Source organism: Duganella hordei (genome assembly GCF_040369125.1).
Classification (GTDB): domain Bacteria; phylum Pseudomonadota; class Gammaproteobacteria; order Burkholderiales; family Burkholderiaceae_D; genus Rugamonas; species Rugamonas hordei.
In genome coordinates, this window is the sequence record NZ_BPWI01000001.1 from 173,014 (window position 1) to 287,418 (window position 114,405).

103 protein-coding genes (2 of these 103 cut by a window edge) are annotated in these 114,405 nt (G+C 65.0%); 57 read left to right on the top strand and 46 right to left on the bottom strand.

The genetic code is table 11. The features are described from left to right. The 6 genes in view from ABWW33_RS00690 to ABWW33_RS00715 are tightly spaced (at most 19 nt apart) and all read right to left on the bottom strand, a layout consistent with a single transcriptional unit that may run on beyond the window. Positions 1-521: the 5' portion of a VOC family protein gene (locus ABWW33_RS00690; RefSeq protein ID WP_353397753.1), read on the bottom strand. 442 nt of this gene lie to the left of the window's left edge; only the first 521 of its 963 coding nucleotides appear in the window; its start codon is at positions 519-521; the stop codon falls past the left edge of the window. A gap of 16 nt (positions 522-537) precedes the next feature. Further along, positions 538-1,698, bottom strand: coding sequence for an alpha/beta hydrolase family protein (locus ABWW33_RS00695; RefSeq protein ID WP_353397756.1), 1,161 nt, complete (start codon positions 1,696-1,698; stop codon positions 538-540). A gap of 15 nt (positions 1,699-1,713) precedes the next feature. Further along, positions 1,714-4,077 (bottom strand): efflux RND transporter permease subunit, encoded by a 2,364-nt coding sequence (locus tag ABWW33_RS00700; protein ID WP_353397758.1) that lies wholly within the window; start codon positions 4,075-4,077, stop codon positions 1,714-1,716. Beyond that, positions 4,074-5,168, bottom strand: coding sequence for a YCF48-related protein (locus ABWW33_RS00705; protein WP_353397761.1), 1,095 nt, complete (start codon positions 5,166-5,168; stop codon positions 4,074-4,076). The genes ABWW33_RS00700 and ABWW33_RS00705 overlap by 4 nt, the downstream gene beginning before the upstream one ends. Continuing rightward, complete coding sequence (locus ABWW33_RS00710) at positions 5,168-6,523, bottom strand: DUF1329 domain-containing protein (protein ID WP_176650280.1); 1,356 nt, start codon at positions 6,521-6,523, stop codon at positions 5,168-5,170. The genes ABWW33_RS00705 and ABWW33_RS00710 overlap by 1 nt, the downstream gene beginning before the upstream one ends. Before the next feature lie 19 nt (positions 6,524-6,542). Next, complete coding sequence (locus ABWW33_RS00715; protein WP_353397764.1) at positions 6,543-8,183, bottom strand: DUF1302 domain-containing protein; 1,641 nt, start codon at positions 8,181-8,183, stop codon at positions 6,543-6,545. A 124-nt stretch (positions 8,184-8,307) separates the two neighbouring features. Here ABWW33_RS00715 and ABWW33_RS00720 point away from each other — a divergent pair, with 124 nt between their 5' ends. Together ABWW33_RS00720 and ABWW33_RS00725 are read left to right on the top strand one after the other, a co-directional pair. Continuing rightward, entirely contained in the window at positions 8,308-9,240 is a 933-nt protein-coding gene (locus ABWW33_RS00720; protein WP_353397767.1) for a LysR family transcriptional regulator, read from the top strand. Positions 9,241-9,380: 140 nt separating this feature from the next. Further along, positions 9,381-10,169 (top strand): cyclase family protein, encoded by a 789-nt coding sequence (locus ABWW33_RS00725; protein WP_353397769.1) that lies wholly within the window; start codon positions 9,381-9,383, stop codon positions 10,167-10,169. Positions 10,170-10,187: 18 nt separating this feature from the next. Here the strand turns inward: ABWW33_RS00725 and ABWW33_RS00730 are convergent, their stop codons facing one another. Continuing rightward, complete coding sequence (locus ABWW33_RS00730; RefSeq protein ID WP_353397772.1) at positions 10,188-11,363, bottom strand: ABC transporter substrate-binding protein; 1,176 nt, start codon at positions 11,361-11,363, stop codon at positions 10,188-10,190. Between the two features lie 206 nt (positions 11,364-11,569). Here ABWW33_RS00730 and ABWW33_RS00735 point away from each other — a divergent pair, with 206 nt between their 5' ends. Further along, positions 11,570-12,661 (top strand): porin, encoded by a 1,092-nt coding sequence (locus ABWW33_RS00735; RefSeq protein WP_353397774.1) that lies wholly within the window; start codon positions 11,570-11,572, stop codon positions 12,659-12,661. Here the strand turns inward: ABWW33_RS00735 and ABWW33_RS00740 are convergent. Further along, positions 12,658-13,497: an IclR family transcriptional regulator domain-containing protein gene (locus tag ABWW33_RS00740; protein WP_116988973.1), complete on the bottom strand. Its 840-nt coding sequence runs from the start codon at positions 13,495-13,497 to the stop codon at positions 12,658-12,660. The genes ABWW33_RS00735 and ABWW33_RS00740 overlap by 4 nt on opposite strands. 135 nt (positions 13,498-13,632) lie before the next feature. On the opposite strand from ABWW33_RS00740, the gene ABWW33_RS00745 reads away from it, so the two are divergent. The 7 genes from ABWW33_RS00745 to ABWW33_RS00775 all read left to right on the top strand — a co-directional run bounded on the left by ABWW33_RS00745 (position 13,633) and on the right by ABWW33_RS00775 (position 19,568). Continuing rightward, on the top strand, positions 13,633-14,298 hold the full coding sequence (locus ABWW33_RS00745) for a 3-oxoacid CoA-transferase subunit A (protein ID WP_353397777.1): 666 nt from the start codon (positions 13,633-13,635) through the stop codon (positions 14,296-14,298). Beyond that, the gene (locus ABWW33_RS00750; protein ID WP_176650287.1) at positions 14,295-14,939 is read left to right on the top strand and encodes a CoA transferase subunit B; all 645 of its coding nucleotides are present in this window, start codon (positions 14,295-14,297) and stop codon (positions 14,937-14,939) included. Before ABWW33_RS00745 ends, ABWW33_RS00750 begins: the two co-directional genes overlap by 4 nt. An 11-nt stretch (positions 14,940-14,950) precedes the next feature. Then, entirely contained in the window at positions 14,951-16,153 is a 1,203-nt protein-coding gene (gene pcaF / locus ABWW33_RS00755) for a 3-oxoadipyl-CoA thiolase (protein ID WP_176650288.1), read from the top strand. A gap of 68 nt (positions 16,154-16,221) precedes the next feature. Further along, entirely contained in the window at positions 16,222-17,088 is an 867-nt protein-coding gene (locus tag ABWW33_RS00760) for a branched-chain amino acid ABC transporter permease (RefSeq protein WP_353397782.1), read from the top strand. 59 nt (positions 17,089-17,147) lie between these two features. Continuing rightward, positions 17,148-18,119: a branched-chain amino acid ABC transporter permease gene (locus ABWW33_RS00765; protein ID WP_353399189.1), complete on the top strand. Its 972-nt coding sequence runs from the start codon at positions 17,148-17,150 to the stop codon at positions 18,117-18,119. Next, the gene (locus tag ABWW33_RS00770; RefSeq protein ID WP_176650291.1) at positions 18,116-18,874 is read left to right on the top strand and encodes an ABC transporter ATP-binding protein; all 759 of its coding nucleotides are present in this window, start codon (positions 18,116-18,118) and stop codon (positions 18,872-18,874) included. The genes ABWW33_RS00765 and ABWW33_RS00770 overlap by 4 nt, the downstream gene beginning before the upstream one ends. Continuing rightward, entirely contained in the window at positions 18,867-19,568 is a 702-nt protein-coding gene (locus ABWW33_RS00775; RefSeq protein WP_176650292.1) for an ABC transporter ATP-binding protein, read from the top strand. The genes ABWW33_RS00770 and ABWW33_RS00775 overlap by 8 nt, the downstream gene beginning before the upstream one ends. A gap of 45 nt (positions 19,569-19,613) precedes the next feature. Here the strand turns inward: ABWW33_RS00775 and ABWW33_RS00780 are convergent, their stop codons facing one another. After that, the gene (locus ABWW33_RS00780) at positions 19,614-20,075 is read right to left on the bottom strand and encodes a cache domain-containing protein (RefSeq protein ID WP_353397786.1); all 462 of its coding nucleotides are present in this window, start codon (positions 20,073-20,075) and stop codon (positions 19,614-19,616) included. A 110-nt stretch (positions 20,076-20,185) separates the two neighbouring features. Beyond that, complete coding sequence (locus ABWW33_RS00785; protein ID WP_176650294.1) at positions 20,186-20,680, bottom strand: MarR family winged helix-turn-helix transcriptional regulator; 495 nt, start codon at positions 20,678-20,680, stop codon at positions 20,186-20,188. Positions 20,681-20,807: 127 nt separating this feature from the next. On the opposite strand from ABWW33_RS00785, the gene ABWW33_RS00790 reads away from it, so the two are divergent. From ABWW33_RS00790 to ABWW33_RS00800, 3 genes are read left to right on the top strand one after another with little or no spacing between them, the layout of a single operon-like run. After that, a complete protein-coding gene (locus ABWW33_RS00790; RefSeq protein WP_353397790.1) occupies positions 20,808-21,839 on the top strand; it encodes an aromatic ring-hydroxylating dioxygenase subunit alpha in 1,032 nt (343 codons plus the stop codon). Then, entirely contained in the window at positions 21,836-22,801 is a 966-nt protein-coding gene (locus tag ABWW33_RS00795) for a PDR/VanB family oxidoreductase (RefSeq protein ID WP_353397792.1), read from the top strand. The genes ABWW33_RS00790 and ABWW33_RS00795 overlap by 4 nt, the downstream gene beginning before the upstream one ends. A 23-nt stretch (positions 22,802-22,824) precedes the next feature. Then, entirely contained in the window at positions 22,825-24,009 is a 1,185-nt protein-coding gene (locus ABWW33_RS00800) for an ABC transporter substrate-binding protein (protein WP_353397795.1), read from the top strand. Between the two features lie 23 nt (positions 24,010-24,032). Here the strand turns inward: ABWW33_RS00800 and pcaCD are convergent, their stop codons facing one another. Genes pcaCD through pcaH form a run of 4 tightly spaced genes read right to left on the bottom strand, consistent with a single transcriptional unit; the run spans position 24,033 to position 27,941 of the window. After that, a complete protein-coding gene (pcaCD, locus tag ABWW33_RS00805; RefSeq protein ID WP_353397798.1) occupies positions 24,033-25,295 on the bottom strand; it encodes a bifunctional 4-carboxymuconolactone decarboxylase/3-oxoadipate enol-lactonase PcaCD in 1,263 nt (420 codons plus the stop codon). Continuing rightward, a complete protein-coding gene (gene pcaB, locus ABWW33_RS00810; protein WP_353397801.1) occupies positions 25,292-26,695 on the bottom strand; it encodes a 3-carboxy-cis,cis-muconate cycloisomerase in 1,404 nt (467 codons plus the stop codon). Before pcaB ends, pcaCD begins: the two co-directional genes overlap by 4 nt. An 18-nt stretch (positions 26,696-26,713) precedes the next feature. Continuing rightward, positions 26,714-27,235 carry a peptidase associated/transthyretin-like domain-containing protein gene (locus tag ABWW33_RS00815; protein ID WP_353397804.1) on the bottom strand — a complete coding sequence of 174 codons (522 nt, stop codon included), beginning with the start codon at positions 27,233-27,235 and terminating at the stop codon, positions 26,714-26,716. Between the two features lie 13 nt (positions 27,236-27,248). Beyond that, positions 27,249-27,941, bottom strand: a complete 693-nt coding sequence (pcaH, locus tag ABWW33_RS00820; protein ID WP_176650301.1) for a protocatechuate 3,4-dioxygenase subunit beta — start codon at positions 27,939-27,941, stop codon at positions 27,249-27,251. Between the two features lie 143 nt (positions 27,942-28,084). On the opposite strand from pcaH, the gene ABWW33_RS00825 reads away from it, so the two are divergent. After that, on the top strand, positions 28,085-28,858 hold the full coding sequence (locus ABWW33_RS00825; protein WP_353397808.1) for an IclR family transcriptional regulator domain-containing protein: 774 nt from the start codon (positions 28,085-28,087) through the stop codon (positions 28,856-28,858). An 8-nt stretch (positions 28,859-28,866) separates the two neighbouring features. On the opposite strand, the gene ABWW33_RS00830 is transcribed toward ABWW33_RS00825, so the two are convergent. Continuing rightward, complete coding sequence (locus ABWW33_RS00830) at positions 28,867-29,757, bottom strand: helix-turn-helix domain-containing protein (RefSeq protein WP_353397810.1); 891 nt, start codon at positions 29,755-29,757, stop codon at positions 28,867-28,869. 125 nt (positions 29,758-29,882) lie between these two features. Between ABWW33_RS00830 and ABWW33_RS00835 the strand changes: the two genes are divergently transcribed. Further along, positions 29,883-31,049 carry a 4-hydroxybenzoate 3-monooxygenase gene (locus ABWW33_RS00835; protein WP_353397813.1) on the top strand — a complete coding sequence of 389 codons (1,167 nt, stop codon included), beginning with the start codon at positions 29,883-29,885 and terminating at the stop codon, positions 31,047-31,049. 10 nt (positions 31,050-31,059) lie between these two features. Here the strand turns inward: ABWW33_RS00835 and ABWW33_RS00840 are convergent, their stop codons facing one another. The 7 genes from ABWW33_RS00840 to ABWW33_RS00870 form a co-directional block, all read right to left on the bottom strand. Further along, on the bottom strand, positions 31,060-31,785 hold the full coding sequence (locus ABWW33_RS00840) for an amino acid ABC transporter ATP-binding protein (RefSeq protein WP_176650305.1): 726 nt from the start codon (positions 31,783-31,785) through the stop codon (positions 31,060-31,062). 20 nt (positions 31,786-31,805) lie between these two features. After that, positions 31,806-32,495, bottom strand: coding sequence for an amino acid ABC transporter permease (locus tag ABWW33_RS00845; protein ID WP_353397816.1), 690 nt, complete (start codon positions 32,493-32,495; stop codon positions 31,806-31,808). Beyond that, positions 32,492-33,238 carry an amino acid ABC transporter permease gene (locus ABWW33_RS00850; protein WP_353397818.1) on the bottom strand — a complete coding sequence of 249 codons (747 nt, stop codon included), beginning with the start codon at positions 33,236-33,238 and terminating at the stop codon, positions 32,492-32,494. Before ABWW33_RS00850 ends, ABWW33_RS00845 begins: the two co-directional genes overlap by 4 nt. Before the next feature lie 23 nt (positions 33,239-33,261). Further along, entirely contained in the window at positions 33,262-34,161 is a 900-nt protein-coding gene (locus ABWW33_RS00855; RefSeq protein ID WP_353397821.1) for an amino acid ABC transporter substrate-binding protein, read from the bottom strand. A gap of 21 nt (positions 34,162-34,182) precedes the next feature. Further along, positions 34,183-35,175 carry a porin gene (locus ABWW33_RS00860; RefSeq protein ID WP_353397824.1) on the bottom strand — a complete coding sequence of 331 codons (993 nt, stop codon included), beginning with the start codon at positions 35,173-35,175 and terminating at the stop codon, positions 34,183-34,185. A gap of 151 nt (positions 35,176-35,326) precedes the next feature. Next, on the bottom strand, positions 35,327-36,748 hold the full coding sequence (locus ABWW33_RS00865; protein ID WP_353397827.1) for an aspartate ammonia-lyase: 1,422 nt from the start codon (positions 36,746-36,748) through the stop codon (positions 35,327-35,329). Between the two features lie 158 nt (positions 36,749-36,906). Next, positions 36,907-37,803: a LysR substrate-binding domain-containing protein gene (locus tag ABWW33_RS00870; protein WP_353397830.1), complete on the bottom strand. Its 897-nt coding sequence runs from the start codon at positions 37,801-37,803 to the stop codon at positions 36,907-36,909. A 147-nt stretch (positions 37,804-37,950) separates the two neighbouring features. On the opposite strand from ABWW33_RS00870, the gene cuyB reads away from it, so the two are divergent. Continuing rightward, entirely contained in the window at positions 37,951-39,417 is a 1,467-nt protein-coding gene (cuyB, locus tag ABWW33_RS00875) for a cysteate racemase (RefSeq protein ID WP_353397833.1), read from the top strand. A gap of 43 nt (positions 39,418-39,460) precedes the next feature. On the opposite strand, the gene ABWW33_RS00880 is transcribed toward cuyB, so the two are convergent. Further along, positions 39,461-41,704 (bottom strand): WD40/YVTN/BNR-like repeat-containing protein, encoded by a 2,244-nt coding sequence (locus ABWW33_RS00880; protein WP_353397835.1) that lies wholly within the window; start codon positions 41,702-41,704, stop codon positions 39,461-39,463. A gap of 505 nt (positions 41,705-42,209) precedes the next feature. Here ABWW33_RS00880 and ABWW33_RS00885 point away from each other — a divergent pair. Beyond that, the gene (locus tag ABWW33_RS00885; protein ID WP_218087694.1) at positions 42,210-42,665 is read left to right on the top strand and encodes a cache domain-containing protein; all 456 of its coding nucleotides are present in this window, start codon (positions 42,210-42,212) and stop codon (positions 42,663-42,665) included. A gap of 54 nt (positions 42,666-42,719) precedes the next feature. Here the strand turns inward: ABWW33_RS00885 and ABWW33_RS00890 are convergent, their stop codons facing one another. Next, complete coding sequence (locus ABWW33_RS00890; protein WP_353397839.1) at positions 42,720-43,007, bottom strand: hypothetical protein; 288 nt, start codon at positions 43,005-43,007, stop codon at positions 42,720-42,722. A 284-nt stretch (positions 43,008-43,291) separates the two neighbouring features. Here ABWW33_RS00890 and ABWW33_RS00895 point away from each other — a divergent pair, with 284 nt between their 5' ends. The 4 genes from ABWW33_RS00895 to ABWW33_RS00910 are packed head-to-tail and all read left to right on the top strand — an operon-like array spanning position 43,292 to position 47,140. Further along, a complete protein-coding gene (locus tag ABWW33_RS00895) occupies positions 43,292-44,128 on the top strand; it encodes a ParB N-terminal domain-containing protein (protein ID WP_176650315.1) in 837 nt (278 codons plus the stop codon). 21 nt (positions 44,129-44,149) lie between these two features. Further along, positions 44,150-46,366, top strand: coding sequence for an acylase (locus ABWW33_RS00900; protein WP_353397842.1), 2,217 nt, complete (start codon positions 44,150-44,152; stop codon positions 46,364-46,366). Beyond that, positions 46,363-46,668: a hypothetical protein gene (locus ABWW33_RS00905; protein WP_353397845.1), complete on the top strand. Its 306-nt coding sequence runs from the start codon at positions 46,363-46,365 to the stop codon at positions 46,666-46,668. Before ABWW33_RS00900 ends, ABWW33_RS00905 begins: the two co-directional genes overlap by 4 nt. Positions 46,669-46,678: 10 nt before the next feature. Continuing rightward, positions 46,679-47,140 (top strand): GNAT family N-acetyltransferase, encoded by a 462-nt coding sequence (locus tag ABWW33_RS00910; RefSeq protein WP_353397847.1) that lies wholly within the window; start codon positions 46,679-46,681, stop codon positions 47,138-47,140. 25 nt (positions 47,141-47,165) lie between these two features. Here the strand turns inward: ABWW33_RS00910 and ABWW33_RS00915 are convergent, their stop codons facing one another. The 4 genes from ABWW33_RS00915 to ABWW33_RS00930 form a co-directional block, all read right to left on the bottom strand. After that, positions 47,166-47,543, bottom strand: coding sequence for an HNH endonuclease (locus ABWW33_RS00915; protein WP_353397850.1), 378 nt, complete (start codon positions 47,541-47,543; stop codon positions 47,166-47,168). A gap of 40 nt (positions 47,544-47,583) precedes the next feature. Next, positions 47,584-48,777 (bottom strand): trans-sulfuration enzyme family protein, encoded by a 1,194-nt coding sequence (locus tag ABWW33_RS00920; protein WP_353399192.1) that lies wholly within the window; start codon positions 48,775-48,777, stop codon positions 47,584-47,586. Further along, positions 48,771-50,138 (bottom strand): pyridoxal-phosphate dependent enzyme, encoded by a 1,368-nt coding sequence (locus tag ABWW33_RS00925; protein WP_353397853.1) that lies wholly within the window; start codon positions 50,136-50,138, stop codon positions 48,771-48,773. Before ABWW33_RS00925 ends, ABWW33_RS00920 begins: the two co-directional genes overlap by 7 nt. 89 nt (positions 50,139-50,227) lie before the next feature. After that, complete coding sequence (locus ABWW33_RS00930; RefSeq protein WP_353397856.1) at positions 50,228-50,533, bottom strand: DUF4148 domain-containing protein; 306 nt, start codon at positions 50,531-50,533, stop codon at positions 50,228-50,230. Positions 50,534-50,756: 223 nt separating this feature from the next. Here ABWW33_RS00930 and ABWW33_RS00935 point away from each other — a divergent pair, with 223 nt between their 5' ends. The 3 genes from ABWW33_RS00935 (at position 50,757) to ABWW33_RS00945 (ending at position 54,480) form a co-directional block, all read left to right on the top strand. Continuing rightward, entirely contained in the window at positions 50,757-51,317 is a 561-nt protein-coding gene (locus tag ABWW33_RS00935; RefSeq protein ID WP_176650329.1) for a thymidine kinase, read from the top strand. A gap of 23 nt (positions 51,318-51,340) precedes the next feature. Beyond that, complete coding sequence (locus ABWW33_RS00940; protein WP_353397859.1) at positions 51,341-52,267, top strand: hypothetical protein; 927 nt, start codon at positions 51,341-51,343, stop codon at positions 52,265-52,267. A gap of 125 nt (positions 52,268-52,392) precedes the next feature. After that, positions 52,393-54,480: a carbohydrate-binding protein gene (locus ABWW33_RS00945; RefSeq protein ID WP_353397862.1), complete on the top strand. Its 2,088-nt coding sequence runs from the start codon at positions 52,393-52,395 to the stop codon at positions 54,478-54,480. On the opposite strand, the gene ABWW33_RS00950 is transcribed toward ABWW33_RS00945, so the two are convergent. Then, entirely contained in the window at positions 54,452-55,837 is a 1,386-nt protein-coding gene (locus ABWW33_RS00950) for an MFS transporter (protein ID WP_353397865.1), read from the bottom strand. The two genes, ABWW33_RS00945 and ABWW33_RS00950, sit on opposite strands and share 29 nt — an antisense overlap. Positions 55,838-55,962: 125 nt before the next feature. Between ABWW33_RS00950 and ABWW33_RS00955 the strand changes: the two genes are divergently transcribed. Continuing rightward, positions 55,963-56,505, top strand: coding sequence for a hypothetical protein (locus ABWW33_RS00955; protein ID WP_176650334.1), 543 nt, complete (start codon positions 55,963-55,965; stop codon positions 56,503-56,505). Here ABWW33_RS00955 and ABWW33_RS00960 read toward each other — a convergent pair. From ABWW33_RS00960 to ABWW33_RS00975, 4 genes are all read right to left on the bottom strand, one after another. Then, positions 56,502-56,939: a copper chaperone PCu(A)C gene (locus tag ABWW33_RS00960; RefSeq protein WP_176650335.1), complete on the bottom strand. Its 438-nt coding sequence runs from the start codon at positions 56,937-56,939 to the stop codon at positions 56,502-56,504. The genes ABWW33_RS00955 and ABWW33_RS00960 overlap by 4 nt on opposite strands. Next, positions 56,936-57,559: an SCO family protein gene (locus ABWW33_RS00965; protein WP_353397869.1), complete on the bottom strand. Its 624-nt coding sequence runs from the start codon at positions 57,557-57,559 to the stop codon at positions 56,936-56,938. Before ABWW33_RS00965 ends, ABWW33_RS00960 begins: the two co-directional genes overlap by 4 nt. An 83-nt stretch (positions 57,560-57,642) precedes the next feature. Continuing rightward, positions 57,643-58,005 carry a DUF2946 family protein gene (locus ABWW33_RS00970; RefSeq protein WP_353397872.1) on the bottom strand — a complete coding sequence of 121 codons (363 nt, stop codon included), beginning with the start codon at positions 58,003-58,005 and terminating at the stop codon, positions 57,643-57,645. A gap of 44 nt (positions 58,006-58,049) precedes the next feature. Then, a complete protein-coding gene (locus ABWW33_RS00975) occupies positions 58,050-60,020 on the bottom strand; it encodes a methyl-accepting chemotaxis protein (protein WP_353397875.1) in 1,971 nt (656 codons plus the stop codon). A 369-nt stretch (positions 60,021-60,389) separates the two neighbouring features. Between ABWW33_RS00975 and ABWW33_RS00980 the strand changes: the two genes are divergently transcribed. From ABWW33_RS00980 to ABWW33_RS00990, 3 genes are all read left to right on the top strand, one after another. Then, positions 60,390-62,648 carry a carboxy terminal-processing peptidase gene (locus ABWW33_RS00980; protein ID WP_353397878.1) on the top strand — a complete coding sequence of 753 codons (2,259 nt, stop codon included), beginning with the start codon at positions 60,390-60,392 and terminating at the stop codon, positions 62,646-62,648. A gap of 251 nt (positions 62,649-62,899) precedes the next feature. Further along, positions 62,900-66,145 carry a ligand-binding sensor domain-containing diguanylate cyclase gene (locus tag ABWW33_RS00985; protein ID WP_353397881.1) on the top strand — a complete coding sequence of 1,082 codons (3,246 nt, stop codon included), beginning with the start codon at positions 62,900-62,902 and terminating at the stop codon, positions 66,143-66,145. 84 nt (positions 66,146-66,229) lie between these two features. After that, positions 66,230-68,383, top strand: a complete 2,154-nt coding sequence (locus ABWW33_RS00990) for a gluconolaconase (protein ID WP_353397884.1) — start codon at positions 66,230-66,232, stop codon at positions 68,381-68,383. 36 nt (positions 68,384-68,419) lie between these two features. Here the strand turns inward: ABWW33_RS00990 and ABWW33_RS00995 are convergent, their stop codons facing one another. Further along, positions 68,420-69,085, bottom strand: coding sequence for a hypothetical protein (locus tag ABWW33_RS00995; RefSeq protein WP_353397886.1), 666 nt, complete (start codon positions 69,083-69,085; stop codon positions 68,420-68,422). A gap of 348 nt (positions 69,086-69,433) precedes the next feature. Here ABWW33_RS00995 and ABWW33_RS01000 point away from each other — a divergent pair, with 348 nt between their 5' ends. From ABWW33_RS01000 to ABWW33_RS01010, 3 genes are all read left to right on the top strand, one after another. Further along, positions 69,434-71,260, top strand: coding sequence for a glycoside hydrolase family 16 protein (locus ABWW33_RS01000; RefSeq protein ID WP_353397889.1), 1,827 nt, complete (start codon positions 69,434-69,436; stop codon positions 71,258-71,260). Between the two features lie 169 nt (positions 71,261-71,429). Continuing rightward, positions 71,430-72,620 carry an acyl-CoA dehydrogenase family protein gene (locus ABWW33_RS01005; protein ID WP_353397892.1) on the top strand — a complete coding sequence of 397 codons (1,191 nt, stop codon included), beginning with the start codon at positions 71,430-71,432 and terminating at the stop codon, positions 72,618-72,620. A 9-nt stretch (positions 72,621-72,629) separates the two neighbouring features. Beyond that, positions 72,630-73,769 (top strand): acyl-CoA dehydrogenase family protein, encoded by a 1,140-nt coding sequence (locus ABWW33_RS01010; RefSeq protein ID WP_353397895.1) that lies wholly within the window; start codon positions 72,630-72,632, stop codon positions 73,767-73,769. Between the two features lie 24 nt (positions 73,770-73,793). Here the strand turns inward: ABWW33_RS01010 and ABWW33_RS01015 are convergent, their stop codons facing one another. The 6 genes from ABWW33_RS01015 to ABWW33_RS01040 form a co-directional block, all read right to left on the bottom strand. Then, on the bottom strand, positions 73,794-74,744 hold the full coding sequence (locus tag ABWW33_RS01015; protein WP_353397898.1) for a diguanylate cyclase domain-containing protein: 951 nt from the start codon (positions 74,742-74,744) through the stop codon (positions 73,794-73,796). Beyond that, entirely contained in the window at positions 74,741-79,297 is a 4,557-nt protein-coding gene (locus ABWW33_RS01020) for a PAS domain-containing protein (protein ID WP_353397901.1), read from the bottom strand. The genes ABWW33_RS01015 and ABWW33_RS01020 overlap by 4 nt, the downstream gene beginning before the upstream one ends. Before the next feature lie 110 nt (positions 79,298-79,407). Beyond that, complete coding sequence (locus ABWW33_RS01025; protein WP_176650346.1) at positions 79,408-80,475, bottom strand: phosphotransferase; 1,068 nt, start codon at positions 80,473-80,475, stop codon at positions 79,408-79,410. Positions 80,476-80,534: 59 nt separating this feature from the next. Next, the gene (locus tag ABWW33_RS01030; protein ID WP_353397904.1) at positions 80,535-81,098 is read right to left on the bottom strand and encodes a GNAT family N-acetyltransferase; all 564 of its coding nucleotides are present in this window, start codon (positions 81,096-81,098) and stop codon (positions 80,535-80,537) included. A 60-nt stretch (positions 81,099-81,158) separates the two neighbouring features. After that, positions 81,159-81,353: a type II toxin-antitoxin system antitoxin gene (locus ABWW33_RS01035; RefSeq protein WP_176650347.1), complete on the bottom strand. Its 195-nt coding sequence runs from the start codon at positions 81,351-81,353 to the stop codon at positions 81,159-81,161. 12 nt (positions 81,354-81,365) lie between these two features. Beyond that, a complete protein-coding gene (locus ABWW33_RS01040; RefSeq protein ID WP_176650348.1) occupies positions 81,366-82,262 on the bottom strand; it encodes an SPFH domain-containing protein in 897 nt (298 codons plus the stop codon). A gap of 258 nt (positions 82,263-82,520) precedes the next feature. On the opposite strand from ABWW33_RS01040, the gene ABWW33_RS01045 reads away from it, so the two are divergent. The 15 genes from ABWW33_RS01045 to ABWW33_RS01115 all read left to right on the top strand — a co-directional run bounded on the left by ABWW33_RS01045 (position 82,521) and on the right by ABWW33_RS01115 (position 95,981). Further along, complete coding sequence (locus ABWW33_RS01045; protein ID WP_353397911.1) at positions 82,521-84,227, top strand: GspE/PulE family protein; 1,707 nt, start codon at positions 82,521-82,523, stop codon at positions 84,225-84,227. A 1-nt stretch (position 84,228) separates the two neighbouring features. Next, on the top strand, positions 84,229-85,458 hold the full coding sequence (locus ABWW33_RS01050) for a type II secretion system F family protein (RefSeq protein WP_176650360.1): 1,230 nt from the start codon (positions 84,229-84,231) through the stop codon (positions 85,456-85,458). Positions 85,459-85,479: 21 nt separating this feature from the next. After that, entirely contained in the window at positions 85,480-85,998 is a 519-nt protein-coding gene (locus ABWW33_RS01055) for a type II secretion system protein (RefSeq protein WP_353397914.1), read from the top strand. 44 nt (positions 85,999-86,042) lie between these two features. Then, positions 86,043-86,573: a prepilin-type N-terminal cleavage/methylation domain-containing protein gene (locus ABWW33_RS01060; protein WP_353397917.1), complete on the top strand. Its 531-nt coding sequence runs from the start codon at positions 86,043-86,045 to the stop codon at positions 86,571-86,573. A 26-nt stretch (positions 86,574-86,599) separates the two neighbouring features. Next, positions 86,600-87,187: a pilus assembly FimT family protein gene (locus tag ABWW33_RS01065; RefSeq protein ID WP_353397919.1), complete on the top strand. Its 588-nt coding sequence runs from the start codon at positions 86,600-86,602 to the stop codon at positions 87,185-87,187. A 22-nt stretch (positions 87,188-87,209) separates the two neighbouring features. Next, on the top strand, positions 87,210-87,818 hold the full coding sequence (locus tag ABWW33_RS01070; RefSeq protein WP_353397922.1) for a type IV pilus modification PilV family protein: 609 nt from the start codon (positions 87,210-87,212) through the stop codon (positions 87,816-87,818). Beyond that, positions 87,815-88,786, top strand: a complete 972-nt coding sequence (locus tag ABWW33_RS01075; RefSeq protein WP_353397925.1) for a type II secretion system protein — start codon at positions 87,815-87,817, stop codon at positions 88,784-88,786. The genes ABWW33_RS01070 and ABWW33_RS01075 overlap by 4 nt, the downstream gene beginning before the upstream one ends. Continuing rightward, positions 88,783-89,259, top strand: a complete 477-nt coding sequence (locus ABWW33_RS01080) for a pilus assembly PilX family protein (RefSeq protein WP_353397928.1) — start codon at positions 88,783-88,785, stop codon at positions 89,257-89,259. The genes ABWW33_RS01075 and ABWW33_RS01080 overlap by 4 nt, the downstream gene beginning before the upstream one ends. 136 nt (positions 89,260-89,395) lie before the next feature. After that, the gene (locus ABWW33_RS01085; RefSeq protein ID WP_353397931.1) at positions 89,396-90,340 is read left to right on the top strand and encodes an agglutinin biogenesis protein MshI; all 945 of its coding nucleotides are present in this window, start codon (positions 89,396-89,398) and stop codon (positions 90,338-90,340) included. Then, positions 90,337-91,005, top strand: coding sequence for a hypothetical protein (locus ABWW33_RS01090; protein ID WP_353397934.1), 669 nt, complete (start codon positions 90,337-90,339; stop codon positions 91,003-91,005). The genes ABWW33_RS01085 and ABWW33_RS01090 overlap by 4 nt, the downstream gene beginning before the upstream one ends. Further along, positions 91,002-91,793, top strand: a complete 792-nt coding sequence (locus ABWW33_RS01095; RefSeq protein ID WP_353397936.1) for a hypothetical protein — start codon at positions 91,002-91,004, stop codon at positions 91,791-91,793. Before ABWW33_RS01090 ends, ABWW33_RS01095 begins: the two co-directional genes overlap by 4 nt. Beyond that, positions 91,790-92,152 (top strand): hypothetical protein, encoded by a 363-nt coding sequence (locus ABWW33_RS01100; protein ID WP_353397939.1) that lies wholly within the window; start codon positions 91,790-91,792, stop codon positions 92,150-92,152. The genes ABWW33_RS01095 and ABWW33_RS01100 overlap by 4 nt, the downstream gene beginning before the upstream one ends. A 7-nt stretch (positions 92,153-92,159) precedes the next feature. Beyond that, complete coding sequence (gene mshL / locus ABWW33_RS01105) at positions 92,160-93,953, top strand: pilus (MSHA type) biogenesis protein MshL (protein WP_353397942.1); 1,794 nt, start codon at positions 92,160-92,162, stop codon at positions 93,951-93,953. 1 nt (position 93,954) lies between these two features. Then, positions 93,955-94,851 carry an ExeA family protein gene (locus tag ABWW33_RS01110; RefSeq protein ID WP_353397944.1) on the top strand — a complete coding sequence of 299 codons (897 nt, stop codon included), beginning with the start codon at positions 93,955-93,957 and terminating at the stop codon, positions 94,849-94,851. Beyond that, a complete protein-coding gene (locus ABWW33_RS01115; RefSeq protein WP_353397947.1) occupies positions 94,848-95,981 on the top strand; it encodes a tetratricopeptide repeat protein in 1,134 nt (377 codons plus the stop codon). Before ABWW33_RS01110 ends, ABWW33_RS01115 begins: the two co-directional genes overlap by 4 nt. Before the next feature lie 271 nt (positions 95,982-96,252). On the opposite strand, the gene ABWW33_RS01120 is transcribed toward ABWW33_RS01115, so the two are convergent. The 3 genes from ABWW33_RS01120 to ABWW33_RS01130 form a co-directional block, all read right to left on the bottom strand. Then, positions 96,253-97,203, bottom strand: a complete 951-nt coding sequence (locus tag ABWW33_RS01120) for an HD-GYP domain-containing protein (protein ID WP_353397950.1) — start codon at positions 97,201-97,203, stop codon at positions 96,253-96,255. 14 nt (positions 97,204-97,217) lie between these two features. Next, the gene (locus ABWW33_RS01125) at positions 97,218-98,396 is read right to left on the bottom strand and encodes a pyridoxal phosphate-dependent aminotransferase (protein ID WP_353397953.1); all 1,179 of its coding nucleotides are present in this window, start codon (positions 98,394-98,396) and stop codon (positions 97,218-97,220) included. A gap of 69 nt (positions 98,397-98,465) precedes the next feature. After that, a complete protein-coding gene (locus ABWW33_RS01130) occupies positions 98,466-98,903 on the bottom strand; it encodes a putative toxin-antitoxin system toxin component, PIN family (RefSeq protein ID WP_353397956.1) in 438 nt (145 codons plus the stop codon). Between the two features lie 36 nt (positions 98,904-98,939). On the opposite strand from ABWW33_RS01130, the gene yaaA reads away from it, so the two are divergent. Beyond that, positions 98,940-99,710 (top strand): peroxide stress protein YaaA, encoded by a 771-nt coding sequence (yaaA, locus tag ABWW33_RS01135; RefSeq protein ID WP_353397959.1) that lies wholly within the window; start codon positions 98,940-98,942, stop codon positions 99,708-99,710. Positions 99,711-99,769: 59 nt separating this feature from the next. Here yaaA and ABWW33_RS01140 read toward each other — a convergent pair whose 3' ends face one another. Beyond that, complete coding sequence (locus ABWW33_RS01140; RefSeq protein WP_176650375.1) at positions 99,770-100,570, bottom strand: outer membrane protein assembly factor BamD; 801 nt, start codon at positions 100,568-100,570, stop codon at positions 99,770-99,772. Between the two features lie 88 nt (positions 100,571-100,658). Between ABWW33_RS01140 and ABWW33_RS01145 the strand changes: the two genes are divergently transcribed. Then, entirely contained in the window at positions 100,659-101,684 is a 1,026-nt protein-coding gene (locus tag ABWW33_RS01145; RefSeq protein WP_218087696.1) for an RluA family pseudouridine synthase, read from the top strand. Next, positions 101,684-102,475, top strand: coding sequence for a peptidoglycan editing factor PgeF (pgeF, locus tag ABWW33_RS01150; RefSeq protein ID WP_353397962.1), 792 nt, complete (start codon positions 101,684-101,686; stop codon positions 102,473-102,475). The genes ABWW33_RS01145 and pgeF overlap by 1 nt, the downstream gene beginning before the upstream one ends. 17 nt (positions 102,476-102,492) lie before the next feature. On the opposite strand, the gene ABWW33_RS01155 is transcribed toward pgeF, so the two are convergent. Beyond that, positions 102,493-102,708 (bottom strand): hypothetical protein, encoded by a 216-nt coding sequence (locus ABWW33_RS01155; RefSeq protein ID WP_353397965.1) that lies wholly within the window; start codon positions 102,706-102,708, stop codon positions 102,493-102,495. A gap of 60 nt (positions 102,709-102,768) precedes the next feature. On the opposite strand from ABWW33_RS01155, the gene phaC reads away from it, so the two are divergent. From phaC to ABWW33_RS01195, 8 genes are all read left to right on the top strand, one after another. After that, positions 102,769-104,505, top strand: coding sequence for a class I poly(R)-hydroxyalkanoic acid synthase (phaC, locus tag ABWW33_RS01160; protein ID WP_176650379.1), 1,737 nt, complete (start codon positions 102,769-102,771; stop codon positions 104,503-104,505). 200 nt (positions 104,506-104,705) lie between these two features. Further along, entirely contained in the window at positions 104,706-105,275 is a 570-nt protein-coding gene (gene phaR, locus ABWW33_RS01165) for a polyhydroxyalkanoate synthesis repressor PhaR (protein WP_176650380.1), read from the top strand. A 295-nt stretch (positions 105,276-105,570) separates the two neighbouring features. Beyond that, a complete protein-coding gene (locus tag ABWW33_RS01170; RefSeq protein WP_444550978.1) occupies positions 105,571-106,893 on the top strand; it encodes a GH1 family beta-glucosidase in 1,323 nt (440 codons plus the stop codon). 74 nt (positions 106,894-106,967) lie between these two features. Further along, on the top strand, positions 106,968-108,191 hold the full coding sequence (locus tag ABWW33_RS01175; protein WP_353399195.1) for an ABC transporter substrate-binding protein: 1,224 nt from the start codon (positions 106,968-106,970) through the stop codon (positions 108,189-108,191). 3 nt (positions 108,192-108,194) lie between these two features. Beyond that, entirely contained in the window at positions 108,195-109,079 is an 885-nt protein-coding gene (locus ABWW33_RS01180) for a carbohydrate ABC transporter permease (RefSeq protein ID WP_353397974.1), read from the top strand. Next, positions 109,079-110,053, top strand: coding sequence for a carbohydrate ABC transporter permease (locus tag ABWW33_RS01185; protein ID WP_353397977.1), 975 nt, complete (start codon positions 109,079-109,081; stop codon positions 110,051-110,053). The genes ABWW33_RS01180 and ABWW33_RS01185 overlap by 1 nt, the downstream gene beginning before the upstream one ends. 3 nt (positions 110,054-110,056) lie before the next feature. After that, positions 110,057-111,142: an ABC transporter ATP-binding protein gene (locus ABWW33_RS01190; RefSeq protein ID WP_353397980.1), complete on the top strand. Its 1,086-nt coding sequence runs from the start codon at positions 110,057-110,059 to the stop codon at positions 111,140-111,142. A gap of 157 nt (positions 111,143-111,299) precedes the next feature. Then, positions 111,300-113,699, top strand: a complete 2,400-nt coding sequence (locus ABWW33_RS01195) for a TonB-dependent receptor (RefSeq protein ID WP_353397983.1) — start codon at positions 111,300-111,302, stop codon at positions 113,697-113,699. A 166-nt stretch (positions 113,700-113,865) separates the two neighbouring features. Here the strand turns inward: ABWW33_RS01195 and ABWW33_RS01200 are convergent, their stop codons facing one another. Continuing rightward, positions 113,866-114,405 carry the 3' portion of a LacI family DNA-binding transcriptional regulator gene (locus ABWW33_RS01200; RefSeq protein WP_176650385.1) on the bottom strand. It continues 465 nt past the right edge of the window, so only the last 540 of its 1,005 coding nucleotides appear in the window; the start codon falls outside the window, past its right edge; it ends in the stop codon at positions 113,866-113,868.

Sequence of the window (114,405 nt, forward strand, 5' to 3'; positions counted from 1 at the left end):
ATATAGAACGCTTCCGCCTTGTCCGTATCCGGCACGAAGTAGACCACGTGCGACAAGGTGCGCGGCTGGATCACGGCTTGTTCGCTCGCCGCCACCACGTTGGCACCGCGTTGCGCCGGAGCGCCCGGCGCGTTGATGGTTTCCGCCGCCAGCGAAATGGTCCGCCGCACGCTGACCTGGAAGCCCAGCACGAAGCCCGAATCGTCGGTGCTTTCGATCGAGCCGTCGGGCAGGCGGCGCACTTCGCGGTCCTTGCCCAGTTCTTCGGCGATGGCGCCCAGCGTGGCGCTGTCGGCCACGCCGTAGACGGTCTTGCGCAGCATGGTGCGGGTCGGCAGCGGCGGCGGCAGCGAGGCGTCGTCCTGGTGGGCGATGACGATGGCGGTGCCGTCCAGCGCTTCGAAGCGGCCGCCGGCGGCCGTGACGCCGACCGGCGTCAGGCCGTAGTCGGTCAGGTACTGGCTGCAGGCGGCGACGTCGTCGACGCCGAAAACGAGTGCATCTGGTCCGATGATATTCATGTGTGATTCCTTGTGGTTAGAGGGATACTCGCCCGCCGAGGGTCTCGGCGACCCAGTCGGCTATGTAGGCGCCGGCATTGGCGGAGTTGTCGAAGCTGGAGTGCTGCACGCCGCCTTCGCGTTCGGTGAAGATCTTCAGCTCGCGTTTCGGGCTGTTGACCAGCTGTTCGTAGGTGCGTTCGGCCCAGTGCAGCGGGATCTGCGAGTCTTTGCTGCCGTGGGTGACCAGGAACGGCACCTTGATGCGCTCGATCACGCCGTCCAGGTGCACGTTCTCGGCGATCTTCATGAAGTCGTCCATGTCCTTCGCGCCCCAGACCCACTGCACGTGTGCCCAGTAGTGCGGCACCGGGAAGCTGCCTTCCTTCTGCAGGCGCTTTTTCTGCACGTCGCGCCAGTCGTGGTTGGCGCCCCACACGACGCCGCAGGCGAAGCGCGGCTCGAAGGCCACCGCGCGCGGGCAGTAGTAGCCGCCCAGCGACACGCCTTCGCAGCCGATGCGCTTGGGATCGACGTCGTCGCGCGTCTCCAGCCAGTCGACCACCTTGCTGGCCCACACCTCGGTGTTGTAGACGGCCGTCATGCCGTGCAGGCGCAGGGCTTCGCCGGTGCCCGGCTGGTCGATGATCAGCGAGGACACGCCGCGCTGTGCCAGCCAGCGCGGCAGGCCGACGCGGTATTTCATCTCCTTGGTCGAATCGAGGCCGTTCAGCTGCACCAGCAGCGGCGCGCGGCCGCTGACGCCATCGGCCCGCACGTACAGGCCGGAGATGTGCGCGTCGCCGTAGGGGATCTCGACCCGCTCGCAGTTTTCGCCGGCCAGCGCGATGCCCTTGGCGAACACGTCGAGGAAGCGCCGGTACAGCGCGACGCGGCCCTCCGCGCCGTGGGCCTGCAGGCGCTCGGCGGTCAGGTAGTAGGTGGCGGCGCGGCCGTACTTGTCGCCGGCCGAGATCAGGCGGCCGCGCGCCTCGTCTTCTTCGGCCAGTTCGCACAGCTTGTCGGCCATGCGTACCCAGGTGGCGCGGAACGCTTGCGAGCCGGCGGCGTCGGGCTGTTTTGCGGCCTCCTGCAGCGGCGCGCACATCTCCTGGATCTCGCCCATTTTGGCGCCCATCTCGATGGCGAGATTGACCGAGAGATCCCAGACGTAGTTGGTGGGGAAGTAGCGAAACATTGATGCTCCTTTTGGTTAAAGCGGTTTGGCTGCTGGCTTGAGCAGGAAGTGGGACAGGGCCGGCACCAGGATCAGCGCGCCGAGCATATTCCACAGGAACATGAAGCCCAGCAGCAGGCCCATGTCGGCCTGGAACTTGATCGGGCTGAAGACCCAGGTGATGACGCCGATGGCCAGCGTCACGCCGGTCAGCATCACCACCTTGCCGGTGAAAAGCAGCGCGCGGTAGTAGGCGTCCGACAGGCTGGCGCCCTGGCGCAACTGGCCCAGCGTGATGCTGAGGATGTACAGCGCGTAGTCGACGCCGATGCCCACGCCGAGCGCGATCACCGGCAGCGTGGCGACCTTGACGCCCATGCCGAACACCACCATCAGCGCCTCGGCCAGCACGGAGGTCAGCATCAGCGGAAGCACCGCCACCAGCACCGCGCGCCAGGAGCGGAAGGTGATGAAGCACAGCAGCACCACCGCCGCATACACCAGCAGCAGCATGCGGCGCCACGCCTCGTGCACCACGATGTTGGTGGCGGCCTCGATGCCTGCCGATCCCGCCGCCAGCTGGAACTGCACGTCCTTGCTGTTGTTGGCGGCGGCGAAGGCTTCGACGTGGGCCACCACGCGCGCCAGCGTGTCGGCCTTGTGGTCGCGCAGGTAGGCGTAGACCGTCAGCAGGTTGCAGCTGTCGTTGTACAGGCCGCGCGGGGCGCCGGCGGTGACGGTGTTGAGCATGTCCTGGTTGGGCAGGAATTCATACCACTTCGGGTTGCCCTCGTTGAGGCCCACCAGCACGCGGCGGTTCAGCAGCGCCAGGCTGTTGCTGCTCTCGACGCCGTCGATCTGGCGCAGCTGCCATTCCAGCGCGTCGATTTTGTTGAGCGTGTCGTATTGCGAGCACTGGCCGTCCGGCGTCTTGACCATCACCGCCAGCACGTCGCTTGAAGCCCCGTAGGACGCGCTGAGCGCGGCGACGTCGCGGTTGTAGCGGCTGTCGGCGCGCAGCTCCGGCGCGCCCGGATCGAGGTCGCCGATCTTCAGCCGGGTGCTGAGCGCGTAGCCGCCCGCGGCCAGCAGCAGCGCCGCCACGATGGCGCCGGTGGCCCAGCGGCGGCCGGTGAATCGGTCCAGCAGCGCCCACAGCGGATGGCGCGCCTGGCCGGAGGCCTCGGCCGCCTCGGCGCGCAGGCTGCGCGCGGCGGCGTCGGCGCTGACGCCCGTGTAGCTGAGCAGGATGGGCAGCAGGATCAGGTTGGTGAAGATCAGCATGCCCACGCCCAGCGAGGCGGCGACCGCCAACTCGCGGATCACGGCGATGTCGATCGTCGACAGCACGGCGAAGCCGACCGCGTCGGCCAGCAGCGCGGTCAGCCCGGCCAGGAACAGGCGGCGGAAGGTGTAGCGCGCCGCCACCAGCTTGTGCATGCCGCGTCCCACGTCCTGCATGATGCCGTTCATCTTCTGGGCACCGTGGCTCATGCCGATGGCGAACACCAGGAAGGGCACCAGGATGGAGTAGGGGTCGAGCGCGTAACCAAGCATCGGCAGCATGCCGAGCTGCCACACCACCGCCACCAGCGACGCCAACACCACCAGCGCGGTCGAGCGCGAGCAGCGGGTGTACCAGTAGACCATGGCGGTGGCGATGGCGACCGCGATGGCGAAGAACACCAGCACCGCGCGCACGCCGTCGATCAGATCGCCCACCAGCTTGGCGAAGCCGGTGATGTGGATGCGCACGCCCTGTTGCTCGTACTTGGCGCGCAGCGCTTCCAGCCGCTGGGCGAACTGGCCGTAGTCGAGCGCCTTGCCGTCGCCGTCGCGCACCAGCAGCGGCACGTAGATCACGCTGGAGCGGGCGTCGAAGGCCACCAGCTGGCCGATCTCGCCGGAACGGGCGATGTTGGCCTGCAGCTGCGCCAGGCTGGCGGCGCCGCCATCGTCATAGCCGTCCGGGATCACCGGGCCGCCTTCCAGCCCGTCCTCGGTCACGCCGACCCAGCGCGTGCCGGGCGTCCACAGGGACTTCATCTGGTTGCGCGCCACGCCGGGCAGCAGGAACACTTCCTCGCTCAGTTTGCGCAGGGTGTCGAGGTAGGCGCGGTCGTAGATGCTGCCGCGCGGATTGTCGACCGCGATGCGCACCGCGTTGCCCAGCCCCGTCAACTCGGCCTGGTTGGCCAGGTAGTTGCGGATGTAGGGATGGTTGGCCGGGATGGTTTTCTCGAAGCTGGCGTTGATGCTCAATTTGGTGGCCTGCCAGCCCAGCAGGGCCGTGACCAGCGCGCAGGCGAACATCACCAGCAGGCGGTTGTTGAACAGCAGCCGTTCGACCAGCGAACCGGAGGCACGGTCGAATTGCGTCAATTGTTCGGACATGTTCATGGTTTCGCTCCCGGGAACGGCGCGGCCACCGGCATGATGCCCTGCATGGTCAACGCCAGCAGCTGGCCGTTGCGCAGATCGAGTACGCCGTTCAGCGGCGGCAGCGGCGCGGCCGGGGAGGGCGCCAGCGCCTGTCCCTGCACGGTCAGCAGCAGGCCGGCCTGGTTGGCGAACAGCAGCGAACCGTCGGCGCGGATGGCCGACGCGGTGATCGATACCGGCATCGGGCTGGCCAGCTGTTGCCAGCTGCGGCCGCCGTCGGTGGAGCGCCAGGCGTTGCCGCGCAATCCGGCCAGTACCAGCTCATGGTCGTTGGCCGCCGGCAGTTCGGCGGTGAAGAAACTGCCCCGGTAGGGCAGCTCCAGGCGCCGGAAAGTCCGGCCGCCGTCAGTGGACAGCAGCGCCAGTCCGCGCTCGCCGCCGATCAGGATGGCGTCGCCGCCCCGGCGCACCGTGTTCAGGTGCAGGCCCTTTGGATTGTCGATGCGGTCCATCCACGAGGTCCAGGTGCGGCCGCCGTCGTCGCTCCCGAAGGCCAGGCCGTAGGCGCCCACCGCCAGCATGCGGCCGCCGCCCAGCAGGCAGACGTCCAGCAGCGGCTTGTCGGCGCCGTCGGCCGCCAGCCGCTCGGCCTCGCGGATGGCGGCGTCGTTGTCGCGGGCCTTGGCCGCCGCCAGCGCCAGCGCGGCGATGCGCTGCCCATCCAGCGTCGCCTCCCAATGGGCGCCGCCGTCTGCGCTGGTCAGGGCCACGCCCGCGTGGCCGACCGCGACGCCGTGCTGCGCGTCGGCGAAGCGCACCGCCGTCAGCGTCACGCTGATCGGAGCGGCGGCCTGGCGCCAGTTTTTACCCTGGTCGTCGCTGAGCAGGATGATGCCGCGCTCGCCGACGGCGATGATGCGCGTCCCCGCCGTGGCGGCGCCCAGCATCACGGCCTGCGCCGCATGCTGCGCCGTCACGGCCGGCCGCAGCCGGGCCGCCGCGACGGCGCCGGGCGGAGCGTCCGGCGCGCCGGCGGCACATGCCGGCGCGGCACCCAGCGCCAGTGCGCAGTACCATGCGCACTCCAGCAGATACGTTTTCATCGACATCAGCGCGCACCTTCGCCGGCCATGGCGTCAGGGGTGAAGACGCTGTCCTGGTAGCGCGGCTTGAGCGGATACTGCGCCGGCTTCGCGGTGTACAGGTCGCCCACGAAAGCGGTGCCGGAGACCAGGTCGGTGAAGCCGAAGGCGCCGATCACGGTGCCCGGCAGGTCCGGCGCGACAAAGGTTTGCGACCACAGCGTCTTCCACAGCTGGCCGTTGGCATCCCAGCGGTCGCCCAGCACGCAGTTCCACGTGTCCTCGTCGCAGTAGTAGCGGCTCTTCGGCGCCTGATGGCGCTGGCCGGCGCGCAGCGCGGCCTCGACCACCCACACGCGGTGCCGTTCCCAGCGCACGTGGTCGGGATTGAGGTAGGCCTTGCCGATTACCTCGGCGTCGGTCTTGGGCTGCAGCAGCTTGTTGCCGTTGTAGGGGATCAGCATCTCCTGCTTGCCCACCAGCTTCCAGTCGAAACGGTCGGTGCGGCCGGTCCAGGTTGCGATCTCGTCAAAGCTCATCACGCCGGCGGTGGATGGCGTGGGCGTGTCGCAGCACGGATTCGGCAGCTTGCGCACGCGGCGCTGGCCGGTCAGGTAGACCCAGGCCTGGTCCTTGCTCGGATCGATGCTGTCGCGGCCGACGATGGCTTCGCCGGCGCGGATCGGGGGACCGGAATTGATCAGGCGGATCAGCCAGAACTCGTTGGCCTTGGTGAACTGCTCCAGTGAGCCTTCCTGGAAGTAGTACGGCATCTGCAGATCGGCGGTGCCGCTGGTGGTCAGCACGGCCTTGCCGTCGGCGGTCAGCTGGTACTGATTGAGCGGGGCCTGCCAAGAGGTGCCGCGCCAGCGCAGCAGGTGGTTCCACATCACTTCCGCGCCGGTCTTCGGAATGGGGAAGGGGACGCCGCCGTAGGCGCCGCTGACCACGTCGCTGGCCAGCTTGGCGCGGGTGGCGTTCTTGAAGGTGTTGTCATACACCCACTGCGGCGCGGCGGCGGTGCGGTGGGTCTGGTAGACGTCGAGCCGGTAGTCCGGATATTTTTTCAGCATGGCCTTGGTGCCGTCGGTCAGCACGCCGGCATATTGGTCGGCGTTTTTGCCGGTGACGACAAACAAGGGTTTCTCGTCCTTGAACGGATCGCCGCGGCGGCCCCCCGGCTTGTCGCCGGCGATCGCCGTGGTGTAGCCGCCGGTCCAGGCGGGGATGCTGCCGTCCTTGTTGCCGGCCTTTTCGGCGCCCAGCGGCGTCAGTTCGGTTTTCAGCTTGGCCGCTTCCTCGGGCGTGACGGCGGCGGCGGGCAGCGAGGCGGCCAGCGCGGCCAGCGCCGCCAGGGCGGATATCAGGCGTGGGTGTTTCATATGGTCTCCTGTGTGGTTATTAGAAGGTGCGGCGCAGCGACAGCGCGAGGTAATCGCGGTCGGCCAGCGCGTTGCCGCTGCTGTAGACCGGGGCGCCATTGGTCAGCAGCGGGCGGTAGTTGACGAAGGGTTCGGCCTTGCCCAGGTATTTGTTGTAGCTGATGGAGAACTGCCACACGCCCTGGTAGGTGCCGTCCAATCCCAGCGTGGCGGTGCCGCTATGCTTGGCGCCCCAACCCAGGCCGGTGACCGAGGAATTGCCGTCGACGACGTAGCGCAGGCCGAGCGGCACGTTCAGGTCCAGGCCGGGCAGCGCCTGGCGGTAGCTCGGCGTGTAGATCACTTGCAGCGCCGTGGCGTCGCGCGTGCGCAGACCGTCCATGGTGTGGAACGGATCGTCCTGCGACAGCGCGCGGTTCCAGGCCAGCTCGCCGATCAGCGACGATTCGCGCGCCAGCCAGTTCGGGCTCAGGGTGCTGAGCCAGGACAGGTTGAGGTGCGCGGTATGGCCGGTGGCGTAGGCCGGCGCGGGCTGCACGTTCGGATAGACCACGTTCTGGTTCGTCAGCGGCATGTTGTTGCGTACCGATGCCTCCAGCGCCAGGCTGCTGTTGCCGATCGCGTGGGTGGCGCTGACGCCCCAGGTGGTGATCGCCTCCGGGAAGATGTAGTACCAGCTGCCTGGGGCGGCGCTGGTGACATTCAGCTGCGAGTAGAACTGGCCGGCCTTGTCGTGGTAGCGCGCGGCGTAGAATCCGAGGTCGGTCTCGTCGAGACGCCATTTGAGTTGGGCGCCGAACTGGCCGCTGTTGGACGGGCGCTGCGCGGCGCCGGGCAGCAGCACGCTGCCGTTGATGAACTCCGGCAGCGTCGAGCCGCCCCAGATATTGTTGGCGGTGTTGAAGTAGCTGCCGGCCGGCGCCATGCGGTCGGCCTCCCAGCGGAACTGGTAGTAGGCGCCCAGGCTCAGGTCCGGGCTCAGTTGCAGCTGGCTGGAGACCTGCGGCACCGGCCGGATGATTTCCTTGAACTGGGCGTTGGGCGAGGACTGCAGCTTCATCACGTCGATCGGCCCTTGCGCGCGGGCGATGCCGTTATCGCCGAAGAACAGCGTCTCGCCGTACACCAGCGCGTGCTGGCCCAGGCGCACGCTCAGCTTGTGGCCCGGGCTCAGTTCCCAGCCGCCGAAGATGAAGGCGTCCAGCACCTCGGCCTTGCGGCCGGCCAGCTTGCGGGTGGCGTCGGGCATGGCGTTGTACGGCGTCTGGCCGTTCAGGGTGTCGCTGGCGTCGGTGCTGCCGCCGTAGGCCTGGTCGTACCAGGCGGCGCCGCTCAGGCGCAGGCCGAAGTCCTTGCGGTAGACGGCGTCGAATTCGCTCAGCAGGTCGACCCGCTTGGAGACCCAGCCCTTGTTGCGGAAGTTGTCGTCGCCGGCGTTGAAGTTCAGCGCCTGCGGGAAGGCCGATGCCGGCACGCCCGGCACCAGTTGGCGGGTGCTGTCGACCAGCAGCGGATTGGCGTCGTGCTGGCGGTACAGCGCGCTGGCCTTGACTGTGTTGTCGAAGCGGATGCTCCAGTCGGGATTGGCCAATTCGATTTCGGCGGCGTGGCCGGCGCCGGCTGCCAGCGCGGCTGCCAGCACGGTCAGGGTTTTGTTCATCTGGGTCTCCATCGTTGTTTTTTGTTTGGAGTGCCCAGTTTGCCGATGCCGGCTATATGTGTAAAATTGATTGTATGCATTCGAAGTATCGATACCATGGATACATTAAAAACAGGGAGACCGCATGCGCTTCAACAAGCTGGATTTGAATCTGCTGGTGGCGCTGGACGCCATGTTCACGCTGCGCAGCGTCAGCCGCGCGGCCGAGCAGCTGCACATGAGCCAGTCGGCGCTCAGCAGTTCGCTGGCGCGCCTGCGCGACTATTTCGACGACGAGCTGCTGGTGCAGGTCGGGCGCCACATGGAGTTGACGCCGCGCGCCGAGGTGCTGCAGGAAGCGGTGCGCGATGTGCTGGTGCGGGTCAATACGACGATCACGGCCACGCCGCACTTTGATCCGACGCAGTCGGACCGCGAGTTCCGCATCTTCGTGTCGGACTTTTCGATGGCGGTGCTGGTGCCGCACTTGCTGGCGCTGGCGCAGGAGCAATCGAGCACGGTGCGCTTCCACCTGCTGCCGCAGACGCGCCAGCCGCAGCGCACACTGGAGCAGGGCGACGCCGACCTGCTGGTGATCCCGCAGGATTACTGTTCGCGCGATCATCCGACCGAGCCGCTGTTCGAGGAGCAGTTCTGCTGCGTGGTGTGGAACGGCAGCCGCTACGCGGCGGCCGGCGAGATGACGCTGGACGCCTACAAGGCGGCCGGCCATGTGGTGATGCAGCCGCCCGGCATGGACCGCACCTTCGAGTACCTGTTCATGGAGGGAACCGGCATCACGCGTCGGGTCGAGGTGACGTCGTTCAGCTTTCTGGGGGCGCCCTACCTGGTGGTGGGCACCGAGCGCGTGGCCACCGTGCACCGCCGGCTGGCGGGCGTGGTGAGCCGCGGCCTGCCGCTGGCGCTGCTGCCGATGCCGATGCCGATGAAGCGCATGGAACAGGTCATGCAGTGGCACAAATACCGCAGCCAGGACCCGGGCCTGGTGTGGCTGCGCGAACTGCTGCACCAGGCGGTGCTGCGCATGGATGCCGCCGCCCTGGGCGGAAATACCTAGCGCCGATCGGCGGCGGGGGCCGCCTCTAGCGCGGGGCGGCGATCGTATCGAAGCGGTGGATGGATGGGATCGACACAAGTGATTGTACAAAGGCGGCTCGCGGCGCTTAGCATAGGCATCCAATCACTGAAAGGAACTCCATGCCGCGCCGTTTCGTCGACCTGTCGATCTATCTTGAAAATGACGTGCTGTCCGATCCGCCCATGCTGGCGCCCAAGATCGAGTACCAGAGCCACAAGGAGACGCTGGGCGAATTCATGCATCTGCTGCCCGGCACCAAGCCGGGCGATTTCCCGGACGGCGAAGCCGCCGCCGCCGAGTGGGTGCGCCTGACCACGCACAGCGGCACCCATCTGGACGCGCCCTACCATTTTCACTCGACCATGAACCGCAAGCTGGGCGAGGCGGAGCGCTCGATCACGATCGACGAGGTGCCGCTGGAATGGTGCTTCCAGCCGGGCGTGAAGCTCGACTTCCGCCATCTGCCGGACGGCCACGTGGTCAGCGCGGCGGAAGTGGAGGCGGAACTGGCGCGCATCGGCCACACCCTGCAGCCACTGGAAATCGTCGTGGTCAACACCCGCGCCGGCAGCCGCTACGGCCATCCCGACTACGTCAACGCCGGCTGCGGCATGGGCTACGAGGCCACCATGTACCTGCTGGAACGGGGCGTGCGCCTGACCGGCACCGATGCCTGGAGCTGGGACGCGCCGTTCAGCTTCACCGCGCAGAAGATCCAGGAAACCGGCAACGTGGGCCTGATCTGGGAAGGCCACAAGGCCGGCCGCGACATCGGCTACTGCCACCTGGAGAAGATGCACAACCTGGAGTCGCTGCCGCCGACCGGCTTCACCATCAGCTGCTTCCCGCACAAGATCCGCGCCGCCTCCGCCGGCTGGACGCGGGCGGTGGCGATCTTCGAGGAGTAGGGCGCGGACCCCGGCTTCTTATTTGCCGGGGTCTTTCTGGTTGGCGAACTGGTCGAATTCGACGTTGTAGAGTTCATTGCCGATCTTTTCAACCTTGCGCACGTAGACCGTCTGCACGATGTCGCGGGTTTGCGGATCGATGGCGATCGGTCCGCGCGGGCTGTTCAGCTTGAGGTTCTTCAGGATGGCCATGGCCTGGTCGCCGTCGATCTTGCCGTTCAATTTGCGCGTCACTTCATAGATCGCCGCCATGCCGTCATACGCCGCCACCGCCATGAAATTGGGACGGCCGGCGCCGGGATTGGCGCTCGCAAAACTCTTCAGGAAGGCCGCGTTCTCCGGCGACTTGTGCGCCGCCGAATAGTGGAAGGTGGTGATCACGCCCAGCGTGGCGTCGCCCATGGCCGGCAGCACGTGGTCGTCGGTCAGGTCGCCGGTGGCGATGACCTTGATGCCGGCTTCGGCCAGCCCGCGCTCGCGGTAGCCTTTCATGAAGGCGATGCCTTGCTCGCCCGCCGGCACGAAGATGAACACCGCGTCCGGCTTGGCGTCCTTGATGCGCTGGATGTAGGGCGCGAATTCCGGATTGCGCAGCGGGACGCGGATCGCCTCCGTCACCGCGCCGCCGCCCTTGACCAGCTCATTCTTGAAGGCCGCTTCGGCGTCGATGCCGGGGCCGTAGTCCGCCACCAGTGTCACCACTTTCTTGATGCCGTTCTTTGCCGCCCACGTCGCCATCGGCGCGGAGATCTGCGGCAGCGTCATCGAAAAACGCGCGATGTAGCTGGACTTGGTGGTGATGATCGACGTCGCCGCGTTCATGACGATCATCGGCTTCTTCGCCTGCTCGGCGATGGGCGCGACGGCCAGCGCCTCCGGCGTCAGGCCGAAGCCGGCCAGGAAGTCGACCTTGTCGCGCACCACCAGTTCCTGCGCCAGCCGCTTGGCGATTTCGGGCGAGGGGCCGGTGGTGTCCTTGTAGATGATCTCGATCTTCTTGCCTGCGACGGTGGCGCCGTTCTGCGCCATCCACGCCTTGATGCCGCCCTCCATCTGCTTGCCGTAATCGGCGAAGGGACCGGAGAAGGCGGCGATCACGCCGACCTTGATGGTGTCCTCGGCTTGCGCAAGCGGCATCGTCGACCACGCGGCGGTGGCGAGTGTCGCAATTGCTACAAATTTTTTCATCGTCATGCTGGTCTCCTGTGTGCTTCTGTTTTCTCTATGAAGAATGGCCCGGCGCGGCGTGTGTCGGCGACGACGGGCTTCAATTCTGCCACGCGGCGTTTGTTGACAGCGCAACGCTTCATGCATAGTATCCAATCTATGTGCGATTAACAACCTATTGTTCGATAATCGCACATCTTAAAATAACGACTGTCACATAACAGGAGACTGGAATGAAGAACGCAATCCGATGCGCCGCGGCGCTGTTGGCCGGGGTCAGCGCGTCCGCCGCCATGGCGCAAAGCAGTGTCACGGTGTACGGCCTGGTGGATACTGGCCTGGTCCGCACGACCAACGCCAACGCCGCCGGCGCCAGCATCACCAAAATGCCGTCGCTGACGGGATCTTTCCCTTCGCGGCTGGGCTTCCGCGGCAACGAGGACCTGGGAGACGGCTTGCAGGCGGTGTTCACGCTGGAGATGGGGCTGTCGATGGACACCGGCAACATGGGCCAGGGCAACCGCCTGTTCGGCCGCCAGGCCTCGGTGGGATTGAAGGGCGCTTTCGGCACGGTGACGCTGGGCCGCCAGATCAATATGACCTATCTCGCCGGGATCAAGGCGGACGTGCTGGGGCCCAACCTGTTCGCGATCGGCAGCATCGATCCCTATCTGCCGAACGCGCGCAGCGACAACGCCATCGGCTACCTGGGCAACTTCAACAACTTCGTGGTCGGCGCCACCTACAGCACCGGGCGCGATTCGTCGGCCGCCGGCGGTCCCGCCGCCACCGGCTGCCCTGGCGAAGTGGCCGGCAATGCCAAGGCCTGCCGCCAGGTCACCGGCATGGTGGGCTACGAGACCAAGGAATTCGGCCTGAATACTTCCTACGACATCATGTACGGCAACGTCGGCGCGGCCGGCGGCCTGACCAGCAGCGACAACAGCGACAAGCGCATCACCGTCAACGCCTATGCGATGGTGGGGGCGGCCAAGATCGGCGGCGGCGTGGTCGATCGCACCACGCGCGCGGTCACCGGTCTGACCGAATCGGATCTGTATTTCCTGGGTGTGAGCTATCCGGTGACGCCGTTGTCCACGCTGGACGTGCAGGTGGCGCGCCGCGACACCAAGAACAGCAGCTCGGACGTGGACATGGTGGTCGCGCGCCTGACCTACTACCTGTCGAAGCGCACCGCCGTGTATGGCGCATTGGGCCGCATGAAGAACTCCGGCACGTCGGCGGTGGCGCTGGACGCCGGCGGTACCGTGGGTGTGGGCATGACGCAGAACGGTGTCATGGCCGGCCTGCGCCACAGCTTCTAAGGCAGCAGTATCGAGAGTTCCTGGGCGCCGCGCAGCAGCACGGGCAGGAACTCTTTTTCCAGTTGCTTGACGCTGACGCGCGACGCCTGCGCACCCACGTTGAGCGCCGCCAGCACCGTGCCGGACGCGCCGCGCACCGGCACGGCGATGGAACGCAATCCCAACTCCAGTTCCTCGTCGTTGATGGCGTAGCCGGCCTGGCGCACGCCGGCCAGGATCTCGCGCAGCCGCTTCTGGTTGACCACCGTGTTTTCCGTCATCGGCCGCAGCGCGGTGCGGGCCAGGTACTGGTCCAGCTCCGCCGGGGGCAGGTGCGCCAGCATCACGCGGCCCAGCGAGGTACAGTAGGCGGGCAGGCGGCTGCCGGTGTTCAACGCCACCGACATCACGCGCGAGGTGGCGGCGCGTGCCACGTAGAGCACCTCGTCGTCATCCAGCACCGCCAGCGAACTCGATTCGTTCAACGCGCGGCTGATGTTGTTCAGATAGGGTTGGGCCGACACCGTCAGCGGCGTCGACGACAGGTAGGAATAGCCCAGCGTCAGCACCTTGGGGCGCAGCGAGAAATTGTTCAACTCCGCATCCACGTAGCCCAGTTCGCGCAGCGTGTGCAGGCAGCGCCGTACGGCGGCGCGCGGAATGCCGGTTTTCTGGCTGATGTTGGCGATGGTCTGCGGCTTGCGCGAATCGCTGAAGGCGCGCACCACGGCCAGGCCGCGCGCCAGCGAGGTCATGAAACTGGGATCGGTCAGCGCGTCGATCTGCTCGGAGATGCTCGGTTCGTGCTCCGGCTCGGCCTCGGCGACGCTGGTTTTGGGTTTGGTGGTCTTGGACATGGCGTGATTTTAATGCAGCCGGCGGGTTCGATAGGTGTTTTTTTGTTGACCGCGGCGAGCTTACGTTGCTACACTGAGTGTGCGGTAATCAATCATTAGTTCGATTATCGCACAATGAACAGAAAAGGCAGGCATATGATCGACAAAACATTTGCATCACTGGAGCACGCCGTGGCTGACATCCACGACGGCGCGACGGTCATGATCGGCGGCTTCGGCAACGCCGGCATGCCGTCCGCGCTGATCGACGCGCTGATCGCGCAGGGCGCGCGCGGGCTGACCATCGTCAACAACAACGCCGGCAACGGTGAAACGGGGCTGGCAGCCCTGATCAAGGCCAGGCGGGTGCGCAAGATCATCTGCTCCTTCCCGCGCCAGGCCGACTCCCATCATTTCGACGCGCTGTACCGCGCCGGCGAGATCGAACTGGAGCTCACTCCGCAGGGCAACCTGGCCGAGCGCATCCGCGCCGCCGGTGCCGGCATCGGCGGTTTCTTTTCGCCGACCGGCTACGGCACGCTGCTGGCGGAGGGCAAGGAGACGCGCCTGATCGACGGCCGCCACTATGTGCTGGAATCGCCCATCCACGCCGACTTCGCGCTGATCAAGGCGCTGCAAGGCGACCGTTGGGGCAACCTGGTGTACCGCAAGACCGCGCGCAACTTCGGCCCCATCATGGCGATGGCGGCCAAGACCACCATCGCCCAGGTGCGGCAGGTGGTGGCGCTGGGCGAACTCGATCCCGAAACGATCATCACCCCCGGCATCTTTGTCCAGCGCGTAGTGAAGGAGGCGGCATGACCAACAAATATACCCGCGACCAGATGGCCGCCCGCGTGGCGCAGGACATACCCGAAGGCGCCTACGTCAACCTGGGCATAGGCTTGCCGACCAAGGTGGCCGATCATCTGCCGGCCGAGCGCGAAGTGTTCCTGCACAGCGAGAACGGCCTGCTGGGCATGGGCCCCGCGCCGGCGCCCGGCGAGGAAGACGAAGACCTGATCAACGCCGGCAAGCAGCCGGTCACGCTGCTGACGGGCGGCGCCTACTTCCACCACGGCGACTCCTTCGCCATGATGCGCGGCGGCCACCTGGACGTGTGCGTGCTGGGCGCCTTCCAGGTGGCGGAAAACGGCGACCTGGCCAACTGGCACACCGGCGCGCCGGATGCGATACCGGCGGTCGGCGGCGCCATGGACCTGGCGATCGGCGCCAAGCAGGTGTTCGTCATGATGGAACATCAGACCAAGGGCGGCGAGAGCAAGATCGTCAGCCGTTGCAGCTATCCGCTGACGGGCGTGGCCTGCGTCAACCGCATCTATACCGACTTGGCCGTGCTGGACGTGACGCCGGCCGGCCTGGCGGTGCGCGAGATGGCGCCGGGATTGACTTTTGAAGAGCTGCAGGCCGCCACCGGCGCGCCCTTGCTGCCGCTGAAATAGGAGAGGACGACATGAACGAAGCATATATCTGCGATGCTGTGCGCACCCCGATCGGCCGTTACGGCGGCGCGCTGAAGGACGTGCGCGCCGACGACCTGGGCGCCGTGCCGCTGCGCGAACTGATGCGCCGTAATCCCGGCGTTCAATGGGACCAGGTGGACGACGTGATCTACGGCTGCGCCAACCAGGCCGGCGAAGACAACCGCAACGTGGCGCGCATGTCGGCGCTGCTGGCCGGGCTGCCGCAGGAGGTGCCGGGTTCCACCGTCAACCGCTTGTGCGGTTCGGGCATGGACGCCATCGGCACGGCGGCCCGCGCGATCCAGGCCGGCGACGCCTGTCTGATGATCGCCGGCGGCGTGGAGTCGATGACGCGCGCGCCTTTCGTCATGGGCAAGGCCGATGCGGCGTTCACGCGCAGCGCGTCCTTGCAGGACACCACGATGGGCTGGCGCTTCATCAACAAGGCGCTGAAGGAAGCCTACGGCGTCGAGACCATGCCGGAGACGGCGGAAAACGTCGCCCAGGACTATGGCGTCAGCCGCGCCGACCAGGATGCGTTCGCGCTGGCCAGCCAGAACAAGACCGCCGTCGCCATCGCCGAGGGCATTTTCCAGCGCGAGATCGTGCCGGTGCCGCTGCCCCAGAAAAAAGGCGATCCGCTGCTGTTCACGCAGGACGAGCATCCGCGCGCCACCACCATCGAGGCGCTGGCCAAGCTGAAAGGCGTGGTGCGGCCCGACGGCAGCGTCACCGCCGGCAACGCCTCCGGCATCAACGACGGCGCCTGCGCGCTGCTGATCGCCAGCGGCGAGGCGGCAGGACGGCACGGGCTGAAGCCGCTGGCGCGCATCGTCGGCATGGCGACGGCAGGCGTGGCGCCGCGCGTGATGGGCATAGGCCCGGTGCCGGCGGTGCAAAAGCTGTTGCGCCAGACCGGCCTGACGCTGGAGCAGATGGACGTGATCGAACTGAACGAAGCCTTTGCCGCGCAGGGCCTGGCCGTGCTGCGCCAGCTCGGCCTGCGGGACGACGATGCGCGCGTCAATCCCAATGGCGGCGCCATCGCGCTGGGCCATCCGCTGGGCATGAGCGGCGCGCGCCTGGTGAGCACGGCGACCTACCAGTTGCATCGCACTGGCGGCCGTTATGCGCTATGCACCATGTGCATAGGCGTGGGGCAGGGCATTGCGATGATCATCGAAAGAGTGTGATTCAATGTAGTGTGTAGAGAAGTGGTGGAGACAAAAATGAAAAAACAAAATCAAGACTGGAGGCCGACATGCTAGCCAATTTCGCCGGCGTGCTGTTTGACGGCATTGCCTACGGCAGCCTGCTGTTCCTCATCAGCGTCGGCCTGTCGGTCACGATGGGCATGATGAACTTCATCAACCTGGCCCACGGCGCCTTTGCCATGCTGGGCGGCTATGTCAGCGTGACCGTGCTGGCGCGGCTGGGCGTGCCGTTCCTGGCCTCGCTGCCGCTGGCCTTCCTGGCCTCGGCCGCGGCCGGGCTGGTGCTGGAGCGGCTGCTGTACCGCCGCCTGTACCGGGCCAGCCACCTGGACCAGGTGCTGTTCTCGATCGGCCTGACCTTCATGTCGGTGGCCGGCGCGACCTGGCTGTTTGGGCCGTCGCAGCAGCCGGTGACGCTGCCGGACTGGCTGCGCGGCCAGGTGCCGCTGTTCGGGCTAGAAGTGGGCGCCTATCGATTGTTCCTGATCGGCGTGGTGGTGCTGGTCACGCTGGCGCTGGGACTGCTGATCGAACGAACGCGCTTCGGCGCGCAGATCCGCGCGTCGGTGGACAACCAGACCGCGTCCGCCGGCCTGGGCATCAATGTCGGCCTGGTGTTCAGCCTGACCTTCGCGCTGGGCTCCGGCCTGGCGGGCCTGGGCGGCGGTCTTGGCATCGACGTGCTGGGCCTTGATCCCACCTTCCCGGTCAAATACATGGTTTACTTCCTGCTGGTGGTCGCCGTGGGTGGCGCCGGCACCATCAAGGGGCCGCTGCTGGCGGCGCTGATACTGGGCGTATTCGACGTGGCCGGCAAATACTACGTGCCGCAGGTGGGCGCCTTCGTCATCTACGGCTTGATGGTGGTGCTGCTGATCCTGTTCCCGGCCGGCCTGATAAGGAGAAAAGCATGAACGCCTTCGCCGAAGCCGCCGTCAAACCGGCGCACGCCGCCACCAACCAGGCACCTGGCATGAACCCACTCCGTTTGCCCAACGACCGCTGGTCGCCGCTGGAAATCGCCTTCTGGCTGCTGCCGGTGGCTGCGTACTTCGCCTTCCCCGGCTATCTGGTGCTGATCAGCCAGATCATGATCGTCGGCCTGTTCGCCTTGTCGCTGGACCTGATGCTGGGCTACGCCGGCATCGTCTCGCTGGGCCACGCCGCTTTCTTCGGCCTCGGCGCCTACACCGCCGGGCTGCTGTCGGTGCACGGCTGGAGCGAGCCGCTCAGCGGCCTGCTGGCCGGCGCCGTGGTGGCTGGCCTGTTCGGTTTCGTCGTGTCCTTCCTGGTGGTGCGCGGACAGGACCTGACGCGGCTGATGGTCACGCTGGGCATAGGCCTGATGCTGTTCGAGGCGGCCAACAAGGCTTCCTTCCTCACCGGCGGCGTGGATGGCTTGTCCGGCATGATGGTCGGTAAATTGTTCGGCGCCTTCGAGTTCGATTTGAACGGCAATGTCGCCTACTGCTACAGCTTCGCCGTGCTGTTCATCGTGTTCGTCGTGTTGCGCCGGGTGGTGAAGTCGCCGTTCGGCTTGAGCCTGATCGGCATCCGCGAGGGCGCGCGCCGCATGCCGGCGCTGGGCGTCAACGTCAACCGCCGGCTGGTGGCCGTGTTCACGCTTGCCGCCACGGTGGCCGGCCTGGCCGGCGCGCTGCTGGCGCAGACCACGCAGTTCGTGGGACTGGACTCGCTGGGCTTCCCGCGTTCGGCCGAACTGCTGATCATGCTGGTGCTGGGCGGGACCGGCCGCCTGTACGGCGCGCTGGTCGGCGCCGCCGTGTTCATGCTGGCGCAGGACTATATCGCCGGACTCAATCCGGCCTACTGGCAGTTTTATATCGGCCTGCTGCTGATGGTGATCGTGCTGTTCGCGCGCGGCGGCATCCTGGGCGGGCTGGAAAAAATGGCATCGCGTTTCAAACGGAAGGAGCAGGCATGAGCCAGGACATTACACTGCGCACGGAAGGCCTGACCAAGCGCTGGGGGCCGTTCGTCGCCAACAGCGACGTCAGCCTGACCTTCGAACCCGGTGCGCGCCACGCGCTGATCGGTCCCAACGGCGCCGGCAAGACCACCTTCATCAATCTGCTGACGGGCGGCTTCATGCCCAGCAGCGGCAAGGTCTACCTGGGCGGCGAGGACATCACGCACCTGCCGCAGCACCAGCGGGTGGGGCGCGGCATGACGCGCACCTTCCAGCTCAACACGCTGTTCGCCGGCATGACGGTGCTGGAATCGGTGGCGCTGGCGATCTGCGAGCGGCGCGGCCTGCAATCGGTCTGGTACAAGACGGTCGCCAAACATGCCGACGTGATCGACGAGGCGATGGCCTTGCTGGCCACGCTCAAGCTGACCGACCAGGCCAACAGCGTCACGCGCAGCATGGCCTACGGTAAGCAGCGGCTGGTGGAAATCGCGCTGGCGCTGGCCACCAGGCCGCGCATCCTGCTGCTGGACGAGCCGGCCGCCGGCATCCCGCAGGCGGAGAGCAAGGAGCTGTTCGAGGTGCTGGCGCAATTGCCGCGCGATGTGACGGTGCTGTTCATCGAACACGATATGGGACTGGTGTTCCGCTTCGCCGACCGTATCACGGTGATGGTGGGCGGCAAAGTGCTGACCGAGGGCACGCCGGCGGAGATCGCGGCCGATCCGCGCGTCAAGGAAGTCTATCTGGGGGAGGCCGAACATGGGTGAACTGCTGGCGCTCGATAAAGTCACCGCCGGTTACGGCGAGTCCATCGTGCTTGAAGAAGTATCGTTCACGCTGAACGAGGGCGACAGCCTGGCGCTGCTGGGCCGCAACGGCGTCGGCAAAACCAGCCTGCTGGTGACGCTGATGGGATTGACACGGCTGCACGGCGGCGGCATCCGCTGGGCCGGCGGCGACATCGCGCGCATGCCCACGCACCGGCGCGCGCGCGCGGGCCTGGGCTGGGTGCCGCAGGAGCGGCATATGTTCCCGTCGCTGACGGTGGAGGAACACCTGACGGTGGTGGCGCGTCCGGGCCGCTGGAATCTGCAAAAGGTGTACGAGATCTTCCCGCGCCTGGCCGAACGCCGCGCCAACATGGGCAACCAGTTGTCCGGCGGCGAGCAGCAGATGGTGGCGATTGCGCGCGCGCTGATGACCAACCCGCGCATCCTGCTGCTGGACGAGCCGATGGAAGGCCTCGCCCCCATCATCGTGCAGGAGCTGGTGCGGGTGATACGCCGGCTGGTGCAGGAGGAGGGCATGTCGGTGATCGTGGTCGAGCAGCATGCGCGGCTGGCGTTGTCGCTGACCCAGCGCGCCATCGTGCTCGATCGCGGCCGCATCGTCCACGACTCGGACAGCGCCAGCCTGCTGGCCGACGGCGACAAGCTGGATCGCCTGGTCGCCGTGGCCTGAGGCTTTTGTGCTGATGGCGGCATCCGGCATGCCGCCATCGGCTTACTATTTTTTGTCGTAGATGCCGACGCTGACCATGTATTTGTCGTCCACCTTGCGCACGAAGGCGGACTTGGGTTCAAGCGCCTTGGACGTAGGATTTGGCCACACATAGTCCACCCAGCCCGGTTTGCCGGACTGGGCGACCTTCCTCATCTCCTGGGTGAAGTATTTGCCGTTGGAGTCTTTCAGCTCGGTCATGTCCTTGCCGTTCATTTTCGGCAGCAGGGGATGGCAGACCATCTTGCATTGCATGTCCTGCACCACGACATACACCTCGCCCTGGATATAGCCTTGCTTGGGATCGGCGAACTCCTTGCAGGCTTCGTCGACGCCTTTTTTCTGGATGTTGGCCGCCGCCTTGTCCGCGAGCTCGATGGCGGCGGTCTTGGCGGCGTTTTGCGCGAACGCGGGCAGGGTGGGGACAAGCAGCATGGCGGTCAGGCCGGCGATGGCGTAGCGTTTCATAAGGTCTCCTGTTGTAGTCATGGGCGCACCCGGATGCCGGGCGGCAGACCATGATACCTCAAGGCTGTGCGATTAAAACACTATTGTGCGGTAGTCGAACACTATGTTTTTCAGCTTTCCTCGCGCGCGGCGGGCACGGCCTTGCTCAGCGGCGCGCGGCTTTGTTCGTTGTTTTCCTGCACCAGCTTGGTCAGCAGCTCCATGAATTTCAGCTGCTCCGGGCCGCTGAGCGGGGCCAGCAGACGGCGCCTCAAGCGCTGCGATCCTGGAATCAGATCGGCCAGCAGCTGTTCGCCTGCAGCGGTGATGGTCAGGGCGCGCTGGCGGCGGTTGGTCGGAATGACGGTGCGGTTCAGCAGTCCCTTTTCTTCCAGCCGCCCGCAGACGGTGGCGCCGGTGGAGGTATCGATGCCGCTGATGGCCGACAGCGATACCTGGTCGATGCCGGCGTGGCTTTCCAGATTGCGCAGCATCGCGTACTGCACCGGGGTCAGCTCGTCGCCCATTTCGTCGTAAAAAATCGACACCGAGATTTGCTGCGCCCGGCGCAGCAAGTGGCCCGGGTGTTCGTACAGATTGGTCAATTGGCTCTCTGTTTCAGGCATGGCGTGGTCTCCGCGTGCGCGGTGTAAAAAAGAATTCGTACCGGGTGTTTACTTTGCCGGTTTCAGGGCTATACTTTACAACATTCAGTGCACTGAATATTAATCTAAAACGGAACGAGGAGACGAGATGTACCCTAAAAATACCTGGTACGTGGCCTGCACCCCGGACGAAATCGACGGCAAGCCGCTGGGACGCCAGATCTGCGGCGAGAAGATCGTGTTTTATCGCGGCGCGGAGGGCAAGGTGGCGGCGGTGGAGGATTTCTGCCCGCACCGCGGCGCGCCGCTGTCGCTGGGCTTCGTGCGGGACGGCCAGCTGGTGTGCGGTTACCACGGCCTGGAGATGGGCTGCGACGGCAAGGTGATCAGCATGCCGGGCCAGCGCGTGCGCGGCTTCCCCTGCATCCGCAGCTATCCGGTGGAAGAGCGCTACGGCTTTATCTGGGTCTGGACCGGCGAGCGCGAACTGGCCGATCCGGCGCTGATCCATCATCTGGAATGGGCGGACAATCCAGCCTGGGCCTACGGCGGCGGCCTGTATCACATCAACTGCGAATACCGCCTGATGATCGACAACCTGATGGACCTGACGCACGAGACCTATGTGCACGCGTCGAGCATCGGCCAGAAGGAGATCGACGAGGCGCCGGTCAGCACCCGGGTCGAGGGCGAAGAAGTGATCACCAGCCGCTACATGGAAAACATCATGGCGCCGCCGTTCTGGCGCGCGGCCCTGCGCGGCAACGGCCTGGCGGACGACGTGCCGGTGGACCGCTGGCAGATCTGCCGCTTCACGGCGCCCAGCCACGTGATGATCGAGGTCGGCGTGGCGCATGCGGGCAAGGGCGGCTACGACGCGGCGCCGGAACACAAGGCTTCCAGCATCGTGGTCGATTTCATCACGCCGGAAAGCGAGACGTCGCACTGGTACTTCTGGGGCATGGCGCGCAACTTCAAGCCCGACGACAAGGAGCTGACCGACACCATCCGCGAAGGCCAGGGCAAGATCTTCGGCGAGGACCGGGCGATGCTGGAGCTACAGCAGGCCAACATCCTGCGCCATCCCGAACGCAAGCTGCTGATGCTGAATATCGATGCCGGCGGCGTGCAGTCGCGCCGCGTGCTGGACCAGTGGCTGGAGAAGGAGCGGGCCGTATGAGTACCGATCTCCTGCAGGTCCGGGTCGAGCGCAAGCAGCAGGAGGCCGAGGACATTTGCAGCTATGAGCTGGTCAGTTCCGACGGCGCGGCGCTGCCGGCTTTCGAGGCCGGCGCGCATATCGACGTCCATCTCGGCTCCGGCCTGGTGCGGCAGTACTCGCTCTGCAATCCGCCGCACGAGCGTCACCGCTACCTGATCGGCGTGCTGCGCGACCCATCGTCGCGCGGAGGCTCGAAGGCCATGCATGAGGAAGTGCAGGCCGGCGCCACGCTGCGCATCAGCGCGCCGAAGAACCACTTCCCGCTGGCGGACTCCCAACGCAGCCTGCTGCTGGCCGGCGGCATCGGCGTCACGCCCATCCTGGCGATGGCGGAAGCGCTGTCGGCGCAGGGCGCGGCGTTCGAGATGCACTACTGCGCGCGCTCGCCCGAGCGTACCGCGTTCCGCCAGCGCATCGCCGCGGCGCCGTTCGCGCCGCAGGTGCACTTCCACTACGACAGCGGCGACGCCGCGCAGAAGCTGGACCTGCCGGCGCTGCTGGCGCGGCTGGACCGCCAGACGCACATCTATCTGTGCGGTCCGGCCGGCTTCATCGACCATGTGAAGGCCACGGCCAAGGCGCATGACTGGCCGCAGGACCAGCTGCACCTCGAATACTTCGGCGCCGCCGCCGCGCCGGCCACGGAAGGCGACCAGCCGTTCGAGGTGAAGCTGGCTTCCAGCGGCAAGGTGTATGCCATCCCGGCCGACAGCACGGTGCTGCGCGTGCTGAACGACGCCGGCGTGTTCATACCCGCGTCCTGCGAGCAGGGCGTGTGCGGCACCTGCCTGACGCGCGTGCTGGACGGCGTGCCGGACCATCGAGACCTGTACCTGGACGAGGCGGAGCAGGCCGCCAACGACCAGTTCACCCCATGTTGTTCGCGTTCCAAAACCGCCACGCTGTTGCTGGACTTATAAATCAACTAAAACGAGGAGACACCATGAGAGACCCCATCAACCACCAACGCCGCCAGCTGCTGCTGGGCGCCGCCGCCGTGTCGGCAGGAGTGCTGCCGTCCATCGCCGCCGCCGCCGAGCCGCTGAAGGTCGGCCTGGTCGTGCCGATGTCCGGCCCGTTCGCCTCCACCGGACGCCAGATCGAGGCGGCGGTGCGGCTGTACCTGCGGCAGCACGGCGCCAGCGTCGCCGGCCGTCCGGTCGAGATCATCCTCAAGGACGACGGCGGCGTGTCGCCGGACGTGACCAAGCGGCTGGCGCAGGAACTGGTGGCGCGCGACAAGGTGCAGGTGCTGGCCGGCTTCGGCCTGACGCCGCTGGCCTTCGCCGCCGCGCCGGTCGCCACCCAGGCCAAGGTGCCGATGATCGTGATGGCCGCCGCCGCGTCGGCGGTTCCGCAGCGCTCTCCGTACATCGTGCGCACCGGCTTCACGCTGGCGCAGGTGACGGCGCCGATGGCGCAGTGGGCCGCCAAAAACAAGATCAAAAGCGCGGTCAGCCTGGTCAGCGATTACGGGCCGGGGCTGGACGCGGAAAAGGTGTTCGCCAAGGGCTTGCTCGAAGGCGGCGGCAAGATGCTCGACAGCCTGCGCGCGCCGCTGCGCAACCCGGACTACGCGCCATTCCTGGCGCGGGTCAAGGATTTGAAGCCGGATGCGCTGTTCGTGTTCGTGCCGTCGGGCGAGGGCGCCGCTGTGCTCAAGCAGTTCACCGAGCGCGGGCTGGCTGCCGCCGGCATACGGCTGATCTGCACCGGCGACGTGCTCGATGACGACCTGATGGCCAGCATCGGCCCGGCCGCCGCTGGTGTCGTCAGCAGCCATCACTATTCGGCGGCCCATCCATCGGCCGAGAACAAGGCGTATGTGGAAGCTTTCGTCAAGGCGAATCCCGGCATGCGGCCCAACTTTCATTCGGTCGGCGCCTACGACGGCATGCACCTGCTGTACCAGGCGCTGAAGCAGACCAATGGCGACAGCGACGGCGACAAGCTGCTGGCGGCGATGAAGGGCATGGCCTGGACCAGCGTGCGCGGCCCGGTCAGCATCGACGCCGCCAGCCGCGACATCGTGCAGACCGTGTACATCCGCAAGGCCGAAGCCTCCGCCGGCTCCTTCTACAACATCGAGTTCGACCAGGTCGACAAGGTGCGCGATCCGGGCGTATAGCACCAGGCGGGACGACGGCCCGTCTACAAGCCGGCGATGAAGCCGGCGACGGCCGCCGCGAACGGCTCCGGCTGTTCGACCGCGCCCAGGTGCGAGGCATTGGGCAGCACGATCAGCGCGGCGCCGGGGATGGCCTGTTGCACGGTCTGCGCCATGCTGACCGGCGTGCCCTGGTCCAGTTCACCGGCGATCACCAGCGTCGGCACCGCGATGGCGCACAGCCGTTCCGTCGTGTCGATCGCCCCGACCGCGTTGCAGCAGCCCATATAGCCCGTGGTGTCGGTGGCGAGCAGGCGGCGGCGGAAACGTGCCACTGTGGCCGCATGCTCGGCGCGGAAACCATCGTGGAAGTAGCGGCCCATCACGGCGTCGGCGATCGCCTCGATGCCTTGCTCGCGCACGGTGACGATGCGCTGCTGCCAGGCTTCGCGCGCGGCCTCCGGATAGCGGGAGGTGGTGTTGCCCAGCACCAGGGCGCGCACCAGCGACGGATGACGCAGCGCCAGCTCCTGGCCGGCCATGCCACCCATCGACAGGCCCACCCACACGACCGGGCCGGTATCGAGCTCGCGCAGCAGGGCTGCCGCGTCGTCTGCCAGGTCGGCCATGCTGTACATGCCTTGCGGCGCCGCCGAGCTTCCGTGGCCGCGATGGTCGTAGGCGATCACGCGGCAGTCGGCGGCCAGCTGGTTGGCCAGGCTGTCCCACATCGTCAGGTCGCAGCCGAGGGCGTGGCTCAGCACCACTGTGTGGCGCGGCGCCTTGCCGTTGCGCGGTTCGCGCACGGTGTAGTGCAGGGCGGGCTGGCCGGCGCTGCGGCCTTCGCGGCCGACGCCGGGATGGCTGGCGGCGGCCGGCGCCGCCGGTTCCAGCGCATAGCCGATCTGCGGCCCGACCTCACGCAAGATCGCCATCGCATGGGCGAAGGCGGTGTTGGCCGCCGGGACGCCGGCGTAGATCGCCGACTGTATCAGCACTTCCTTCAGTTCGTCCGGCGACAGGCGGTTCGACGCATCGCCCAGCAGCGCGGCGCGCACGTGCAGTTCGAATTCCTCCCAGCGTCCCAGCGCAATGGTGGTGGCCAGGACCATGGCGCGCCGGGTCTTCTGCTCCAGGCCCGGACGGCCCCAGATCTCGTTCCAGGCAAAGCGCGTGATCAGGTTCTGGAACTCGGCGTTGAAGCTGTTGGAATTTGCCAGCGATTTTTCCACCCAGGCGTCGCCGAGGATGGCGCGGCGGTTATTCAGCCCGCGTTCGAAGTCGTGGTCGATGGGATCAAAGCTCATGCTGTCGTCCTGTGATGGAAAGGGTGGTCGTTCAATGCGGCGATGTCCCGGCGCAGGCCTTGCAGCTGCTGCCGCGCCAGGCGCCGTGCCGGCTCGGCGGCGGTGGCCGGGTCGAACAGCGATGCCAGCGCGGCCAGGTCGACCTGGCCGCGCAGCTTGTCGTCGGCCCGTATCGCCTCGGCCAGCACGTCGGCCAGATGGCGTCCGCCGGCCAGCGCTTCGGCGCTCATTTTTTCCAGCAGGCTGTGGGCCGCCGGCCGTCCGATGACCGCCGCCAGCCAGGCCGATGCCGCCTCGGCAAACACCAGTCCCTGCAAGGCGTCGATGTTGCGCAGCATGCGCACGGGGTCGACCTGCAGGCCGGCGAAGGCGTCGTTCAACGCTTGCAGCGCGCCGTGCGCGCTGAGGAACAGGCCTGGCCATTCAGCCAGTTCGGCCTGCCAGTTGCCCAGGCCGCGCTCATGCTGCTGCCCCATGCTGGCCAGCAGCGCGGCCGCGTGCTGCGGCGTGCGGGTGGCGGCGGCCAGCGCGATCATGGCCGACACCGGGTTGCGCTTGTGCGGCATGGCGGAAGATCCGCCGCGGCCCTGGCCGGACGGTTCCGCCAGTTCGGCGATCTCGCCTTGCGCCATCAGGCTGATGTCGGTGGCGATCTTGCCCAGGCTGCCGGTCAGCACCGCCACCTCCAGGCCCAGGCGCACCCACTCGTCGCGCTGCGTGTGCCAGGCGGCGTCCGCCACTTTCAGGCCCAGATCGGCGGCCACCAGCGCCGCCACGGCCGCGCCTTGTTCTCCCATCACGGCCAGCGTGCCGACCGCGCCGCCCAGCTGCAGCTGCAGCGCGCGGGCGGCGCACTCGCGCAGGCGCGCGCGGGCACGCACCAGCGGCGCCAGCCAGCCTGCCGCCTTGAAGCCGAAGCTGCTCACCTGCGCCGGCTGCATCAGCGTGCGCGCCAGCACCGGCGTCTCCGCATGCCGCTCCGCCAGTTGCAGCAGATGGCCGGTCAGGTCGTGCAGGCCGTCGTCCAGCAGTTGCAGCGCGTCGCGCGTGGCCAGCACCATGGCGGTGTCGATCACGTCCTGGCTGGTGCTGCCCCAGTGGACGCGGGCGGCCGCCTCGGCATCGTACAGCGCCACGGTACGCGTCAGCTCGCGCACCAGCGGTATCGCCAGGCTGCCGGCGCGGCGGCCGGCGCTGACGATGGCGGGGATGTCGTACAGTTGCGCGTTGCAGACGCCGGCGATGGCGCGCGCCGTTTCCGGCGGCAGCATGCCTTGCTCGGCCTGGGCCTGGGCCAGCGCCTGCTCAAAGCGCAGCATGGCCTGCACGATCGCCGCGTCGTCGAAGACGGCGATCATGTCCGGCGTGGTGAGGAAATTGTCGAAAATCGATACGCTCAAGAGAACTCCGCTGCGAGGTCAGACATAGTCGAAGAATGCGGTTTCCTTATCGGACTGCATCCAGATGTCCCAATGATAGACCCCGGGCGCGGTCTTGCGGGCGATCAGGGTAGGACGGCGCCCGGCGGGCACCTGTTGCAGTATCGCCGATTGGGCCAGGCCGCTGTCGTCCTCCAGGAACACGGCGGTGAATTGATGCTTGACCAGGCCGCGCGCGAACACCGTGACGAAGGTGGCCGGCACGCCACCGGACGGCGCCGCGCATTGCGACAGCCGCAGACTGAATTCGCCCCGTTCGCCGCTGGGCACGCGGCGGAAGCCGGGCAGCGCCTGCGTCGCTTCGGCGCCGGCGGCCGCCGGTTGCCAGGCTTCGATCTGGGCGTCGTTGATCGGCGTGCCGTCGCCGTCGTAGATGGTGCCCTCGATGACGATGGTGGCGGCCGTGGTTTCCAGCTTGCCGGCGGCGCTGGCGTCGGCAGCCCACTGCCAGGCTTCATGCGAGAACGGTCCGATGGTTTGCGAAGTGGTGATGTGGCTCATGCGGCTTGCTCCTTTAAAGACCCATGGGCGTGGCGTCGCGGCCGCGCAGCACGATATCGAATTCATAGCCCAGCATCTTGTCGCTGTCGGTGTGTTCCAGGCTGTAGCGCGAAACCAGGCGCTGGCGCGCGGCCAGGTCCGGGATGCTCTGGAAAATCGGATCGTAGTCGAACAGCGGATCGCTGGGGAAATACATCTGCGTGACCAGGCGCTGCGCATACACGTTGCCGAACAGCGAAAAGTGGATGTGCGCCGGCCGCCAGGCCTTGTCGTGATTGCCCCACGGGTAGGGACCGGGCTTGATGGTGACGAAGCGGTAGCGGCCGTCGTCGTCGGTCATCATCTTGCCGATGCCGTAGAAATTCGGGTCGAGCGGCGCGTCGTGCTGGTCTTTCTTGTGCCAGTAGCGCCCGGCCGAGTTGCATTGCCAGACTTCCAGCAGCGAATTGCGCACCGGCTTGCCGTCCTCGTCGACCACGCGGCCGGTGACGACGATCTTCTCGCCCAGCGGCGCGCCATTGCCGTGCGCCGTCAGGTCCATGTCGTTGGGCAGCAGGATGCGCGGCGACGGCACCAGGTTGTCCTGCACCGGCTGGTCGGCGCGGATGCGCAGCAGCGGCTGGGTGGGACCGCGCTTCAGCGTGGATTTGTAGGGCGGGTAGATCAGTTCCGGGTAGACGCCGGACGGGATGGCATCGAATTTCAAGGGGGCCTCCTGATGGTTGCTGTGGTATGCGTGGAAGCCATGGTATGAAATGGGGCGTCGCGCCACAATATGCCGGCTGCTGGTGATATCCGCTATGCGCACAAAATGTGCGATACTCGCACAAATTCCCGGATTTCTTCGCCATGGACACAGAACACGACATTCCCGCCCAGCGCGATATGGTGGCCGGACTGGAAAAAGGCTTGCAGGTGATCGCCGCCTTCGACCAGGAGCGCAGCCGCCTGACCATCGCCGAAGTGGCCGAGCGCACCGGCCTGACGCGGGCGGCCGCGCGCCGCTACCTGATCACGCTGACCCACCTGGGCTATATGCGGCACGAGAACAAGCAGTTCGCGCTGACACCCATGGTGCTGCGGCTGGGCCAGTCGTACCTGCATTCGGCGCGCCTGCCGCGCATCGTGCAGCCCTTGCTGTACCGGCTGGCCTATGCGCTGGGCGAGGCGGCATCGGCCGGCGTGCTCGATCACGACCAGCTGGTGTGCGTGGCCGCCGTCAGCGCCGGGCAGCTGGTGTCGGTCACGCTGCAGCCGGGCACCCGGGTGCCGGCCTACTGCACGGCCAATGGCCGCGTGCTGCTGGCGCACCTGCCGCAGCCGCAGATCGACGCCTTCCTGGAGCGCGCGCAGCCGGAGCGGATCACCGAGCACACCATCGTCAACAAGGAGCGCCTGGCGCTGGAGATCGCGCGCACCCGCGCGCAGGGCTATGCGCTGGTGGACCAGGAGCTGGAACTGGGCTTGCGCACCATCGCCGTGCCGCTGAAGAACTTCCGCGGCGAGGTGGTGGCGGCGATGAACATCAGCGTGCACGCCGGGCGCATGCCGCTGGAGCAGATGATCGAGCGCTGCCTGCCGGCGCTGATCAAGATCCAGGTCGAGCTGAACGCCTTGTTGTAACTCCAGCGTCAGGCGCTGCGGAACTGCTTGGGCGTCAGGCCCATGCGCTTCTTGAACAGGCGGCTGAAGTAGGCCGGATCCTGGAATCCCAGTTCATAGGCGATGCTGGCGATGCTGGCGGGCAGGTAGGTCAGCTTGCGGCAGGCTTCCAGCATCAGCCGGTCCTGGGTGATGTCGAACGCCGATTTGCCGGACAGCTTGAGGCACAGGCGATTGAGCCGGGTCGGCGTCGCCCGCAGCGCCTCGGCATACTGGCCGACCTGCCATTGCTCCTTGTAGCGCCGCTCCACCTCGGTGCGGAAGCGGCTGAACAGTTCAAAATCGCTGCGCCCCGACTGGTCGGCGAGGCGGCGCTCCGCATGCAGGCGCACCAGCAGCAGCAGGGCGCTGCGCGCCAGCCACTCCAGCATCAAGGTGTGGCCGTACTGCGGCCAGGCCGCTTCCGTCAGCAGGTTTTGCAGCAGCGATTCCAGGCGCGCGCGCAGTTCCGGCTGGCCGGCCAGGTCGATCGCCAGCGGCTCCACAAACAGCGAGGAATACAGGTCGCCATGGTTTTCCGCCGCCGCAAACACCACGTTCTGGTCCACCGTCAGCACATAGCCGTGGGCCTCGGCCGAGAAGTCGAAGCCGTGCACCACCGAGGGATGGATGGTGATGACGGTCGGCGCGCTGCATTCCCAGACGGCGCCGTCGACGCTGGCGCTGACCTCGCCGCCGTAGAGGAAAAGTACCTGAAACAAGCCGCTGTGCGTGTGCTTGTCTATATGCCAGTGGTGCACCCGGCTGCGGGTTTCGATCAGCTCGATGTGCACGAATTCGGCATTTTCTCCCCGTGCCTGCTCGCCGTACAGGCCGAATTGCGGAACATCGGGCAGTGCCGGTTTTGCGTTGCGGGCCATGGGCGGGAAGGTCCGGGAAAGTGAAGAGGTGTCGAAATAGTACAAGTTTTATGCTGTTTCATCCATTTTTTTTAACGCCCCCCGGCGCTACGATGGCTGCACACTTACACCATATCGGAGACATCATGCGTACCCAGGTAGCCATCATCGGCGCCGGCCCAGCGGGCCTGCTGCTATCCCATCTGTTGCATCTGAACGGCATCGAATCGATCGTGCTGGAGTCGCGCAGCCAGGCCGACATCGAAGCGACCATTCGCGCCGGCGTGCTGGAACAAGGCACCATGGACATCCTCAACAACGCCGGCGTCGGCGCCCGCATGCAGGCCGAGGGCGCGCTGCACCACGGCATAGAACTGGCCTTCGGCGGCCGGCGCCACCGCATCGACCTGACCGAGCTGACCGGAAAATCCATCACCGTCTATCCGCAGCATGAAGTGATCAAGGACCTGGTGGCGGCGCGGCTGGCGGCACAGGGAGAACTGCTGTTCGAAGTCAGCGGGGTGGAACTGCATGGCGTCGACACGTCCACGCCGTCGGTCAGCTTTACCCATCGCGGCGAGGCGGCGCGCATCGAGGCCGACTTCGTCATCGGCTGCGACGGCTACCGCGGCGTGACGCGGCCGGCGATGCCGGGGCAGGGGCGGCAGGACTACCAGCGCACCTACGGCTTCGGCTGGTTCGGCATCCTGGTGGAATCGGCGCCATCGTCCGATGAACTGATCTATGCGCGGCACGAGCGCGGCTTCGCGCTGGTCAGCACGCGCACGCCGACGGTGCAGCGGCTGTACTTCCAGTGCGATCCCGCCGACCACGTCGACAACTGGTCGGACGACCGCATCTGGGCCGAGCTGCACGCGCGCCTGGAGAACAACGACGGCTGGCGGGTCAACGAAGGCCGCATCTTCCAGAAAAACATCATCGGCATGCGCAGCTTCGTCTCGACGCCGATGCAGTCGGGCCGCCTGTTCCTGGCCGGCGACGCGGCGCACATCGTGCCGCCCACCGGAGCCAAGGGCATGAACCTGGCGGTGTCGGACGTGCAGCTGCTGGCGCAGGGGCTGGAGCAGTTCTACCGCCAGGGCAGGGAAGAGCGGCTGCAGGGCTACACGGCGGCGGCCCTGAAGCGCATCTGGCGCGCCGAATACTTCTCGTGGTGGATGACCAGCCTGCTGCACACCTTTGCCGACGCCACCCCGTTCAAGCGCGAGGTGCAGCGCGCGGAACTGGAGTGCGTGGTCAGCTCGCGCGCGATGGCGACGGCATTGGCGGAAAACTACGTCGGCGCGTTCTGACGGGACGCTGTCAATGGATGATCTTGCGCAGGAAATCGCGCGCGCGCTCTGACCGGGGCGCATCGAAGAACTCCTGTTTCCCGCAGTCTTCGACGATGCAGCCCTGGTCCATGAACACCACGCGGTTGGCGACGCGCCTGGCGAATCCCATTTCGTGCGTCACCACCATCATCGTCATGCCTTCGCGCGCAAGCTCGACCATCACGTCCAGCACTTCGTTGATCATTTCCGGATCCAGCGCCGAGGTCGGCTCGTCAAACAACATCGCGATCGGATCCATCGCCAGCGCGCGGGCAATCGCCACCCGTTGTTGCTGCCCACCGGATAGCTGTCCCGGAAACTTGTCCTGCTGCCCGAGCAACCCCACCCGGTCCAGATAGGCCAGGCCTTTGCTGGTGGCTTCGTCGCGCGGCCGGCCCAGCACTTTGACCTGGGCCAGCGTCAGGTTGTCGCGGATCGACAGATGGGGGAACAGTTCGAAGTTCTGAAACACCATTCCTATGCGCGCGCGCAGCTGCGCCAGGTTGGTCTTGGGATCGTGGGCCGGAATGTCGTCGACCCAGATGCTGCCGCGCTGAACGGGTTCCAGGCCGTTCACGGTCTTGATCAGCGTGGATTTGCCGGAACCCGAAGGACCGCACACCACCATCACATCGCCCTTGTTGACCATGGTGGAGCATTGGTTCAACACCTGAAACGGACCATACCATTTACTTATCTTGTCTATTTTAATCATGGGATTGCTTTCAATTGCGGTTAGCGGAGGATGGTCAGCTTGCGGTTCAGTTTCTTCACCAAGGTGGACAGGCTGAAACACAACACGAAGTACACCAGCGCGACAAACAAATACATTTCCACCAGACGGCCATCGCGGTGCGCGACCTTGGATGCGGCCCCCACAAAATCGGTCAGCGACAACACGTACACCAGCGACACGTCCTGGAACAGCACGATGGTCTGTGTCAGCAGCAGGGGAATCATGTTGCGGAATGCCTGCGGCAACACGACGTTGCCCATCATCTGCCTGTAGTTCATGCCCAACGCTTGCGCCGCCGCCAACTGCCCGCGGGGGATGGACTGTATGCCTGCGCGCATGATCTCGCAGTAGTAGGCGGATTCAAACAGCACGAAAGTCACCAGCGACGAGGCGAACGGCCCCACCTTCACCGGCTCGGACGAGCCGGAGAGCCACGCGCCCAGGTAGGGGACCAGGAAGTACACCCAGAAAATCACCAGCACCAGCGGGATCGAGCGTATCGTGTTGACGTACAGGCCGGCCGCGCCCGCGACCAGGCGCAGCCCGGACAGGCGCATCAACGCCAGCAGGGTGCCGATCACGATGCCGCCCACCATGGCCAGCCCGGTCAGCTGCAAGGTGAAGGCCATGCCGGTGCGGAACAGATAGTCCAGCGAGTCGGCGATCACGCCGAAATCAAAGCCCGTCATTGCTTCACCCTCCGTCCCGGCAGGGACATGCCCGGCACGGCGGTGCGCCGTTCGATCAGCCCCATCAGGCTGACGATGCCGAGGTTAATCGCCAGGTACATCACCGTCGCCATGGTGAACGCCTCGAACACCTGGAATGAAAATTCCTGCATCGATCGGGCCTGGGCCGTCAATTCCATCAGGCCTATGCTCAAGGCCAGAGCGCTGTTCTTGACCACGTTGACGAACTCGTTGGTCAAGGGGGGAATGATGATGCGCAGCGCCATCGGCAGGATCACGTAGCGGTAGGTCTGCAGCAAGGTCAGGCCCAGCGCGGTGCCGGCCATGCGCTGCCCGCGCGGCAGCGCATGGATGCCGACCGACACCTGCACCGCGACGCGCGACGAGGTATAGCTGCCCAGGCATAGCACGGCCGTGACAAACGACGCGTTGGGCAGCTGCTTCAACCAGTCGCCCATGGATGCGGGGAGCAACTCGGGCAAAACGAAGTACCACAGGAACATTTGCACCAGCAGCGGAACGTTTCGAAACAGCTCGATGTAGGCATTGCACAGCCAGTTCACCCTTCGGTTCGGCATGGTACGCAGGCTGCCGATCAGGCCGCCAATCAGCAAGGCGATGAGCCAGGCCAGCACGGCTGTCGCCAGCGTCCACGCCAGGCCGTGCATGAAGCTGTCAAAGTAGGTGCCCATGCCGTCGGGGGACTGCTCCCCGAAGATGCGCCAGTTCCAGTTGTAATTCATAGTCTCCTCGTTCTCCCTGGTGATCAGCGGTAGGCGCCGGGTTCGCCGGAATCGCTTGGATGGGCGAAGTTGCGCTTGAGCGCCTCGCTCATCGGCCAGTTCAGGTTGATGCCTTTAGGCGGAATCGGCGACTGGAACCACTTGGCGTAGATACGGTTGATTTCGCCGGAAGCGTAGATCTCGGTCAGCGCGCCATCGACCGCCTTCTTGAAGCCGGGGTCGTCCCGGCGCATCATCAACGCGTAGGGCTCGGCAAACAGCGATTCATGCGAGATGACGTAGTCGTCGGGATTTTTCGAGCTGGCCGCCAGCGAGGCCAACAAGATGTCGTCCATGCCGAACGCCGCCGCGCGGCCGGTTTCCACCATCAGGAACGCTTCCGCGTGGTCCTTGGCCGTCACGATATTGATGCCCAGGTTCTTGATGTTGTTGATTTCGCTGAGTTCCTTCAGGTTGGCGGTGCCGGAGGTCGACACCAGCGTCTTGCCGCGCAGGTCGCGCAAGCTGTTGATGTTGGCCGACTTCTTGGCCACCAGGCGGGTCGAGGTCAGGAAGGTGGTGGGGCTGAATGCGACCTGCTTCTGGCGTTCGACGTTGTTGGTGGTCGAGCCGCATTCGAGGTCGATCGTGCCGTTCGCCATCAGCGGCACCCGGGTCGCGGCGGTGACCGGATTCAGGTTGATCTTCAGCTTGCTCATGCCCAGCTGCTTCTGGATCGAGGCGACGATCCGGGTGCACAGCTCGAGCGAATAGCCCTGGTATTCCTGCTTGCCGTCGAGGTAGGAGAAGGGGATGGACGATTCGCGCACGCCCAGCGTGATGGCGCCGCTATCCTTGATTTTCTTCAGCGTGGCGCTGTCTTGCGCCTGTGCCTGGCCCAGCATGGCGGCGGCCAGTATGACGATCAGTTTGGTGAGTTTCATGAGGTCCTCTGTCTGAAAAGATTAAAAGCGATGGCGGATGCCGATGTCGGTGCCGGTGTTGCCGGTGCCGGTATCGGTGCCGTTGCCGACGGTGTAGCTGGCGCCGTTGTGGTTGCTGATGTGCCCGTAGCTCAGATACAGGTCGGTGCGCTTGGACAGCGCGTACAGGTAGGCTGCCGCCCACTGGCGCGCATCCTTGTTGGCCGAGGTTTGGTCGTCGTGGCGGATGTAGGAGGCCAGCAGCGTGTGCACGCCCTCGGTCCAGGTGCCGCCCAGCACGTCGTCCCTGCTGCGGGCGCCTGCCGCGCCGCGCGTGACGCCGTGGGCGAGGTCGACGCTGAAGCGGCTGACCTTGTATTTCGCCACCAGCAGGCTGTAGCGCGCGCTGTCGCTGGCGTCGGCGTTTTCCTTGATGTGGTTGGTCAGCGTGACATTGAACGGTCCGTCGGCATAGCTCAGCGCGGCGCCCAGCGTGCGGTTTTTGGCGCTGTTGCCGGCGGTTTCGCCGGCGCCATAGGCCAGGTCGGCGGCAAAGCCGGCGTAGCGCGGCGTCTTGTATTCGACCATGTTGTCGACCCGCGTGTTGCCGGGGATGATGTTGGTGACGTTGCCCGCCAGGCCGATCTCGAACGGATCGACGACATCGCGCAGCGTCGTGTACAGCGGCGAGTATTGGCGTCCCAGCGAGATCGCGCCAAACTTGCCTGCCAGGCCGACGAAGGCCTGGCGGCCGAACAGCAGGCCGCCCTGGCCCGCGCTGCCGGTATCGATGTTGTAGCCGTTCTCCAGCTGGAAGAAGGCGCTCAGGCCGTCGCCCAGGTCTTCCTTCCCCTTGAAGCCCAGCCGCGAGCCCGAACCGACGCCGCTGCTGACACGGCTGACACTGCCGGCCGCGCCGCCGGTGTCGCGCACCAGGCCGGCGTCGGCGATGCCGTAGATGGCGACGTTAGATTGCGCCGAGGCGGCGCCGCACAGGCATGCGCCCAAGGCGATGCAGGTGGCCAGTTGTTTCATTTTGTTCTCCCAGTGTTGAAAAATTGAATAGTTATGGCAATGCGGTGCTCGAACTGCTGGTGCTGCGTTTTACAAATTGCAGGCGCGTGTCTCCCCCTGGCGGCCGCGAGGTCGCCTGTAAGTTCTGTGAAAAGGAAAGGCTGGCTTGGTGCTAGGTCAGCGTGGCCAGCGGCTGAGGACGTGGCCGGGTCAACTGATCCGGTTGCAGCAGTTGTCTCAGCTCTCCGGCGGTCATCAGGCCTTGTTCGACGACCAGTTCGGCCACCCCTCTGCCGCTGCTCAGCGCGAGCTGGGCGATGGCGGTGGCGGCCTCGTAGCCTATGTAGGGATTCAACGCGGTCACCAGGCCGATGGAGCGCTCCACCGTGTCTTGCAGGTGCTGTTGGTTGGCGGTGATGCCGTTGATGCAGCGGGTTGTCAACACCTCGCATCCCACGGTCAGGTGGCTGATGCTCTTGAACAGGCTGTAGCCGATGATGGGTTCGAACGCGTTGAGCTGAAGCTGGCCGGCTTCCGCGGCGAAGCTGACGGTGATGTCGTTGCCCAGCACCTCAAAGGCGATCTGGTTGACCACTTCGGGTATCACCGGATTGATCTTGCCCGGCATGATGCTGGAACCGGCTTGCATAGGCGGCAGGTTGATCTCTCCGAAACCGGCGCGCGGCCCGCTCGACAGCAGCCGCAAGTCGTTGCAGATTTTCGACAGCTTGAGCGCCACCCGCTTGAGCACGCCGGAGAGCTGGACGAAGGCGCCCACGTCCTGCGTCGCCTCGATCAGGTCGGGCGAACTGGACAAAGTCACGCCGCTGATGCGGCACAGTTCCGCGCAGGCCAGCTGCGCGTAATCAGGGTGTGCGTTGATGCCGGTGCCGATAGCGGTGGCGCCGAGATTGATTTCCCACATCAGCATCGCGGCCTCGCGCAGCCGGTCCTGGTCCTCGCCGAGCATCACGGCATAGGTGCCGAATTCCTGGCCCAGGGTCATGGGCACGGCGTCCTGCAATTGGGTCCGTCCCATCTTGATGATGTTTTCGAACTCATGGGATTTGGCGCGGCATGCACGCTTCAGCACATCCATCGCCGCGATCAGGCCGTCCATGGCGCGATAGGTCGCCAGCCTCAGCGCGGTCGGATAGACGTCGTTGGTGCTCTGGCTCAGGTTGACGTGCTGGTTCGGGTGCAGGATGTGATAGGCGCCGCGCGGTTGGCCCAGCAGTTCCAGGGCCAGGTTGGCGATCACCTCGTTGGCGTTCATATTGGTCGAGGTTCCGGCCCCGCCTTGTATCATGTCGACCACGAAGTGCTGGTGGAATTGTCCGTCGATGACTTGCTGGCAGGCCGCGACGATGGCGTCCAGGTGTTCTTCGCCCAGGAGACCGAGCTTGAAATTGGTGACGGCCGCAGCCTGTTTCACCATCGCCAGCGAGACGATCAGATCCGGCCAATGCGAAATGGGCGTGCCAGTGATCGGAAAGTTTTCCAGCGCGCGCAGCGTGTGGATGCCGTAATACGCGTGGTGGGGCAAAGCGCGTTCGCCCAGTAGATCGTGTTCCGTTCTCGTTGCCGCAGACATAGTTGGTCTCTCCCGTTGAGTTGTACTTGCACATGTCGCCGCGCTGCACTGCGGTTGATGGAAGTCATTCTAGGGAGAGGGCGCTGCCAAACTATGCTAATTCGACATACATTGATGCTTTGCTGGAATGCAATTTTTTGGGGAGGCAGCGCACCGATTCAGTGCTGCTGAAGATTTTCCCACAGGCGCAGCAGCGCTGGCTTGCGGTTGTCGATGGCGCGGAACAGGCGTATCTCCAATGTCATGTTCCATTGTTCGCCGCCTGCCGCCACCAGTTTCCCTTCGGTTAATTCGCGTCGGATGCAGCTCTCGGGCAGCCATGCCAGGCCAAGGCCGGAGAGCGCCATGGTCTTGAGCAGCTCCGCCAGGTCGGACTCGTAGCTGTTCACCAGGAAGCAGGGCTGGTCGACCCGGGCGACGACGCGCTCGACGACGCGGGCGAAAAACGAACCGGCGGTATAGCCCAGTTGCGAGGTGGGCGCCACCCGGCTTCCCGGCAGCGAAAATGCGGCAAACCCACTGCGCTTGGGTGCGGAAACAGGCAGCACCAGCTCGCCGCCGAGATTGATATATTCGAAGCGCGCGGGGTCGAGTTCTATGGGCAGGTCGGAGTGGTGGTAGCAGAGCAGAAGGTCGCAGTTGCCTTCGACCAGCGACAGCACGGAGTCGTGCACGTTCGTGGGCAAAACGCGGGTGCGCAACTGGCCGAAGCGCGCCTCGACGGTTTGCAGCCACTTGGGCAGGAAGTTCAGCGAAAGCGTGTGCCCGGCAGAGATGCTGAGCATGTTTTCATCCTTGTTCTCGACGCGCAGCAGGGCGCGGGTGTCGTTCAGCAGGCGCATGGCCTCGACCGCGGAATTGCTGAACAGTTTGCCTGCGGGCGTCAGGATCAGCGGGTAGGTGCTGCGATCGACCAGATCGGCGCCTACCCACGCTTCCAGCGAACGGATGCGCCGGCTGAGCGCCGACTGCGTCACGTTGCGTTCCTGGGCAGAACGCGAGAAGTTGCGTGTCTGCGCCAGGCTCAGAAAATCCTCCAACCATTTAATATCCATGCTGTCCAAATCCGTTTGTGTTGCGGCTACGTGGGTTCTGTCCGACATTCTCCTATGCTTGCGTCGCATAGGGTCAGTTCTAAATTGCATAACTGGATGTCGGGGGCGAGATATCGTACGGAAATGTCTCCCAGATACCACAGGTCCATGTCACTCACATCTCACACTCCATCGTCCGGCAACGACGTCCAGTGCATAGGCATCATCGGCGGCCTCGGCGCGCTGGCCGGTGCCGACGTACACGGGAAAATGGTACGAAGTATCGCGCGCCACAGCCGCCATGACGCCTATCGCGTCCTGTATGAGCACAGCCGTTTCCCAATCGACGGCAGCACGGAGCTCAACCGGCGCATGCTCTACATTTATGACATGGTGCAGCACTACCAGCAACTGGGCGCCGACAGCGTGATGCTGCCGTGCTTTATCAGCCACACGTTCCTGCATCAGTTGCAGACCGAATTGAGTCTGCCCATAGTCGGCTTGATGGACGCCGTATCGGCCGCACTTCGAAAAGACGTCCCGCGCGCCGCAACCATCGGCGTGCTGACGTCCGATTACGTGCTAGGCCAGCGTCTGTTCGAGCACCATCTGCAGCCGGAGGGCTACCGCCTGGTCTATCCGCAGTCGGCAATCCAGCGGCGTTGCGTGATGGAGGCCGTGTACGGGGCGGCGGGACTGAAAAACGACGATCGATCGCCGCGTTCGATGGCCTTGCTGCTGGAAGCGTGCCGCGACTTGATGGGGCAAGGGGCCGAGCTGATCGTGCCGGGCGCCACGGAGATCGCGATGGTCTCCAATTTGTTGCGGGCAGCCGGCATGCCGGTGATGGACAGCAATCAGGCATACGTCGATTACGCCTTGGAGATGCGCCAGCCAAGGCCGCCGCGCTCCTTCAAGCTCGGTATCGTCGGTGGAGTCGGCCCTGCGGCGACGGTCGATTTCATGGAAAAGATTATTTTGAACACGGCGGCGCGGCGGGATCAGGATCACGTCAAATTAATTGTCGAGCACAATCCGCAAATTCCCGACCGCACGGCCAACCTGATCGGCGACGGGGAGGACCCGACCTTGGCAATCTATGCGGCCTGCAAGCGCCTCGAAGCCAATCAGGCCGACCTGATCGCCATTCCGTGCAACACCGCTCACGCGTATATCGAACGCATACGCGGGCAGGTCGAGGTGCCGATCATCAATATGCTGCAAGAGACCGTAAGCCATATCACCCGGCACCATGGCGGCGAGCGGATCGTCGGCCTGTTGGCTACCGACGGAACGGTCGGCAGCCGCGTTTATCACGAGGCCGCCGCCGGCGCGCCGTTTGAATTGCTGGTGCCCGACGATGCGCATCAGGCATTGGTCATGCGCGCAATCTACGGCAAATACGGCGTGAAAGCCGGCTATCTGGAGGGCCAGTGCCGGCAGGATCTGATCCAGGCGTTGGAGCACCTGGTCGATGCCGGCGCCAGCGTGGTGATATTGGGCTGCACCGAATTGCCTTTGCTCTTGCAGGAAAACACGGCATTTCAGTTGGGCGATCGCAGCGTGGCGCTGCTTGATCCCACAGCGATCCTGGCACGGCGCTGTGTCGCGATCGCGAAGGCGGGGCGGGCGTAGCCGTTGGCTGACTTATGGGCAACGACCGCCCCGCCGGTCTTTCCTAGTTCGGCGATGTGCCGTAGATGATGCCGCGGCCGCTGTTAGGCGCCACGTACACGGTGCCGAAGGTCTTCGGATCGCCGACCACAATGCTGTAGCCACCCCACTGGTGCGCGTTGTCATTGATGCGCACCCAGGTGCTGCCGGTGTCGGTGGAGCGGAACAAGCCCGACACGCCGCTGACCGTCCCGGCCAGGTAGATGGCCGGGTAGGACGCGCCGCTGGCCGCCTTGCCGAAGCCGACCGAATTGGCCGCCGTCACCACGCCCGAATACACCTGGCTCCAGCTCGAGCCGGAACTGGTGCTGCGGAACAGGCCGGAGGAAGTGGCCAGCCAGACGTCGCCCTGGTTACCGGCCACGGTCGTCGCCTTGCCGCCGGTCGCCAGGCCGGAGGCGGCCGTGTACCAGTTCACGCCCTTGTTGGCGCTGGCGTAGAAGATGCCGGTGGCCGCATTGTAGGCATAGAACAGGTTGCCGTTCAGGCCGTCCGACAGGATTTGCCACGAGGTGCTGACCGGCAGCCCGGTCGAGGTCCAGCTGGCGCCGTTGTTGGTCGAGTAGGCCGGGGCCACGTCCTTAGGTCCCCAGACGATGGTGCCGCCGTCGGCCGAGATGGCCACCGTGCCGTCGCCCTGGCTGGAACCGGCCTGGTTGGCGAATGGCGTCCAGCTGGTGCCGCCGTTGGTGGAGACGGCGCCGTACACACCGGAGCCGCCGGTGCCGACCCGGACGATCTTGGAGGTCAGCGACTTGGCATAGTCCAGTCCGGTGCCGTTGCCGCAGATCGGATTGCTCACCATGCCGGCAGCCGGCGACACCGTCAGGCTGGTGTGCACGAAGCCGCAGATGTCGCCCAGGCCGCTGATCAGCGGCACGCCGGAGGTGGGTGAGATCAGCGCCAGCGTCGCGGTTTCCTCGATGCCGTTGGCGCCGATGGTCCAGTTGGTGGCCTGGCCGCTGTCGGCCGCCGTCAGGTTACTGGTGGTCCACACGGTCTGGCCGGTGCCGTACATCGCGTGCGCCGAGTTGAACGGATCGATCGCGACCTGTCCCCAGTTGCCGAAGCCGGCCGTGGCGGCGCCGAACTTCACCCATGGCGACAGGCTCGGATCGCGGGTGGACGCGGGGCCCACGTCGGTCCAGCTGGAGCCGCCGTTGGTGCTGCGGAACATGGTGTCGCCAGGCCACCAGCGGTCCATGGTCATGACCACCAGCGCGCCCGATTTCTTCGGATCGATCGCCAGGCCGCCGTAGCCGAAGGAGTAATTGTTCGGGTTGGCCGGCGTGATGTTTTGCCAGGTATTGCCGCCGACGCTGTACTTCCACACCTGCCCGGTGGTCATGCCGTTGGGCCCGATGGCGTTGCCGTAGGTGATGTAGAGATTGCCGTCGGGGCCGACCTGGCCGTGGTTCGGATATTGGCCGCTGGGGCCGCCCGTGACGGCCGACCAGTGGCTGCCGCCGTCGGTGCTCTTGTACAGCGTGGTGCCGGCCGAGGCGGCGCCGGCGGTGGAGACGCCGGCGAACACGGTCGGCGTCGCGCTGCCGCTGCCGGCCGATGGCTGGTAGTAGGTGACGAAGGCCACGCCGGAACCGCTGCCGTCGTTGCTCAGCGCCGTGAAGCCGCTCAGCCGGGTCCAGGTCTGGCCGCTGTTGGTGCTTTTCCAGATGCCGTTGGTGGCGCCCTGGGCGGCATCGTTGAAGGTGCCGTACATCAGCACGGAGCCGAGGTTGGGATCGACCTGCAGTTTTTCGCCGGCGTTGCGGCCGTCGTCGTTGCCGCCGGTGCGGAAGCTGAGCGGATACGAGTTGAAGCTGGCGCCCTGGTTGGACGACACCAGCACGGCGGCGTTGCCGTCCCAGTTCTGGGTGTACATGCCGGCCACCATGTAGAGCATGTTCGCATTGCGGGGATCGACGGCGATGGACTCGATGCCCATCTCGTGCCAGTTGGACGGGGTGGTCCAGTCGTTGAGCGGCACCCAGGTGCTGGTGGCGTTGTTGTAGCGGTAGGCGCCGCCGATGTCGGTGCGGGCGTAGAACAGGCCCTGCTGGGCCGGATGGGCGACGATGCCGTCGACGTAGCCGCCGGCCACGACCTTCACATTGCCCCAGGTATAGCTGGCCGCTTGTGCCGGCAGGGCGGAGGCCCAGGCCAGCGCCAGCGTGGACACGGCGAGGGCGCGGCGCAGCCGCGCCCCTCCCGCTCGTTCCGTGATCGGGCCGGAAAGTTGTTTCATCATGAATGATCTCCTCGTTATTGTTGGTGGGTACAGCTGTGTCTGCGCATGCCGTCGCGAAGTGAACGGATGTGCGCGTTCATTCCGTCCGTAAGGGCGGAATCCTGGGCTCCGGCGGCGATGGCGCCACCGGAGGCAAACGGTTGTCGGCTCAGGTAATAAAGGCTGGGGCGAGGCGGAGGGGCGTCATGGTACGGCGCGCATCAGGTGGTGCAGCGGGCATCGACGCGCAAAGGCGTCCGGAACAGTTTTCCATTGCAGCCGTCTCCATATTGTTGTCCCGTGCTGGCCTGGGAGGAAGCACGGAGTGTGCAAACATTGTGCGGAGCACTGCAGAGGTGCGCAATTGCGAAAAGAACCAAGACGGGGTATGAAATTGTCGCCGCGGCCGGCGCAAGCTGCCCGGCTATTGCGGAAATCACGTAGCCGGGTTGTCATCGCCCGCAGGCAACGAACTGATATAGTGGGCGTGCCGCCAATGCAGCGGCGCTTACACTTCGGAGACACCATGAAAAATACGATCCTGTCGGTGCTGCTCGCCACCACCGCACTGTCCGCCGTACCGGCGCTTGCCGCCGACAACTCCGCCGCCGCCATTGCCATGGTGGACAAGGGCGCCGCCTACCTGCAGAAGAATGGAAAGGATGCGCTGATCAAGGAAGTCAACAGCAAGAATCCCGAGTTCATCAACGACACCACCTACCTGACCGTGCGGGCGCTGGATGGCACCCAGCTGGCCCATCCGACCAACCCCAAGCTGGTCGGCAAGAACATGGTGGTGCTGCCTGATGCGGATGGAAAGCTGTTCCGCAAGGAAATCATTGATCAGGCCCAGGCCAAAGGCAAGGGCTGGGTGGATTACCGCTACAACAATCCGGCCAACGGCGACATCGAAAAGAAATCGACCTACTTCGTCAAGCACGGCGATGTCATTCTGGAAGCCGGTATCTATAAAGGCAAATAAGAAGGCAAATAAGCCGCGCGAGGCGGCTTACGTTGGCTGACGCGTTACAGTCTGTCAGGCTTCAACCAGCTTCAGGCCGCTCCACGACACGGTGGTGACTTCGGTCACCAGCACCATGGCGCCCGGCTTGACGGTTTCGGCCAGGCGATGGATGGCGTCGCGCACTTCGTTGATCGGCTCGGCGCCGCTGTAGCAGTAATTGCCGGGCGGCAGATAGTAGCCCTTGCCGTCATCGGCCTTGATGCCGCCGGCGATGTTGTATTTTGACAGTTCCGTGTTCAGCCGGGCGATGGCGTCGCCGTCGGTTTCATTGAATGCAACGCTGATGATGTAATTGACCATGGCTAGTTCCTGATTGAAGAAGTTTCATCATGCGCCAAGGTTTTTACAAAAGCAACTATCCCCATGGAAAAGCCCCGCGCAGGCAGCAACCTGGCGGGGCTTTGGTCAATTGGCGGAGAAAGCTCGTTTGACTGGAATGCATAGTAATGAATGAATCTTAAGATTGCCTTAGTACTCATCTTGCAGAGGGGGCTTTGGCGGCGTGCGCGGATGGTGTAGCATGCTGGACGGCGATTCGGCCGGGCGCACAGGCGCCGGCCCGCCGGGAAATTCAAGGATGAACTATGCAAATCAAAATTAACGAAGTGCTGCGCAGCTATATCGAGCCGCTGACCGAGGCCGAGTACCAGGCCCTGGAGCGCAGCATCCTGGTCGAAGGCTGCCGCGACGCGCTGGTGTTGTGGGAAGACGTGCTGGTGGACGGCCACAACCGCTACCAGATCTGCCAGCAGCACGGCGTGCCGTTCAAGGCCATCGAGAACACCAGTTTCCGCAGCCTCGACGACGTCAAGCTGTGGATGATCGATAACAACCTGGGCCGCCGCAGCATTTCGGACTTCCAGCGCGGCGTGCTGGCGCTGCGCAAGAAGGAAATCGTCGCCGCCCGCGCGGTCGAGCTGGCCGCGCAGGCCGCCGCCGAGGATGCTGCGATCGCGCCGCCGGAGGGCGATGCCGCCAAGGCCAGGCCGGCCGCCATGCCGCTGACCTCGCGCGAGGACATCGCCCGCGCCGCCCGCCTGAGCAGCGCCACCATCAGCCAGATCGAAAAGATCCAGAAGACGGCCACGCCGGAACTGGTGGAGGCGGTGCGCTCGGGCACGATCTCGATCAACGCCGCCGCGACGGTGGCCTCGCTGCCGGAAGCCGACCAGGTGGCGGCGGTGGCCGGCGGCAAGAAGGAATTGCAGAAGGCGGCCAAGGAAGTGCGCGAACTGCGCGCCGCCTCGCGTCCGGCCAAGGAGCCGAAGGAGGCGAAGGAGGGCGGCGAATACGGCCGTCCGCTGACCGAGGTCGAGGAGCTGCGCGCGGAAAACGCCTCGCTCAAGGAAAAGAACGCGGCGCTGCGGGCCGAGATCACCGCGCTGCAACTGCGTATTTCCGAGCTGGTCGACGCCAGCTAAATCAACCACCGGAGCCTGTCCATGCGTCTGCCGTTAGCCCTGATCTGTAGTGTGATAACCAGTGTGGCGGCGGCAGCGCCCACCGTGGACAAGGCTCCGGTGCCCGAGCTGGCGCGCCTGAAGGCCGCGGCGCAGCGCGCCACCATCCTGCGCGACAAATGGGGCATCCCTCACGTCTACGGCAAGACCGACGCCGATGCCGTGTTCGGCCTGATGTACGCGCAGGCCGAGGACGACTTCAGGCGGGTCGAACTCAATTACATCAACGCCATGGGCCGGCTGGCCGAAGTGGAAGGCGAGGCCGAGCTGTATCGCGACCTGCGCATGAAGCTGTTCATCAATCCGGCCGACCTGCAGGAGCAGTACCGGCAATCGCCGGCCTGGCTGAAGAAGCTGATGGTGGCGTTTGCCGACGGCTTGAACTACTACCTGGCCACGCATCCGGACGTGAAGCCGGCGCTGATCACGCATTTCGAGCCGTGGATGGCGCTCAGCTTCAGCGAGGGCAGCATCGGCGGCGACATCGAGTCGGTCGACCTGAAGCAGCTGGAAGCGTTGTACTCCAACGGCGCCAAGCTGCCGTTGCCGCCGCCGGTGCTGATGTCGGCGGCGCGCGGCAGCTTCGATCTGGACCAGGAGCCGGGCGGTTCCAACGGTTTCGCCATCGCGCCGTCGCTGACCAGGGACGGACATGCGCTGCTGCTGATTAATCCGCACACCTCGTTCTACTTCCGTCCCGAAGTGCAGGTGCACAGCGACGAGGGCCTGAACGCCTACGGCGCCGTGACCTGGGGCCAGTTCTTCGTCTACCAGGGCTTCAATGACCGTATCGGCTGGATGCACACCTCGGGCGGCGGCGACGTCATCGACGAATACCTGGAAACCATCAGCGAGAAGGACGGTCAGTTCTTCTACCAGTACGGCGCCGAACAGCGGCCGCTGAAGGCGGTCGACATCACGCTGCCGTATAAAACCGCGGCCGGCATGGACAGCAAGGTGGTCAAGGTGTACTACAGCCACCACGGCCCGATCGTGCGCGCGGCCGACGGCAAGTGGGTCGCCGTGCGCCTGATGAACGAGCCGCTGAAGGCGCTGACGCAATCCTACGTCCGCACCAAGGCGCGCAACTACCAGGCCTTCTACAAGGCCATGGAGCTGCGCACCAATTCGTCCAACAACACCGTGTACGCGGACGCCGACGGCAATATCGCCTACTTCCACGGCAACTTCATTCCGAAGCGCGATCCGAAGTTCGACTGGACGCACCCGGTCGACGGCAGCGATCCGGCCACCGAGTGGCAGGGCCTGCACACGGTCAAGGAGACCATCACGCTGTTCAATCCAAAGAACGGCTGGATCCAGAACACCAACAACTGGCCGTACACGGCGGCCGGCGCCTACAGCCCGAAGGCCAGGGACTATCCGGCCTATATGTCGAAGTACGGCGAGAACGCGCGCGGCATCCACGCGGTGCGGGTGCTGGAGAACAAAAAGAACTTCACCCTCGCCAGCCTGATCGCCAGCGCCTACGACACGCAGCTGCCGGCCTTCGAGCCGCTGCTGCCGCAGCTGTTCGCCGCCTACGACGAACTGCCGGCCGGCGACCCGCTCAAGGCCGGCCTGGCGCCGCAGATCGCCGCGCTGCGCGGCTGGGACATGCGCTACTCGCTGGAATCGGTGCCGACTTCGCTGGCGGTATACTGGGTGCAGGATTTATATACGGCCAATCAGGCGGCGGCCAAGGCGAAAGAGGTACAGGTGTTAGACTACCTGCAGGCCGCGATCACGCCCCAGCAGCGTTTGCAGGCGCTGGAGCATGCGACGGCCAAGCTGACCGCGGATTTCGGCAAGTGGCAGACGCCTTGGGGCGAGATCAACCGCTTCCAGCGCCTGACCGGCGACATCGTGCAGCCGTTCGACGACAGCAAGCCCAGTTTGCCGGTGCCGTTCGCGTCTGCCAACTGGGGTTCGCTGGCCGCCTACGGCATGACGTCGAAGCAGACCACCAAGCGCATCTACGGTGAGCGCGGCAACAGCTTCGTGGCGGCGGTGGAGTTCGGGCCGCGCATCAAGGCGCGCAGCGTGCTGGCCGGCGGCGAGAGCGGAGATCCGGCATCGCCGCACTTCTACGACCAGGCCGCGATGTACGCGCGAGGCGAATTCAAGGATGTGCTGTTCTACAAGGCGGACGTGGAAAAGAATTTGGAACGTAAATATCACCCGGGAGATCAGCAATGAATATGACTTCAAAGCCTTTGCATCAGAACGTGTTCGCGGCCGTTTTAGTGGCGATCGCGATGTCCTTTGCCATATCGGCGTCCGCTGCCGACGAGGGTGTGCACCCGGTCGACGAGACCAAGAAGGTTGCCAAGGAAGTCGGCCACGGGGTCAAGAAGACGACCACGGCGATTGGACACGGCTTTCGCGATGGCGCGCGCGCTGTCGGACATGGCGCAAGGAAGGTTACCCGGGACGTCGGGCATGCGTTTCGTGACGGCGCGCATAAGGTGACGGGTAAAAAAGAAAAGGAAAAAGATTAGAGGTTTGAGCATGACCCAAAGCAAATTAGTCAATTTTCGCCGGGCAAATTCGCATGACATTCCTGCGATGTCGACGATTCGGATGGCTGTTGGCGAGAATGTTCTTTCCGACCCGAGCCGAATCACCGTGCAAATGTACGAAGATTACCTGGAGTTGCTGGGGCGCGGCTGGGTCGCGGAAGTTGACGGGAGTGTCGCGGGATTCTGCTACGCAAACAAGACCAACGCATCAATTTGGGCGCTGTTCATGGCGCCGGAATACGAAGGGCGGGGGCTTGCCAAGCAATTGCTGAACATGGCCGTCGAGTGGCTCTTTGAGCAAGGCCAGGAGTTTGTCCGATTGAGCACCGGGGCGGGAACAAGGGCAGACAGCTTCTATGCCTTGCAAGGATGGACCCGGGAGCGGGTCGATGGAAACGAAGTTTTTTACCTGCTGGCTAGCTCCAGTGTCGCCGTTCAGGCGGCGTCTTAGCGCAGCGTTTCGGGGGCAGTTCCCGTTATCCGCCAGGCGCCGCCTCGGCTTCGGCCGGCGCCGGCTCGCGCACCCAGGCCAGGTTCTCGACCTTGTTGTTGCGCAGGTTGCCATCCTTGTGGCGGACGTTTTTCAGGCCGGCCGGATTGGGCAGGTGTGCTTCGGCCACCAGCTGGTGGACCAGGAATTCGCCGGTGAGGCTGCCGACGCGCAGCTTGACCGTCAGGCCTTCCGGCGTCACCTTGGGCCGCAGCACCTTGACCTTCTGGCCGCCGGCCAGCACGCGGCCGTCCCTGGACACCTTGTAAAAATCGCTGCCGGCGATAGGTTTGGCGCTGGCCACGCCGATCGAGTAGATAAAACCGATGGCCAGCACGCCGACTATGATTAAGAGGAATTCCATGTTGTCTCGGACAGAATACTGAATTCCCGCATGGTATCAGCTAAATCGCGTCCAGCGAACGCTGAATATCGGCCCTTAAATCCTCTATATCTTCGATTCCCACCGACAGCCGTATCAGGCCGTCGCCGATGCCCAGCGCGGCGCGCTGCGCCGCCGGGATGCTGGCGTGCGTCATCAGCGCCGGGTGCTCGATCAGGCTTTCGACGCCGCCCAGGCTTTCGGCCAGCGCGAACACCGAGCAGCTTTCGAGGAAGCGGCGGGCACCCGGCAGGTCGGTGTCCAGGTCGATCGAGATGATGCCGCCGAAACCTTCCATCTGCCGTTGGGCCAGCGCGTGCTGCGGGTGCGACTCCAGTCCCGGGTAGTAGACCTTGCGCACCTTGGGCTGCTGCTCCAGCCAGCGCGCCAGTTCCAGCGCGCTGCGGCAGTGGCGCTCCATGCGGATGGCCAGCGTCTTGACGCCGCGCAGCACCAGGAAGCTGTCGAACGGGCCGGAGATGGCGCCCACCGAGTTTTGCAGGAAGGCCAGCTGCTCGCACCAGGCCTTCTGGTGCGGCTCCGCGCCGACCACGGCGATGCCGCCGATGATGTCCGAGTGGCCGTTCAGGTACTTGGTGGCCGAGTGCACGACGATGTCGAAGCCGTGTTCCAGCGGCCGCTGCACCAGCGGGCTGGCGAAGGTGTTGTCGGCCACGGCGATGATGCCGCGCTCGCGGCAGATCTTGCCGATCGCCTGCAGGTCGGCCAGCTTGAGCATCGGGTTGGTCGGCGTTTCGACCCAGACCATCTTCGTCTCGGGCTTGATCGCGGCCAGCAGGTTTTCCGGCTTGGTCAGGTCGACGTAGGTGAAGTCGTGGCCGGCGCTGCGGCGGCGCACGCGCTCGAACAGCCGGTAGGTGCCGCCGTACATGTCGTCGCCGGCGATGATGTGCGAGCCGGCGTCGGCCAGTTCCAGCACGGTCGAAATGGCCGCCAGGCCGGAGGCGAAGGCGAAGCCCTGGGCGCCGCTTTCCAGGTCGGCCACGCAGCGCTCCAGCGCCCAGCGGGTCGGGTTGTGCGAGCGGCCGTAGTCCAGGCCCTTGTGCACGCCGGGGCTGTCCTGCACGAAGGTGGAGGTGGCGTAGATCGGCGGCATGATGGCGCCGGTCGACGGGTCGGGCGACTGGCCGGCATGGATGACGCGGGTGGAGAGGGCGGCTTTTTTGTGCTGCTTGTTCAACGGTTCGTTCAAGATAGAGTCCTTCGCAAGTGGTTAAGCAGGTCGAAGCGGGTGATCAGGCCGTAGAAGGTGTCGCCGTCGGCCACCACGGCGGTCAGGCCGCGGTCCAGCGTGGCGCGCAGCGCGTGCAGGTCGGCCGTCGGATGCAGGATTTCCAGCCGCCGCGTCATCGTCGCGCCGACCGGGCTGTTGAAGCGCTGCGCCTGCGTGTCCACCGTCAGCAGCAGGTCGGATTCGTCGATGATGCCGACCAGGCGCCCGCCCGACAGCACCGGCAGCTGCGCCACGTCGGCCGCGCGCATGCGGTTGAAGGCGATCATCAGCGTGTCTTCCGGCGACACGCTGATGACTTCGCCGGCGTCGTAGCGGCGGCCGATCAGGTCGCGCAGGTCGTGTTCCGGCTTGCGCGCCAGCAGGCCCTGGTCGCGCATCCAGCCGTCGTTGTAGACCTTGGACAGGTAGCGCGTGCCGGTGTCGCAGACGAAGCTGACCACGCGCTTGGGCGTGGTCTGTTCGCGGCAGTACTGCAGCGCGGCGGCCAGCAGGGTGCCGGTCGACGAGCCGCCCGGCAGGCCTTCCTCGCGCAGCAGCAGGCGGGCGGTGTCGAAGCTTTGCTGGTCGGTGATGGTGTAGGCCTTGGTCACGCCGCTCATGTCGGCGATGGCGGGGATGAAGTCTTCGCCTATGCCTTCGACCGCCCACGAGCCGCTGGTCTCGGCCACGTGGCCGGTGGCGACGTATTCGGCCAGGATCGAGCCCTTGGGATCGGCCAGGATGAATTCCAGCTCGGGCGCGGTGCGGCGGAAGTAGCGCGTCAGGCCGGTCAGCGTGCCGGACGAGCCGACGCCGACCACGATGGCGTCGACGTCGTGGTCCATCTGGCGCCAGATTTCCGGGCCGGTGGTGGTTTCGTGCGCCAGCGGGTTGGCGGGATTGTTGAACTGGTCGGCGAACCAGGCGCCGGGCAGCTCGGCCGCCAGCCGCGCGGCGTAGTCCTGGTAATACTCGGGATGGCCCTTGCCGACGTCGGAGCGGGTGGTGCGCACTTCGGCGCCGAGCGCCTTCAGGTGCAGCACTTTTTCGGACGACATCTTGTCCGGCACCACCAGCAGCACGCGGTAGCCCTTGAGCCGTCCGACCAGCGCCAGGCCGAGGCCGGTGTTGCCGGCGGTGGCCTCGATGATGATGCCGCCGGGCTTGAGCCGGCCGTCGTTCTCGGCCGCTTCGATCATGGCCATGCCGATGCGGTCCTTGATCGAGCCGCCCGGGTTTTGCGATTCCAGTTTAAGGAACAGCCGGCAAGGGCCGGTGTCGAGACGGGTAATCTCGACCAGTGGCGTATTGCCGATCAGGGTGAACAGTGCCGGTGCGCGCATATGGATCTCCTCGCTGCTTTTTGAGCAAGTATGCGCTTTTTCGGCCGATGCGGTTGCGCGCATCGGCAGTCCGGTCACTTTGTGGCGAATCAGCGGACGACTTCAGTATCCTGGTCCGGGTGGCCGTTGCGGTAGGCGGCCAGTTCGGCGCGCACCTGGCCCCGGGTCTTGTGCGTGGCGGCGTCGAACACGCGTTCCGGATATTGCTCGCCGGAGACGACTTCGCCGCGCTGCTGGGCGAGACGCAGTTCATTCCGGACCTCGGCCCGGGTTTTGGTCGAGACGAAGCCGGTGTAGCCGGAATAAGTTTCGGCGGATTGCAGCTGCTCCTGCGCCGACGCAGCGGTGGAGGTGAACAGGGCGGCGATGGACAGGGCGATGGCGATGGTTTTCATGGTGATGCTCCTCAAATGATGGGTCGTATGCGGCTGAGTTGTCGGCAATTGGATCGCTAACTAGTGAATGTATTATAGTTCGCATGCGATTTGATCGCAAGTATATTGAATCTATGCCGCCCATAGGAGAACACAATCGGCGGGCTGGAGCGGGGGCGCTCTTTTGCCGCGCCACGGTTTATAATCGCGCACTTCAGACGGCACATAACATCCGAAGGCTGCAGTGGCAAAACTCTATTTCCGATATTCCGCGATGAACGCGGGCAAGTCCACCGCCATGCTGCAGGTGGCGCACAACTATGAAGAGCAGGGCCAGAAAGTGCGGCTGTTCACGGCCGCCATCGACAACCGCTATGGCGTCGGCCAGGTCACGTCGCGGCTGGGCCCGCAGCGCCAGACCGAAGTGTTCGACGCCGCCACCAATTTCCTCGACAAGATCGATGAAAAGATCGCCTGCCTGCTGATCGACGAGGCGCAGTTCCTCAGCACGGCGCAGGTGCAGCAGCTGCACCAGCTGGCGCAGGTGCGCGGCATCCCGGTGATCACCTACGGCCTGCGCACCGACTTCCGCGGCGAGCCGTTCCCCGGCTCGGCCTATCTGCTGGCGCTGTCCGACGATATCGAGGAACTGAAGAACATCTGCAGCTGCGGCAAGAAGGCGACGATGAACATCCGCGTCGACCAGGACGGCAAGCGCATGAAAGAGGGCGAGCAGATCAGCATCGGCGGCAACGAGAGCTACCGCCAGGCCTGCGGCCGCTGCTTCTACACCGACAGCCACTAACCACTAACCCGGGAGCGCGCTCGATGCCGTTGTCCGTCACCGATGTGCCCGCGCTGGATAACCGGCACGTCAAGACCAGCACCGACGACGTGCTGCTCGACCGCGTGGTGCCGGGCGAGATGCTGGTCATCGCGTTCGGCTTCGTGTCGTGGGAGTCGCGGCCGGAATTCGATTTCTATGGACGGCTGAAAAAGCTGGAGCAAAACAGCGGGCGCCACCTCAACAAGATCCTGGTGCGCGATTCCGGCAACGCCTGGTATCACCGCAAGATAGACGGCCTGGGCACGCATCCCGATGAAACGGCCGCCGGCCTGCGCGCGCTGGTCCAGGCGATCGCGCCCAGCAAGGTGATCACCATCGGCCAGTCGATGGGGGCGTATGCCGCCATCATGTACGGCCAGCTGCTCGGCGCGCAGCAGATCATCGCCTTCGGCCCCTTGTCCTTCCTCGACGTGCAACAGGCGCAGCTCTACCACGAGCGGCGCTGGCTGGCGGTGATGCGCGACCTGGCCCAGGATCCGCCGCCGTCCGGCTATTACGACCTGGCCGAACTGCGCCGGGCGAAGGAGGGCGCGCGGCCCGAGCTGCACATCGCCTTCGGCACGAAACCCGACGGCGCCAACGCCACCGAGTCGGTCAACCTCGACGCCATGCACGCGCACCGGCTGGCCGCCGGCGGCAACTGCACGCTGTATCCGTTCCCGTATTCCGGCCATACGGTGGTCCAGCACCTGATCGACACCAGGCGCATCAACGCGCTGCTGGCCAGGCTGATCGCCGGCATCGACATCGCGTCGGAGGCGATGGAGGTCACGCCCGACTGGCACGGCTGGATCGTCGAAAATCTCAAGCTCGGCGGCGCGCCGGAGGAGCTGGTCGAGATCCTGCGGCATCACGGCTTTTCGCCGGAAAGCAGCCTTGCCGCGGTCACGCGCCTGTCCGGTGCGTAATTTGTGGTGTTCCGTGTTTGTTTGATGTTATAGTTTTCATGCAGATTTGGTAACGTTTCCACTCTATTGTGGAAGCGCTTCCATATCCTGCAGAGCGGTTCTTCATCACAAAAAACGGAGACTACATGAAGACGAAACTGCATCAACGCATCACATCCATGATAGCGCTGGCCGGACTGGCGGTTGCCGCCGCCGGTCCGGCCGGCGCGCAAACCGTCTTGCCGGGCAAGATAGAGGCGGAAAGCTACACCAGCATGAGCGGCGTCGCGCTGGAGGCGACCACCGACACCGGCGGCGGCAGCGACGTCGGCTGGATCGACGCCAACGACACCATGACCTACAGCATCAACCCCAGCAGCGCCGGCTGGTACACCGTGCAGTATCGCGTGGCTTCGGCCGGCGGCGGCGGCCAGGTCGTGCTGACCCAGAACGGCAAGGCGATCGGCGAAACCACAACGCTGCCCAGCACCGGCGGCTGGCAAACCTGGACCACCGTCAGCTCGCATGTGTTCCTGACCGCCGGCGTGCAAAACCTGACGGTGCAGGCCCGCACGGGCGGCTTCAACCTGAACTGGATCCAGTTCACGCCCGAGACCACCGGCGTGACCTTGCCGGCGATCCGCCAGAACGGCAAATACTGGGTCGACACCGCCGGCAACCGCGTCAACCTGCGCGGCGTCAACCTGGGCAACTGGCTGGCGCTGGAGATGTGGATGATGAACTCCAACCTGTCCAACAACGGCGCCGGCATCGGCGACCAGTGCCACCTCGAGACCGCGCTCAGCGGGCGCTTCGGCGCGGCGGAAAAAGAGCGGCTGATGTCGGCCTATCGCGACAGCTGGATCACCAGCCGCGACTTCGACCTGATGAAGGGCATGGGCATGAACGTGGTGCGCGTGCCGTTCCTGTACAGCCTGGTGGAAGACGACGCCAATCCGTACACGTTGCGGCCCGACGCATGGAAATACCTGGACTTCGCCATCAACGAAGCCGAGAAGCGCGGCATGTACGTGATCCTCGACCTGCACGGCGCGGTCGGCGGCCAGGCCGCCGCCAGCGAACAGCACGACGGCTGCGTCGGGGCGGCGCAGATGTGGACCAACAACACCTATCGCGACCGCACCAAATGGCTGTGGGACATGATCGCCAGCCGCTACAAGAACCGCACCTCGGTGGCGGCCTACGACCTGCTGAACGAGCCGTGGGGCACGGACGCCACCACCTTGGCCAACTTCGCCTATGAGCTGTTCAACGTGGTGCGGGCCAAGGATCCTTCGCACGTGATCCTGCTGCCGGGCCACAACTCAGGCATCGACGCCTACGGCAACCCGAACACGCGCGGCCTGACCAACGTGGCGTTCTGGATGCACTTCTACCCAGGCCTGTGGGGATGGAATGAAGTGCAGGGCGCCACCGCGCAGGCCAATATGCACGCCAACTGGCTGCACTGCAACACCAGCGGCACCGGCGAGACCTGCGACTGGAACAACAAGCTGACCGGCCTGGCCACGCCGTTCCTGATCGGCGAATTCCAGCCGTGGACGCTGACCGGCAGCTACGGCGGCCAGATCACGCGCAAGACCTACGACATCTACAATATGTACGGCTGGGCCGCGACCAACTGGGCCTACAAGACGGTCAGCTACGGCGGTTCCAACGGCGATACCAGTTCGTGGGGCTGGGGCATGGTCACCAACAGCAGCAACGGCGGCGGCTTCGGCGGGCTGGACGTGGGCAGCGCCACCAACGCCGCCATCGAGAGCTATTTCCGCGGCTTCGGCACCCAGCCATTGGTGCGCAATGAAAGCATCGCCTACTGGATGAACTGGAAGGCCGAGGCGGGCCAGCGCATCGAGGCGGAAATGTTCAACAACCACAGCGGCATGCGCATGGAAACCACCACCGATGCGGGCGGCGGCTTCAACGTCAGCAACGTCGACACCAACGACTGGATGAGCTATCCGATCAACGTGCCGAAGACCGGCTGGTACAACCTGCAGTTCCGCGTCGCCAGCCCGAACAACGGCGGCCAGCTGGTGCTGAGCAAGAACGCCACCGACCTGGCGGCGCTGACGGTGCCCAACACCGGCGGCTGGCAGAACTGGACCACCATCACCGGCACCGTCTACCTGACGGCCGGCCAGCAGGACCTGGCGATCTTCGTGCGCGCGGGCGGCTGGAACATCAACTGGTGGTCGATGACGGCGCAATAGCGTCCGCCGCGCCGGTGTTGCCGATCTTGCGCAGCACCGGCGTCTTGAACTCGAAGCGCTTGATTTCGCCGACCATCAGCACGTAGCACAGCACGGTGACGGCGGCGTTGGCGCCGACGAACACCAGCGCGCCTGCGAACGAGCCGGTTTCCTGCAGGATGTAGCCGATGACGATGGGCGTGGTGATGCCGGCGGTGTTGCCGAAGGTGTTGAACAGCGCGCCGCTCATGCCGCCCGCTTCCTTGGGCGAGGTGTCCGCCACCACGGCCCAGCCCAGCGCGCCGACGCCCTTGCCGAAGAAGGCCAGCGACATCACCAGCACCACCAGCCAGTCCGCGTCGACGTAGTTACAGACGATCATCGACATCGCCAGCAGCATGCCGCCGACGATGGGCGTCTTGCGCGCCATCGACAGCGACTTGCCGGACTTGATCATGCGGTCCGAGATCACCCCGCCGAGCACGCCGCCGAGGAAGCCCGCCACCGCCGGCAGCGCGGCGACGAAGCCGGCTTTGAGGATGGTCATGTGGCGCTCGGTCACCAGGTAGACCGGGAACCAGGTCAGGAAGAAGTAGGTCAGCGTGTTGATGCAGTACTGGCCTATGTAGACGCCCAGCAGCATGCGGTTGCCCAGCAGCTGGCGGATGCAGGACCAGGTGTCGAGCTCGGTGGTGGCGGCGACCTTGTTCTTGCTTTCCAGGTCCACCAGCGCGCCGCCCGCCTCGATGTAGGCCAGCTCGGCAGCATTGATCCGCGGATGATCCTTCGGCCCGTAGACGGTCTTGCGCCACACCAGCGACATGACGATGCCCAGCGCGCCCATCACATAGAACACGCTTTGCCAGCCGAAACTGTGCACCAGCCAGCCCATCAGCGGCGCGAACAGCACGGTGGCGAAGTACTGGGCCGAGTTGAAGATGGCGGCCGCCGTGCCGCGCTCGGCGGTCGGGAACCAGGCCGAGGCCAGGCGGCTGTTGCCGGGGAAGGAGGGCGCCTCCGCCGCGCCGATCAGCAGGCGCAGCGTGAACAGTGTGGCGACGGCGGCCGCGCCGGTGAGGAAGCCCACCGTGCCCATCAGCATGGTGAAGGTGGACCACAGGAAGATGCTGAAGAAATACGTGACCTTGGAGCCGAAGCGGTCCAGCAGCCAGCCGCCCGGCAGTTGCGCCAGCACGTAGGACCAGGCAAAGGCCGAGAACACAAAGCCCATCTGCACCGGCGACAGGCCGAGCAGCTTTTTCAGTTCCGGCCCGGCGATCGCGATGGTGGCCCGGTCCGCGTAGTTGATGGTGGTGACGGCGAACAGGATGGCCAGGATCAGCCAGCGGACGCGGCTGGCGGCGGGTTGTGGGGTCATGCGGTCTCCTTGCACTACTTGGTTATGATGGCCTATCATAGCTCAGATGTATGACATCGTACAACTGTGTTCTGGGGTGGCAGAGTCAAATTGACGGCGCGCGGCCGCCGTGCGACGATGCGGCCATGAGCAGCCTGTTTGAATGTAGTACGCTCGCGCCCGCGTGGCTGTGCCACCATCGCGACATCTTGCTGTACCTGGCGCCGTCGCTGTTGCTGGCGCTGCTGATCCGCGCCTTGTCGGCCCGCCATCCCTTCTTTTTCCTGTTCACGCTGGCCGGCACGGTGTGCCATGAATTGGCGCATTTCGTCGCCGGCTTGCTGACCGGCGCCCGGCCGGCCGCCTTCACCGTCATTCCGCGCCGCGTCGGGCAGGGCTGGGAACTGGGCTCGGTGCGGCTGACCCGGGTGCGCTGGTACAACGCGGCGCCGTCCGCGCTGGCGCCGTTCGTGGTCGTGGTGCTGCCGTTTGTGGTGGCCTGGTGGCGCACCCGCGCCGGCCTGCATTTCCAGTGGATCGACGTCGCCCTGGCGTTTGCCGTTGCGCCGCAGTTCCTGGCGTGCTGGCCGTCCACGGTCGACTGGAAAATTTCGCTGCGCTCGTGGCCTTACCTGCTGATCGCCGGCCTGGCGTGGTGGGCGATCGCACAGTGGGCGCCGTGGACTTAATGGTGTCCGGCCGCCGCGTTCAGCGGCCGCACCGGCGCCTCGACGGTGATGCTGCTGCGCACGTGGTTGGCGTCCTCCAGCTCCAGCGTTAGCGGCACCTTGTCGCCGTCCTGCATCACCTGCTTCAATTCCAGCAGCATCAGGTGATAGCCGCCCGGCATCAGCGTGACCGCCTGGCCGGCCGGCAGCGGCAAGCCGTCGATCTGGCGCATGCGCATGATGTCGTCGACCATTTTCATCTCGTGCACCTCGACCGCGCCGGCCAGCGGCGAACTGGCGCCGACCAGGCGGCCGCCGCCGGACGAGGTCAGCGTCATGAAGGCGCCGGTGGCGTGTTGCTGCGGCACGGTGGCGCGCACCCACGGCTGGCTGACGGTCACTTGGGCGAAGGCGGGCAGGGCTGCGGCGAGCAGCAGCGTGAAGAATTTTTTCATTGGAACAGTCCTTTCAGGAAGCTGGTGGATTTTGCGGGCTGCATCAGCAGTTTCAGGTCGGCCGCGCATTGCTGGGCGGTTTGCTCGTGCTTGAAGGCGAGACGGATCTTGCCGGCGGCGTCGATCGCGTAGGTGATGGCGGTGTGATCCATCGTGTACGAACTGCCGCTGGGCACCTTGCGGTAAAAGATCTTGAAGTCTTTGGCGGCCTGGGCGGTTTGCCGGGCGTCGCCGCGCAGGCCGACGAAGCGGGGATCGAAGGCGCGCATGTATTCGGCCAGCAGCGCGGCGGTGTCGCGTTCGGGATCGACGGTGATGAACAGCACTTGCAGCTGGTCGCCATCGGCACCCAGCAGGCGCTTGATCTCGACCGCGCGCGACAACGCGGTCGGGCAGACGTCCGGGCATTGCGTGAAGCCGAAGAACAGCAGCACGTATTTGCCGCGGTAGTCGCGCAGCGAGACGGACTTGCCGCTGCTGTCGGACAGGCGGAAGTCCGGGCCGATGCTGCTGCCGGTGATGTCGATGCCGGTGTATGCCGGCGCAGCATGGGCTGCGTGGGCGGTAGGGGCGGCCAGCGGCAATGCCGCCAGCGCGGCGAGTAGGGTACGGCGATGCATAAATGATCCTGTCGATGAAATCCATGGGCGCACGCCGGCGGCGCCGGGATGGCGCGGCCAGTGGGTGCGAAGTCTCGGGAGTGTCAGGACAGGGCGGGCGGCCCGCGCGGCGCGGCGGCGGGCCAGATGTGCAGCGGGGAAGGCGACTGATAATGCAGTGGCGGATAGCGGTCATGGCCGGCCAGCATCATGACCAGTCCGCGCGCGGCGGGCGGCGGCGCGGCGCCGTCAGTGTGGATGGCGCACAGCACGCAATGCTTGATCGCGTGCGTGGCCGGAGGCGCCTGCTTCGACGGCGCAGCGCTGACGCTGCAAATCTCCAGCGCCAGCGGATCGCGCGACAATTGCGCCATCGCGTGGCCGATCGCCGGCGCAAGCAGGTTCAGCAGGATCGCGATGCAAACGATCAGGCTGCAGCTGCGCCGGTGCCGGAGAAATTTAACCATGCGCAAATTATAAAGCAGAACCGACCCGGGTTTTTTACCGAGTATTAGCGGAGCTTGAACACGCGTACCACTTGTTCCAGGTCGGCGGCCTGGTCCTGCAGCGCGTGGGCCGCTGCGGCGGCTTCTTCCACCAGCGCGGCGTTTTGCTGCGTCACCTGGTCCATCTGCGCGATCGCTTCGTGCACCTGGCCGATGCCGGCGCGCTGCTCTTCGCTGGCGCTGCTGATCTCGGCCATGATGTCGGTCACCCGGCGCACGCTGTCGACCACTTCGCGCATCGTCGTGCCGGCCTGTTCCACCTGCTTGCTGCCTACATCGACCTTGCTGACCGAATCGTCGATCAGCACCTTGATCTCCTTGGCCGCCGTGGCCGAACGCTGCGCCAGGTTGCGCACTTCCGACGCCACCACCGCAAAGCCGCGGCCCTGCTCGCCGGCACGGGCCGCTTCCACTGCGGCGTTCAGCGCCAGGATGTTGGTCTGGAAAGCGATGCCATCGATGACCGAGATGATGTCGACGATCTTGCGCGACGACTGGTTGATCGAGCCCATGGTGTCGACCACCTGCGCCACCACCTCGCCACCCCTGGCGGCGATGCCCGACGCGGCCAGCGCCATCTGGTTGGCTTGCGCGGCGTTGTCGGCGTTTTGCCGGACGGCGCTGCTCAGCTGCTCCATCGACGCCGCCGTCTCTTCCAGGCTGGACGCCTGCTGTTCGGTGCGCGACGACAGGTCGAGGTTGCCGGCGGCGATTTCGTTGGACGCGGTGGCGATCTGCTCGGCGCCCAGGCGCACCTGGCCCACCACGTTGGACAGGTTGTTGCCGATGCCGTTGAGCGCGCGCAGCACCAGTCCGATTTCATCCTTGTGGTCGATTTCCAGATGCACGTCCAGGTCGCCCTGGGCGATGCGGGTGGCGGCCGCCTCGGCGCGGCACAGCGGCCGCGTGACATAGGCGCGCACCAGCAGGAACAGCAGCACGGCAAACAGCAGCAGCGCGGCCACGCCCAGCATGGCGTAGCGGTTGCGCAGCTGGCCGGCCTCGTGGGTGATTTCCTCGGTGTAGGTGCCGCCGACGATCAGCCAGTTCCACGGCTTGAAGGTGTGGAACTCGACCATCTTTTCGCGCGGCGCGTCGCCGTCCTTGTCGGCCCAGTCGTAGCGCATGCTGCCTTCCCCGGCCTCGAGCATCTCCTTGATGAACGGGCGGCCGTCGCTGCTGCGGGTGTCGATGACGTTGACGCCTTCCTTGGTCGGGTGCACCAGCTCGGTCCCCTGCGCCTTGCCGGGCGCGGCGTTGACGACGTAGATATAGCCGGTCTCGCCGATCCTGATGGCCTTGATTTTTTCCTTCAGCATGGCCATGTTCTTCGAGATGTCGAGGCCGATGAACAGCACGCCGATGACCTTGCCGCCGCTGTCCTTGATCGGGTCGTACTGGGTGATGTATTGCTTGCCGAACAGCGTGGCCAGGCCGATGTAGCTGCCGCCGGCGCGCAGCAGGCTGTAGCTCGGGTGGGCGTGGTCGAGCTGGGTGCCGACGGCGCGCTCGCCGTTTTCCTTCTTCAGCGACGTGCTGACGCGCACGAACTCGTCGCCGCTGGCGGCAAAGATGGTGGCGACCACGCCGGTGTCGCCGGTGAATTTGTCCGGGATGCTGAAGTCCAGGTTCAGCGTCTTGCCGTCGTGCTTGAGCGTGGGCGTGGGCTTGCCGCCGATGTCGACCGTGGTGTCCGGCTCCAGCGTGAACTTGCCGTTGGCGAAGCCGGCCGCGAACAGGCGGGCGAAGCTCGACGCCTCGTTGGTCATCGCCGCGTTGAACACCTCGACGGTATTGCTGATGCCGCCGAGCGTGCTGGCGACGTTGGCCTTGGCGCGCTCCTTCAGCATGGAAGAGGTGCTGGCGTTGATCAGCGTGAGCAATATCGCCAGGATGACGCAGAGCAGGCTCAGCGTGAAAATGGTTATCTTGCTGCCAACGCCCCAGCGGCGCGGATTCAGGGTAAAGGTTTGCATGTTTTTTTTAGAGAAGGTATTGCTGATTGGGCTTGCTCTGCATCGAGCACGCTCCGGGGGCCGGGGAGCGACTGCTTCACGCTACAAAGCTACGAAACGCCTCGCGCAAGGGAGGCGTGGGGCTCTGCCGGAATACAGGGTGGCGGGGCCGTCAAAATATCAAGGCCGGAATAGTAGCACATTTTTGCTGCAAAGCAACATAAATGTGGCGGCGCCCATTTCAGTCAGCCTTAAGCCAGGGCGGCGACACTGCGTTTTACCACTGTGATTACCAGTGCCGTTCTGCGGCTGCTATCCTGTAGAATGGAATCGCAGCGCCCGGCGCTGCGACTCACCGATCAATTGAATATCACGTTTCGGAGTAAGCCGATGAAGAAGCAAATGCTGTTGGTGGCCGTCCTTGCGGCCCTGTCAGTGCAGGCCGGCGCAGCCGTGCCGGAAAAAGCGGCTGCGGACACCGTCCTCAAGCCCCAGCCGGGCCAAACCCAGGCCGCCCTGTGGGCCTCACGGGTGCTGACCAAACTGCATTACAAATCCACGCCGCTGGACGATGCCATGTCGGAGAAGATCTTCGACCGCTACTTCAAGTCGCTGGACGCCGAAAAACTGTTCTTCACCCAGGCCGACATCGACCAGTACGCCATCGTGCGCACCCGCCTGGACGACGCCATCACCGGCGAGAACCTCAGCGTACCGTTTTCCATCTACAACCAGTACCAGCAGCGCTTCAACGAGCGCATCGCCTATGCGCGCGAACTGCTGAAGACCAAGCCCGATTTCAGCCTCGACGAAAGCTACCAGTACGACCGCGAAAAGGCCGACTGGGTCAAGAGCGAAGCGGAAATGAAGGAACTGTGGCGCAAGCGCGTCAAGAACGACTGGCTGCGCCTGAAGCTGGCCGGCAAGGACGACAAGGGCATCCGCGAAACGCTCGACAAGCGCTACGAGAGCTACGTCTCGCGCTCGCGCAAGCTGACCAATGAGGACGTGTTCCAGATCTTCATGAACGCCTATGCCATGTCGATCGAGCCGCACACCAACTACCTGGGCCCGCGCGCGTCGGAAAACTTCGACATCGCCATGCGCCTGTCGCTCGAAGGCATAGGCTGCGTGCTGCAGACCCGCGAAGACTACACCGTCGTGCGCGAAGTGGTGCCGGGCAGCCCGGCCGCGCTGTCGGGCAAGATCAAGGTCGGCGACAAGATCCTCGGCGTGGCCAAGGACGACAGCTCGCCGATGACCGAAGTGCTGGGCTGGCGCATCGACGACGTCGTCGCGCTGATCCGCGGCCCGAAAGACTCGACCGTGCGACTGGACATCCAGCCGGTCGACGCCGGCGTCGACGGCAAGCACACCACGGTCTCGCTGGTGCGCAAGAAAATCAGCATGGAAGAGCAGTCGGCCAAGAAATCCATCCTGGAGGTGAAGGACGGCACGGCCAAGCGCCGCATCGGCGTGATCTCGCTGCCGACCTTCTACCAGGACTTCGAAGCCCGCCGCAAGGGCGACAAGGACTTCAAGAGCGCGACCCGCGACGTGGCCCGCCTGCTGGGCGAGCTGAAGAAGGAAAAAGTCGACAACGTGCTGATCGACCTGCGCAACAATGGCGGCGGCTCGCTGAGCGAGGCGGTCGAGCTGACCGGCCTGTTCATCGACAAGGGCCCGGTGGTGCAGCAGCGCAACAGCGACAACAAGGTCGAAGTGGAAAGCGACGTCAACCCGGGCATGGCCTGGGACGGCCCGCTGGGCGTGCTGATCAACCGCGGTTCGGCCTCGGCCTCCGAGATCTTCGCGGCGGCGATCCAGGATTACGGCCGCGGCGTCATCATCGGCGAGCCGAGCTTCGGCAAAGGCACGGTGCAGACCATCTTCGGCCTGGACCGTTTCGCGCAGAACGACAAGGTGCATTACGGCGAGCTGAAGATGACGATCGCGCAATTCTTCCGCATCAACGGCGGCACCACGCAGCTGCGCGGCGTCACGCCCGACATCAAGCTGCCGACCATGGCCGATTCGGACACCTTCGGCGAGTCGAGCTACGACAACGCCTTGCCGTGGACCTCGATCAAGCCGGCGCCGTACATCCCGACCGGCGACCTGAAGGACATCGTGCCGCTGCTCGACAAGCGGCATGAAGCGCGCGTGGCCAAGGACAAGGACTTCCAGTACCTGTCGGAAGACATCGCCCTGGTCAAGAAACAGCGCAAGGACAACCTGATCTCGCTCAACGAAACGGTGCGCCGCAAGGAGCGCGAGACCCAGGAAGCCCGCGCCAAGCTGCGCGAGGCGCGTTTGCTGTCGACCACGCTGGGCGCCGACGATCCGGTGCTGATCCCCGATCCGAAGGACGCGCTGAACAAGGCCATCTCGGCCAAGCCTGCCAACGGCAAGGCGGCGCCATCGCCGAAGGTGGCCTCGGTCAAGGGCGCGCTGCGCACCGACGACGGCCTGCAGGGCGACGAGCGCTCGCTGACGGCGGAACTGGACGCGGAAAAAGCCGCCAAGGCCGCCAAGGACGTGCTGCTCAACGAAGCGGTGCACATCCTGGCCGACGAAGTGGGGTTGCTGAAAACCGACACCCGCATGGCATCGCGCGTGCTGCCTTACGCTGCCGACATCAACAAATAAGTCTCTCAGTTAGGCCCCAAGCCCCGCGCCGGTCGCGGGGCTTTTTTTGTGTTATTCACCAATATTATGTCTGCTATTGCCAATATAAATTGGATCTATATGCCGCGATGCAGCATCATTCACCTGTCTCCTCTATTCTCCTCCAAGGAAATAGATTTAGCCCGCTCCCGTAGCGGGCTTTTTTTTGCTCAAAATTAAATGCGTGCATGCAATAATGTCTGCTTCAACATTGCAAGCTGCGAGCGACTGTCGTGAAATCTTTTCTGGTGCGTACGGTGGCCATGCTGTGCCTGCTGTTGGCGGTCGCGCCGGCGTCGGCGCAAAGCCGGCCCGGCCTCGTATCGTTCGAGCGGGTGGCGATGCCCGACGACGTGCCGGCCCATTTGAGCACGGCGATGGCGCAGGACCGGCGCGGCCTGATCTGGATCGGCACCCAGGACGGCGTGGTCCGCTACGATGGCTACGCCTACAAGGTGTTCCGGCCGAAGGCGGGCGACGCCACCACGCCGGGCGGCAGCTATGTGCGCGCCCTGCTGGCCGCGCGCGACGGCCGCGTGTGGGTAGGCACCATCAGCGGCGGGCTGGCCGCGTTCGATCCGCGCACCGACCGCTACACCCAATACCGGCATGACGACGCCAACCCGGCCAGCCTGGGCAACGACCGCGTCGAATCCATCGCCGAGGACCGCGACGGCCGCCTGTGGATCGCCACCGACAATGGCGTCGACCGCTTCGACCCCGCCAGTGGCAGCTTCCGCCATTTCAGCCACGACGAGCGGGATGCGTCCAGCCTGGCCAACAACCAGGTCCGCGCCGTGCTGGTCGACCGCGACGGCCGCCTGTGGGTCGGCAGCCGCGACGGTCTGCAGCGCTGGCGCGGCGACGGCGGTGGCTTCGAGCGGATCGCCTCCGACCCGCGCGACCCGGACTCGCTGGCCGGCCAGCATCTGACCCGGCTGTTCCAGGACGACCGCGGCCGCATCTGGATCGGCACCGCGCAGAACGGCGCGGCGGTGCTGGATCCGGCCGGCGGCCGGCTGCACCGCCTGCCGCCGCGCGGCAAGGGCGGCGGGGTGGGGCTGAGCCACTTCTGGATCTACGCCATCGCCCAGCCGACGCCCGGCGAGATGTGGTTGGGCACCTTCGGCGGCGGCATCGATGTGGTCGACATGGGGACGCTGCAAGTGGTGGACCGGCTGCGCCACGACGGAGGTGACCTGAACAGCATCGGCGGCGACCGCGTCGGCGCCCTGATGGTCGACCGTTCCGGCCTGGCGTGGACCGGCTCCTGGGGCGGCGGCCTGGCCTGGCACGATCCGCGCGGCCGCGCCTTCCTCAAGTTGCGCCACAGTCCCGCCAACGGCGACGGCATCAGCCATCCGGCCGTGGTGCGCACCCTGGAGACGGCCGACGGCATGCGCTGGCTGGGCACCAACGGCAACGGCATCGACGTGCTCGACGCCGATGGCCATCTGCGCGGCGGTTTCCGCCCCGGCCCGGCCGCCGCCGGCGCCCTGTCTGACGGCTCCGTGACCTGCATGGCCCAGGGGCCGGACGGCGTCATCTGGGTCGGCACGCTGGACGGCGTGCTGCACCGCATGGCGCCGGGCCAGCGCCGCTTCCAGCGCTACGGCAAGGACAGCGGCCTGCCCGGCGGCGCGATCCGCGCGATGACCTTCGGCGCCGACGGCGCCCTCTGGTTGGGCTCGCTCAACGGCATGGCGCGCATCGCGGCCGGCCCCGACGGCGCCGGCCGCATCACCGCCTACAGCCACGATCCGGCCGACGACAGCACGCTGTCCGGGCGCGAGGTCGAGTCGCTGGCCTTCACCCCGGACGGTACGCTGTGGGCCGGCACCAATCACGGCGTCAACGCCTTCGACACCGCCACCGGCAAGGCGCGCCGCATCGTGCGCGATCCGTCCCGTGCCGACAGCCTGCCCGACGACTGGGTGCCGGACCTGATGGTGGCGCGCGACGGCAAGCTGTGGCTGGCGACGCAGGGCGGCGCCGCCATACTCGAGCGCTGGGACGGCAAGACCGCCCATTTCGACGTGCTGGGGCCGCGCCTGCGCCTGCCGTCGCACCCGCCGGAGTCGCTGTTGCAGGACGCCCAGGGGCAGGTCTGGCTCGGCGGCCGCGTGCGCATCGATCCGGTCAGCTGGCGTTGGCGCAGCTTCGAGCGCGCCGACGGCAACGCGTTCCGCACGCTGTATATCGCCAGCCGGGTGCTGGCGCGCAACGGCGACCTGATGTTCGGCTCGCCGGAAGGCTTGCTGGTGGTGCGTCCGCAGGCCTTGCGCGACTGGGACTACCAGCCACCGGTGATCGCCAGCGGCCTCAGCATCGACGGCGCCGGCCAGCCGGGCGCCGCCGAACTGGCGCAGCGCAGCCTGCGGCCGGGCCAGAACAACCTGCGGCTGGAGTTCGCGGCGCTGGACTTCAGCGCGCCGCACAAGCTGCGCTATCGTTACCGCCTGGACGGCTACGACACCGACTGGATCACGCTGAACGCCGGCGACCGCGTGGCAGCCTATACCCATCTGCCGCCCGGCCAGTACCGGCTGCGCGTGCAGGGCAGCAACCGCAACGGCGTCTGGAGCCCGCACGAATGGGGCATGGAACTGGCCGTCGTGCCGGCCTGGTACCAGACCTGGTGGTGCAGGGCGTTGGCGCTGGCGCTGGCGGCCTCGCTGGTGGCCGGCCTGTTCCGCCTGCGGCTGCGCCAATTGCGCCGGCGCGGCGCCTGGCTGGAGCGCACGGTGGCCGAGCGCACGGCGGCGCTGGAGGCCGCCTACCGCAGCATCGAGCAGGCCAGCCTGACCGATCCGCTGACGCAGCTGCGCAACCGCCGCTTCCTCGAGCAGGCGATACAGGCCGACCTGGACCTGGCGCAGCGCCGCCACAGCACCGGGCAGCCCGATTCCGACCTGCTGATGTTCATGCTCGACCTCGACCACTTCAAGCAGGTCAACGACACGTACGGCCACGCCGCCGGCGACGCCGTGCTGGTCCAGACGGCCGGCGTGCTCGGGCAGTGCCTGCGCTCGTCGGACTACGTGGTGCGCTGGGGCGGCGAGGAATTCCTGCTGCTGGTGCGTTTTGTCGACCGCAGGCAGGGGCCGCAACTGGCCGAGAAGATCCGCGCCGCCATTGCCGCCCACGCGTTCGTGCTGCCCGACGGCAGCGTGCTGCGCAAGACGATTTCCATCGGCTTCGTCGCCTATCCCTTCGTTGCCGGGCTGCCGACCACGGCGTCGCTGGACACCTTGCAGCGCCTGGCCGACGCGGCGTTGTACGCCGCCAAGCGCGGCTGGCGCGACGCCTGGGTCGGCGTGGAGGCGGTCGCGGCGGGGGAGGCCGCCGCAAACGCCGACGCGGTGGACGCGGCCGTGCGCCGCTTCCTGGCCGATGCCGAGGCGGCCGTCGCGGCGGGCGAGATGCGGGCCATTGTCGCGTCGCCTCATCAGGGGCCGTTGCAGTGGGCCGCACAATAACGGCGCGCGTCGGCCGTATTGTTGGCGCGGCAGTTATCGGCTAAGCTGGTTTTCTTTTGGTCAATTTTTTTAGGCGTGGTGAACGTGTCTCCAAACCAATTCAAATTAGCGGCGCTGGCACTGGCGCTGGGCGGCGCTCTGGGCGGCGGCGGGGCGGCGTATTTGCTGACGCATCAAAGCGGCGGCGACGCGATCGGCACGGTGGCGCGGCCGTCGGCGGCCCAGGGCACGCAGCCGCACTGGAGCGCGCGGGTCACCACCGTTGCCGGCGACGGCATGCCGGGCGTGAACAACGGCAGCAACGGCCGCCGCACGCGCTTCGCCGATCCCTTCGGCGTGGCGCTCGACCAGGCCGGCAACCTGTACGTGGCCGACGGCGGCGACGGCAACAGCATCCGCAAGATCGGCCTGGACGGCGTCAGCACCACGCTGGCCGGCGCGGTCGAGGGCTACGCGGAAGGCAGCGGCAAGGCGGCCGCCTTCCACACCCCGTCCGGCCTGGCGATCGACGCCGCCGGCAACCTGTACGTGGCCGACACCGGCAACAACGCCATCCGCAAGGTGACGCCCGACGGCGTGGTGTCGACCCTGGCCGGCGACGGCATCGCCGGTAACAAGGACGGCCGCGGACCCAACGCGCAATTCAACGGACCGCTGGGGGTGGCGGTGGACGCGAACGGCGTGGTCTACGTGGCCGACAGCTACAACGACCGCATCCGCCGCATCACGCCCCAAGGCGACGTCACCACGCTCGCCGGCGGCGGCCGCGCCGGACTCAGGGACGGTGCGGCGGCGCAGGCGCTGTTCGACACGCCGGGCGGGCTGGCGATCAGCGCCGCGGGCGACCTCTACATCGCCGACACCGGCAATGACGCGATCCGCAAGCTGGACAAGGCCGGCAACGTCAGCACCGTGGCCGCGGCGAAGGAGGACGACCGCAACTCGCTGCTGCGCTCGCCGGTCGCGCTGGCGCTGACGACGGACGGCTATCTCTACCTGGCCAGCAATTCGCACGGCCGCATCGCGCAGATCACGCCGGCCGGTGAAGTCGTCGCCCTGGCCGACGCCGACCATCCGGCCCGGCCGGAAGTGGGCGCCGATGGCGCCGTGCGCCTGTACGCGCCGCGCGGCATGGCGCTGGCCCGGGATGGCTCGCTGTTCGTCACCGACGGCGCCACGTTCCGCCTGCATCATGTGGCGCAGGCGCTGGCGGGGCAGGCCGCCGCGCCGGACGAGCCGCCGGCCGGGCTGCCGGCGCACGGCGCCACGATGCTGTGGCCGGTCAAGCCGCAGGACAAGGCGCACGAGGTGGTCGGCCTGATGGGCGAGGTGCGCGGCAATTTCGACGGCGAAAGCCGCGACCATTTCCACTCCGGCATGGACGTGCAGGCCGCGATCGGCACGCCGGTGCTGGCCGTCACCGCCGGCAAGATCAGCGACCCGCATGCGTCCTGGAGCTATGGCGAATTGTCCGAAGGCCTGGCGCTCGACGGCCTGCGCTACATCCACATGCGCGTCGGCCGCGACGCGAAGGACAAGCTGCTCGACCCGCGCTTCCAGATCCTGAAGAGTGAGAAGGGCGCGCCCGAATCGGTGCGGGTCAAGCGCGGCACCCGCTTCGTCGTCGGCGAAACGCTGGGCACGGTCAACCGCATGGCCCACGTGCACCTGGACTACATGCCGAACGGCGGCGCGATCAATCCGCTGAGCTTGCCATTCATCGATCTCGAGGACACCATCCCGCCGCAAATCCAAAGCATCGCGCTGGTCGACGGCAGCGGCGCGGCGCTGAAGGAAAAGGTCGGCGGCCGCCTGCTGGTCAAGCGCAGCCTGGGCCAGGTGCAGATCGTCGTGGACGCCTTCGACCAGATGAACGGCGACCAGGCGCGCCGGCGGCTGGGCTTGTTCAAGCTGGGCTACCAGCTGCTGAACGCGGACGGCGAGCTGATCCCCGGCATGGAGCAGCCGGTCATCACGCAGCTGTACGACCGCCTGCCGCGCAATCGCGACGCGGTGAAGGTCGCGTACGCGGCATCGAGCGGCATCACCGTGCACGGCGCCGCCGAGACGCGCTTCGCCTACGCCATCAACAACACGCTGATGCACGGCGCGCTGACGCCCGGCGCCTGGAATATCGGCGCCCTTGGCCCCGGCAACTACACCTTGCGCATCATCGCCGAAGACTACGCCGGCAACGCCGCCACCAAGGGGCGCGATCTGGCGATTACGGTGGACTAGTCTTTGACGGAGTAGTGTGCGGGTCCGGGCTCGGTATTATTCGCTTTGCAGACAAGCGCTGCAGGCGGCCTCGGTGTAGCGCGACTGGCAGACGCGTTCGCCCGGGTACTTGCGCTCGTATTCTTTTTGCTGCGTGCAGGTGGCGGGGGAGAGCGGGGCGATGACCGGTTGCTGGTGCGTGACGCCCGCTTTGTCGGCGACGCTCAGGCGCGAGCCGTTGCTGTCGGAGCGCAGTTCGATCGAGCTGCCCGCCGTCCACAGTTTTATCGCGCTGGCCTGGGCCTGATCGGGGCCGGCGACAAACAGCGCGGCCTGGCGGTATTTGGAATCCAGCGTCAGCATGACGTTGCTGCCTTCGTCCTGCGTCACGTAGCCGCCGCGCTCGATGCCTTCCTCGTCGTAGAGCATCACGCCGGCCGCCTTCGAGCCGCGCTTGGACACGCGCCCGCCGGCCATGACGGCATCCGGCAAGTCGCCGCCGAGGCGGGCGCGTATCACGCCTTTGCCATCGACCACCACCACTTCCCTGGCCTTGACGCTGTCGAATACTGCGTTCCTGATGCTGTTGCCGGCGATCGCGCCGCCGCCCAATGCCAGCAGCAATCCCAGCATCCACAAGCCGTTCTGGCGGTTGATTTTCTTGCGCAAGCGGGCGTTTTCCTGCTCGCAGGCGAGGATGCGTTGTTCGAGTTGATGGTCCATGAAAGTCCCTGAGTGGCGGAACGCTTAGTTTACCGGACGTGCACACTGTTGCGCACCGGCGTTGACAAAAAATATTTATCGGAATATATTTTGTGAATGGAATTGGAATCGTTTCCAATTCTAGCAAACGACAGAGCCCGGGCGACGACCTGGCCGGCACGGAGACTGCAGGTACAAGCGAAACGCCTCGTAGCGCGGGGTACTCTTGCGCCCAAAATTTACGCTGAGCCCAGCTTCATTCTCCTCGCCGCAAGCGGTTAAGCCGGCATCACGACGATGCCGGTGAAGGTGCGGGCCGGACGTCCGTCCGGTCCGAAAACGAGGAAGTGTGAATACGAGGGAGTCACTGTGAAAAAACCAAAAATCGTTCTGTCCGCCGTCGCCGCCGGCATCCTGATGGCGTATGGCGCGCAAGTTTCGGCCAGCGTCACCAGTCCGGTCATCGGCGCGCTGTTGTGGTCCGACGAGTTCAATGGCACTACGCTCAACACCAGCGTGTGGACCACGTACGACGGCAACGGCTGCCAGATCAACCTGTGCGGCTACGGCAACCAGGAACTGGAGTACTACAGCCCGAACAACCTGTCCATCGTCAACGTGCCGTTCGAGGGCGGCACGCGGGCGCTGGCGATCAAGGCGCAGAACCAGACGGTGGGCAGCAACGTCTTCACCTCGGGGAAGGTCGACTCCCGCGGCAAGGTGCAGGTGCAGTACGGCATGGTGGAGATGCGCATCGCCACGCCGCAGCTGGGCGTCGGCCTGTGGCCGGCCGCCTGGATGCTGGGCACCAGCCCGCAGACCTGGCCGCGCAACGGCGAGATCGACATCATGGAAATGGGCCACAAGGCCAGCAGCCGCGCCGCCGCCGGCTCGCCGACGCCTGGCATCGACAACTTCACCGGCTCCAACGTGATCACCTGGCAGCAGGCTGCCTGCGTACCGGGTAACGAGAGCTGCGCCGCCTCCACCGCATGGCAGACCAAGAACTGGTACACGCCGGGCCAGTCGCTGGCCAACCGCTTCGTCATCTACCGCTTCTACTGGACCGAGTCGCAGATGCGCTTCACGGTGATCGACAACGGCGTCGAATACGATATGTACAACAGCCCGCTGCCGGTCAACTCGACCGCGCTGCAGGCGCCGTTCTACCTGCTGTTCAACCTGGCCGTGGGCGGCAACTTCACCGACGCCGCGACGCCGGCGCAGGTGACGGCGCCGCTGCCGGGCACCATGTATGTCGACTACGTGCGCGTGTACCAGCTGGACGGCAAGGGCTCGGTCAAGCTGGGCAACCAGACGCCGGCCGAGGTCGGCAAGTTCGGCGTGTTCACCGACAACACGGTAGTCAACAACAAGCTGCAGGCCGGCGTCACGTCGGACGTGTTTGTGTGGAATAACGCCTCGGTATCGGCCGGCACGCTGCCGCCTTACGAGGGCAGCAACTCGATGTCGTGGAGCTACAACACGCCGGGCCAGTGGTTTGGCGGCAGCGTCGAGTCGCGCGCCGCGCGCGACATGAGCAATTTCCGCAACGGCACGATGAAGCTGAAGATCAAGATTCCGGCCAATGTCGCCTTCACGATCGGCGTGCAGGATACCTACACCAACCAGAACTCGGTCAAGTTCCCGGCCAACGCCACCACCTACGGGCTGGTGCGCAACGGCGACTGGGGCACGGCGACCATCCCGGTGGCCGACCTGGCCGGCAGCAAGATCGCGCTGCAATCGATGCTGGACCTGTTCCAGATCGCCAGCGACGGCGCCGCGTTGCCAAGCTCGGCATTCCAGATGGCGATCGACGATATCATCTGGGATACCGGCGTGCCGACGCCTACGCCGACCCCAACCCCAACTCCGACGCCTACGCCCACTCCGACCCCGACGCCCACTCCGACCCCGACGCCAACGCCAACGCCAACGCCGGCCCCAGCCGTCCAGCAAACCAGCGCGACGATGCTGAAGTTCTCGCTGAACTCGACCAGCTGGGCCGACGTGCACTACACCGTCAACAGCGCCGGTCAGCTGAACGTGCGGATGACGCAGAACGCCGGCGTCAACAGCTACACCGCCAGCGGCCTGAAGATCGGCGACGTGGTGAACTACAGCTTCACCTACTGGGATACGGCGCATAACTACGCAGTCGACACCGCGCAGCAAAGCTACACGATGAAGTAAGCCTCCCGGCAGTATCCGGCAGCACCGGGCCGCCGCTCAAGGCGGCGGCCTTTCACAAAATCTCCCATTCCGTCGCCCTATAAAAATGCAGCTATCCTGAACGGGATATGCGGTACAATTATTTGAACGATCGTGCTTTTTTGGCGGATCATAAGAAGACGGAGACAGCATGGATTTGAATTACACGGCTGCGGATCTGGCGTTTCGCGACACGGTACGCGCCTTCCTCGACGCCAACCTGCCGAGCGACCTGCAGAAGAAAGTCCGCAATCACCTGCGGCTGAGCCGCCAGGATTATGTGCGCTGGCACCAGATCGTCGCCCGGCAGGGCTGGGCCGCGCCGGCCTGGCCGGTCGAACACGGCGGCCCGGGCTGGAGCGCGACGCAGCGCCACATCTGGGAAGAGGAATGCGCCCGCGCCGGCACACCGCCCATCCTGCCCTTCGGCGTCAACATGGTGGCGCCGGTGATCATGGCCTTCGGTAACGAGGCGCAGAAAGCCCACTACCTGCCGCGTATCCTCAGCTGCGAGGACTGGTGGTGCCAGGGCTATTCCGAGCCCGGCTCCGGCTCTGACCTGGCGTCGCTGAAAACCACCGCCGAGCGCGACGGCGACCACTACATCGTCAACGGCCAGAAGACCTGGACCACGCTGGGCCAGCACGCCGACATGATCTTCTGCCTGGTGCGCACCGATAGCACCGTGCGCAAGCAGGAGGGCATTTCCTTCCTGCTGATCGACATGAAAACCCCCGGCATCACCGTGCGTCCCATCATCATGCTCGACGAAGACCACGAGGTGAACGAAGTCTTCTTCGACAACGTCGAGGTGCCGGTGCAGAGCCTGATCGGCCAGGAAAACAAGGGCTGGACCTACGCCAAGTACCTGCTGGGCCACGAGCGCACCGGCATCGCGGCGGTCGGCCGTTCCAAGCGCGAACTGTTGTTCCTGAAGAAGATCGCCTCCGAACACTACAAGCACGGCAAGCCGCTGCTGCAGGACCCGGTGTTCGCGGCCAAGGTGGCCAACCTGGAAATCGAACTGATGGCGCTGGAAACCACGGTGCTGCGCGTGATCACCAAGGAATCGCACGCGCCCGGTCCGGAAGCGTCGCTGCTGAAGGTGCGCGGCTCGGAGATCCAGCAGATGCTGACCGAACTGATGGTCGAGGCGCTGGGCCCGGACGCGCTGCCGTTCGACACCGACTACCTCGAAGGCAAGGCCGACCACGCCGTCACCGGCGACGACGCCGCCGCGCCGCTGGCCGGCTACTACTTCAATTTCCGCAAGACGTCGATCTACGGCGGTTCGAACGAGATTCAGAAAAACATCATCACCCAGATGATCCTGGGACTGTGAGAGGGCGCAATGGATTTTAATTTGAAAGAAGAGCAGCAGCAGTTCGCCGATGCCTTGCGCCGCTGGATAGCCAAGGACTACGGCTTCGACGTGCGCCACCGCATCATCCATTCGCACAGCGGCGTCTCGGACGTGGCCTGGAGCACGCTGGTCGAGCTGGGCATGACGGCCTTGCCGGTGCCGGAGGAGCAGGGCGGCTTCAACGGCAGCGCGGTCGACCTGTGGGTGGTGATGCAGGAACTGGGACGCGGCCTGGTGGTCGAGCCTTACTTCGCCACCGTGTGGGGCGCGCAATTCCTCAAGCTGGCCGGCAACCAGCACCATGTTCTGGAGGAGGTCGCCAGCGGCGAGCTGAAACTGGCGGTGGCGCTGGGCGAGAAGCATTCGCGCCACGAGCTGAGCGACGTCAAGACCATCGCCAGCATCAACGGCGAAGGCTACCGCATCGACGGCACCAAGACCGTGGTGATCCACGGCGGCCAGGCCGGCGCGCTGATCGTCTCGGCCCGCAGCGCCGGCGCCCAGCGCGACACCAACGGCATCAGCCTGTTCCTGGTGCCGGCCGACACGCCGGGCGTGATCGTGCGCGACTACCGCACCATCGACGGCCAGCGCGCGGCCACCGTGCAGTTCAGCCACGTGGCGGTGCCGGCCTCGGCGCTGCTGGGCAAGCTGGGCGGCGGCTGGGAGATCCTCGACGAGGCGGCCGACTACGGCGCCAGCCTGCTGTGCGCGGAGGCGGTCGGCGCGATGGACGCGCTGTTTGCCGCCACGCTGGACTACCTGAAGACGCGCAAGCAGTTCGGCACGCCGATCGGCGGCTTCCAGGCGCTGCAGCACCGCATGGCCGACATGTACATCCACCTGGAACAGGCACGCTCGATGGCGATGCTGGCGGCCGCGCGCATGTCCTGCGGCGACGCCGAGGAGCGCCGGCGCGTGGTGTCGGCGGCCAAGGTGCGCATCGGCCACGCGGCCAAGTTCATCGGCCAGCAGGCGGTGCAGCTGCACGGCGGCATGGGCGTGACCGACGAACTGCCTGCCGCGCACCACTTCAAGCGCCTGACGATGATAGAAATGACCCTGGGCGATGTCGACCATCACCTGGAGCGCTTCACCGCCCAGCGCGGCTTCCAGCAGCACTCGTGACGGCCGCGCGCCGCGCTTGACGGACTAGGCGGCGCCGTCGGCGCCGCTGTCGCCGGAGACGCTCAGGCAGTAGCGGTTGCGGCCACTCTGCTTGGCGCGGTACAGATTGTTGTCGGCCGAGCGTATCAGGCCGCTCGAATCGGTGCTGTCCATCGGCGGCAGCACGGTGGCCAGCCCCATGCTGACGGTCACCTGCGGCGCCGTCAGCGAGGCCGTGTGCGGCATCGCCAGCTTGCGCACCTCGTCGAGGATGCGGCGTGCCACCACCTCGGCCCCTTCCAGCCCTTCCTGCGGCAGCAGCAGGATGAATTCCTCGCCGCCATAGCGCGCCAGCTTGTCCTGCGGCCGCGAGGCGCAGCGCGCCATCGCCGCGCTGACCTGCTGCAGGCAAATGTCGCCGGCCTGGTGGCCGTAATGGTCGTTGTACAGCTTGAAATGGTCGATGTCGATCATGACCACCGACAGCGGCAGGCCGGCGCGCGCGCAGCGGCGCCATTCGGCCTCCATGGCGTCGTTGAAGCTGCGGCGGTTGGCCACGCCGGTCAGGCCGTCGGTCATGCTCAGTTCGCGCATGGCGTCGGCCTGGCGCTTGATGGTCAGCTGGCTGCGCACGCGCGCGCGCACCACCGCGACGTTGAACGGCTTGCTGATGAAATCGACGGCGCCGGCCTCTAGCGCGCGTGTTTCATCCTCCGGCTGGCTCAGCGCGGTGACGAAAATGATGGGGATGTCCTGCAGGCGCGGCGAGGCGCGCATCGCCGCGCAGACCGCATAGCCGTCCATGCCGGGCATGACGGCGTCCAGCAGGATCAGGTCGGGTCGTTGTTCCTGGGCGATGTCGAGCGCCTTCTCGCCGTCCAGGGCGAACAGCACTTCGTGCTCGTCGCGCAGCGCGTGGTGCAGGATCTGGATGTTCTCCATGGCGTCATCGACCACGAGTATCCGTCCATTCCTGGCGAGGTCGGTCCAACTCATGCGCTTTCCTTTCGCTGCAACAGGTCTACCACAATTTGGTGCGCGGCGCGGAAATTCAACGTCTCCACCGCTTCGGCCAGGGCCGCGGCTTGTTCGGCCGCCGCCAGCGCCGGGCGCAGTTGCTGGAAGTGCTCCAGGGCCTTCAGGTTGTTATTTTGAAGCAAACTTTGTAACTCCGCCAGCTTTTGCGGCAAGTCGGATTCTACACTGTTGCTTGTGAGAACATCCAATGACGGGGGCGGCGCCGACAGCTGGCGGGCGCCGCCGGCGACCACGTCCAGGGCCTGCGCCAGCTGCGTCAGGGCCCGGTCCAGTGCCTCGTTCAGCGCCGGCGGCGCGGCGCCGTCCGGGCCGGCTCCGGCTTGCCGCAATGCCGTTTCCGCCTCGGCCGCCAGTCCGGCGACGGTGCCCGCGCCCAGGTTGGCGGCCACGCCGCGCAGCCGGTGCAGCGCCTGCGCGGCCTGCGGCAGCCGGCCGGCCGCCAGCAGCGCGCGCACCTCGCCGACGGTGCCGCCCTGCGATTGCTCGAAGCGCTTGAGCAGCGCGACCAGGGCGTCGTAGTTGCCGCCGAGGCGTGCCAGCGCGGCGGCGCGGTCGATGCCGGGCAGGGCTTCCGCCGGCGCGGCGGTGGCCGGAGCGGCGACGGCGGGCACGGCGCTCCGTGCGGCAAGGGGCGCGGACGGCACCAGCCGGGTCAGCACGCCGAGCAGTTCCTCGACGTCGATCGGCTTGGCGACATGGGCGTCCATGCCGGCCTCGTCGGCGAGGCGGCGGTCCTCCTCCATCACGTTGGCGGTCATCGCGACGATCGGCAGCCGCGCCAGCAGCGGGCCGCCGGCGCGGATCGCCACGGTGGCGTCGTAGCCGTTCAGCACCGGCATCTGCACGTCCATCAGCACCACGTCGCAGCGCTCCGGCGCGGCCAGCAGCGCATCGACCGCCAACTGGCCGTTGGCCACCGTCTCGACCACGGCCCCGGCGTGCAGCAGGATGAACTGCGCCACCTCCTGGTTGATTTCATTGTCTTCCACCAGCAGCACGCGCACGCCGTCGAGCCGGCCATGCAGCGGCGACGGCTCGTCCGGCCCGGCGCCGGCGATGCCCTTGCCGGCCAGCACCGCCTGCACCTGTTCCAGCAACGACGCCGGGCTGGCCGGCTTGGCCAGCACGCCCGCCAGGCCCAGGCGGCCGGCTTCGCGCGCCTGCGCGGCGGCCGCGTGCTCGGCCACCATCAGCAGCACCGGCGGCAGCGGCAGCGCCTGGGTCGCGTGGATGTGCTGCAGCAGCGCCGCGCCGTCCATGCCCGGCATGTCCTGGTCCAGCAGCAGCAGGTCGTAGGGACGCTGCTGGCGCACGCTGTCGTGCAGCAAGGCCAGCGCCGGTTCGGCGCCGGCGGCGCCGGCGGTCCGCCAACCCCAATGGCGGCAGGCGCTGTGCAGCGCCTGGCGCACGCTGGCGCGGTCGTCGACGATCAGCACCGACAGCGCGCGCACGGCCTCCGGCGCGGCGGCCGGCGCCACGCATTCGAGCGGGCAGGTGAACACGAACTCGGAGCCCAGGCCGGGCTCGCTGCGCACGCTGATGGCGCCGCCCATCATGTCGGCCAGCTGGCTGCAGATCGCCAGGCCGAGGCCGGCCCCGCCGAAGCGCCGGCTGCTGCTGCTGTCGGCTTGCGAGAAGGCGTCGAAGATATGCGCCAGCGCCTCGGGGGCGATGCCGATGCCGGTGTCGCGCACGCTGAACTCGATCAGCGCGGCGCGGTCGCCCGGACGCGCCGTCTGCGGCGCCTGGCGCACCTGCAGCACCACCTCGCCCTGTTCGGTGAACTTGATGGCGTTGCCGATCAGGTTGAGCAGCACTTGCTGCAGCCGCATCGGGTCGCCCGCCAGCGTTGTCGGCAGCTGCGGATCGATGTCGTAGACCAGTTCGATGCCCTTGTCCCAGGCGCTGCCGCCGACCAGCACGCTGATGCTGGCGAGGATGTGGTCGAGCCGGAACTCCGCATGCTCCAGCGTCAGCTGGCCGGTCTCGACGCGGGCGAAGTCCAGCACGTCGTTGACCAGCCCCAGCAGCGACTGCGTGGCCAGCTGGATCTTGTCGAGGTTGGCGCGTTCGCGCGGCGCCAGCGGCGCTTCCTCCAGCAGCCGGGTGAGGCCGATGATGGCGTTCATCGGGGTGCGGATTTCATGGCTCATATTGGCCAGGAACGCGCTCTTGGCGCGGCTGGCCGCCTCGGCGCGGTCGCGCGCCAGCACCAGTTCCTCGTTCAGCTCCTGCAGGTGCAGCTCGGTTTCCTTCAGTTCGGTCACGTCGGACACCAGCACGAAGAAGCCCTGCACCTGCGACGCCGCGTCGACATCGGGGATGTAGTTGACCCAGGTGTGGCTGACGTCGCCGGACGGCCAGCGCAGCTGGCCGGCAAAGCCCTGCGGTTCGCCGCGCAGCGCGCCCTGCACATAGGGCGCGACGTCGGCGTACTGGTCCGGGCCCAGCACGTCGGGCATCAGCGCGTCCGCCATGGCGTCGGCGCTGCGCTGGTACCATTCGCGGAAATAGCGGTTGGCGAAGCGGCAGCGCAGGCCGGCGTCCCAGTAGGCCACCATGCCGGGCAGGTTGTCGGTCACGGTGCGGACGAAATGCTCGCTTTGCGCCAGTTGCGCCACCGTCGCCCGCAGCGCCTCCTTGGCCTGCTTGCGCTCGGTGATGTCGACCGCCAGGCCCAGCACGTGGGTGGCGGTGCCGTGCTCGTCGCGCAGCGCCACCTTGAGCGTGGTCAGGTAGCGTGTTTCGCCGCTGGCGTTGGTGACCGGCTCCTCGGGGATGGCGGTGACCGCGCCGGGCGCCGAGGCCAGCACCCGCCGGTCCGCCTCGGCAAACATGGCGGCCTGCTCGGCCGGCACGAAATCGGCATCCTGCATGCCGAGCATGCGCGAGCCGTCCTCCATGCCCAGCAGTTGGGCGCCGAAGCGGTTGAACATCTCGTAGTGGAGGTCGGCGGCGCGCTTGACGAAGACCATCGCCGGTATATTTTCCACCACCGAGCTCAACAGCTGGCGCGACTGCCGCAACTCCGCCTCCACGCGCTTCTGCTCGGTCACGTCCAGCAGCAGGCCGGTGATGGCGATGATACGGCCGTCGGTGCCGAACTGCGGATAGTAGCTGACCACCCAGTGGCACAGCTGATCCGGCGACGCCGCCGGATAGCCGGAACGGGGCTGGCCGGTCAGCGGCCGGCCGGTGTCGAGCACGGTGCGGTAGTCGGCCAGCACGCTGCGTCGCACGTCGGCGTCGTCTATCATGTCGGCCACGTGGCGCCCCAGGTGGGCCACCACCGGCTGGCGGTTCAGCGCGGCCAGGTAGTCGTTGATGCGGATCACGCGCAGCTCGCTGTCGACGTAGCTCAGGCCGACGGGCGCGGTGGCGTACAGCGTTTCAAGCTGGGCGCGGTTTTTTTCCAGCTGCACGGTGCGCTCGGCCACCAGCTGCTCCAGTTCCTCGTGATGGCGGCGCAGGTCGTCCTCAAGCGCGCGGAAGGCGGCGCCGACCGCCTCGGCCTCGCGGAAGGTCAGCGCCGGCAGGCTGAACGGTGCGCCGCTGGCCAGCGCCTGCGCGGGCGCCACCAGGCCGCGCACCGAGCCGGCGATGCGGCCGCCGACCCACCACGCCAGCGAAAAACCGGCCAGCAGCACGCCCGCCATGGTCAGCGAGATCATCGTGACGGCGCTGAGCAACCCCTGCAGCGCCTGGTCTTGCGGCGTGGCGATGGCGACCGTGGCGCGGCTGACCGGCGAGCGGCTGAAGCCGAGATAGATGGGCGTGCCGTCCGGCGCCTGATCCTCCAGCAGCGCCTCGTCGGACTGGCGCAGCCGTGCCCGCAGCTTGGGATCGGCCGCCTGGCCCAGCAGCAGGCGCGGACCGCCGGCCTGGGCCACGATGACGCCGTCGGCGTCGTACAGGGTCATCGTCTGCTGGGCGGTGAGCTGCTCGTCGCGCAGGATGCGCGGCAGCCGGTCCGCCTTGAGCACGGCGGTCAGCGCGTACGCCACGCGGCTGTCGATAAACACTGGCACGTCGACCGCCAGCAGCGCGCTGCCCTCGACGTAGACCACCGACAGCTGCTGGCGCGCGCTGGCGAACAGCGGCGCCAGGCGGCGTTCGTTGGCGGCGGCATTGAGGCTGTCGGGCAGCGTTGCGCCGACCTGCATCACGGCCTGGCCGGCGGTGTCGCTGAGGATGAACTGGGAGGCGGGAAACTGCGGCCCCAGCAGGGCGCCGGCCTGCACCCGGACCGTGGCCAGGTCGGTCCCGCGCAGCGCGGGCGCGGTGGCCAGCGCGCGCGTCGCGCTTTCGCTCTGCAGCAGGTCGCGGTCGATGGCGGCGGCCACCATGCGCGCCGACTTTTGCGTGTCTTCCATCAGCGTGGCGCGCTCGCGCTGGTAGAACTGGCGCACCACGGCGCCGAAGCCGATCACCGTCGGCAGCGCGCAGGCCAGCACCAGCAGGGCGATCTGCGAGCGGATGGATGGCAGGCGGTTGCGGATGGTTACTGGCACACGTAAGACCCCGGACGATATCGGTGCATGGGACTGGCAGCACGATAGTAGCCGAGGGCGGCGGTTTCAGAAAGCGATTTGTCCATGACGGCGCGCCGCCGCCACAAGTCTCAGATCGGCTTGCCGCAGGCGTAGGCCCAGCCCAGTTCGGCCATCGGCCGCGCCATCCTGCCCGATTCCAGCGCCTGGGCGCTGGCGGCGGTGCCGTCGACGTAGCGCTTCATGATGCCTTGCATGATACTTGCCAAGCGGAACATATTGAACGCCAGGTAGAAATTGAAGTCTTCCAGGCGGATGGTCTTGCCGGTGCGCTCGGCGTAGCGGGCGATGTATTGCTGCTGCGTGGGGATGCCCAGCGCCTGCAGGTCCAGCCCGGCGATGCCGCGGAACTGGCCCGGCTCGATATGCCAGCTCATGCAGTGGTAGGAGAAGTCGGCGAACGGGTGGCCCAGGGTCGACAGCTCCCAGTCCAGCACGGCCAGGATGCGCGGCTCGGTCGGATGGAACAGCATATTGTCGAGGCGGAAGTCGCCGTGGACGATGGATACGTCCTCGCCCGGCGGGATGTTGTCTGGCAGCCAGGCGATCAGCTGGTCCATGGCGGCGATGGTCTCGGTCTGCGAGGCCAGGTACTGCTTGCTCCAGCGCTCGATCTGGCGCGCGAAGTAGTTGCCCGGCTTGCCGTAGTCGGCCAGGCCGATGGCCGCGTAGTCGACCGTGTGCAGCTGGGCGATCACGCGGTTCAGTTCATCGTAGATGGCGGCGCGCTCGGCCGGCGTCATGCCGGGCAGGGCCTGGTCCCACAGCACCCGGCCCTCGACGAATTCCATCACGTAGAAGGCGCGGCCGATGATACCCTCGTCGGTGCACAGCGCGTACTGGCGCGCGGCGGGGAAGCCGTTCTTGCTCAGCGCGTCCATCACGCGGTACTCGCGCTCGATGGCGTGCGCCGACGGCAGCAGCTTGGCGGCCGGCGCCGGCTTGGTGCGCAAGACGTAGTGCTGGCCGCCGATGCTGAGCTTGAAGGTCGGATTCGACTGGCCGCCCTTGAACTGCTCGACCGTCAATTCGCCGGCCGGATAGCCTTCCACATGCCGGCGCAGATACGCGTCCAGCGCCGCCACGTCGAACTGGTGGCGCGCCGACACCGCCTTGGTACCGATGAATTCCTCGAACATGCTGTCTCCCGCGTTGTGAGTATGCGCTATTCTAGTCGAATAAAAGTACGTGCGTGCTTTTATTTTTGCAGGTCGAGTTCAAAGGTAGCACAGGGGGTGTTGTAGTGGGTTTCGATACCGCGATAGAGCATGCCGAGGCGGCGCATGACCGCGATCGAGGCCAGGTTGCGCGGGTAGGCGACCGCCATCAGCCGTCGTTCGCCGCCCAGGCGCGCGTGCTCGACGGCGGCCTGCGCCGCTTCCGTGGCGTAGCCGAGGCCCCAGCAACTGCGCCGCAGCCGCCAGCCGATTTCCGGCACGCCCCCGGTACGCGCCTCGAGCGGCTGCAGCGCGGCGGCGCCGACCATGGCGCCGTCGTCGCGGCGCAGCAGCGCCCACCACGACATGCCGTGTTCGGCCCAGCGCTGCTGCACGGTGGCGATCATCAGCTGGCTTTGCGGCAGCGACAGCGGCGCGCCGTCGCCGATGTAGGCCATGACGGCGGGATCGCCGTTGATGGCGTGCAAGCCTTCGAGGTGCTGGTCCGCAAGCGGAACCAGTTGCAGGCGGGAGGTGAGCAGGGTGGTCATGAAGGCGGAGACGGTGCCGTTGGTGGAAAACACCGTCCAGCTTGCGCCGGTCAAGTATCCGGCGCATGTCTCCGCTGTGACGTATTGTGACGAGTTGTATGTTATTGCGCTGCGCTACTCGCCGTCCTCGCCGGCGGTTTTTTCCTTGTCCTCTTTAGTCTTCACGCCGCGCCGGGCGAGCCCCTCTCTCAGCAGGAATTCTATTTCCGCATTCACGCTGCGCAAGTCACGCGCGGCCAGGCGCTGCAGCTCTTCCCACAGCGCGGGGTCTATCCGCAAGGGATAGGCTTTTTTACCGGGACTCGCCATGCTGTTCGGCCGCTAGTTATAGAGGGTGCCCGTGTTGATGATGGGCTGGGTTTCCTTGTCCGAACACAGCACCACCAGCAAGTTGCTGACCATGGCCGCCTTGCGCTCGTCGTCGAGCTCGACGATGCCGCGCTCCGACAGCCCGTTCAGCGCATTCTCCACCATGCTCACGGCGCCGTGCACGATCTTGGCGCGGGCGCTGATGATCGCCTCGGCCTGCTGGCGTCGCAGCATGACCTGGGCAATCTCGGGGGCATAGGCCAGGTGGGTGAGCTTGGCGTCCAGCACCTCGACGCCGGCCGCCTCGAATCGCGCCTGCAGCTCGCACTTGAGGGCGTCGGCGACCACATCCATGCCGCCGCGCAGCGTGGTTTCACCCTCGGGCAGGTCCTCGGCCTCGTCGTACGCGTATTGCGAGGCGAGATGACGCAGCGCGGCTTCGGCCTGGATCGAGACATAGCGCTCGAAATCGTCCACTTCAAAGACGGCTTGGGCGGTGTCGCGCACGCGCCAGACGACGGCCGCGCTGATCTCCACCGGGTTGCCGCGCTTGTCGTTGACCTTGAGCGTGGGCGCGTTGAAATTTCGCGCGCGCAGCGACAGCCGGCGCTTGACGTAGAGGGGGAACGCCCAGCGCAGGCCTTCGCTGCGGTCGGTGCCGATGTATTTGCCGAACAGGGTGAGGATCGCGCTTTCATTCGGCTGCAGCATGAACAGGCCGGTCAGGCAGAATATTCCGGCCAGCACCATCAGCACCCCGCCCAATAAAAAGGAATAACCGTCGGCATTCCCCACCCCGGTTTTAACCAGAAGCGCCGCGACCAGCAGCAAGCCAACCCCGGCACAGGCGGCCAGGTAGCCATTCGTCGATGAGAACGCCATTTCGCGGCGAGTGTGTGCACCATTCATGTTCGATTGCTCCTCAGGTAAGTGACATCAAAGTGATATCACTTTGGGCTCGCCGGTAATGATTGTCAAGCAATTTCGGCAAATAAACAGCTTTCGCGTTGTTACACCTCGGAAGTCGCCTGTCGTTGTACGGCAGGCCGACGATTAGCGCATTCGTGCGCAGAAAGCTACACCCGGGGCGCGATGCCGCTCGCAAGCGTGGCATTCTCCACTAGAATGGCGAACAATTGACGTGTGGCACAGAAACAGGGAGCGGGTATGGCAAGGCCGGAGAAGGTCCGTCTGGGGGAAATCCTGGTGCAGCAAAAGCTGCTGTCGGAGGAACAGCTGGGCTTGGCGCTGGCCGAGCAAAAGCGCAGCGGGCGCAAGCTGGGCCGGGTGTTCATCGAAAACGGCTATGTTACCGAGGAACAGATCGCCGGCGCGCTGGCGCGCCAGCTCAACATTCCTTACCTGAACCTGAAGTTCTTCAACGTCAATCCCGAGGTGGTGCGGCTGCTGCCGGAAACCCAGGCCCGGCGCTTCCGCGCGCTGGTGCTGGAAGACCGGCGCGGCTCGCTGCTGGTCGGCATGTCCGACCCGACCGACCTGTTCGCTTATGACGAGATCACCCGCATCGTCAAGCAGCCGATCGAGCTGGCGGTGGTCAACGAGACCGAGGTGCTGGGCGTCATCGACCGGATTTACCGCCGCACCGACGACATTTCCGACCTGGCGCGCGAGCTGGAACAGGATATCGGCGACGTCTCGGTCGATTTCGGCGCGCTGGCGGCCGGCAATCCGAATCTGGAAGAAGCGCCCATCGTCAAGCTGCTGCAATCGGTGTTCGACGACGCCACCCAGGTGCGCGCCTCGGACATCCACATCGAGCCGCAGGAAGGCCGGCTGCAGATCCGCTTCCGCATCGACGGCGTGCTGCACCTGCAGACCGAGGCCGACATCAAGATCGCCCCGACGCTGGCGCTGCGGCTGAAGCTGATGTCCGACCTCGACATCTCGGAAAAACGGCTGCCGCAGGACGGCCGGTTCGCCGTGCGGGTCAAGAACCAGCGCATCGACGTGCGTATTTCCACCATGCCGACCCAGTTCGGCGAGTCGGTGGTCATGCGTCTGCTGAGCCAGGGTTCCACCCAGCTGCGGCTGGACGCGATCGGCATGCCGCGCGGCATCCTGGACAAGTTCCGCGCCATCGTCCAGCGGCCGAACGGGCTGGTGCTGGTGACCGGGCCGACCGGCAGCGGCAAGACCACCACCTTGTATTGCGCGCTGGCGGAGCTCAATTCGGTGGAAAAGAAACTGATCACCGTCGAGGACCCGGTCGAATACCGGCTGCCCGGCATCAACCAGGTGCAGGTCAACGACAAGATCGAACTGAACTTCGCGCGCGTGCTGCGTTCCGCGCTGCGGCAAGACCCGGACATCGTGCTGGTCGGCGAGATGCGCGACCAGGAAACCGCGCAAATCGGCCTGCGCGCCGCCATGACCGGTCACCTGGTGCTGTCGACCTTGCACACCAACGACGCCCGCAGCACGCCGCTGCGGTTGATGGACATGGGCGTGCCGCGCTACATGGTCGGCAGTTCGCTGCAGGCGGTGCTGGCGCAGCGCCTGGTGCGGGTGATCTGCGAAAGCTGCACCACGCCGTACGAGCTGACGCCGACCGAGCGCGAATGGCTGAGCATGGAGCTCAACGACAAGGTCGACAAGGCGCGCTATTTCCACGGCAAGGGTTGTTCGTATTGCAACGGCATGGGCTATCGCGGCCGGACCGGTGTCTATGAACTGCTGGAAATGACGCGCGCCGTGGTCGACGCCGCCAACGATCCCGATCCGGCCCACTTCCTGAAGGTGGCGGCGGCCGAGATGGCCGGCGAAACGCTGCGCCGGCATGCGGTGCAACTGGTGATCCAGGGCCGCACTACGGTGTCGGAAGCGATGCGCATCAGCAACCAGATCGAGGATTGACGTGCCGTTTTTCGCCTACAAGGGCCGCAACGCGCGCGGCGAGCTGATGCAGGGCGTGCTGGAGGCAGCCGACAGCGGCGCCGTCGCCGACCAGCTGTTCAACACCGGCGTGACGCCGATCGAGATCGTGGTGACCAAGAAGGCTGTGACCGGTAACGACGAGGCATGGTGGGTCAAGCTGTTCGAGAAAAAAGTCACGTCGATGGACGTGCAGCTGTTCAGCCGCCAGTTGTACACCCTGCTCAAGTCCGGCGTGCCCATCATGCGCGGCCTGGCCGGCCTGCAGGAATCGGCGGTCAGCAAGTCGTTCGGCAAGGTCATCAAGGATTTGCGTGAATCGCTCGATTCGGGCCGCGAACTGTCGGCCGCGATGCGCCGCCATCCGGCCGTGTTTTCGCCGTTTTATCTGTCGATGGTGCGGGTGGGGGAGATGACCGGCCAGCTGGAGGAAGTGTTCCTGCGCCTGTTCGACCACCTGGAGTTCGACCGCGACATGCGCCAGCGCGTCAAGTCGGCGACCCGCTATCCGACCTTTGTCGTGTTCGCCATGGTGGCGGCGATGGTGGTGGTGAACATGTTCGTGATTCCGGCGTTTGTCGGCGTGTTTGCCAGTTTTCATGCGGAGCTGCCGCTGATGACGCGCATCCTGATCGGCACCTCCAATTTTACGGTGCGCTACTGGCCGGTGATGGCGGTGGCGGCGGCTGGCGCCTTCTGGGGCTTCCGCGCTTGGGTCGGCACTGCCGCAGGCTTATATAAGTGGGACAAGTTCAAGCTGAGCATCCCGGTCGCCGGCAAGATCGTGCTGAAGGCCACGATGGCGCGCTTCGCGCGCAGCTTCGCGCTGTCCAGCCGCAGCGGCGTGCCCATTGTGCAGGCGCTGACGGTGGTGTCGCAGACGGTGGACAATTCCTACCTGTGCGCCCGCGTCGAGCAGATGCGCGACGGGGTGGAACGGGGCGACAGCATCCTGCGCACGGCCGCCGCCGCCGGCGTGTTCACGCCGGTGGTGCTGCAGATGATCGCGGTGGGCGAGGAGAGCGGCTCGATCGACGACCTGATGGACGAGATCGCGCTGATGTACGAGCGCGAGGTCGACTACGAGCTGAAGACCTTGTCGGCGCAGATCGAACCTATCCTGATCACCTTCCTCGGCATCATGGTGCTGGTGCTGGCGCTGGGCATCTTCCTGCCGATCTGGGACCTGGGCAAGGCCGCCTTGCACCATTAAATCGCCCAAACAAGGACGGCCGTGGTCTTTTTATCTACATTTGTGACTGCGAAACAACGGGGCGCCAGCTTGCTTGAGTTTGGCGTCGCCGTCGCGGTCATTGGTATTTTGATGACAATTTTGCTCCAGCGGATATGGTATTACCAAGATGAAGCGGAGCGAACGTCAGTTCAACTAACGGTGGCCAATGTACGTGCCGCCTTAGAAATTAAGGTGATGCAAGGAAAATTGCCCGGGCGCAGCGTGGATTTAACGATTTTGGCCGAACAAAATCCGTTAAATTTGTTAATTGATAAGCCCGCCAATTATGCCGGCGAATATTTTAACCCGCGAGATGGCGAAATCTCCGAAGGAAATTGGTATTTCGACCGGAGCAACAAGACTCTGGTTTATTTGTTAAATATCAGAAATTCTTTTGGAGGTGCTCAATTGAAACGTTTGAAATTCAAGGTAAAATTGCTTCGCTTGCCCCATAGCCCCGCCAAGCCGTCAGGCACACCAGATACCCTCGGTGTGGCCTTTGAGCAAGTCACGGATTAGCGCAACTCGCGCAGACTTACCTTTTGGACGATTTGGAGAAAGTAATGAACAAGCAAGCAATGTACACAATTCGCAAACAGGCACAGTCGGGTTTCACCCTGATCGAATTGATCGTTGTGATCGTGATTCTCGGCATCTTGGCGGCGACCGCCTTGCCTAGATTTGCCAATCTGGGCGGTGACGCCCGTCTTGCCTCTATGAATGCGGTAAGGGGCGCGCTGACATCCACTGCAGCCACTGCGCATGGCCAGTGGCTGATCAATCCGACCTTGGCGAACGTGCAATTTGAAGGTACACCGATCACCTTCACGACCCCAATCGTTTCCGGTTACCCTCAAGCCAACGCAAACTTCGCAATCGCGGCGGGGATCACCAATGCCGACTACACTGTTTATCCAGCCGGCACTACCGGAACAACCACGGTACCAGCTGCGGCGGCCGGGAGCATTTCCATCGTACCTAACAGTATCGTCAACACCACGAGGGCGGTGTCGTGCTTCGTGAATTACGCCGAGCCTGCGGCGGCCAATGGCACGCCGGTCGTAACCCTTACCGCTACAGCTGCCGGTTGCTGATACGGGGCGAACCCTGATTCTCGCTCATGTCCTTGCGATCCGTACGCTGGCGCCGGATATGTGCCGGTTTCACCATGATCGAATTGATCACGGTGATCATGCTAATGGGGATACTGGGTGCGATCGGTGCATCCCGGTTTTTCGATAATCAATTTTTCGAGAGCCGGGTATACGCTGATCAGGCCAAGATCCTTTTTCGCTATGCCCAGAAGTTGGCCATCGCACAGAATCGCGAGGTTTTCGTGCGATCGGAACCAGCCGGGTTTGCGCTGTGCTTTACCTTGGGTTGCCCGGCAGGAAGCTTGGTACCCGATCCCGGCGGTGGCAATAGCGGCACCAGCGTGACGAGAACCTATTGTGTCTTCAACGGCGTTTATGTCGCGAACTGGGCGTGCGTGGGCAGGCCCGGCAACGTAGCCGCTGCCGCCGTTCCCGCTCGTAACGAGTTCGCTGGCGGCGCATTTTTCTTCTTCGATGCTATGGGGCGTCCACACAACAATGGCGATGCCGTGGGTGCTGCGTCCACCTTCGCCACCGCCATGCCGATCACGTTTACCAGCGGCAGTACCGGCTTCAGCGTCACGATCGAGGCGGAAACCGGTTATGTTCACTAGACGCCTTCATCGCCAACGTGGCTTGAGCGTCATCGAACTGGTGCTGTTCATCGTCATCATGGGTGTGGCTGCTGCAGGCATTCTGCGTGTGCTCAATATTGGTGTCACAGCCAGCACCGATCCGGCCCGTCGCAAGCAGGCGATGTTGATCGCTGAATCGTATATGGAAGAAGTGCAACTGGCCCGCTTTACCTTTTGCGATCCGGCCGACGACAACGCCAGTACCGTCGCCGATGCCGCACACTGCAGCCAACCGGAAGCCATCGGACCGGAGACCGGCAATGTCCGTCCCTTCGATAACGTCAACGACTATGTGACTGCCACTAATGTGGCTCAACGCAGCTTCGCGGTCGGCGGCGTGGATACCGACATTAACGGCCGTCCGCTGGGCCAGGATGCGTCGGCCGGCACTCTGGGCAACAGCTCGATGAGCGGCATCATGACGACGGTGGCGCTGGACTACGTGCCCGGGCTGGGGCCGGCAGGACGTGTCATCAGCTCCGACGTTAGTTCCAACGATGCGATGCGAGTGCTGCGTATCACCATCAGGACCACCTACGGAACCGGCCCGAACGACTTCATCGAACTGGACGGCTACCGTACTCGCTACGCCCCGAATTACATGCCATGAAGATCGTCACCCATCGCTTCCGCACTCGCCAGCGCGGCTTCACGCTGGTGGAGGCCATCGTTGTGATGGTTATTACCGGCATACTGTCGGGCATCATGGTGCTGTTCATTCGTCAGCCTGTGAAGAATTACGCCGACGCCGCCGGCCGGGCGGACATGAGCGACACCGCAGACCTGGCATTGCGCCGCATGTCGCGCGAACTTCATTCGGCCTTGCCGAACAGCATACGCGTCACGGTGTCGGGCGGCGTCTCGCTGCTGGAATTCATTCCGACATATGCGGGTGGCCAGTATGTTGCGGTGGAGGATAATGTTAGCGGCGGTTCGCTCACCGCCGCTCCGCTCAGTTTTACCAGCACATCTGCGCTGACATTCAGCATCTCCGGGCCGGTACCGGCCGCACCGTATGCTATCAGGTCGGGCGATTACGTCGTGGTCTATAACCTTGGGCCCGGCTTCCAAGACGCCGACGCTTACGCCGGCACCAACATGGCGCTAGTCGATACGACGGCGATAGACGCGACCACGGGCGGTACTACAGTTACGATAAAAAATATCAATCCGTCTACGCCGGCTATCAACCCGTTTGCAGTGCCCGCCGCAGCTGGTCGCGTGCCGAATGCTTCTCCCGGTCATCGATTCCAGTTGGCGCGCCAGCCAGTTACGTTTCGTTGCCAGAACAATGCGAGCGGACAGGGGACGTTGACGCGTTACTGGAATTACAGCTTCCTTCCGGCGCAGACCGATCCCGCCACCCTGGTCGGCAATCCACTCTATTCTGGTTTGCAATCTGCCATGATGGCCAACAATGTGCTGGCTTGCGACTTCAGCGTGTCCCAGCCCGCCAACCAGCGCAGCGGCCTGGTCGGCTTGACCATCGCATTGGCGCGTTCCAACCAAGGTGGCGCCGCAAACAATCTTGAAACGCTGACGCTGGCAGATCAAGTACACGTGGACAATACGCCATGATCTATCCGACCCTGCGCAAATCCGCTGGCGTGGCCTTGGTGACGGCAATCTTCCTGCTGGTGGTGTTGGCCGGACTGGCGGTGGCTGTCGTGTCGCTGACGACATCGCAGCAAGCTAGTTCAGTGCAAGATGTGCAGGGCGCTCGTGCTTACCAGTCAGCCAAGGCAGGTATTGAATGGGCGTTGTACCAAGCGCTGCAGAACGGAGCTGGCACACCGTCGGCCAATCTGGGATGCGCAAGCGGGGCCAGCTACAGCTTTGGCATGCCCAGCGGCACGAGCTTATCCGCCTTTACCGTGACCGTGACTTGTACGGCGCCCGCTGCTGCATGGGCTGGAGGGGCGGCAACTGATCCAACCGCAGGACACTTCCGCATCACGGCAACGGCGTGCAATCAGCCGGCTGGCGGCGCTTGTCCGAATCCGACGCCGGGGGCCGATTATGTGCAGCGCGTGATCACCGCGCAGCTATAAAGCCGCAAGCCATGTGGAAATGTGTGTATTTTTGCAGCATTGTTGCAATTCTGGGCAGGAAAACGGGGGCAACTTGAATATAATCAATCATCTAGCACGCAAACTTCGCGTGCTGATAACCAATTAGATCGCCGGCATGAGTTTCTTTAAAAGAGCTAAAAAAACGGATGGATGGCTCACGGTCACTTTTCTAAGGGACGGCGTCTGCGCGGGCCGCGTGCAGCGCGTGCGCGACGCCAAGGCGGTGGTCGAGTTGACGGCGTTCTATCCATCCGACACCAGCTTCTCGCCGGAGGCGCTGGAGCGTCTGAACAAGGAATTGAAAGTCTCCAGCTACCGCTGCGGCACCGTGCTCAACGGCGGCGAATACCAGATGCTGACGGTCGATGCGCCCAATGTGCCGCAGGAGGAATTGAAAACGGCGGTGCGCTGGCGCTTGAAGGATATGCTCGACTTCCACGTCGACGACGCTACCATCGACGTGCTCGATATTCCGGTCGACACCAGCAATGCCTCGCGCGGCCATTCGATGTTTGCGATCGCCGCGCGCAACGCGCTGATCCAGTCGCGCCAAACCTTGTTCGCCGAGGCCAACCTGGCATTGACCGTCATCGACATTCCGGAAATGGCGCAGCGGAATATCTCGGCGCTGCTGGAAGTCGAAGGACGCGGACTGGCCATGCTGTCTTTCGATGGCGAGGGCGGCCTGCTGACGATTACCTTCAAAGGCGAACTGTATCTGTCGCGTCGTATCGATGTCACCATCGAGCAGTTGCTGGAACCGGACACCGACAAACAGCAACATTGCTTCGACAAGATCACGCTGGAATTGCAGCGCTCGTTGGACCACTTCGACCGCCAGTTCCATTACGTGAACGTGATCAAGCTGCTGCTGGCGCCGATCGGCGCGCCGGGCCTGCACGAATACCTGGCGGCCAACCTGTACATGCCGGTCGAGGCCATGGGCCTGGAGGATGTGTTTGATCTGAGCAAGGTGCCGGCGCTGCAGGACGTCGAGCAGCAGCGGCGTTTCTTCATGACGCTGGGCGCGGCCCTGCGGCACGAGGAGGTAGTGCTGTGAGCCAGCAGATCAACCTGTTCAATCCGATCTTCCTCAAGCAGAAGAAGATTTTCACGGCATTGCCGATGGCCGAGGCGCTGGGCGTGATCGTGGCTGGCGTGCTGCTGCTGACCTGGTTTGCCGGTCAGCGCGTGGCTGAACTGGAGCGCAGCGCCGCCGCCGGCAAAATCTTAGTGGCGGACCGCGAGCAACGGCTGGGCCGCGCCACCGTGCAATTCGCGCCGCGCCAGAAGAGCGCGGCATTGGACGCCGAAGTGGCGCAGGCGGAAGCGGAACTGAAATCGCTGCATGACGTCGAGTCGGTGCTGCAAGGCGGTTCGCTGGGCAATACGGCCGGCTATGCCGAATACTTCCGTGCCTTGTCGCGCCAGAACGTCAGTGGCCTGTGGTTGACCGGTGTGCACATCGTCGGCGCCGGTAACGATATCGGCGTGCGGGGCAGGGCCCTGCAGCCGACGCTGATCCCGAACTACATCGCCCGCATGACGGCCGAGCGCGTCATGCATGGCAAGACTTTTGCCAGCCTGGATATCTCGCGTCCGGAGACGCAAGCGGCTCCGGCGCCGGCAGCAGGGGCAGCGGCTTCCGCTGTGGCGCAAGTGGCCGCGCCGTCGCCCTACGTTGAATTCAACCTGCAGTCGACTGCTGCGGAGACGACCAAATGAAGCAGCGATTACTCCAGCAGTGGCTCAAACTCAGCACGAAGCTCGATGCGATGACGCTGCGCGAGCGCGCCATGGTGTTCCTGGCGGTCGTGGCGTCCATCCTGTTCGTGGTCTATACCATGACCTTCGAGCCCTTGCTGGTCAAGCAGCGGATATTGCAGGCGCAGATCAAGCAGCAGCAGAACCAGATCGCGGGCATCGACACCGAGATCACAGTCAAGGCGCAGGCGTATGCGACGGACCCGGACACGCCGGCGCGCGAGCGCCTGAAGTCGCTGGGGCAGGAAATCGAACACACCCGTTCCGGTTTGCTGTCCATGCAAAAAGGCCTGGTGGCGCCGGAAAAGATCGCGCCTCTGCTTGAGCAGCTGTTGCGCGGCAACGGCAAGCTGCGGCTGATGTCGATGAAGACCTTGCCGGCAACCGGCCTGACGGAAGCGGTCCAAGCCGCGCAAGCGCCGACCACCGCCAAGCCTGCCGTTGCCGCCGCCTCGACGTCCGCGGCCGCCGCCGCTGCGATGGTTGCCGCCGCGACTGTGCCTCCGGCAGCCGCCGGCGCGCCGGCTGCGCCACCGGCCAAGCCGCAAGAGCTGCTGTACCGCCATGGCGTCGAGATCGTTTTGCAGGGCAGTTACCTGGACATGGTCAACTACATGGACGAGCTGGAACGCCTGCCGGTCCAGCTGTTCTGGGGCAAGGCCAGCCTGGATGCCCAGCAGTACCCGAACTCGCGCCTGACGCTGACCCTTTACACGCTGAGCCTGGATTCGAAATGGATGAAGCTATGAGCCGCCGCTTGCTGATGCTGTGTGCTTGCGCAGCGATGTCTGGTGTCGCGCTGGCGCAAACAATGGCCGACCCGACGCAGCCGCCGCCGGAGTTGCTGCGCCTTCAGGCTACCGGGCCCGATGCCGCGCCCGCCGTCATCAAAGGGCCTCAGCTGCAATCGGTGCTGACCGGCACGCGCGGGCGCCAGGTGGCGGTGATCGACGGCCAGACCGTGCCGCTGGGCGGAAAATTCAACGGCGCTACCCTGATCAAGGTCGGCAAGAACCAGGTGGTACTGAAAAACGGACGGGAGCAGCAGGTGCTGACCTTGTTCCCTGAAGTCGAAGCGGACGCTAAAAACGCCGCTCACAAACGTTAAGAACCCTATGCATAAATTATTGACTATCGCCTCCCTGACACTGCTGTTGCTGAACGGCTGTGCCACGCCGCCCACGCGCGATACCTACGACAAGATCAACGCCGAGATGGCGAAGCAAGCCGCCGCCAAGCCGGCCCCGGCCGCCCAGAGCGACGCCGTCTCCAGCGCCTTGCTGCCGCCGGTGTCGCAGCTGGCCGAACAATTGCCGAAGGCGCGCGCGGTGCTGGAGGAGCGGTTCAATGTGTCGTTCAACAATGTGCCGGTGCAGCAGTTCTTCAATTCCATCGTGGCCGGTACGCGCTACAACATGCTGATCAATCCCGAGGTGTCGGGCAATATCACCGCCAACCTGAAGGACGTGACCTTGTTCGAGGCGCTGGACGCGGTGCGCGAGCTGTACGGTTACGACTACAAGGTGGAGGGCACGCGCATCTACATCCGTCCGCTGACCATGCAGACCAAGATGTTCAAGGTTAATTACCTGACGGCGATCCGCAAGGGCGTGTCCAGCCTGCGGGTGTCGTCGACCTCGGTGGCCAATGCCGGCACCAGCAACAGCGGCAACCAGAACAGTGGCGGTGGCGGGAATAACAGCGGCAACAACAGCGGCGGTGGCGGCGACAATTCCGGCAACAACGGCGGTACTCCCGGCCAGGGCGGCAACCAGTCGCAGCGCGATGCCGCCAATGTCTCCACCACCTCGGCCAGCGATTTCTGGCTGGAACTGAAGACGGCGCTGGACGCCATCATCGAGACCGGCAAGGATGGTCGCAGCGTGACCATAAGCCCGCAGTCGGGCGTGATCCTGATCCGCGCCATGCCGGACGAGCTGCGCAACGTGGACATGTACCTGAAGGCGACCCAGCTGTCGGTGGACCGCCAGGTGATCCTGGAAGCGAAGATCCTCGAAGTGGAGTTGAACAGCAACTACCAGAGCGGCGTCAACTGGGCGGCGTTCGGCAAGTTCGCCGCCGGCGGCAACAACCGCTTCTCGGCTGGCATGCTGCAGCCGGACACCACGCTGACGCCGCTGGGCCACGGCGCGTTGAGCAGCGTGGGCAAGGCCGGCGTCAACGGCACCACCGGTTCGTCGCTGGGCGCCTCGGCCGATGCGGTCGGTTCGCTGTTCGGCCTGGCCTTCCAGACCAGCAATTTCGCCGCGCTGATTTCCTTCCTTGAAGGGCAGGGCACCGTGCATGTGCTGTCGAGCCCGCGTATCGCGACCTTGAACAACCAGAAGGCGCTGCTCAAGATCGGCACCGATGAATTCTATGTCACCGGCGTCAGCACCACCACGACCACCAGCGGCAACGGCGGCGGCGTCACCACGCCGACCGTGACCCTGCAGCCTTTCTTCTCCGGCGTGGTGCTGGACGTGACGCCGCAGATCGACGACCAGGGCAATATCATCCTGCACGTGCATCCGTCGGTGAGCCAGGTGTCGACCGTCAACAAGGGACTGAATCTCGGCTCGCTGGGCAACTTCAGCCTGCCGCTGGCGGCTTCGTCGACATCGGAAATGGACAGCATGGTGCGCGGCCAGGATGGCCAGGTGGTGGCGATCGGCGGCCTGATGCGCCAGGCCACGACGTCGGACCGTTCCGGCGTGCCGGGCGCCAGCGATATCCCCGTGATCGGCGCGCTGTTCCGCAGCACCGGTGATGTGGTGCAGAAGCGCGAGCTGGTGGTGCTGATCAAGCCGACCATCGTCGAGACATCGTCGGACTGGAACCAGGACTTGCTCGACAGCAGCCGCCGCATCAAGGACCTGGATCCGCGCCGTGCCAAGGAGCGCAACTGATATGTACAGCAAACACTTCGGCTTGCGCGAGGCGCCGTTCAGCATCACGCCCGACACGAGCTTCTTCTTCACCAGCCCGCATTCGCAGGAGGCGTTGAATACCCTGCTGGTGGCGGCCAAGAGCGGCGAGGGCTTCATCAAGATCACCGGCGAGGTCGGCACCGGCAAGACGCTGCTGTGCCGCAAATTCATCGCCACGGTGGGGCCGGATTTCGTCACGGCCTACATCCCCAATCCCTACCTCGAACCGCGCACGCTGATGCTGGCCCTGGCCGACGAGCTGGAAGTGCCGCTGGAGCGTGATGTCGACCAGCACCAGTTGCTGAAGTCGATCACGCACCGGCTGATGGAGCTGGCGCGCGACGGCAAGCAGGTGTTGCTGTGCCTGGACGAGGCGCAGGCGATTCCGGTGGAGAGCCTGGAAGCGTTGCGTCTGCTGACCAATCTGGAAACCGAAAAACGCAAGCTGTTGCAGATCATCCTGTTCGGCCAGCCTGAACTGAACCAGCACCTGCAAGCCAATTCGATCCGCCAGCTGGCGCAGCGCATCACCTTCCATTACCACCTCGGTCCGCTGTCGCGCGACGACATGGACTATTACCTGGCGCACCGCCTGCGCGTGGCCGGCTACACCGGCAGCCGCTTGTTCAGCCGCGGCGCGATCGCGCGCTTGTACAAGGCCAGCGGCGGCATACCGCGGCTGGTCAACATCATGGCGAACAAGGCATTGATGCTGTGCTTCGGCGAAGGCAAGCAGCAAGTTTCCAGCCGGCATGTGAGCCTGGCGGCCAATGACACCATAGGCGCCGCCGGCAGGCGTGTGCGCTGGCCTTGGCTGGCAGGCGGCCTGAGCTTGCTGATTGCCGCCTGCGGCCTGACCTGGGCGCTGACCAAATGAGCCTGATCAATAAAATGCTGCAGGACCTGGACGCGCGCGGCGGCGGCGCGGACAGCGCATTGCAGCAGCAGGAATTGAAGGCCGTGCCGCTGGCCGAGCGCGACCGCAATCCGCTGATGCTGGCCGGTGGCGGAGTGGCGCTGGTGGTGCTGGCGGTCGGCGGCTGGTTTGGCTGGCAGTACTGGATCAGTCATCATATACCAGTGGGGCCGGTGCCCAAGGTGGTCGATAATTCGGTGCCGCCTGGTGCGCGCAGCGAGCGGTCCCCGGTGCAACCGCAACCGCAACCGCAACCAGCCGCGCCAGCCGCCATGTCGCCCGACGAAATCAAACCGGCGGCGGCCGACTTGACGCCGGCAGCCGTTGTGCCGCGAACCGAGCTTGCCGGCAATGCGCCGGCACCCGCCGCGCCGGCCAAGCGCCATGTGGCCGCCGCCGAAGCCGAAGCGGCGGCCGAGCAGGGCGCCGTTGTGCCCACCGCCAAGGAACGCAGGGACGCACGCCAGGCCGCCAAATCCACCGCGGTGCCGGCCAACGAGGGCACCATCACACACGATATCAGTCCGCAGCAGATGGCGGAAAACACCTACCGCCGCGCGCTGGTGGCGCTGCAGGAAGGGCGCGTCAACGCCGCGCTGGCCGACCTCGAGCGCGCGCTGGACATCGACCCGCGCAACGAAGCCGCCCGCCAGACCTACATCAGCCTGTTGCTGGAAAACCGGCGCAGCGACGACGCCGTGCGCCAGCTGAGACTGGCACTGGGCATCGATCCACGCCAGCCAGGACTGGCGATGGTGCTGGCGCGATTGCAACTGGAAAAAGGCGGCCCGGCGCTGGACACGCTGATGAAGACCTTGCCATACGCCGGCGGCAGCGCCGAATACCAGGCCTTCCTGGCGGGTGTGCTGCAACGCGAACAGCGCCACACCGAAGCGGCGGATCATTATCGTGAAGCGCTGAAGCTGTCGCCGCAAAACGGCGTGTGGTGGATGGGGCTGGGCATTTCGCTGCAGGCCGACCAGCACCTGCCGGAAGCGCGCGAAGCCTTCAAGCGCGCCCGCGCCACCGCCGGCCTGACGCCCGAACTGCAAGCCTTCATCGACCGCAAGCTGGAGCAACTCTCAAGATAGATCCGGGGTCAGATCCGGGGTCAGATCCTAATGCCGTTAAGTTAAGCCTGTTTTTGACCGCAAACCGATGAGTCGTCATTCCCGCGCATGCGGGAATCCATAGGGCGCGTGGTTGTAGGCTCAGCATGGATTCCCGCTTACGCGGGAATGACGGCTCTTAACTTAACGGCATTAGGGTCAGATCCGACATTCGGACACGAGCTCTGCCGTAACGGAAGCTACGGCAGAGCTCGTGTCCGAATGTCGGATCTGACCCCGGATCTACCGGGTTTTAGAGGCTGGCCTGGAGGCCCCAGATTTGCTTCATGCTGAAGCGGATCGAGGCTTGGTCTTCGCTCAGCGCTTCGGTGATGGCGCAGGATGCGTCGCCGGTGCGGCGCAGCTCGGCCGGCGACAGCGCGGCGCCCGACGGCGTGCGCAGGCAATGCACTTGCAGGCAGTCGCCCGCGCGCCGGCTGACCACGCCGATCTCGCCATTCTGCAAGCGCACCAGGCTGCCCGGCGGGAAATCGCCCAGCTCGCGCTGGAAATGCTCGATCAACGTCGGATCGGCCGGCGCCGCCTTGTCGTCGATCAGGTTGCGCAGCGCCAGGTTCGGCAGTATCGAGCGCCGGTAATTGCGCGCCGATACCTGCGCGCAGTAACGGTCCGCCAGACTCAGCAGCTTGGCGTTCAGCGTCACTTCCGGACTGGCGATGCCGGCCGGATAGCCGCTGCCTTCGTCGTTTTCATGGTGCAGCAGTACGCAGGATATCCACTCGGCATCCTCGATGCCGGCGCTCTTGAGCATGTCCGCGCTTTCCTCCGGATGACGGCGCACGATCGCCATTTCCTCGCTGCTCAGCGGCGTGTTTTTGTTCTGGAAGACTTCGTTGTGGCGCAGCATGCCGACGTTCATCGTCAGCGCGGCCGCCGTCACGGTCAGCGTGTCGGCCGGACTCTTGTCCAGGCTGCGCGACAGCACCACCACCACCACCGCCGTTTCGATGCAGTGGCGCACCGCGTAGCTGCCGGCGATCTGGCACAGGAAGATGCAGGCCAGCGCGATGTCCGGATTGATCTCCACCGCCTGGATCACGTCGCGGGCGATGTCGCGCAGTTCGCTCTCTGCGTTGCGTTCATTGCGCAGGTTTTGCAGCAAGCGTTCCAGTCGGCGATTCGACTGGTTGAGCAAGTGCAGCACCGATGGCGGTGCCTCGACCTGGTTGGTATCGGCCATCATTACTATCCCCACAATTAAACTTTGCCCAATCGCTCCAACGCGAGCGCCAGGGTCTCGTCTTTCTTCGCAAAGCAGAAGCGCACGATGCCGGACTCCTTGCCTTGCTGGTAAAACGCCGAAACCGGGATGGCCGCCACCTTGATTTCAGTGGTCAGCCACTCTGCAAACTCCGCTTCCGTTTGCGATGAAATTTTGTCGTAGCGCACGCACTGGAAATAGGTGCCGTCGGCCGGCAGCAATTCGAAGCGCGTGTTGGCCAGGCCGTCGCGGAACAGGTCGCGCTTGCGCTGGTAAAACGCCGGCAGTTCCACGTAGGGCCTGGGATCGGCCATGTAGCTGGCGATGCCGTGCTGCATGGGCGTGTTGACGCTGAACACGTTGTACTGGTGTACCTTGCGGAACTCGGCCGTCATGCCGGCCGGCGCGGCCACGTAGCCGATCTTCCAGCCGGTGACGTGGTAGGTCTTGCCGAAGCTCGACACGACAAACGCGCGCGCCGCCAGTTCCGGATGGCGGCACACCGATTCGTGCCGCTGGCCGTCGTAGACCATGTGTTCGTACACCTCGTCCGACAGGATCAGCACGTCGGTGCCGCGCACGATGTCGGCCAGCGCCTGCATGTCGGCTTCGCGCAGCACGCTGCCGGTCGGGTTGTGCGGGGTGTTGATGATGATCAGCCGCGTCTTGCCGTTGACGGCGGCGGCGACCTTGGCCCACGGCACGGCATAGCCGCGCTCGCTTACCTCCATCTCGACCGACACCGGCACGCCGCCGGCCAGCGTGATCGCCGGCACGTAGCTGTCGTAGACCGGCTCGATGACGACCACCTCGTCGCCCGGGTGCACGCAGCACAGGATGGCGGTGGTCAGCGCCTGCGTGGCGCCGGCGGTGACGGTGATGTCGGTGTTGGCGTCGTACTGGTGGCCGTAGATGGCGGCAACCTTGGCGACGATGGCGTTGCGCAGCACCGGCGCGCCGGTCATCATCGGATACTGGTTGAAATCGGCCTGCATGGCGTCGTTGACGGCTTGCAGCAGGCTGCGCTCGCAGGAAAAATCAGGGAAGCCCTGGCCCAGGTTGACGGCGTTCGCTTGCGCGGCCAAGGTGGACATGCGGGTGAAGACAGTGGTCCCGACAGCCGGCAGGCGGCTGGTCAGGATGGGTGTAATCGGCAGATTGTTGCGGCTGTTCATGGCGGCTGTGTAGTGGACAGATAGCCTATTCTAGCTCAGCGCGCCGGGTTTGGTGTTGCGAAAAAAACCTTAAGCTTCAAGGCTCCACGCTTCCGGCACCATGACCTTGAACATGCCGGCTTTGGCCAGCCGCCGCGCCAGTTTCAGCAGCGCCTTGTCCTTGGTGATGAGGACGGCGGCCTGGGCGTCGCGCGCCACTTCGAGGAACTTCTGGTCGTCCTTGTCGGTGCAGACCGGCAGCCGCACGCCGGACTCGGCCGGCGCGACCACCTTGATCAGCTGGTCGAAGCGGGCGGCCGCCAGCGGACGGGTATCGTCGTCCAGCGGCAAGTGCTTGTAGTGCAGCACGATGTTGTATTCGTCGCGGCAGTCCGAGCGCGTGACGGCCTCGACCGCGCCGCTTTCCAGCGCCGCCAGCAGGCCGGCCCAGCGCGGGTCCTTGAAGACGAACAGGTCGAGGCAGACATTGGTGTCGATGACGATGACTTTTGGTGGAACAGGTATCATGTGGGCAGTTCTGTAAATATGTTTATCTGGAATCTTATGCTGATAGTGCTTTCGCCTGCAAAAAGTCTCGACCTGGAGACGCCTCCGACCACCAAGCTGCACACCCAACCCGACTTTCTCGACCATTCCGCCCAGCTGATCGCCCGCCTGCGCGAGTTTTCGCCGACCCAGATCGGCGAACTGATGGACTTGTCCGACAACCTGTCGGCGCTCAACGTTGCCCGCTACGCGTCGTGGACCCACGATACCGCCGAAGGCCGCCAGGCCGTGATGGCCTTCAACGGCGACGTCTACGGCGGACTCGACGCCCGCTCGCTCAAGCCGGCCCAGCTGGCTTACGCGCAATCGCGCATCCGCATCCTGTCCGGCCTGTACGGCATGCTGCGGCCGCTGGACCTGATTCATCCGCACCGGCTGGAAATGGGCACCCGCCTGAGCAACCCGCGCGGCAAGGACTTGTACGCGTTCTGGGGCGAGACCATCACCCGCGCGCTGAACCAGACGGCGGCGGAGCAGGGCGCCGAAACGCTGGTCAACCTGGCGTCCGAGGAATACTTCAAGTCGGTCAAGCCCAAGCTGCTGGACGTGCCGGTGATCACGCCGCAGTTCGAGGACTGGAAAAACGGCAAGTACAAGATCATTTCCTTCTACGCCAAGCGGGCGCGCGGCCTGATGGCGCGCTTCGCGGCGGTCAAGGGCATCACCGACCCGCAAAAGCTGAAGAAGTTCAACGTCGACGGCTATGCCTACGTCAAGAAGGATTCGGACGACAGCACCTGGATTTTCCGCCGAAAAGTAGCGGAATAAACTGCGGCGTAAAACTGTGTAAATAATAAAAAACCGGGACCTGGGTCCCGGTTTTCACATCAATTCCAGAGTTTCCACCAGTGACGCTCGGCTTTCTTGCCTTCGTCGAGGAACTTGCTGCTCGGGTAGTTCAGCTTGAACACGCGCATCGTGTCGTCGCGCAGTTCGGTCATGCCCAGCTTGTCGTAGCTGCGTATCATGATGAACAGCGCTTCCTCGATCGCCGGCGAGTCGCGGTAGTCGTTCATGATGCCCATGGCGCGGTTGGCCGCGGCCAGGTAGGCGCCGCGACGGTAGTAGTAGCGCGCCACGTGCACTTCGTACGACGCCATCGCGTTGAGCAGATAACGCATGCGGTCCAGCGAATCCGGGGTATACTTGCTGTTCGGGAACTTGTCCACCAGCTGCTTGAAGGCCGCGTAGGCTTCGCGCGTGGCTTTCGGGTCGCGTTCCGTCGCGTCCTGCTCGTAGATGAAGTTCAGGAAGCCGATCTGGTCGTTGAAGTTGATCAGGCCGCGCAGGTAGTACATATAGTCCACGTTGGCATGGTTCGGGTGCAGCTTGATGAAGCGCTCCACGGCCGCCAGCGCCTGGGCCTGGTCCTGGGATTTGTAGTAGGCATAGGCGATTTCCATCTGCGCCTGCTGGGCGTAGGTACCAAACGGATAGCTCGATTCCAGCTTCTCGAACAACTGAATTGCGCGCTCGTAGTGCTGACCGTTCAATTCCTCGGTCGCCTCCGAGTATAATTTCGTAGCGCTCCAACCTTTAGTCTCGTCGATTTTCTCCGAGAACAAACCGCAAGCGGACAAACTGAGCAGAACCAACGTTGCTGCGACTACTTTCAATTTTTTTTGCATATGTTTTGCAAGAAGCTGTTTAACCAAAGTTTTACAAAGGCTGATTATAGCCGATAGGAATGCTGTGATATTAACTCCAAAGCCGAATTTGGCTGAATCTTCCTCCGAACACGAATCCGAGGCTGTCCTGCTGGTCGAGCAGGACGGCGATTTCGGCGACGATGAAGACGGCCTGGCTCCGATCGAACTGGAACTGACCCCGGAATTCTGCGGCCAGCGCCTCGATAAAGTCATTTCCGGCCTGGTCCCGCAATTTTCGCGCGGCCGGCTGCAAATGTGGATCACCGACGGCTTCGTCACGGTCGACGGCAAACCGGCCAAAAGCACCAAGGAAACCGTGTACGGCGACGAGAAGATCGTCATTCTGCCCCAACCGGCGCCGGAAGACGAGGCTTTTAAGCCGGAAGCGATGGAACTCAACATCGTTTATGAAGATGAGCACCTGATCATCATCAACAAACCTGCCGGGATGGTGGTCCATCCGGGCGCCGGCAACTGGTCCGGCACCATGCTCAACGGCCTGCTGCACCATTGCCCGCAGCTGTCGGGCGTGCCGCGCGCCGGCATCGTGCACCGGCTGGACAAGGATACCAGCGGCCTGATGGTGGTCGGCAAGACGCTGCCGGCCCAGACCGACCTGGTGCGCCAGTTGGCCGCGCGCACCGTCAAGCGCGAATACTACGCAGTCGTGTGGGGCATGCCGCGCATCAGCGGTACCATCGATTCGTCGATGGGCCGCCACCCGAAGGACCGCATCAAAATGGCGGTTTCGACCGGCATGGGCTCGAAGCCCGCCATCACGCATTACCAGGTGCTGGGCGGCGGCAAGCTGGGCGAGGGGCGTCCCGTGACGCTGGTGCAGTGCCGTCTGGAAACTGGCCGCACCCACCAGATCCGCGTGCACATGATGTCGATCGGCTTCCCGCTGGTCGGGGATACGACCTACGGCAAGCAACACCTGGCCGATTATTTCCCGCGCCAGGCGCTGCAGGCGCGCCGGCTGGGCCTGGTCCATCCGGCCACCGGCGAGCAACGCGAGTGGCAAGTGCCGCTGGCCGAAGACTTCGCCGCGCTGTTGGTGCGGGCGGGCATAGAGGAGCCGGAACAGATTTGATGACTACGATGCAGCAACAATGGCTGATCCCGCACTGGCCGGGCTTGCCGGACCATGTGGGGGCGCTGTCCACCACGCGGCGCGGCGGCGTCAGCCCGGCGCCGTACGGCGACGGCATGGGCGGTGGCGGCCTGAACCTGGGTACCCACGTCGGCGACCAGCCGCACAATGTGGCCCGCAACCGCCAGATCCTGCGCGCCATGCTGCCGGACGACCCGGTCTGGCTGTCGCAGGTGCACGGCACGACGGTGGTCGACGCGGCCAAGGTGCGGATGCAGGAGGTGCCGGAGGCCGACGCCAGCCTGTCCTCCACGCCGGGCAAGGTGTGCGTCGTCATGACGGCCGATTGCCTGCCGGTGCTGTTTTGCGATGCCGAAGGCAAGACCGTGGCGGCGGCCCATGCGGGCTGGCGCGGCCTGGCGTCCGGCGTGCTGGAAAATACCGTGGAATCGATGCGCGCGGCCGGCGCCGGCGAGCTGATGGCCTGGATGGGACCGGCAATCGGCGCCTATCAGTTCGAGGTGGGGCCGGACGTCAGGCAAGCCTTCCTCGGCGGGGCGTTCGACGAGTCGAGCGTGCGCCACGTGGAGGCGGCGTTTTCGCCCATCGAAGGCAAGCCGGGCAAGTACCTGGCCGACATGTACGCGCTGGCGCGCCATCTGCTGCACCGGGCCGGCGTGGCGAAAGTGTACGGCGGCGAATTCTGCACCGTCTCCAACTCCGGCCGTTTCTATTCCTACCGCCGGGATGGCGTCACGGGCCGTCAAGCGGCATTGATCTGGATCAAATGACTCGTGCCGCCGCGGGCTTAGTCTTCGCCTTCGGCCGGTTTTGCCGCCTGGCGCGCCTCGTGCGCGGCCAGCTCTCTCTTGCGACGGCGGGCTTTGGTGCCGGAAATATAAATCAATGTGCCAAGCGGCAGCACGCAATAGAACAAAAACGTTACAATTCCCGCAACGACACTGGTTTCCGTCAGAGCCATCAGCCCGACCACGTAAATCCACGCTACAGCAACGATCAGCATAAAAAAACCAGCATAGAGAAGTCCACGTAAAGATATTTAACTATTTTTAGGGAAACAAACATGAATTTGCCCGATCCTCAAGCCATTGCCAACGCCTGGATGTCGCAGATGAGCGACCCCGGACAGTGGCAATCCTGGTTCAACATGGCGCCGACCACGGACGCCAACCCGCTGGCCGCCATGATGCAGGACGTAGGCGCCGCCGTGAAACCGGAGGCCATGGAGCAGTTGAAGAACCAGTACCTGCAGGATTTCGGCGGTTTGTGGCAAGACTTTCTCGCCGGTAAAACGCCGGAAGTGGGCGACCGCCGCTTCACCTCGTCGGCCTGGCAGGGCAATCCGATGTCGTCCTTCAATGCCGCATCATACCTGCTGAACGCCAAATTCCTGACGGCAATGGTCGACACGGTGGAAACCACGCCGCAGCAAAAGCAGAAAATCCGCTTTGCCGTGCAGCAAATCGTCGACGCCATGTCGCCGGCCAACTTCCTGGCCACCAATCCGGAAGCGCAGCAAAAGCTGATCGAAACCAAGGGCGAGAGCCTGACCAAGGGCATGGCCAACATGCTGGCCGACATGAACAAGGGCCACATCTCGCTGTCGGACGAATCGGCGTTCGAGGTCGGCCGCAACCTGGCCACGACCGAGGGTACGGTGGTCTACGAGAATCCGCTGTTCCAGCTGATCCAGTACAAGCCGGCGACGGAGATGGTGCACCAGCGCCCGCTGTTGATGGTGCCGCCTTGCATCAACAAGTTCTACATCCTCGACCTGCAGCCGGAAAACTCGCTGGTGCGCTACGCGGTGGAGCAGGGTAATACCGTGTTCATGATTTCGTGGAGCAATCCGGACAAGTCGCTGGCCGGCACCACCTGGGACGATTACGTCGAGAAGGGCGTGATCGAGGCCGTGGGCGTGGTGCGCGACATCACCGGCCAGGACAAGATGAACCTGTTCGGCTTCTGCGTCGGCGGCACCATCGTGTCGACCGCGCTGGCGGTGCTGGCGGCGCGCGGCGAGAATCCCGCTTCCAGCCTGACCTTGCTGACCACCTTCCTCGATTTCAGCGACACCGGCGTGCTGGACGTGTTTGTCGACGAGGCGCAGGTCTCGATGCGCGAGCAGCAGCTGAAGGATGGCGGCCTGATGCCGGGACGCGACCTGGCCAGCACCTTCTCCAGCCTGCGTCCGAACGACCTGGTGTGGAACTATGTGCAGTCGAACTACCTGAAGGGCAACGAGCCGCCGCCGTTCGACCTGCTGTACTGGAATTCCGACAGCACCAACCTGCCGGGCCCGATGTTCTGCTGGTACCTGCGCAACACCTATCTGGAAAACAAGCTGAAAACCGGTCAGCTGACCGTCGCCGGCCAGAAGGTCGACCTGAGCAAGATCGACGCGCCGGCCTTCATCTACGGCTCGCGCGAAGACCATATCGTGCCGTGGACGTCGGCCTTCGGCTCCATGAATATTCTTAATCCAGGCAAGGCCAAGGCCAACCGCTACATCCTCGGCGCCTCCGGCCACATCGCCGGCGTGATCAACTCGCCGGTCAAGAACAAGCGCAGCTACTGGACCAACGACAAGCCGCTGGGCCGCGCCGCCTCCAAGCCGCAGGACGCCGAAGCATGGATCGCCGGCGCGACTGAAAACAAGGGCAGCTGGTGGCCCGAATGGGCCAAATTCCTGGCCGATCACGGCGGCAAGGATGTCAAGGCCAAGGCCAAGCCAGGCAACGCCACCTACAAGGCGATCGAGCCGGCGCCGGGCCGTTATGTGAAGGTACGTGCAGACTAGATGCACCGGGGAAAATGTTGTGATTGTTCGTCTGTAAAATTGGTTGCGTTGCAATAAAACCTAAAAGTTATAACAGATGGTGCAAGATATTCATTTTCCCCTCTATAATGGAAGTAGTAGGCAAGTGGGAAAGCGGACCGAAGTTCGCTTTTTTTTCGAATTGTTAGAGTACGCGCTGCGGCGCAATAAACGGACTTGTGATGAGTAGTGCGAAAAAAAATGCTGACCGCCTGATTAAAAAATACCCGAACCGCCGTCTGTACGACACGCAGACCAGTTCCTACATCACGCTGACGGACGTCAAGCAGCTGGTGCTGGACAACGAAGAATTCACCGTGGTCGACGCCAAGACCAATGAAGACCTGAGCCGCAGCATCCTGCTCCAGATCATCCTGGAGGAAGAGGCGAGCGGGGCGCCGATGTTCTCCAGCGACGTGCTGGCGCAGATCATCCGTTTCTACGGCCACGCCATGCAGGGCATGATGGGCTCCTACCTGGAAAAGAACGTGCAGGCGTTCACCGACATCCAGCGCAAGTTCACCGGCAGCGCGGTGGGCGGCATGGAAGGCAAGCCATTCAGCCCGGAAATGTGGACCCAGTTCATGAACGTCCAGGGCCCGATGATGCAGGGCATGATGAATAACTACATCGACCAGAGCAAGAGCCTGTTCGTGCAGATGCAGGAACAGATGCAAAGCCAGAGCAAGAACATCTTCGGTACCTTCCCGTTCGTTCCCGGCGTGCCACCAGCACCGACCGACAAAAAGTAATTTCCCTACGCTTTAAACCCGGGGTCAGATCTAAAAATTGGACACGGGCTCTGCCGTAATGGTCATTACGGCAGAGCCCGTGTCCAATTTTTAGATCTGACCCCGGATTTGTTTGTAGCCAAATTACAAAAATCCGCAATTTACGTTGACACCCGAATTTCTTCAGTAGTACTATCGACAACAGTTGTGGAAGCGCTTCCACACAATTTCAAAATGCGGTCTGAACGAAGGAGTTTCCGTGGTTGTCGATGCATCAGTTTCACTGGAAGAGACGTTTTCCCCACCGGCCGACTCGGTGTTGTGGAGTAAGGATTTCCTGCTGGGCGCCGCCACCGCGGCTTATCAGATTGAGGGCGCAGTTGCCGAAGATGGCCGCATACCATCGATCTGGGACACTTTCTCGGCCACGCCGGGCAAGACACTGGCCGGCGACACCGGCGCCGTCGCCTGCGACCACTATCACCGCTGGCAAGACGACGTCGAGCTGCTGGCGGCCCTGAACGTCGGCGCCTACCGCCTGTCGATTTCCTGGCCGCGCGTGATGACGCAGGACGGCCAGCCGAACCAGAATGGCATCGCGTTCTACCGCAAGCTGCTGACAGCGCTGCGCGCCAAGGGCTTGAAGACCTACGTCACGCTGTACCACTGGGACCTGCCGCAGCACCTGGAAGACAAGGGCGGTTGGGTCAACCGCGACACCGCCTACCGCTTCGCGGAATACGCCGACATGATCAGCCGTGAGCTGGCCGGCCTGGTCGACGCCTGGGCCACCTTGAACGAGCCATGGTGCTCGGCCATGCACGGCTACGGCACCGGCCACCACGCGCCGGGCAAGCAGGACGTGGTGTTCGCCACGCAGGCCATGCACCACCTGCTGCTGGGCCACGGCCTGGCCGTCAAGCATCTGCGCACCAACGATCCGGCGGCGCAAGTGGGCATCGTCGCCAACGTGGGGCGCGGCACCAGCACCGACAGCAGCGCCGCCGGCCAGCGTGCCGCCTGGCTGTTTGAACTGCAGCACAATAACTGGATCCTCGATCCGCTGCTGAAGAAGTCCTATCCGTCGGCGCTGTGGGAACTGTGGCCGGGCGCCGAACCGATGGCCCTCGACGGCGACATGGACATCATCGGCACGCCGCTGGACTTCCTGGGCATTAATTACTACTTCCGCACCAACGTCGTCAGCGACGGCAAGAACGGCTACATCGAAGTGGACCTGGAAGGCGTGGAGCGCACGCAAATGGGCTGGGAAGTGTACCCGGACGGCCTGCGCCACCTGCTGGTCGGCTTCCACCGCGACTATCCGAATCTGCCGCCGATCTACATCACCGAAAACGGCATGGCCACCGACGACGAAGTGGTGGACGGCGAAGTCGACGACCGCCAGCGCATCTCGTTCCTGAACCGCCACCTGGCGGCGGTGGATCAAGCAGTCAAGGCCGGTGTGGACATACGGGGCTACTTTATCTGGTCGTTGATGGACAATTTCGAATGGGCCTTCGGTTATGAGCGCCGTTTCGGTATTATCCATGTCGACTATGCAACGCAAAAGCGCACGCTGAAACGCAGCGCAAAACTGGTAACCCAATTTTTGGCCGAGAGATCCGCAAAAAGTTAAACATCCAGCAAAGTTATCCGAATAAAATGGGCGCTCGACGCCCACAGGGAGACAGAATGTTCAAGGCCTCAAAAATGGGGAGCGCGGTCGCGCTCACCCTGGCGGCATGCAGCGCAGCGCAAGCCCAAACACCGTTGAAAGCGACCGTTATCCATTGGTGGACGTCGGGCGGCGAATCGCAGGCGGTCAAGCAGTTTGCGGATGCATACAACAAGGCCGGCGGCCAGTGGATCGACAACGCCATCGCCGGCGCCGACCAGTCGCGCGCCACAACCATCAACCGCATCGTCGGCGGCAACGCGCCGACGGCCGCGCAGTTCAACACATCCAAGCAGTTCCGCGACTTCGTCGAACAGGGCCTGCTCAATAACATCGACGACGTGGCCTCAGCCGGCAAGTGGGACCAGATCCTGCCGCCGGCCATCATCCAGTCGATCAAGATCAACGGCCACTTCTACGCAGCTCCGGTGGACATCCACATGCCGGCGTGGTTCTTCTACTCGAAGGCCGCCTACAAAAAGGCCGGCATCGCCAATGAACCGCAGACCTGGGACGAGTTCCTGGCGCAGCTGGCCAAGCTGAAAGCAGCCGGCGTGGTGCCGCTGGCCTTCGGCGGCCAGGTGTGGCAGGAGAAGATCACCTTCGACGCCATCTTCGCCATGGTCGGCGGCGCCGACCTGTATCTGAAGGTCTACCGCGACCGCGACCAGAAAGCCGTGATGTCGCCGGCCTTCAAGCAGGTGCTGGTCGACTTCAAGAAGCTGAAGGCCTTCGTCGATGCCGGCTCGCCGGGCCGCAACTGGAACGACGCGACGGCGATGGTCGTCAGCGGCAAGGCCGGCGTGCAGATCATGGGCGACTGGGCCAAGGGCGAATTCGCCGCCGCCAAACAGACTGCGGGCAAGGAGTACGGCTGCTTCCCCGGCTTCGGCCCCAAGGCGCCGTACATCGTCGCCGGCGACGCCTTCGTCTTCCCGAAAACCACGGACGCCAACGCCATCAAGGCGCAGAAGCTGCTGGCGACCACGGTCACTTCGCCGGCCGCGCAGGTGGCCTTCAATATCCGCAAGGGGTCCATCCCTATCCGTAGCGACGTCGATGAATCGCAGCTCGACATCTGCGCGCGCCAGGGACTGGCCATCATGAAGGACAAATCGCGCCAGCTGCCGAACACCGAAATGCTCGCAACGCCGGATACCACGGGCGCGCTGCAGGACGTGCTGACCAGCTACTGGAACAAGAACCAGTCGCCGGACGACGCGCAAAAAGCCTTTGCCCGAGCGCTGAAGGATCAATAAGCCATGGCCAAGAAGCGTCAAAGCGTTTCCTTCGCGGCCTACATCGCCATGATACCGATGGCGTTGACGGTGCTGCTGGCCTACCTCGGCACGATGCTGTGGACGGCCCGCGTATCGGTCAGCAGCTCGCGTACCTTCCCGGCCAGCGATTTTGTCGGCGCCTCGCAGTACATCCGCCTGTTTAACAACGAGCGCTGGCTGCTCTCGCTGCAGAATGTGGTGGTCTACGGCGTGTTGTTCATCACCGCGTGCCTGGTCATCGGCTTCCTGCTGGCCGTGTTCATCGACCAAAAGGTGATGGCCGAAGGCGCGCTGCGCACTATCTTCCTGTATCCGTACGCGATGTCGTTCGTGGCGACGGGCCTGATCTGGCAGTGGATACTCAATCCCGAACTGGGCATCCAGGAAGTGCTGCACAAGCTGGGCTTCGCCGACGCCAAGTTCGACTGGATCGTCGACCAGGACATGGCGATCTACACCATCGTCATCGCCACCGTGTGGCAGGCTTCCGGCCTGGTGATGGCGCTGATGCTGTCCGGCCTGCGCGGCGTGGACGAGGAATTGTGGAAGGCCGCCCGCATCGACGGCATTCCGCGCTGGCGCGTCTACGTCAGCATCGTGCTGCCGATGCTGGGCGCGTCGGTGTCGACCGCGTTCGTGCTACTGTTCGTGATGGTGGTCAAGGTGTTCGACTCCGTCGTCGCGATGACGCAGGGCGGGCCCGGAACGGCCAGCGAAGTGCCGGCCAAGTTCATCATGGATTACCTGTTCGGCCGCGCCAATATCGGCCTGGCATCGGCCGCGTCGATCGTACTGCTGACCACCGTGCTCGCCATCGTCGCGCCGCTGTACTTTGTGCGCAACCGCCGCGCGGCGAAGGGGGCGTGATGGGACAAGTCGTCAAACTCGACAAGGCCGCAATGGAAAAGGCAGCAAGCGCTGCGCAAGCCCGCGCAGCGAACGACAGCAATATCAATCCAGCGCCGCCGGCCATCAAGCCGCGCCGCAAGCTGGCATGGACGCCGGCCCGCATCGGCGTCTACGGTTTCCTGATCGTGGCCGCGCTGTTCTTCCTGCTGCCGCTGTACGTGATGCTGGTGACGTCGGTCAAGCCGATGGAAGAGATCCGCCTCGGCACGCTGTTCGCGCTGCCGGTGCATGCGACGCTGGAGCCGTGGCTGCAGGCCTGGCAATCGGCCTGCACGGGCCTGGAATGCAACGGTATCCGCGGCGGCTTCTGGAACTCGGTGGCCATCGTCGTGCCGAGCACCATCCTGTCGATCGCCATCGGCGCGGTGAACGGCTATGCGCTGTCGTTCTGGCGTCCGCGCGGCGCCGGCCTGTTGTTCGCCATCCTGATGATGGGCGCCTTCATTCCGGTGCAGGTGATGGTCTATCCGCTGGTGCGTGTGCTGGCCGCCGTCAACCTGTTCAGTTCCTTGCCGGGCATAGTGCTGATCCACACCATCTTCGGCATGCCGGTGATGACGCTGCTGTTCCGCAACTACTACGCGGCGCTGCCGATGGAGTTGTTCAAGGCCGCGCGCATCGACGGCGGCGGCTTCTGGCGCATCTTCTTGCAGCTGATGCTGCCGATGTCGACGCCGGTCATCGTGGTCGCCGTCATCATGCAGGTCACCGGCATCTGGAACGACTTCCTGCTTGGCCTGGTGTTTGCCGGCTCCGAGCACCTGCCGATGACGGTCCAGCTGAACAACATCATCAACACCACCACCGGCGAGCGCCTGTACAACGTCAACATGGCAGCGACCATCCTGACGTCGGTCGTGCCGCTGGCTCTCTATTTCATCTCCGGCCGCTGGTTCGTGCGCGGTATCGCCTCTGGCGCTGTGAAGGGTTAATCCATGTCTAACGTAGCTATTCGTAATCTGCAGATCCAGTTGGGCGGCAACAAGGTCATCGAGTCCCTGAACCTTGACGTGAAGGCAGGGGAGTTCGTGGTGTTGCTGGGGCCATCGGGCTGCGGCAAGTCCACGCTGCTGCATTCCATCGCCGGCCTGATCGACACCACCTCAGGCCAGATTGAAATCGGCGGCAAGGACATGACCTGGGCCGATCCGAAGGACCGCGGCATCGCGCTGGTGTTCCAGTCGTACGCGCTGTATCCGACCATGAACGTGGAAGCGAATATGTCCTTCGGCCTGCGCATCAACGGCACGCCGAAAGCGGAGATCGCGCGCCGCGTCTCGCGCGCTTCCGACATGCTGCAACTTGGCCCGCTGTTGAAGCGCAAGCCGGCCAACCTGTCCGGTGGTCAGCGCCAGCGCGTAGCGATCGGCCGCGCCATTGTGCGCGAGGCGGACGTGATGCTGTTCGACGAACCGCTGTCCAACCTCGACGCCAAGCTGCGCACCGAACTGCGGCGCGAGTTGAAGCAGTTGCACAAGCAGCTCGGCGCGACCATGATCTACGTGACCCACGACCAGGTCGAGGCGATGACGCTGGCGCAGCGCATGGCCGTGATGAAGGGCGGGGTGGTGCAGCAGTTCGACACGCCGGCCAATATCTACAACGAACCGGCCAACCTGTTCGTCGCCACCTTTCTCGGTTCGCCGGGCATGAACCTGTTCAAGGGCTGGCTGGAGCAGAAGGATGGCCGCACCATGTTCAGCAACGAGCACATGGCCGTCGACGTGACGGACTACCCGTTCAAGCAGCAGCCGTCCGGCAGGCACGAATGCGTGCTGGGCGTGCGGCCCGAGGACATCGACGTCGGCAATTGCGACGGCGTCGACAGCGTGTTGTGCGCATCGGTCTCGCTGGTCGAGGCGATGGGCGCGCATCGCGTGTTGTGGCTGGACTTCCACGGTACCCAGGTCGCGGGCATCGTGCAGGACCAGCAGACTATCGAAACCGAGAAGGACATCAGCTTCTCGGTGCGCACCAAACGTATCTCCCTGTTTGATGGGGCCAGCGAACAGCGGCTCTGATTCATAGCTAGCAGTGCTGTAAAAACCGGGCGCCGCCGCATGGCTGCCCGCTGGATCGGTGCATCCTGCGGTGGAACCGGTTCCACTTGTGTATAGCAAGCCACTCAGAGCGGGCATGCACGCCAACTTGAACGATGGACGAAGCGAGGACAGACAAATGAAGAAAACGATTTTAGCCCTGAGCATTGCGCAGATTGCGCTGACCGCCGGTGCGGCATACGCGCAGCAGGCAGCAGGCGGCGACGTGGAAAAGATCATCGTCACGGCCACCCGCCGCGACACGCTGGTGCAGGACACGCCGCTGGCGATCACCGCCTACACGCAGGACACGCTGGCCAACAACCAGGTCAAGGATCTGGCGACGATGACCGCCATGGTGCCCAGCCTGGTGGTGGAACCGCACAGCGACTCGGGCGGCGTGCACGTCTACATGCGCGGCGTAGGCTCGGCCAATCACACGGAGCTGGGCGATCCGGCGGTGGCGTTCTACGTCGACGGCATCTATGTGCCGCGTCCGCAGGGCGCGACGGCGCTGATGTATGACCTGAACCACGTCGAAGTCGCGCGCGGTCCGCAGGGCACGCTGAACGGCCGCAACTCCACCGCCGGCGCGGTCAACCTGGTGTCCGGCGCGCCGAGCACCGCCAAGACCTTCGGTTCGGCCAGCGTCACGCTGGGCGACTACCATCACATCCAGACGCAGGCGATGATGAACATCCCGCTGAGCGACGACATCGCGCTGCGCATCGCCGCCATCAAGGACCAGCACGACGGCTACGTCGACTTCCGCAAGGGCTCGAACGTGCAGCCGGGGACGAAGAAGTACGGCGCAGGCGACCAGCAGGGCGCGCGCGCCTCGCTGCTGTGGAAGTTCACGCCCGACCTGAAGGCCACTTTCATCGCCGACTACTACAGCGACACCGGCGCCGGCAACATCTACCTGGCCGCCGAGCCGAAGCCGGGCCAGGACCTGCGCTCGGCGCTGATCGACACGCCGGGTACGCTGGACCAGTCCATCATCACCGCCAAGACCAAGGTGCAATGGCGTCCGGTGGAAGGCATCGAGACCCAGTACCTGGCCGCGTGGAGCCGCTTGAAGCGCACCAACGGCAGCGATGCGGACGCCGGTTTCTACCCTGGTTTCAAGGCCGAGAACCGCACCGAATGGAGCCAGTTCGACAGCGTCTCCAACGAACTGCAGGTGCGCTCGGATACCGAAGCGCCGCTGCAATGGGTGGGCGGCCTGTTCTTCTTCCGCGAGAAGAACAAGATCCGCTTCGACATCGACCGCAGCCAGATCTCGCAGGCCATGCTGGACCAGGATATCGCCAACGGCAGCGTGATCTTCGTGCAGCCGACCGTCGGCCAATATGCATCGGCGATGTCCTTCATCCAGGGCGACCGCGAGCTGCACTCGAAAGCCGTGTTCGCGCAGTCCAGCTATGACATCGATCCGCTGTGGAAGGTCACCGGCGGCGCGCGCTACACCAAGGACCACAAGTTCGACGTCGGCGGCCAGAACTGGGCCTGCCCGAACTGGCCGGACAACGCGCCGCGCGGCACCGTCACGCTGACGCCCAACCAGATCGCGCAACTGGTCACGCCGGGCGTGGGCACCATCAACACCCACAACATCGGCCCCGGCGGCGTGGTGAACCAGCAGACCTGCGGCAATACGTACGGCGACAACACGGCAGACCTGCAATACGGCCAGTCGACGTGGCTGGGCCGCGTGGAATACAAGCCGGCCAAGGACATCCTGACCTTCGCCTCGGTGACCACCGGATTCCACTCGCCGGCCATCGGCGACGGCGGCGCGACCACCAAGCCGGAGCGCCTGACCAGCTATGAAGTGGGCTTCAAGTCGGACCTGCTCAACCGCCAGCTGTCGCTGAACCTGGACGCGTTCTGGATGAAGTACAAGGACAAGCTGGAATCGCAAGTGGTGAACAACACGCTGCAGAACTTCAACGCGGCCGGCGCCTCGGTGAAGGGAGTCGAGGCCGAGTGGATCTATCGTCCGACCAGCATCGACCGCTTCAGCGGCAACGCCACCTGGCTGAAGGCGCGGTATGACGACTTCCTGTCCTGCGACGTCGATGCGGCGCGCGCAAACAACCAGTCCTGCGGCACCACCGCGCCCGCAGTCAATGTCGGCGGCGCCGTGTTGAAGCACGCGCCGACCTTCGCCGCCACGCTGATGTACGAGCATGACTTCGACACCGGCAAGGGCCGCATCACGCCGCGCGCCTCGGCGCACTACGAGTCGGAATCGTTCGTCGGTTCGGGCGCGTTCAACACCGACGTGCCGGGCCATCCGGGCGTCAAGCAGCAGAAGGCCTACACCACGCTGGACCTGAGCGTGCGCTACGAGCCGCTGAACAAGGCCTACACGGCGGAACTGTTCGTCAACAACGCGACCGACAAGGCGGTGAAGTACGACGCGATCGAGGTCTGCACCCAGGTCGGCGCGCCATGCCAGCCGACGCAGCAGATCTGGGCCGCGTACTACAACAACCCGCGCACCTTCGGCGGACGCGTGTCGATGAAGTTCTGATAGAACCAGGGAGTAAGTGGTCTTTGGGCCGGCAGCGATGCCGGCCCTTTTTTAATCCGTAATCCGGGGTCAGGTCTGACATTCGGACACGGCCTCTGCCGTAACGTCCGCTACGGCAGAGGCCGTGTCCGAATGTCAGACCTGACCCCGGATTACGGATTACGGGTTATCGGCGGGCGACCGAGCCGCGCTTGCTCACCGTGACGGGGAAGTCGCGGGCGATTTCGTGCTGGGTGCCGTAGCACAGGTTGAGCAGCCAGCGCACGGCGTTCTGCGTCAGCTGCTGCATCGGGATATGCACCGACGTCAGCCCCGGCGACGAGAACTCGGCCGAGTAGTCGTCGTCATAGCCGACGATGGAGACGTCGTTTGGCACGCTGATGCCGGCGCGGTGGAAGCAGGACAGGGCGCCGACCGCCATCTCGTCGTTCGCGCAAAACAGGCCGGTGAACCTGCGGCCTTCGGTGATCAACTGCTGCGTGGCGCCGAAGCCGCCTTCGCGCGAGAAGTCCGAGGCGATCAGCGGCACGCTGTCGCGGGCGATGCCGTTGCGCGCCAGCTCGTCGAAAAAACCGTCCAGCCGCTGCTTGTTGTCCGACGTGCCGGACGGGCCGGAGATCACCGCCAGCTCGCGGTGGCCCGCTTCCAGCAAGGTTTGCGCCGCCAGTTCGCCGCCGTGGTAGTGGTCGGGACAGAACGACGCTTC

Bases quoted from the DNA above. Each gene is read 5' to 3' on its own strand.
- ABWW33_RS00695 (WP_353397756.1), bottom strand. From the start codon at position 1,698: ATGTTTCGCTACTTCCCCACCAACTACGTCTGGGATCTCTCGGTCAAT.
- ABWW33_RS00700 (WP_353397758.1), bottom strand. From the start codon at position 4,077: ATGAACATGTCCGAACAATTGACGCAATTCGACCGTGCCTCCGGTTCG.
- ABWW33_RS00705 (WP_353397761.1), bottom strand. From the start codon at position 5,168: ATGTCGATGAAAACGTATCTGCTGGAGTGCGCATGGTACTGCGCACTG.
- ABWW33_RS00710 (WP_176650280.1), bottom strand. From the start codon at position 6,523: ATGAAACACCCACGCCTGATATCCGCCCTGGCGGCGCTGGCCGCGCTG.
- ABWW33_RS00715 (WP_353397764.1), bottom strand. From the start codon at position 8,183: ATGAACAAAACCCTGACCGTGCTGGCAGCCGCGCTGGCAGCCGGCGCC.
- ABWW33_RS00720 (WP_353397767.1), top strand. From the start codon at position 8,308: ATGCGCTTCAACAAGCTGGATTTGAATCTGCTGGTGGCGCTGGACGCC.
- ABWW33_RS00725 (WP_353397769.1), top strand. From the start codon at position 9,381: ATGCCGCGCCGTTTCGTCGACCTGTCGATCTATCTTGAAAATGACGTG.
- ABWW33_RS00730 (WP_353397772.1), bottom strand. From the start codon at position 11,363: ATGACGATGAAAAAATTTGTAGCAATTGCGACACTCGCCACCGCCGCG.
- ABWW33_RS00735 (WP_353397774.1), top strand. From the start codon at position 11,570: ATGAAGAACGCAATCCGATGCGCCGCGGCGCTGTTGGCCGGGGTCAGC.
- ABWW33_RS00740 (WP_116988973.1), bottom strand. From the start codon at position 13,497: ATGTCCAAGACCACCAAACCCAAAACCAGCGTCGCCGAGGCCGAGCCG.
- ABWW33_RS00745 (WP_353397777.1), top strand. From the start codon at position 13,633: ATGATCGACAAAACATTTGCATCACTGGAGCACGCCGTGGCTGACATC.
- ABWW33_RS00750 (WP_176650287.1), top strand. From the start codon at position 14,295: ATGACCAACAAATATACCCGCGACCAGATGGCCGCCCGCGTGGCGCAG.
- pcaF (WP_176650288.1), top strand. From the start codon at position 14,951: ATGAACGAAGCATATATCTGCGATGCTGTGCGCACCCCGATCGGCCGT.
- ABWW33_RS00760 (WP_353397782.1), top strand. From the start codon at position 16,222: ATGCTAGCCAATTTCGCCGGCGTGCTGTTTGACGGCATTGCCTACGGC.
- ABWW33_RS00765 (WP_353399189.1), top strand. From the start codon at position 17,148: ATGAACCCACTCCGTTTGCCCAACGACCGCTGGTCGCCGCTGGAAATC.
- ABWW33_RS00770 (WP_176650291.1), top strand. From the start codon at position 18,116: ATGAGCCAGGACATTACACTGCGCACGGAAGGCCTGACCAAGCGCTGG.
- ABWW33_RS00775 (WP_176650292.1), top strand. From the start codon at position 18,867: ATGGGTGAACTGCTGGCGCTCGATAAAGTCACCGCCGGTTACGGCGAG.
- ABWW33_RS00780 (WP_353397786.1), bottom strand. From the start codon at position 20,075: ATGAAACGCTACGCCATCGCCGGCCTGACCGCCATGCTGCTTGTCCCC.
- ABWW33_RS00785 (WP_176650294.1), bottom strand. From the start codon at position 20,680: ATGCCTGAAACAGAGAGCCAATTGACCAATCTGTACGAACACCCGGGC.
- ABWW33_RS00790 (WP_353397790.1), top strand. From the start codon at position 20,808: ATGTACCCTAAAAATACCTGGTACGTGGCCTGCACCCCGGACGAAATC.
- ABWW33_RS00795 (WP_353397792.1), top strand. From the start codon at position 21,836: ATGAGTACCGATCTCCTGCAGGTCCGGGTCGAGCGCAAGCAGCAGGAG.
- ABWW33_RS00800 (WP_353397795.1), top strand. From the start codon at position 22,825: ATGAGAGACCCCATCAACCACCAACGCCGCCAGCTGCTGCTGGGCGCC.
- pcaCD (WP_353397798.1), bottom strand. From the start codon at position 25,295: ATGAGCTTTGATCCCATCGACCACGACTTCGAACGCGGGCTGAATAAC.
- ABWW33_RS00815 (WP_353397804.1), bottom strand. From the start codon at position 27,235: ATGAGCCACATCACCACTTCGCAAACCATCGGACCGTTCTCGCATGAA.
- ABWW33_RS00825 (WP_353397808.1), top strand. From the start codon at position 28,085: ATGGACACAGAACACGACATTCCCGCCCAGCGCGATATGGTGGCCGGA.
- ABWW33_RS00830 (WP_353397810.1), bottom strand. From the start codon at position 29,757: ATGGCCCGCAACGCAAAACCGGCACTGCCCGATGTTCCGCAATTCGGC.
- ABWW33_RS00835 (WP_353397813.1), top strand. From the start codon at position 29,883: ATGCGTACCCAGGTAGCCATCATCGGCGCCGGCCCAGCGGGCCTGCTG.
- ABWW33_RS00840 (WP_176650305.1), bottom strand. From the start codon at position 31,785: ATGATTAAAATAGACAAGATAAGTAAATGGTATGGTCCGTTTCAGGTG.
- ABWW33_RS00845 (WP_353397816.1), bottom strand. From the start codon at position 32,495: ATGACGGGCTTTGATTTCGGCGTGATCGCCGACTCGCTGGACTATCTG.
- ABWW33_RS00850 (WP_353397818.1), bottom strand. From the start codon at position 33,238: ATGAATTACAACTGGAACTGGCGCATCTTCGGGGAGCAGTCCCCCGAC.
- ABWW33_RS00855 (WP_353397821.1), bottom strand. From the start codon at position 34,161: ATGAAACTCACCAAACTGATCGTCATACTGGCCGCCGCCATGCTGGGC.
- ABWW33_RS00860 (WP_353397824.1), bottom strand. From the start codon at position 35,175: ATGAAACAACTGGCCACCTGCATCGCCTTGGGCGCATGCCTGTGCGGC.
- ABWW33_RS00865 (WP_353397827.1), bottom strand. From the start codon at position 36,748: ATGTCTGCGGCAACGAGAACGGAACACGATCTACTGGGCGAACGCGCT.
- ABWW33_RS00870 (WP_353397830.1), bottom strand. From the start codon at position 37,803: ATGGATATTAAATGGTTGGAGGATTTTCTGAGCCTGGCGCAGACACGC.
- cuyB (WP_353397833.1), top strand. From the start codon at position 37,951: ATGTCACTCACATCTCACACTCCATCGTCCGGCAACGACGTCCAGTGC.
- ABWW33_RS00880 (WP_353397835.1), bottom strand. From the start codon at position 41,704: ATGATGAAACAACTTTCCGGCCCGATCACGGAACGAGCGGGAGGGGCG.
- ABWW33_RS00885 (WP_218087694.1), top strand. From the start codon at position 42,210: ATGAAAAATACGATCCTGTCGGTGCTGCTCGCCACCACCGCACTGTCC.
- ABWW33_RS00890 (WP_353397839.1), bottom strand. From the start codon at position 43,007: ATGGTCAATTACATCATCAGCGTTGCATTCAATGAAACCGACGGCGAC.
- ABWW33_RS00895 (WP_176650315.1), top strand. From the start codon at position 43,292: ATGCAAATCAAAATTAACGAAGTGCTGCGCAGCTATATCGAGCCGCTG.
- ABWW33_RS00900 (WP_353397842.1), top strand. From the start codon at position 44,150: ATGCGTCTGCCGTTAGCCCTGATCTGTAGTGTGATAACCAGTGTGGCG.
- ABWW33_RS00905 (WP_353397845.1), top strand. From the start codon at position 46,363: ATGAATATGACTTCAAAGCCTTTGCATCAGAACGTGTTCGCGGCCGTT.
- ABWW33_RS00910 (WP_353397847.1), top strand. From the start codon at position 46,679: ATGACCCAAAGCAAATTAGTCAATTTTCGCCGGGCAAATTCGCATGAC.
- ABWW33_RS00915 (WP_353397850.1), bottom strand. From the start codon at position 47,543: ATGGAATTCCTCTTAATCATAGTCGGCGTGCTGGCCATCGGTTTTATC.
- ABWW33_RS00925 (WP_353397853.1), bottom strand. From the start codon at position 50,138: ATGCGCGCACCGGCACTGTTCACCCTGATCGGCAATACGCCACTGGTC.
- ABWW33_RS00930 (WP_353397856.1), bottom strand. From the start codon at position 50,533: ATGAAAACCATCGCCATCGCCCTGTCCATCGCCGCCCTGTTCACCTCC.
- ABWW33_RS00940 (WP_353397859.1), top strand. From the start codon at position 51,341: ATGCCGTTGTCCGTCACCGATGTGCCCGCGCTGGATAACCGGCACGTC.
- ABWW33_RS00945 (WP_353397862.1), top strand. From the start codon at position 52,393: ATGAAGACGAAACTGCATCAACGCATCACATCCATGATAGCGCTGGCC.
- ABWW33_RS00950 (WP_353397865.1), bottom strand. From the start codon at position 55,837: ATGACCCCACAACCCGCCGCCAGCCGCGTCCGCTGGCTGATCCTGGCC.
- ABWW33_RS00955 (WP_176650334.1), top strand. From the start codon at position 55,963: ATGAGCAGCCTGTTTGAATGTAGTACGCTCGCGCCCGCGTGGCTGTGC.
- ABWW33_RS00960 (WP_176650335.1), bottom strand. From the start codon at position 56,939: ATGAAAAAATTCTTCACGCTGCTGCTCGCCGCAGCCCTGCCCGCCTTC.
- ABWW33_RS00965 (WP_353397869.1), bottom strand. From the start codon at position 57,559: ATGCATCGCCGTACCCTACTCGCCGCGCTGGCGGCATTGCCGCTGGCC.
- ABWW33_RS00970 (WP_353397872.1), bottom strand. From the start codon at position 58,005: ATGGTTAAATTTCTCCGGCACCGGCGCAGCTGCAGCCTGATCGTTTGC.
- ABWW33_RS00975 (WP_353397875.1), bottom strand. From the start codon at position 60,020: ATGCAAACCTTTACCCTGAATCCGCGCCGCTGGGGCGTTGGCAGCAAG.
- ABWW33_RS00980 (WP_353397878.1), top strand. From the start codon at position 60,390: ATGAAGAAGCAAATGCTGTTGGTGGCCGTCCTTGCGGCCCTGTCAGTG.
- ABWW33_RS00995 (WP_353397886.1), bottom strand. From the start codon at position 69,085: ATGGACCATCAACTCGAACAACGCATCCTCGCCTGCGAGCAGGAAAAC.
- ABWW33_RS01005 (WP_353397892.1), top strand. From the start codon at position 71,430: ATGGATTTGAATTACACGGCTGCGGATCTGGCGTTTCGCGACACGGTA.
- ABWW33_RS01010 (WP_353397895.1), top strand. From the start codon at position 72,630: ATGGATTTTAATTTGAAAGAAGAGCAGCAGCAGTTCGCCGATGCCTTG.
- ABWW33_RS01015 (WP_353397898.1), bottom strand. From the start codon at position 74,744: ATGAGTTGGACCGACCTCGCCAGGAATGGACGGATACTCGTGGTCGAT.
- ABWW33_RS01025 (WP_176650346.1), bottom strand. From the start codon at position 80,475: ATGTTCGAGGAATTCATCGGTACCAAGGCGGTGTCGGCGCGCCACCAG.
- ABWW33_RS01035 (WP_176650347.1), bottom strand. From the start codon at position 81,353: ATGGCGAGTCCCGGTAAAAAAGCCTATCCCTTGCGGATAGACCCCGCG.
- ABWW33_RS01040 (WP_176650348.1), bottom strand. From the start codon at position 82,262: ATGAATGGTGCACACACTCGCCGCGAAATGGCGTTCTCATCGACGAAT.
- ABWW33_RS01045 (WP_353397911.1), top strand. From the start codon at position 82,521: ATGGCAAGGCCGGAGAAGGTCCGTCTGGGGGAAATCCTGGTGCAGCAA.
- ABWW33_RS01060 (WP_353397917.1), top strand. From the start codon at position 86,043: ATGAACAAGCAAGCAATGTACACAATTCGCAAACAGGCACAGTCGGGT.
- ABWW33_RS01065 (WP_353397919.1), top strand. From the start codon at position 86,600: ATGTCCTTGCGATCCGTACGCTGGCGCCGGATATGTGCCGGTTTCACC.
- ABWW33_RS01075 (WP_353397925.1), top strand. From the start codon at position 87,815: ATGAAGATCGTCACCCATCGCTTCCGCACTCGCCAGCGCGGCTTCACG.
- ABWW33_RS01080 (WP_353397928.1), top strand. From the start codon at position 88,783: ATGATCTATCCGACCCTGCGCAAATCCGCTGGCGTGGCCTTGGTGACG.
- ABWW33_RS01085 (WP_353397931.1), top strand. From the start codon at position 89,396: ATGAGTTTCTTTAAAAGAGCTAAAAAAACGGATGGATGGCTCACGGTC.
- ABWW33_RS01095 (WP_353397936.1), top strand. From the start codon at position 91,002: ATGAAGCAGCGATTACTCCAGCAGTGGCTCAAACTCAGCACGAAGCTC.
- ABWW33_RS01100 (WP_353397939.1), top strand. From the start codon at position 91,790: ATGAGCCGCCGCTTGCTGATGCTGTGTGCTTGCGCAGCGATGTCTGGT.
- mshL (WP_353397942.1), top strand. From the start codon at position 92,160: ATGCATAAATTATTGACTATCGCCTCCCTGACACTGCTGTTGCTGAAC.
- ABWW33_RS01110 (WP_353397944.1), top strand. From the start codon at position 93,955: ATGTACAGCAAACACTTCGGCTTGCGCGAGGCGCCGTTCAGCATCACG.
- ABWW33_RS01115 (WP_353397947.1), top strand. From the start codon at position 94,848: ATGAGCCTGATCAATAAAATGCTGCAGGACCTGGACGCGCGCGGCGGC.
- ABWW33_RS01120 (WP_353397950.1), bottom strand. From the start codon at position 97,203: ATGATGGCCGATACCAACCAGGTCGAGGCACCGCCATCGGTGCTGCAC.
- ABWW33_RS01125 (WP_353397953.1), bottom strand. From the start codon at position 98,396: ATGAACAGCCGCAACAATCTGCCGATTACACCCATCCTGACCAGCCGC.
- ABWW33_RS01130 (WP_353397956.1), bottom strand. From the start codon at position 98,903: ATGATACCTGTTCCACCAAAAGTCATCGTCATCGACACCAATGTCTGC.
- yaaA (WP_353397959.1), top strand. From the start codon at position 98,940: ATGCTGATAGTGCTTTCGCCTGCAAAAAGTCTCGACCTGGAGACGCCT.
- ABWW33_RS01140 (WP_176650375.1), bottom strand. From the start codon at position 100,570: ATGCAAAAAAAATTGAAAGTAGTCGCAGCAACGTTGGTTCTGCTCAGT.
- pgeF (WP_353397962.1), top strand. From the start codon at position 101,684: ATGACTACGATGCAGCAACAATGGCTGATCCCGCACTGGCCGGGCTTG.
- ABWW33_RS01155 (WP_353397965.1), bottom strand. From the start codon at position 102,708: ATGCTGATCGTTGCTGTAGCGTGGATTTACGTGGTCGGGCTGATGGCT.
- phaC (WP_176650379.1), top strand. From the start codon at position 102,769: ATGAATTTGCCCGATCCTCAAGCCATTGCCAACGCCTGGATGTCGCAG.
- phaR (WP_176650380.1), top strand. From the start codon at position 104,706: ATGAGTAGTGCGAAAAAAAATGCTGACCGCCTGATTAAAAAATACCCG.
- ABWW33_RS01175 (WP_353399195.1), top strand. From the start codon at position 106,968: ATGGGGAGCGCGGTCGCGCTCACCCTGGCGGCATGCAGCGCAGCGCAA.
- ABWW33_RS01180 (WP_353397974.1), top strand. From the start codon at position 108,195: ATGGCCAAGAAGCGTCAAAGCGTTTCCTTCGCGGCCTACATCGCCATG.
- ABWW33_RS01185 (WP_353397977.1), top strand. From the start codon at position 109,079: ATGGGACAAGTCGTCAAACTCGACAAGGCCGCAATGGAAAAGGCAGCA.
- ABWW33_RS01190 (WP_353397980.1), top strand. From the start codon at position 110,057: ATGTCTAACGTAGCTATTCGTAATCTGCAGATCCAGTTGGGCGGCAAC.
- ABWW33_RS01195 (WP_353397983.1), top strand. From the start codon at position 111,300: ATGAAGAAAACGATTTTAGCCCTGAGCATTGCGCAGATTGCGCTGACC.